Annotated in this window: 97 protein-coding genes (1 of these 97 cut by a window edge); 32 read left to right on the top strand and 65 right to left on the bottom strand. The window is 51.6% G+C overall.

What is annotated here, in order from left to right; all coding sequences use genetic code 11:
- The 9 genes from C3D30_RS18205 to fkpA all read right to left on the bottom strand — a co-directional run.
- Positions 1-361: GTP-binding protein (locus C3D30_RS18205; protein ID WP_000031706.1), on the bottom strand; the 361-nt coding region annotated here is incomplete at its 3' end.
- Between the two features lie 70 nt (positions 362-431).
- Positions 432-2,546 (bottom strand): elongation factor G, encoded by a 2,115-nt coding sequence (gene fusA, locus C3D30_RS18200; RefSeq protein WP_000124700.1) that lies wholly within the window; start codon positions 2,544-2,546, stop codon positions 432-434.
- A gap of 96 nt (positions 2,547-2,642) precedes the next feature.
- Positions 2,643-3,113 (bottom strand): 30S ribosomal protein S7, encoded by a 471-nt coding sequence (rpsG, locus tag C3D30_RS18195; RefSeq protein WP_001138043.1) that lies wholly within the window; start codon positions 3,111-3,113, stop codon positions 2,643-2,645.
- A 96-nt stretch (positions 3,114-3,209) separates the two neighbouring features.
- Complete coding sequence (rpsL, locus tag C3D30_RS18190) at positions 3,210-3,584, bottom strand: 30S ribosomal protein S12 (protein WP_000246815.1); 375 nt, start codon at positions 3,582-3,584, stop codon at positions 3,210-3,212.
- A 125-nt stretch (positions 3,585-3,709) separates the two neighbouring features.
- Positions 3,710-3,997 carry a sulfurtransferase complex subunit TusB gene (tusB, locus tag C3D30_RS18185; RefSeq protein WP_000903389.1) on the bottom strand — a complete coding sequence of 96 codons (288 nt, stop codon included), beginning with the start codon at positions 3,995-3,997 and terminating at the stop codon, positions 3,710-3,712.
- 7 nt (positions 3,998-4,004) lie between these two features.
- Positions 4,005-4,364 carry a sulfurtransferase complex subunit TusC gene (gene tusC, locus C3D30_RS18180; protein ID WP_000820726.1) on the bottom strand — a complete coding sequence of 120 codons (360 nt, stop codon included), beginning with the start codon at positions 4,362-4,364 and terminating at the stop codon, positions 4,005-4,007.
- Positions 4,364-4,750 (bottom strand): sulfurtransferase complex subunit TusD, encoded by a 387-nt coding sequence (tusD, locus tag C3D30_RS18175; protein WP_001209683.1) that lies wholly within the window; start codon positions 4,748-4,750, stop codon positions 4,364-4,366. Before tusD ends, tusC begins: the two co-directional genes overlap by 1 nt.
- On the bottom strand, positions 4,750-5,472 hold the full coding sequence (locus tag C3D30_RS18170) for a helix-turn-helix transcriptional regulator (protein WP_010357572.1): 723 nt from the start codon (positions 5,470-5,472) through the stop codon (positions 4,750-4,752). Before C3D30_RS18170 ends, tusD begins: the two co-directional genes overlap by 1 nt.
- A 167-nt stretch (positions 5,473-5,639) precedes the next feature.
- A complete protein-coding gene (gene fkpA, locus C3D30_RS18165; protein ID WP_000838278.1) occupies positions 5,640-6,452 on the bottom strand; it encodes an FKBP-type peptidyl-prolyl cis-trans isomerase in 813 nt (270 codons plus the stop codon).
- A 219-nt stretch (positions 6,453-6,671) separates the two neighbouring features.
- Between fkpA and C3D30_RS18160 the strand changes: the two genes are divergently transcribed.
- Complete coding sequence (locus C3D30_RS18160) at positions 6,672-6,890, top strand: protein SlyX (RefSeq protein ID WP_001153620.1); 219 nt, start codon at positions 6,672-6,674, stop codon at positions 6,888-6,890.
- Between the two features lie 48 nt (positions 6,891-6,938).
- Here C3D30_RS18160 and slyD read toward each other — a convergent pair whose 3' ends face one another.
- From slyD to kefG, 4 genes are all read right to left on the bottom strand, one after another.
- Positions 6,939-7,529: a peptidylprolyl isomerase gene (gene slyD, locus C3D30_RS18155; protein WP_000861336.1), complete on the bottom strand. Its 591-nt coding sequence runs from the start codon at positions 7,527-7,529 to the stop codon at positions 6,939-6,941.
- A gap of 94 nt (positions 7,530-7,623) precedes the next feature.
- The gene (locus C3D30_RS18150) at positions 7,624-7,824 is read right to left on the bottom strand and encodes a YheV family putative zinc ribbon protein (protein WP_001007730.1); all 201 of its coding nucleotides are present in this window, start codon (positions 7,822-7,824) and stop codon (positions 7,624-7,626) included.
- Between the two features lie 9 nt (positions 7,825-7,833).
- Positions 7,834-9,639 (bottom strand): glutathione-regulated potassium-efflux system protein KefB, encoded by a 1,806-nt coding sequence (kefB, locus tag C3D30_RS18145; RefSeq protein WP_000399149.1) that lies wholly within the window; start codon positions 9,637-9,639, stop codon positions 7,834-7,836.
- The gene (kefG, locus tag C3D30_RS18140; protein WP_123058536.1) at positions 9,639-10,190 is read right to left on the bottom strand and encodes a glutathione-regulated potassium-efflux system ancillary protein KefG; all 552 of its coding nucleotides are present in this window, start codon (positions 10,188-10,190) and stop codon (positions 9,639-9,641) included. The genes kefB and kefG overlap by 1 nt, the downstream gene beginning before the upstream one ends.
- A gap of 130 nt (positions 10,191-10,320) precedes the next feature.
- Between kefG and C3D30_RS18130 the strand changes: the two genes are divergently transcribed.
- Genes C3D30_RS18130 through C3D30_RS18115 form a run of 4 tightly spaced genes read left to right on the top strand, consistent with a single transcriptional unit; the run spans position 10,321 to position 14,391 of the window.
- On the top strand, positions 10,321-12,234 hold the full coding sequence (locus C3D30_RS18130) for an ABC transporter ATP-binding protein (RefSeq protein ID WP_105287221.1): 1,914 nt from the start codon (positions 10,321-10,323) through the stop codon (positions 12,232-12,234).
- Positions 12,234-13,256 (top strand): hydrolase, encoded by a 1,023-nt coding sequence (locus C3D30_RS18125; protein WP_016231558.1) that lies wholly within the window; start codon positions 12,234-12,236, stop codon positions 13,254-13,256. The genes C3D30_RS18130 and C3D30_RS18125 overlap by 1 nt, the downstream gene beginning before the upstream one ends.
- Positions 13,250-13,468, top strand: a complete 219-nt coding sequence (locus C3D30_RS18120; RefSeq protein WP_000907085.1) for a YheU family protein — start codon at positions 13,250-13,252, stop codon at positions 13,466-13,468. The genes C3D30_RS18125 and C3D30_RS18120 overlap by 7 nt, the downstream gene beginning before the upstream one ends.
- Before the next feature lie 53 nt (positions 13,469-13,521).
- Positions 13,522-14,391 (top strand): phosphoribulokinase, encoded by an 870-nt coding sequence (locus C3D30_RS18115; protein WP_105287220.1) that lies wholly within the window; start codon positions 13,522-13,524, stop codon positions 14,389-14,391.
- Between the two features lie 54 nt (positions 14,392-14,445).
- Here the strand turns inward: C3D30_RS18115 and C3D30_RS18110 are convergent, their stop codons facing one another.
- Complete coding sequence (locus C3D30_RS18110) at positions 14,446-14,850, bottom strand: OsmC family protein (RefSeq protein ID WP_001148908.1); 405 nt, start codon at positions 14,848-14,850, stop codon at positions 14,446-14,448.
- Between the two features lie 301 nt (positions 14,851-15,151).
- Between C3D30_RS18110 and crp the strand changes: the two genes are divergently transcribed.
- Both crp and C3D30_RS18095 read left to right on the top strand, forming a co-directional pair.
- Positions 15,152-15,784: a cAMP-activated global transcriptional regulator CRP gene (gene crp / locus C3D30_RS18100; RefSeq protein ID WP_000242755.1), complete on the top strand. Its 633-nt coding sequence runs from the start codon at positions 15,152-15,154 to the stop codon at positions 15,782-15,784.
- 50 nt (positions 15,785-15,834) lie between these two features.
- Positions 15,835-17,925: a YccS/YhfK family putative transporter gene (locus C3D30_RS18095; RefSeq protein ID WP_000269295.1), complete on the top strand. Its 2,091-nt coding sequence runs from the start codon at positions 15,835-15,837 to the stop codon at positions 17,923-17,925.
- A 91-nt stretch (positions 17,926-18,016) separates the two neighbouring features.
- Here C3D30_RS18095 and argD read toward each other — a convergent pair whose 3' ends face one another.
- From argD to ppiA, 5 genes are all read right to left on the bottom strand, one after another.
- On the bottom strand, positions 18,017-19,237 hold the full coding sequence (gene argD / locus C3D30_RS18090) for a bifunctional acetylornithine/succinyldiaminopimelate transaminase (RefSeq protein ID WP_105287219.1): 1,221 nt from the start codon (positions 19,235-19,237) through the stop codon (positions 18,017-18,019).
- Positions 19,238-19,322: 85 nt separating this feature from the next.
- Positions 19,323-19,886, bottom strand: a complete 564-nt coding sequence (gene pabA / locus C3D30_RS18085) for an aminodeoxychorismate synthase component 2 (RefSeq protein ID WP_105287218.1) — start codon at positions 19,884-19,886, stop codon at positions 19,323-19,325.
- A 31-nt stretch (positions 19,887-19,917) separates the two neighbouring features.
- Positions 19,918-20,520 carry a putative adenosine monophosphate-protein transferase Fic gene (locus tag C3D30_RS18080; RefSeq protein WP_001280620.1) on the bottom strand — a complete coding sequence of 201 codons (603 nt, stop codon included), beginning with the start codon at positions 20,518-20,520 and terminating at the stop codon, positions 19,918-19,920.
- Positions 20,510-20,677, bottom strand: coding sequence for a FicA/YhfG family antitoxin (gene ficA, locus C3D30_RS18075; RefSeq protein ID WP_000736855.1), 168 nt, complete (start codon positions 20,675-20,677; stop codon positions 20,510-20,512). The genes C3D30_RS18080 and ficA overlap by 11 nt, the downstream gene beginning before the upstream one ends.
- Before the next feature lie 104 nt (positions 20,678-20,781).
- The gene (gene ppiA, locus C3D30_RS18070) at positions 20,782-21,354 is read right to left on the bottom strand and encodes a peptidylprolyl isomerase A (protein ID WP_000477213.1); all 573 of its coding nucleotides are present in this window, start codon (positions 21,352-21,354) and stop codon (positions 20,782-20,784) included.
- A 264-nt stretch (positions 21,355-21,618) separates the two neighbouring features.
- Between ppiA and tsgA the strand changes: the two genes are divergently transcribed.
- The 6 genes from tsgA (at position 21,619) to C3D30_RS18035 (ending at position 28,699) form a co-directional block, all read left to right on the top strand.
- The gene (gene tsgA / locus C3D30_RS18065; protein WP_000185241.1) at positions 21,619-22,800 is read left to right on the top strand and encodes an MFS transporter TsgA; all 1,182 of its coding nucleotides are present in this window, start codon (positions 21,619-21,621) and stop codon (positions 22,798-22,800) included.
- 261 nt (positions 22,801-23,061) lie between these two features.
- Positions 23,062-25,605 carry an NADPH-nitrite reductase large subunit gene (nirB, locus tag C3D30_RS18055; protein ID WP_000049233.1) on the top strand — a complete coding sequence of 848 codons (2,544 nt, stop codon included), beginning with the start codon at positions 23,062-23,064 and terminating at the stop codon, positions 25,603-25,605.
- The gene (gene nirD / locus C3D30_RS18050) at positions 25,602-25,928 is read left to right on the top strand and encodes a nitrite reductase small subunit NirD (RefSeq protein WP_000084764.1); all 327 of its coding nucleotides are present in this window, start codon (positions 25,602-25,604) and stop codon (positions 25,926-25,928) included. The genes nirB and nirD overlap by 4 nt, the downstream gene beginning before the upstream one ends.
- Before the next feature lie 125 nt (positions 25,929-26,053).
- Entirely contained in the window at positions 26,054-26,860 is an 807-nt protein-coding gene (gene nirC / locus C3D30_RS18045; RefSeq protein ID WP_000493550.1) for a nitrite transporter NirC, read from the top strand.
- Between the two features lie 18 nt (positions 26,861-26,878).
- Positions 26,879-28,252, top strand: a complete 1,374-nt coding sequence (gene cysG / locus C3D30_RS18040; RefSeq protein WP_016159519.1) for a siroheme synthase CysG — start codon at positions 26,879-26,881, stop codon at positions 28,250-28,252.
- A gap of 279 nt (positions 28,253-28,531) precedes the next feature.
- Positions 28,532-28,699, top strand: a complete 168-nt coding sequence (locus C3D30_RS18035; RefSeq protein WP_001031838.1) for a YhfL family protein — start codon at positions 28,532-28,534, stop codon at positions 28,697-28,699.
- A 107-nt stretch (positions 28,700-28,806) separates the two neighbouring features.
- Here C3D30_RS18035 and C3D30_RS18030 read toward each other — a convergent pair whose 3' ends face one another.
- The 20 genes from C3D30_RS18030 to hofM form a co-directional block, all read right to left on the bottom strand.
- On the bottom strand, positions 28,807-29,892 hold the full coding sequence (locus C3D30_RS18030) for an aminotransferase class I/II-fold pyridoxal phosphate-dependent enzyme (protein ID WP_105287216.1): 1,086 nt from the start codon (positions 29,890-29,892) through the stop codon (positions 28,807-28,809).
- 11 nt (positions 29,893-29,903) lie between these two features.
- On the bottom strand, positions 29,904-31,208 hold the full coding sequence (locus tag C3D30_RS18025) for a YhfT family protein (RefSeq protein ID WP_105287215.1): 1,305 nt from the start codon (positions 31,206-31,208) through the stop codon (positions 29,904-29,906).
- Between the two features lie 11 nt (positions 31,209-31,219).
- A complete protein-coding gene (locus C3D30_RS18020; protein WP_010349555.1) occupies positions 31,220-31,573 on the bottom strand; it encodes a DUF2620 domain-containing protein in 354 nt (117 codons plus the stop codon).
- Between the two features lie 10 nt (positions 31,574-31,583).
- Positions 31,584-32,462, bottom strand: a complete 879-nt coding sequence (locus C3D30_RS18015; protein WP_000006975.1) for a phosphotriesterase-related protein — start codon at positions 32,460-32,462, stop codon at positions 31,584-31,586.
- Positions 32,459-33,685 carry a phosphopentomutase gene (locus C3D30_RS18010; RefSeq protein WP_105287214.1) on the bottom strand — a complete coding sequence of 409 codons (1,227 nt, stop codon included), beginning with the start codon at positions 33,683-33,685 and terminating at the stop codon, positions 32,459-32,461. Before C3D30_RS18010 ends, C3D30_RS18015 begins: the two co-directional genes overlap by 4 nt.
- A complete protein-coding gene (locus tag C3D30_RS18005) occupies positions 33,686-34,849 on the bottom strand; it encodes a YhfX family PLP-dependent enzyme (protein WP_105287213.1) in 1,164 nt (387 codons plus the stop codon).
- 83 nt (positions 34,850-34,932) lie between these two features.
- Positions 34,933-35,295: a hypothetical protein gene (locus tag C3D30_RS18000; RefSeq protein WP_010349551.1), complete on the bottom strand. Its 363-nt coding sequence runs from the start codon at positions 35,293-35,295 to the stop codon at positions 34,933-34,935.
- Positions 35,296-35,311: 16 nt separating this feature from the next.
- The gene (yhfZ, locus tag C3D30_RS17995; protein ID WP_001254800.1) at positions 35,312-36,217 is read right to left on the bottom strand and encodes a GntR family transcriptional regulator YhfZ; all 906 of its coding nucleotides are present in this window, start codon (positions 36,215-36,217) and stop codon (positions 35,312-35,314) included.
- 161 nt (positions 36,218-36,378) lie between these two features.
- The gene (trpS, locus tag C3D30_RS17990; RefSeq protein WP_000165546.1) at positions 36,379-37,383 is read right to left on the bottom strand and encodes a tryptophan--tRNA ligase; all 1,005 of its coding nucleotides are present in this window, start codon (positions 37,381-37,383) and stop codon (positions 36,379-36,381) included.
- Positions 37,376-38,134 carry a phosphoglycolate phosphatase gene (gene gph / locus C3D30_RS17985; RefSeq protein ID WP_001031729.1) on the bottom strand — a complete coding sequence of 253 codons (759 nt, stop codon included), beginning with the start codon at positions 38,132-38,134 and terminating at the stop codon, positions 37,376-37,378. Before gph ends, trpS begins: the two co-directional genes overlap by 8 nt.
- Positions 38,127-38,804, bottom strand: a complete 678-nt coding sequence (gene rpe, locus C3D30_RS17980) for a ribulose-phosphate 3-epimerase (protein WP_000816280.1) — start codon at positions 38,802-38,804, stop codon at positions 38,127-38,129. The genes gph and rpe overlap by 8 nt, the downstream gene beginning before the upstream one ends.
- A 17-nt stretch (positions 38,805-38,821) precedes the next feature.
- Positions 38,822-39,658, bottom strand: a complete 837-nt coding sequence (gene dam, locus C3D30_RS17975) for an adenine-specific DNA-methyltransferase (RefSeq protein ID WP_000742149.1) — start codon at positions 39,656-39,658, stop codon at positions 38,822-38,824.
- 106 nt (positions 39,659-39,764) lie between these two features.
- Positions 39,765-41,063: a cell division protein DamX gene (damX, locus tag C3D30_RS17970; RefSeq protein ID WP_000343127.1), complete on the bottom strand. Its 1,299-nt coding sequence runs from the start codon at positions 41,061-41,063 to the stop codon at positions 39,765-39,767.
- A 91-nt stretch (positions 41,064-41,154) separates the two neighbouring features.
- Positions 41,155-42,243, bottom strand: coding sequence for a 3-dehydroquinate synthase (gene aroB / locus C3D30_RS17965; RefSeq protein ID WP_016159530.1), 1,089 nt, complete (start codon positions 42,241-42,243; stop codon positions 41,155-41,157).
- 56 nt (positions 42,244-42,299) lie between these two features.
- Positions 42,300-42,821 (bottom strand): shikimate kinase AroK, encoded by a 522-nt coding sequence (gene aroK, locus C3D30_RS17960; RefSeq protein ID WP_000818618.1) that lies wholly within the window; start codon positions 42,819-42,821, stop codon positions 42,300-42,302.
- Between the two features lie 400 nt (positions 42,822-43,221).
- Entirely contained in the window at positions 43,222-44,460 is a 1,239-nt protein-coding gene (gene hofQ / locus C3D30_RS17955) for a DNA uptake porin HofQ (protein ID WP_105287212.1), read from the bottom strand.
- Positions 44,372-44,776, bottom strand: a complete 405-nt coding sequence (locus tag C3D30_RS17950) for a DUF2531 family protein (protein ID WP_001264143.1) — start codon at positions 44,774-44,776, stop codon at positions 44,372-44,374. The genes hofQ and C3D30_RS17950 overlap by 89 nt, the downstream gene beginning before the upstream one ends.
- On the bottom strand, positions 44,766-45,206 hold the full coding sequence (hofO, locus tag C3D30_RS17945) for a DNA utilization protein HofO (RefSeq protein ID WP_105287211.1): 441 nt from the start codon (positions 45,204-45,206) through the stop codon (positions 44,766-44,768). The genes C3D30_RS17950 and hofO overlap by 11 nt, the downstream gene beginning before the upstream one ends.
- Positions 45,190-45,729 (bottom strand): PilN domain-containing protein, encoded by a 540-nt coding sequence (locus tag C3D30_RS17940; RefSeq protein WP_105287210.1) that lies wholly within the window; start codon positions 45,727-45,729, stop codon positions 45,190-45,192. The genes hofO and C3D30_RS17940 overlap by 17 nt, the downstream gene beginning before the upstream one ends.
- Positions 45,729-46,508, bottom strand: a complete 780-nt coding sequence (hofM, locus tag C3D30_RS17935) for a DNA utilization protein HofM (RefSeq protein ID WP_000874539.1) — start codon at positions 46,506-46,508, stop codon at positions 45,729-45,731. The genes C3D30_RS17940 and hofM overlap by 1 nt, the downstream gene beginning before the upstream one ends.
- 119 nt (positions 46,509-46,627) lie before the next feature.
- Between hofM and mrcA the strand changes: the two genes are divergently transcribed.
- Both mrcA and C3D30_RS17925 read left to right on the top strand, forming a co-directional pair.
- Positions 46,628-49,180: a peptidoglycan glycosyltransferase/peptidoglycan DD-transpeptidase MrcA gene (gene mrcA / locus C3D30_RS17930; protein ID WP_016159535.1), complete on the top strand. Its 2,553-nt coding sequence runs from the start codon at positions 46,628-46,630 to the stop codon at positions 49,178-49,180.
- Positions 49,181-49,233: 53 nt separating this feature from the next.
- Complete coding sequence (locus tag C3D30_RS17925; RefSeq protein WP_000781536.1) at positions 49,234-49,884, top strand: hypothetical protein; 651 nt, start codon at positions 49,234-49,236, stop codon at positions 49,882-49,884.
- A 9-nt stretch (positions 49,885-49,893) separates the two neighbouring features.
- On the opposite strand, the gene nudE is transcribed toward C3D30_RS17925, so the two are convergent.
- Positions 49,894-50,454 (bottom strand): ADP compounds hydrolase NudE, encoded by a 561-nt coding sequence (nudE, locus tag C3D30_RS17920; protein WP_000045734.1) that lies wholly within the window; start codon positions 50,452-50,454, stop codon positions 49,894-49,896.
- A gap of 321 nt (positions 50,455-50,775) precedes the next feature.
- Between nudE and igaA the strand changes: the two genes are divergently transcribed.
- From igaA to hslO, 4 genes are all read left to right on the top strand, one after another.
- Positions 50,776-52,911, top strand: a complete 2,136-nt coding sequence (gene igaA / locus C3D30_RS17915) for an intracellular growth attenuator protein IgaA (protein WP_016159536.1) — start codon at positions 50,776-50,778, stop codon at positions 52,909-52,911.
- A 64-nt stretch (positions 52,912-52,975) separates the two neighbouring features.
- On the top strand, positions 52,976-53,644 hold the full coding sequence (yrfG, locus tag C3D30_RS17910; RefSeq protein WP_010351080.1) for a GMP/IMP nucleotidase: 669 nt from the start codon (positions 52,976-52,978) through the stop codon (positions 53,642-53,644).
- 10 nt (positions 53,645-53,654) lie between these two features.
- Positions 53,655-54,056, top strand: coding sequence for a ribosome-associated heat shock protein Hsp15 (gene hslR / locus C3D30_RS17905; RefSeq protein ID WP_000660491.1), 402 nt, complete (start codon positions 53,655-53,657; stop codon positions 54,054-54,056).
- Between the two features lie 24 nt (positions 54,057-54,080).
- Entirely contained in the window at positions 54,081-54,959 is an 879-nt protein-coding gene (gene hslO / locus C3D30_RS17900; protein WP_001135574.1) for an Hsp33 family molecular chaperone HslO, read from the top strand.
- Positions 54,960-55,093: 134 nt separating this feature from the next.
- Here the strand turns inward: hslO and C3D30_RS17895 are convergent, their stop codons facing one another.
- Entirely contained in the window at positions 55,094-56,815 is a 1,722-nt protein-coding gene (locus C3D30_RS17895; RefSeq protein ID WP_105287209.1) for a DUF4153 domain-containing protein, read from the bottom strand.
- A gap of 376 nt (positions 56,816-57,191) precedes the next feature.
- Here C3D30_RS17895 and pckA point away from each other — a divergent pair, with 376 nt between their 5' ends.
- A complete protein-coding gene (gene pckA / locus C3D30_RS17890; protein WP_001309803.1) occupies positions 57,192-58,814 on the top strand; it encodes a phosphoenolpyruvate carboxykinase (ATP) in 1,623 nt (540 codons plus the stop codon).
- A gap of 76 nt (positions 58,815-58,890) precedes the next feature.
- Here pckA and envZ read toward each other — a convergent pair whose 3' ends face one another.
- Positions 58,891-60,243: a two-component system sensor histidine kinase EnvZ gene (gene envZ / locus C3D30_RS17885; RefSeq protein WP_001253710.1), complete on the bottom strand. Its 1,353-nt coding sequence runs from the start codon at positions 60,241-60,243 to the stop codon at positions 58,891-58,893.
- Complete coding sequence (gene ompR, locus C3D30_RS17880) at positions 60,240-60,959, bottom strand: osmolarity response regulator transcription factor OmpR (RefSeq protein ID WP_001157751.1); 720 nt, start codon at positions 60,957-60,959, stop codon at positions 60,240-60,242. Before ompR ends, envZ begins: the two co-directional genes overlap by 4 nt.
- A 227-nt stretch (positions 60,960-61,186) precedes the next feature.
- On the opposite strand from ompR, the gene greB reads away from it, so the two are divergent.
- From greB to rpnA, 6 genes are all read left to right on the top strand, one after another.
- Positions 61,187-61,663, top strand: coding sequence for a transcription elongation factor GreB (greB, locus tag C3D30_RS17870; RefSeq protein ID WP_000856744.1), 477 nt, complete (start codon positions 61,187-61,189; stop codon positions 61,661-61,663).
- A 96-nt stretch (positions 61,664-61,759) separates the two neighbouring features.
- Positions 61,760-64,081, top strand: a complete 2,322-nt coding sequence (locus C3D30_RS17865; protein WP_105287208.1) for a Tex family protein — start codon at positions 61,760-61,762, stop codon at positions 64,079-64,081.
- A gap of 463 nt (positions 64,082-64,544) precedes the next feature.
- Entirely contained in the window at positions 64,545-64,772 is a 228-nt protein-coding gene (gene feoA / locus C3D30_RS17855) for a ferrous iron transporter A (RefSeq protein WP_001200455.1), read from the top strand.
- Positions 64,773-64,788: 16 nt separating this feature from the next.
- Positions 64,789-67,110: a Fe(2+) transporter permease subunit FeoB gene (gene feoB, locus C3D30_RS17850; protein ID WP_000737001.1), complete on the top strand. Its 2,322-nt coding sequence runs from the start codon at positions 64,789-64,791 to the stop codon at positions 67,108-67,110.
- Positions 67,111-67,120: 10 nt separating this feature from the next.
- Positions 67,121-67,357 carry a [Fe-S]-dependent transcriptional repressor FeoC gene (feoC, locus tag C3D30_RS17845; RefSeq protein ID WP_000157593.1) on the top strand — a complete coding sequence of 79 codons (237 nt, stop codon included), beginning with the start codon at positions 67,121-67,123 and terminating at the stop codon, positions 67,355-67,357.
- Between the two features lie 203 nt (positions 67,358-67,560).
- Positions 67,561-68,442: a recombination-promoting nuclease RpnA gene (rpnA, locus tag C3D30_RS17840; RefSeq protein ID WP_016159541.1), complete on the top strand. Its 882-nt coding sequence runs from the start codon at positions 67,561-67,563 to the stop codon at positions 68,440-68,442.
- 219 nt (positions 68,443-68,661) lie between these two features.
- Here the strand turns inward: rpnA and bioH are convergent, their stop codons facing one another.
- Positions 68,662-69,432, bottom strand: a complete 771-nt coding sequence (gene bioH / locus C3D30_RS17835) for a pimeloyl-ACP methyl ester esterase BioH (RefSeq protein ID WP_105287207.1) — start codon at positions 69,430-69,432, stop codon at positions 68,662-68,664.
- Between the two features lie 37 nt (positions 69,433-69,469).
- Here bioH and gntX point away from each other — a divergent pair, with 37 nt between their 5' ends.
- From gntX to gntT, 3 genes are all read left to right on the top strand, one after another.
- Entirely contained in the window at positions 69,470-70,153 is a 684-nt protein-coding gene (gntX, locus tag C3D30_RS17830) for a DNA utilization protein GntX (RefSeq protein ID WP_010352788.1), read from the top strand.
- 58 nt (positions 70,154-70,211) lie between these two features.
- Positions 70,212-70,787, top strand: coding sequence for a Fe-S biogenesis protein NfuA (gene nfuA, locus C3D30_RS17825; protein WP_000619389.1), 576 nt, complete (start codon positions 70,212-70,214; stop codon positions 70,785-70,787).
- Positions 70,788-71,130: 343 nt separating this feature from the next.
- On the top strand, positions 71,131-72,447 hold the full coding sequence (gene gntT, locus C3D30_RS17820; RefSeq protein ID WP_001131743.1) for a gluconate transporter: 1,317 nt from the start codon (positions 71,131-71,133) through the stop codon (positions 72,445-72,447).
- A gap of 101 nt (positions 72,448-72,548) precedes the next feature.
- Here the strand turns inward: gntT and malQ are convergent, their stop codons facing one another.
- Positions 72,549-74,633, bottom strand: a complete 2,085-nt coding sequence (gene malQ / locus C3D30_RS17815; RefSeq protein WP_105287206.1) for a 4-alpha-glucanotransferase — start codon at positions 74,631-74,633, stop codon at positions 72,549-72,551.
- 9 nt (positions 74,634-74,642) lie between these two features.
- Entirely contained in the window at positions 74,643-77,036 is a 2,394-nt protein-coding gene (malP, locus tag C3D30_RS17810; RefSeq protein WP_000081937.1) for a maltodextrin phosphorylase, read from the bottom strand.
- A gap of 623 nt (positions 77,037-77,659) precedes the next feature.
- On the opposite strand from malP, the gene malT reads away from it, so the two are divergent.
- Positions 77,660-80,365: an HTH-type transcriptional regulator MalT gene (gene malT / locus C3D30_RS17805; protein WP_000907056.1), complete on the top strand. Its 2,706-nt coding sequence runs from the start codon at positions 77,660-77,662 to the stop codon at positions 80,363-80,365.
- A 42-nt stretch (positions 80,366-80,407) separates the two neighbouring features.
- On the opposite strand, the gene rtcA is transcribed toward malT, so the two are convergent.
- A complete protein-coding gene (gene rtcA / locus C3D30_RS17800) occupies positions 80,408-81,424 on the bottom strand; it encodes an RNA 3'-terminal phosphate cyclase (protein ID WP_000827114.1) in 1,017 nt (338 codons plus the stop codon).
- A gap of 3 nt (positions 81,425-81,427) precedes the next feature.
- Positions 81,428-82,654 carry an RNA-splicing ligase RtcB gene (gene rtcB, locus C3D30_RS17795; protein WP_001105476.1) on the bottom strand — a complete coding sequence of 409 codons (1,227 nt, stop codon included), beginning with the start codon at positions 82,652-82,654 and terminating at the stop codon, positions 81,428-81,430.
- 188 nt (positions 82,655-82,842) lie between these two features.
- On the opposite strand from rtcB, the gene rtcR reads away from it, so the two are divergent.
- Complete coding sequence (rtcR, locus tag C3D30_RS17790) at positions 82,843-84,441, top strand: DNA-binding transcriptional regulator RtcR (RefSeq protein ID WP_001232918.1); 1,599 nt, start codon at positions 82,843-82,845, stop codon at positions 84,439-84,441.
- Here rtcR and C3D30_RS17785 read toward each other — a convergent pair.
- Genes C3D30_RS17785 through glpE form a run of 3 tightly spaced genes read right to left on the bottom strand, consistent with a single transcriptional unit; the run spans position 84,423 to position 86,399 of the window.
- The gene (locus tag C3D30_RS17785) at positions 84,423-85,181 is read right to left on the bottom strand and encodes a DeoR/GlpR family transcriptional regulator (RefSeq protein WP_000815099.1); all 759 of its coding nucleotides are present in this window, start codon (positions 85,179-85,181) and stop codon (positions 84,423-84,425) included. The genes rtcR and C3D30_RS17785 overlap by 19 nt on opposite strands.
- A 16-nt stretch (positions 85,182-85,197) precedes the next feature.
- On the bottom strand, positions 85,198-86,028 hold the full coding sequence (gene glpG / locus C3D30_RS17780) for a rhomboid family intramembrane serine protease GlpG (RefSeq protein ID WP_000928732.1): 831 nt from the start codon (positions 86,026-86,028) through the stop codon (positions 85,198-85,200).
- A gap of 44 nt (positions 86,029-86,072) precedes the next feature.
- Positions 86,073-86,399: a thiosulfate sulfurtransferase GlpE gene (gene glpE / locus C3D30_RS17775; protein WP_000371928.1), complete on the bottom strand. Its 327-nt coding sequence runs from the start codon at positions 86,397-86,399 to the stop codon at positions 86,073-86,075.
- A gap of 189 nt (positions 86,400-86,588) precedes the next feature.
- Between glpE and glpD the strand changes: the two genes are divergently transcribed.
- The gene (gene glpD, locus C3D30_RS17770; RefSeq protein ID WP_000448163.1) at positions 86,589-88,094 is read left to right on the top strand and encodes a glycerol-3-phosphate dehydrogenase; all 1,506 of its coding nucleotides are present in this window, start codon (positions 86,589-86,591) and stop codon (positions 88,092-88,094) included.
- A gap of 51 nt (positions 88,095-88,145) precedes the next feature.
- On the opposite strand, the gene C3D30_RS17765 is transcribed toward glpD, so the two are convergent.
- The 14 genes from C3D30_RS17765 to asd all read right to left on the bottom strand — a co-directional run.
- The gene (locus C3D30_RS17765) at positions 88,146-88,751 is read right to left on the bottom strand and encodes a hypothetical protein (protein WP_000589365.1); all 606 of its coding nucleotides are present in this window, start codon (positions 88,749-88,751) and stop codon (positions 88,146-88,148) included.
- 2 nt (positions 88,752-88,753) lie between these two features.
- Entirely contained in the window at positions 88,754-89,530 is a 777-nt protein-coding gene (locus tag C3D30_RS17760) for a hypothetical protein (protein WP_001183167.1), read from the bottom strand.
- Between the two features lie 2 nt (positions 89,531-89,532).
- Positions 89,533-90,243, bottom strand: a complete 711-nt coding sequence (locus C3D30_RS17755) for a YbbD family protein (RefSeq protein ID WP_105287205.1) — start codon at positions 90,241-90,243, stop codon at positions 89,533-89,535.
- 159 nt (positions 90,244-90,402) lie between these two features.
- Positions 90,403-90,867: a hypothetical protein gene (locus tag C3D30_RS17750; protein WP_105287204.1), complete on the bottom strand. Its 465-nt coding sequence runs from the start codon at positions 90,865-90,867 to the stop codon at positions 90,403-90,405.
- A 20-nt stretch (positions 90,868-90,887) separates the two neighbouring features.
- Positions 90,888-91,250, bottom strand: coding sequence for a hypothetical protein (locus C3D30_RS17745; RefSeq protein WP_105287203.1), 363 nt, complete (start codon positions 91,248-91,250; stop codon positions 90,888-90,890).
- A gap of 14 nt (positions 91,251-91,264) precedes the next feature.
- Entirely contained in the window at positions 91,265-91,663 is a 399-nt protein-coding gene (locus tag C3D30_RS17740; RefSeq protein ID WP_238145713.1) for a hypothetical protein, read from the bottom strand.
- 33 nt (positions 91,664-91,696) lie between these two features.
- A complete protein-coding gene (locus C3D30_RS17735) occupies positions 91,697-92,683 on the bottom strand; it encodes a PstS family phosphate ABC transporter substrate-binding protein (protein WP_105287201.1) in 987 nt (328 codons plus the stop codon).
- Between the two features lie 25 nt (positions 92,684-92,708).
- Positions 92,709-94,217: a PstS family phosphate ABC transporter substrate-binding protein gene (locus tag C3D30_RS17730; protein ID WP_123058538.1), complete on the bottom strand. Its 1,509-nt coding sequence runs from the start codon at positions 94,215-94,217 to the stop codon at positions 92,709-92,711.
- Between the two features lie 124 nt (positions 94,218-94,341).
- The gene (glgP, locus tag C3D30_RS17720; RefSeq protein ID WP_000993436.1) at positions 94,342-96,789 is read right to left on the bottom strand and encodes a glycogen phosphorylase; all 2,448 of its coding nucleotides are present in this window, start codon (positions 96,787-96,789) and stop codon (positions 94,342-94,344) included.
- Between the two features lie 18 nt (positions 96,790-96,807).
- Entirely contained in the window at positions 96,808-98,241 is a 1,434-nt protein-coding gene (glgA, locus tag C3D30_RS17715; protein WP_105287199.1) for a glycogen synthase GlgA, read from the bottom strand.
- Positions 98,241-99,536, bottom strand: coding sequence for a glucose-1-phosphate adenylyltransferase (glgC, locus tag C3D30_RS17710; protein WP_000624234.1), 1,296 nt, complete (start codon positions 99,534-99,536; stop codon positions 98,241-98,243). The genes glgA and glgC overlap by 1 nt, the downstream gene beginning before the upstream one ends.
- A gap of 17 nt (positions 99,537-99,553) precedes the next feature.
- A complete protein-coding gene (gene glgX, locus C3D30_RS17705) occupies positions 99,554-101,527 on the bottom strand; it encodes a glycogen debranching protein GlgX (RefSeq protein WP_000192584.1) in 1,974 nt (657 codons plus the stop codon).
- On the bottom strand, positions 101,527-103,710 hold the full coding sequence (gene glgB, locus C3D30_RS17700) for a 1,4-alpha-glucan branching enzyme (RefSeq protein WP_000116223.1): 2,184 nt from the start codon (positions 103,708-103,710) through the stop codon (positions 101,527-101,529). Before glgB ends, glgX begins: the two co-directional genes overlap by 1 nt.
- A gap of 271 nt (positions 103,711-103,981) precedes the next feature.
- Positions 103,982-104,970, bottom strand: the 3' portion of a protein-coding gene (gene asd / locus C3D30_RS17695; protein WP_000799967.1) for an aspartate-semialdehyde dehydrogenase. It continues 115 nt past the right edge of the window; the window shows 989 of its 1,104 coding nt (coding positions 116-1,104); its start codon lies off the right edge, out of view; it ends in the stop codon at positions 103,982-103,984.

The raw sequence follows: 104,970 nt of genomic DNA, 5'->3' as shown, positions 1-104,970 counted from the left end.
GGATGTGCTCACGAGTCTGCGGCATCGGGCCGTCAGTCGCAGCAACAACCAGGATCGCGCCGTCCATCTGCGCAGCACCGGTGATCATGTTTTTAACATAGTCGGCGTGCCCCGGGCAGTCTACGTGTGCGTAGTGACGGGTCGGGGTGTCATATTCAACGTGAGAAGTGTTGATGGTGATACCACGAGCTTTTTCTTCCGGCGCGTTATCGATCTGGTCGAATGCACGAGCAGCACCGCCGTAGGTTTTAGCCAGTACGGTGGTGATTGCAGCGGTCAGAGTAGTTTTACCGTGGTCAACGTGGCCGATAGTACCAACGTTAACGTGCGGTTTTGTACGTTCAAATTTTTCTTTAGACACGGCTATATTCCTTACTATAGTGCTCTCCCCTTCAGGAGAGAGCACGGGACTTTGGTATTAACCCTTAGGCTTATTTACCACGGGCTTCAATTACGGCCTGAGCAACGTTACTCGGCGCTTCATCATACTTCAGGAATTCCATAGTGTATGATGCGCGACCTTTGGTCAGAGAACGCAGCTGAGTTGCATATCCGAACATTTCAGACAGCGGAACTTCAGCGTGGATCTTAACGCCAGTAACTTCAGATTCCTGACCTTTGAGCATACCACGACGACGGCTCAAGTCACCGATAACGTCACCGGTGTTCTCTTCCGGAGTTTCTACTTCAACCTTCATGATCGGCTCAAGCAGAACTGGTTTCGCTTTCTTAAAGCCTTCTTTAAAGGCGATAGAAGCAGCCAGTTTAAACGCCAGTTCAGAGGAGTCAACGTCATGGTAAGAACCGAAGTGCAGACGAATACCCATGTCTACTACCGGGTAGCCTGCCAGCGGGCCTGCTTTCAGCTGTTCCTGGATACCTTTATCAACGGCCGGGATGTATTCGCCAGGGATTACACCACCTTTAATGTCGTTGATGAACTCGTAGCCTTTCGGGTTAGAACCCGGCTCCAGCGGGTACATGTCGATAACAACATGACCATACTGACCACGACCACCAGACTGTTTCGCGTGTTTACCTTCAACATCGGTAACTTTCTGGCGGATAGTTTCACGGTAAGCAACCTGCGGTTTACCTACGTTCGCTTCAACGTTGAATTCACGCTTCATACGGTCAACGATGATGTCGAGGTGCAGCTCGCCCATACCCGCGATAATGGTCTGGTTAGATTCTTCGTCAGTCCATACACGGAAAGACGGGTCTTCTTTAGCCAGACGACCCAGAGCCAGACCCATTTTTTCCTGGTCAGCTTTGGTTTTCGGTTCAACTGCGATGGAGATTACCGGCTCAGGGAATTCCATACGTTCCAGAATGATCGGCGCATCCGGGTCACACAGGGTGTCACCAGTGGTTACGTCTTTCAGACCGATTGCAGCAGCGATGTCGCCCGCGCGAACTTCTTTGATCTCTTCACGTTTGTTAGCGTGCATCTGAACGATACGACCGAAACGCTCACGTGCAGCTTTCACGGAGTTCAGTACGGTATCACCAGAGTTAACCACACCGGAGTACACACGGAAGAAGGTCAGGTTACCAACAAACGGGTCGGTAGCGATTTTGAACGCCAGTGCAGAGAACGGCTCGTCATCACTTGCGTGACGCTCAGCCGGAGTGTCTTTACCGTCGTCCAGGATACCGTTGATCGCAGGTACGTCAACCGGGGATGGCAGGTAATCAATTACCGCATCCAGCATCGCCTGAACACCTTTGTTCTTAAACGCAGAACCACAGGTTACCAGGATGATTTCGTTGTTCAGAACGCGCTGACGCAGAGCACCTTTGATTTCTGCTTCAGTCAGTTCTTCACCACCCAGGTATTTTTCCATCAGCTCTTCAGAAGCTTCAGCTGCGGATTCGATCAGGTTCTGGTGCCATTCGTTAGCCAGTTCAACCATGTCTGCCGGGATATCTTCGTATTCGAAGGTTACGCCCTGGTCAGCGTCGTTCCAGTTGATAGCTTTCATTTTCACCAGGTCAACAACACCGGTGAAATGTTCTTCAGCACCAATCGCCAGCTGCAGCGGAACCGGGTTCGCGCCCAGACGGGTTTTGATCTGGTTAACAACTTTCAGGAAGTTCGCACCCATGCGGTCCATTTTGTTAACGAACGCAATGCGCGGAACTTTATATTTGTTTGCCTGACGCCATACGGTTTCAGACTGCGGCTGAACACCACCAACTGCGCAGTAAACCATTACCGCACCATCGAGAACACGCATGGAACGTTCTACTTCGATTGTGAAGTCAACGTGCCCCGGGGTGTCGATGATGTTGATGCGATGCGGCTCATACTGCTTAGCCATACCAGACCAGAATGCAGTAGTCGCAGCGGAAGTGATAGTAATACCACGTTCCTGCTCCTGCTCCATCCAGTCCATGGTTGCAGCGCCGTCATGAACTTCACCGATTTTATGGTTTACACCGGTGTAGAACAGAATACGTTCGGTAGTAGTGGTTTTACCGGCGTCGATGTGCGCACTGATACCGATGTTACGGTAGCGTGCGATGGGTGTTGTACGAGCCATTTGTTTCCTCGTTTATCTTTTAGGCGTTCAATTTAAGTAGCCCAAAGCGGGCTGCTTACTGGAAGCGCCCGCCTGGTGACTAAAACTCCGAAGGGATTACCAACGGTAGTGTGCGAACGCCTTGTTGGCTTCGGCCATACGGTGAACGTCTTCACGTTTCTTAACTGCAGTACCTTTGTTTTCTGCAGCATCGGAAAGTTCGTTCGCCAGGCGCAGAGCCATGGATTTATCACCGCGTTTACGAGCAGCTTCAACGATCCAACGCATTGCCAGAGCATTACGACGAACCGGACGGACTTCAACTGGTACCTGATAAGTAGAACCACCAACGCGGCGAGACTTAACTTCGACAGTCGGGCGCACGTTTTCGAGAGCTACTTCGAATGCTTCCAGTTCAGATTTACCAGAACGCTGAGCCAGGGTCTCCAGCGCGCTGTATACGATAGATTCGGCAGTAGATTTTTTACCATCTACCATCAGGATATTTACAAATTTAGCCAGCAGTTCTGATCCGAACTTCGGATCCGGCAGAATTTTACGCTGACCAATGACGCGACGACGTGGCATGGAAATACTCCGTTGTTAATTCAGGATTGTCCAAAACTCTACGAGTTTAGTTTGACATTTAAGTTAAAACGTTTGGCCTTACTTAACGGAGAACCATTAAGCCTTAGGACGCTTCACGCCATACTTGGAACGAGCCTGCTTACGGTCTTTAACGCCGGAGCAGTCAAGCGCACCACGTACGGTGTGGTAACGAACACCCGGGAGGTCTTTAACACGACCGCCACGGATCAGGATCACGGAGTGTTCCTGCAGGTTGTGACCTTCACCACCGATGTAGGAAGTCACTTCGAAACCGTTAGTCAGACGAACACGGCATACTTTACGCAGTGCGGAGTTCGGTTTTTTTGGAGTGGTAGTATATACACGAGTACATACGCCACGTTTTTGCGGGCATGCTTCCAGCGCAGGCACGTTGCTTTTCGCAACTTTGCGAGCACGTGGTTTGCGTACCAGCTGGTTAACTGTTGCCATTAAATAGCTCCTGGTTTTAGCTTTTGCTTCGTAAACACGTAATAAAACGTCCTCACACAATATGAGGACGCCGAATTTTAGGGCGATGCCGAAAAGGTGTCAAGAAATATACAACGATCCCACCGTTACCAGGCGACCTGGCTGGTGTGCTTAACCGTAAGTCTGACGAAATCAGTATAGTCAATGGGAGTGATATCGTTCGAAATTCGACCAACCAAACCACGAGCGATGAGGTCTTCGTTCAGGGCATAGACCTTAATGGGGGCATTACGCAAACTTTCAAGGTAGCGGTTACCATCAGCTGCGGCAGTGACGCCATCCTGCAATAACAGCAGTTCATCCCCATCGCTGAGCAGACGCAGCAGCGCAGGAAAATCCGTCAGCCAGGGTGAGCGATGTAATGTATGCAGCATGTACGCCTCAAAATCTCAAAATAACATCGTAGTTGCCGAGTTCCCGACGCAATGCTTCTGCTTCGAGCGGAGTGACTTCTACAACAAAGGGTGTCTGGGGATCTAACCCACGTTCACGCAGTGAAGCCGCACAAACCCAGCACTGTTCAATGTCATACAGCCCCAGCAGTTTAAAGGTTGCGATATAATCACGCGCCAACACCACATCGGGCTTTTGCCCTGGCAGAAGCTGAAAAACGCCATCGGCAATAAAGAAGACGGCGAGTTCGTCAGTTAATGCGGAAGTCGCCAATAAAGCATCCAATCCTTCACGACCAGCAGCTGTACCATGAGGTGCAGTAGAAAAAACAAACGCAATTCGTTTCATCAGAACTGTACCACCCTGTCACAGGTCAGCGAGGCTTCAGCCAGAGCGCCAAGGCCACTTAAGGTAAAGCCCCGCTGGAGATTTGCAGATGCCAGACCGAGTCTTCCAGCTTCAGTTTCATCGACGATACCGCGACGCAATGCTGCCGCCACGCAAATATTCAGCGCCACGCCATGTTGTGTATTCAGTTGTTGCCAGCCGCGCACAAGGTCAAATTCATCACTTGCCGGAGAGGTCAATTGGTTAGCGTTATAGACCCCTTCCCGATAGAAAAAGACGCTGTTTAACTCATGGCCTTCTGCTATCAGCGCCTGCGCAAACTGAAAGGCACTACTCGCCTGTTGCGTACCGTATGCTGGCCCGGTCACCACGATGGCAAAACGCATTACTTATCTTGCCCCTGGAAATCACCGCTCTTGAACTGGCGGATGTAGAGATAGACAGTATGTTTGGAGATGTTCAGACGGTCAGCCACCTGGTTGATCGCGTCTTTAATATCGAAGATCCCTTTCTCGTAAAGATTCAGCACGATCTGGCGATTTTTAGCGTTATTGGCAACATTGCGATCGGCATTCACTTCTTCAATGGTGAACTCCAGCGTTTGGGTGACCAGATCTTCAACAGAAGACGCAAAGTTGACGCTTGAACCGACGTCCGGGGTTTCTGGCGGCACAAAGGTACTCATGATCTGCGAGAAGGGAACATCAAGATTCATATTGATGCACAGCAGACCAATTACACGCTGTTCGCGGTTACGAATGGCGATAGTCAGGGACTTCATTAAGACACCGCTTTTGGCGCGAGTAAAATAGCATTTAGAAACGCTGCTATCCGCCCCCGTCATATCGTGCAGCATACGCAGCGCCAGATCGGTAATCGGCGAACCAATCTTCCGGCCTGTATGTTCACCGTTGGCAATACGAATGGCTGAACATTTTAAATCCTGCAAAGAGTGCAAAACGATTTCACAGTGGGAGCCAATGAGCATCGCTAACCCGTCCACCACAGCTTCGTAGGATTTCAGAATATCAAAATCGGTCTGGTCGAAAGGACGTTGATCCAGTAAATCCAACTCACTGGTTTCGTTGGTTAAAAGCGACCTGGACATGAAAAAAAACACTCCTTTTCAGGAGCCTGTCGTTAACTTTTCAGGGCAGGCTCATTAATGATGCGGGTAACTAAATTAATACAGCGGAGGTTCCGCTTTCCAGCACTAATTATATCCGGCCTGTAATAAAAAAAACCGCCGCCTGGTCAGGCGGCGGTTTTTAATGCTTATTTTTTAGCAGAATCTGCGGCTTTCGCATCGGCTTCTGGCTTCGCATCAGCCTTCGGCGCTGGTTTCACATCCAGCAACTCTACGTCAAATACCAGAGTAGAGTTTGGTGGGATCCCCGGAACGCCCGCTTTACCGTAAGCCAGCTCTGGTGGAATAACCAATTTGATCTTGCCACCTTTCTTGATGTTCTTCAGGCCTTCGGTCCAGCCAGGGATCACGCCGTCCAGACGGAAAGAGAGCGGTTCACCACGGGTGTAAGAGTTATCGAACTCTTTACCGTCGATCAGCGTACCCTTGTAGTTCACTACAACAGTATCGCTGTCTTTCGGTGCTTCGCCTTTACCGGCTTCTACTACCTGATAAACCAGGCCAGTCGAAGAGGTTTTCACACCTTTCTCTTTGGCAAATTTCTCGCGGTACTCTTTACCTTTAGCTTCGTTATCAGCCGCGTCTTTTTCCATCTTCGCCTGGGCAGAAGACTTCACACGAGCTTCAAATGCTTGCAGAGTCTGTTCGATCTCTTGATCGGAAAGTTTGCTCTTATCAGCAAACGCATCCTGGACACCAGCGATCAGCTGATCTTTATCCAGCTTAATGCCCAACTTTTCTTGTTCTTGCAGAGAATTTTCCATGTAACGACCCAGCGAAGCACCCAGTGCGTAAGCTGATTTCTGATCGTCATTTTTGAACGCTGCTTTGCTGTCAGCAGTTGTAGCAGGTTTCGCCGCTTCGGCAGCAAAAGTAATTGGTGTATGCAGGGCAACGGCCATTGTGGTCGCCAGCAGCGTTACTTTAAACAGTGATTTCATCCATATCTCCAGGATCGGGGCATCTCACCCCAGGGTTAACTATTATCAGAAAGGTACTATAAAGCGTTGTCGGATAAATCTACATACAGACACGCCCTATTATCATCTATTTTCAGACTCTTTTTGTTTAAATTAGTTTCGATGTCGCGAAATGAGTGCTGTCTCTGGCAGCAAAGTTAAGTAGAATCCGCAGCGATCATTCGACCAAAGAGGTGAACCATGCAGGATTTATCAATGGAAGCACGCCTGGCAGAGCTGGAGAGCCGACTGGCTTTTCAGGAAATCACCATTGAAGAACTGAACGTCACGGTGACCGCTCATGAAATGGAGATGGCAAAACTGCGCGATCATCTGCGTCTGCTGACCGAGAAGTTAAAAGCCAGCCAGCCGTCGAACATCGCATCGCAGGCTGAAGAAACGCCACCGCCACATTATTAAGGCGAAAAAAAAGCGGGTAATTCCCGCTTTTTTGATACCTTTTCGGTATTAGTGGCAACCGCAACCGCCGTTACCTTTACCACCACAGCAGCCTTCGCCACCGTGTTCATGACTGTGATCGTGGCCATGACCACCGCAGCAACCGTCATGGTCGTGATCGTGGTGATGATCGTGCGCGCCATGAACGTGACCATGAGCCAGTTCTTCTTCAGTCGCTTCGCGAATCGCCACAACTTCAACGTTGAATTTCAGGTTCTGACCCGCCAGCATGTGGTTACCATCAACCACGACGTGATCGTCTTCAACCGCAGTGATCTCAACCGGCACCGGGCCCTGGTCGGTTTCAGCCAGGAAACGCATACCTACCTGCAGTTCATCAACGCCCATAAATACGTCTTTAGGAACGCGCTGCACCAGGTTTTCGTCGTATTGACCGTAAGCGTCGTTCGCGCCAACAGCTACATCAAATTTGTCGCCAACTTCATGACCTTCCAGCGCCGTTTCCAGGCCAGAGATCAGGGAACCGTGACCATGCAGGTAGTCCAGCGGCGCACTCACCGGAGACTCATCAACCAACACACCGTCTTCTGTACGTACCTGATAGGCCAGGCTGACCACCAGGTCTTTTGCTACTTTCATGATATCTCCTGAGCATGGGAAGAATAGTGGCGCAGATTGTATCGGAATTCTGCTGCCGTGTACTCACTAGCTTAAAAAAACTCGGCGCATATCGCTAGTCCGGATGAAAAATCCCAATCACTTGCTCATCTTTGCGAACGTGATCGCGGGCTTCTTTATCGGCTTCACGCATCTGATGCCCACACTTAACACATTCAACAATATCAATATTATTTTCGCGCCACATCGCCATTGAGTCTTGCGCCTGACAGGCTGGACATTTCGCGCCAGCAATAAAACGTTTTCGGATTGCCATCTTCACCCTCTACTCAAATTCATCCCAGCCATCCATTTGGCGTCGTTCTTGTTGCATTTCACGCTGGAAAATCTCTTCCAGTTCGCGTCGGGCTTCCCTGGCGCGAGAAATTTGTACGGTATCAGCGTGCATCGGGATGAGTTCCCGCAGCATTCGCATATCCAGGCGACGAAAATGCAGTTGTGCCCGCTGCGCCTGGTGTGGATGCATACCTAGCGACACTAACGTCTTGCGCCCCAGCTCTAACGCACTGGAGAATGTTTCACGGGAAAACTGTGTCACCCCGGCCTGTAATAACTCATGTGCTTCGACACGTCCGCGCGCTCGCGCAAGAATATGCAAATGCGGGAAGTGCTGCTGGCATATTTCCACCAGCTTCATGGTGTCTTCCGGCTCGTTACAGGTAATGACGATAGACTCAGCGGCCTCTGCACCCGCAGAACGTAAAAGATCTACCTGTGTGGCGTCGCCGTAATAAACTTTGTAGCCATATTTGCGCATCAGGTTAACGGCGCTGATATCCCGCTCCAGCACGGTAATGCGCATTTTATTCGCCATCAGTAAACGACCAATCACCTGACCAAAACGCCCAAAGCCCACGACAATGACCTGCGGTTTATCATCGTTGACCCACGGTTTTTCATCTTCTTCTTCCGTTCCGTTAAACTGGCGGGATAGCCATTTATCCACCAGCTTCATCAGCAGCGGCGTGGTCATCATGGAAAGCGTTACCGTCACCAGTAACAGCGCCATCTGGTCGCCCTGAAATAAGCGTTGTGAAGAAGCGGTAGAAAAGAGCACAAAGGCAAACTCACCGCCCTGACTCAGCACGCCAGCAAACTGCATCCGCTCAGAACTGCGCACGCCATACAGGCGCGCTAACAGATACAGCACGAGAATTTTCACCGCCACCAGCACGACCACGCTTATCACTACCCACAGCAGATGGGTATAAAGCACCCCGAGGTTAAGCGACATCCCGACGGAGATAAAAAATAGCCCGAGCAACAAGCCCTTAAACGGATCGATAGCCGTTTCCAGTTCATGGCGATATTCGCTTTCCGCCAGCAGCACGCCCGCAATAAACGTACCGAGCGCCATAGACAGCCCCAGCGCATCCATAAACAACGCAGAACCCAGCACCAGCAGCAGCGTCGCGGCGGTGAACACTTCCCGAACGCCAGAAGCCGCAATAAAGCGGAATACCGGACGCAGCAAATAGCGCCCACCAATCAACATGCCGACAAATGCCAGCACCTTCATGCCGACCTTCATCCAGTCGAAATGTTCGTCTGCCGATCCCGCCAGCAGCGGCACTAACGCCAGCGCAGGGATCACCGCCAGATCCTGAAACAGCAGAACCGAAAACCCGAGCTGCCCGGATTCACTACGATTCATCCCTTTTTCACGCATCAATTGCAACGCCATTGCAGTTGATGACATCGCAAGCCCAATGCCACCGACCACCGCCGCCTGCCAGGCGAAATCCGTCAGCATCAATAATCCCGCCAGCAACGCCGCACTTAACAGCACCTGCGCCGCGCCTACGCCAAAAATCGAGCGCCGCAATTGCCAGAGCTTGGAGGGGTTCAACTCAAGCCCGATGATAAACATCAGGAATACCACGCCGAGTTCCGAAAAGTGGAGGATCTCATCAACGTCGCTAATAAACCCAAGCCCCCACGGGCCAATCGCAATCCCTGCCAGCAAATATCCCAACACAGCGCCAATACCCAGCCGCGATGCCAACGGCACCGCAGCCACCGCCGCGAAGAGAAACAGCACTCCCGCAAGTAAAAAATCGGAACCTTCCATCAGCGGCCTCCTGGGGGCAGCGGATTTGCCAGCCAGTCACCGTAGGCTCTGGCGTGACTCGCCAGCTCCCGTGCGCTTTGCCGTCTCGCCCAGTAAATAATGATGGGGCTTAACCAATGCATCCGGCACATGCCCGCCGCCAGTTCAAAGGGGCGTAGAACATCGCTCATCGGGTAGCGATTCAGTGCGTCATAACGGTAAGCACTTTCCGGCTCACCGGTGGTGATCACGCTGCGCCAGTACTTTCCCGCCAGTTGATTTCCTCCCGGCCCACTGGCAAAACCACGGCTTAATACCCGGTCCAGCCACTCTTTCAGTAGCGCCGGGCAGCTATAGGTATAAAGAGGATGCTGAAAAACAATCACCTCGTGCCCGCGCAGTAATGCCTGCTCACGGGGGATATCAATAAAAAAGTCGGGATAGTGCGCGTAAAGATCGTGCACGGTAACATTGCTGAGCTGCGTGGCCGGTTTAAGCAGTACCCGGTTTGCCACCGAGTCCTGAGATTCCGGATGGGCATACAGCAGCAAAACTTTCGCTGGCTGAGACATCATCCCCCTCCCGGTATGGTTTTTGTGTATAGTCGCTGTTTTGGGCTACCATTGCGCCCGGTGCGGCAGCTCGCCCATACATTACATTATCATAATGATAAGTTAACATAGTCTGAACATACGGCGCCTTATGATTGTTTTCTCCTCGTTACAAATTCGTCGCGGCGTGCGCGTCCTGCTGGATAATGCCACCGCCACCATCAACCCCGGCCAGAAAGTGGGTCTTGTGGGTAAAAACGGCTGCGGTAAATCTACCCTGCTGGCACTGCTGAAAAATGAAATCAGCGCCGACGGCGGCAGCTACACCTTTCCTGGTAACTGGCAACTGGCGTGGGTGAATCAGGAAACACCGGCGCTACCGCAACCTGCGCTGGAATATGTCATTGATGGCGACCGCGAATATCGCCAACTGGAAGCACAGTTGCATGACGCCAACGAACGTAACGACGGGCACGCCATCGCCACCATTCATGGCAAGCTGGATGCTATCGACGCGTGGAGTATTCGTTCCCGCGCCGCCAGCCTGCTGCACGGCCTCGGTTTCAGCAACGAACAACTGGAGCGCCCGGTGAGTGATTTCTCCGGTGGCTGGCGTATGCGTCTTAACCTTGCCCAGGCGCTGATTTGCCGTTCAGACTTGCTGCTGCTCGACGAACCGACGAACCACCTCGATCTCGATGCCGTTATCTGGCTGGAAAAATGGCTGAAGAGCTATCAGGGCACGCTGATCCTGATCTCCCACGACCGTGACTTCCTCGATCCAATCGTCGATAAAATTATTCATATCGAACAACAAAGCATGTTCGAGTACACCGGCAACTACAGTTCGTTTGAAGTACAGCGCGCCACCCGTCTGGCGCAGCAACAAGCGATGTATGAAAGCCAGCAGGAACGCGTGGCACATCTGCAAAGTTATATCGATCGTTTCCGTGCCAAAGCCACCAAAGCGAAGCAGGCCCAGAGCCGCATTAAGATGCTGGAGCGTATGGAGCTGATTGCCCCCGCGCACGTCGACAATCCGTTCCGCTTTAGCTTCCGCGCGCCGGAAAGCCTGCCAAATCCGTTACTGAAGATGGAAAAGGTCAGCGCAGGCTATGGCGATCGCATTATTCTCGACTCGATTAAACTGAATCTGGTCCCCGGCTCGCGCATTGGTCTGCTAGGCCGCAACGGCGCAGGTAAATCAACATTAATCAAACTGTTAGCCGGTGAACTTGCGCCTGTCAGCGGTGAAATTGGTCTGGCGAAAGGGATCAAACTCGGCTACTTCGCCCAGCATCAACTGGAATACCTGCGCGCCGACGAATCGCCTATTCAACATCTGGCACGTTTAGCGCCGCAGGAGCTGGAACAAAAACTGCGTGACTACCTCGGCGGCTTTGGTTTCCAGGGCGATAAAGTGACGGAAGAAACGCGCCGCTTCTCCGGTGGGGAAAAAGCGCGCCTGGTGCTGGCTTTAATCGTCTGGCAGCGTCCGAATCTGCTGCTACTCGACGAACCGACTAACCACCTTGACCTCGACATGCGCCAGGCACTAACCGAAGCGTTAATCGAGTTTGAAGGCGCGCTGGTTGTCGTTTCGCACGACCGCCATTTACTGCGTTCCACCACTGACGATCTCTATCTGGTTCACGATCGTAAAGTCGAACCGTTCGACGGCGACCTGGAAGATTATCAACAGTGGTTAAGCGACGTACAAAAGCAGGAAAACCAGGCCGACGAAACACCCAAAGATAACGCTAACAGCGCCCAGGCACGTAAAGATCAGAAGCGTCGGGAAGCGGAGCTGCGTGCGCAAACCCAGCCACTGCGTAAAGAGATCGCCCGTCTGGAAAAAGAGATGGAGAAGTTGAACGCACAGCTGGCGCAGGCGGAAGAGAAACTCGGCGATAGCGAACTGTACGACCAGAGCCGTAAAGCAGAACTGACCGCCTGCCTGCAACAACAAGCCAGCGCCAAATCAGGGCTGGAAGAGTGCGAAATGGCGTGGCTGGAAGCCCAGGAGCAACTAGAACAGATGCTGCTGGAAGGCCAAAGCAACTGATGGCGCAGATAACGACGACCGATGCCAATGAATTCAGCAGCAGTGCTGAATTCACCCCTATGCGCGGTTTCAGCAATTGCCATCTCCAAACCATGCTGCCGCGTCTGTTTCGTCGTCAGGTGAAATTCACCCCGCACTGGCAGCGACTGGAGTTGCCCGACGGTGATTTTGTCGATCTCGCGTGGAGTGAAGATCCCGCACAGGCGCAGCATAAACCACGTCTGGTGGTCTTCCACGGTCTCGAAGGCAGCCTCAATAGCCCTTATGCGCATGGTCTGATCGAGGCAGCGCAAAAGCGCGGCTGGCTGGGCGTGGTGATGCATTTTCGCGGTTGCAGCGGTGAACCAAACCGGATGCACCGCATTTACCATTCGGGCGAAACCGAAGACGCCAGTTGGTTTTTACGCTGGCTGCAACGCGAGTTTGGTCACGCGCCAACGGCTGCCGTCGGCTATTCGCTCGGCGGTAATATGCTGGCCTGTTTGCTGGCAAAAGAAGGCAATGATCTCCCGGTTGATGCGGCGGTGATTGTCTCTGCGCCGTTTATGCTGGAAGCCTGTAGCTATCATATGGAAAAGGGCTTTTCCCGCGTTTATCAGCGTTACTTGCTGAACCTGTTAAAAGCCAATGCTGCGCGTAAGCTGGCAGCCTACCCCGGAACACTGCCGATTAATCTCGCGCAGTTAAAATCGGTACGTCGCATCCGTGAATTTGACGATCTAATCACCGCCAGAATTCACGGCTACGCTGACGCTATCGACTATTATCGTCAGTGTAGCGCCATGCCGCTGCTCAATCGGATCGCCAAACCCACGCTGATTATTCACGCCAAAGACGATCCGTTTATGGATCATCAGGTGATCCCGAAACCGGAAAATCTCCCACCGCAGGTGGAGTATCAACTGACGGAACATGGCGGTCATGTTGGCTTTATTGGCGGTACATTACTTCATCCGCAAATGTGGCTGGAGTCACGCATTCCTGACTGGTTAACAACGTATCTGGAGGCGAAATCATGTTGATTCCCTGGCAAGACCTCTCCCCTGAAACGCTGGAAAATTTAATTGAAAGTTTTGTGTTACGCGAAGGCACCGATTATGGTGAACATGAGCGTACACTTGAACAGAAAGTCGCCGACGTCAAACGCCAGCTACAGTGCGGAGAAGCGGTGCTGGTATGGTCGGAACTGCACGAAACGGTCAATATCATGCCGCGCAGTCAGTTTCGCGAATAACCTGCAACCGTCGGCGGACGAGATAATAATGATAACCAGGTCATGGAGTTACTATGTCTGCCAAACATCCGGTCATTGCAGTAACAGGGTCCAGCGGCGCGGGAACCACCACCACCAGCCTCGCGTTTCGTAAAATATTCGCGCAGTTAAATCTGCGCTCAGCCGAGGTAGAAGGCGACAGTTTTCACCGCTACACCCGCCCGGAAATGGACATGGCGATCCGCAAGGCGCGCGATGCCGGACGGCATATCAGCTACTTCGGCCCCGAAGCTAACGACTTCGGCCTGCTGGAACAAACCTTCATTGAATACGGCCAGTGCGGCAAAGGGAAATCTCGCAAATATCTGCATACCTACGACGAAGCCGTACCGTGGAATCAGGTGCCTGGTACGTTTACCCCGTGGCAGGCGCTGCCAGAACCCACCGATGTGCTGTTTTATGAAGGTTTGCACGGCGGCGTGGTCACACCACAACATAACGTCGCGCAGCATGTGGATTTACTGGTTGGTGTAGTGCCTATCGTTAACCTGGAGTGGATTCAAAAACTCATTCGCGATACCGGCGAGCGCGGGCACTCGCGAGAAGCGGTGATGGACTCGGTAGTTCGCTCAATGGAAGACTATATCAACTACATCACACCGCAGTTTTCTCGCACCCATATTAACTTCCAGCGCGTCCCCACCGTTGACACCTCAAACCCCTTCGCCGCAAAAGGCATCCCATCGCTGGATGAAAGCTTTGTGGTAATCCATTTTCGTAATCTGGAGGGAATCGATTTCCCCTGGCTGCTGGCGATGCTGCAAGGCTCGTTCATTTCCCACATCAATACATTAGTGGTGCCGGGCGGCAAAATGGGTCTGGCAATGGAGTTAATTATGCTGCCGCTGGTGCAACGACTGATGGAAGGGAAGAAAATCGAGTAACTCTGCTATTAAGCCGGATAAAATACTCTCCGGCTTCACAACGGGATAGTTAAATTACGCGGCAACCACTTCATACGAGTGAGTAATATTCACCGCTTTTTCCAGCATCAACGCGACTGAGCAATACTTCTCGGCTGAGAGATCGACCGCACGCGCAACCGCTGCGTCTTTCAGGTCACGACCGGTGACGATAAAATGCAGATTAATGTGCGTAAACAGGCGTGGTGCCTCTTCGCGGCGTTCAGAGGTCAATTTTACTTCACAATCGACCACATCCTGACGCCCTTTTTGCAGGATAGAAACCACATCAATTGCGCTACAGCCACCTGCCGCCATCAACACCATTTCCATCGGACTTGGCGCTTTATCGCCAGAGTTGCCATCCATTAAAATCTGGTGACCAGAGGCGGACTCGCCCAGAAAGGTTAACCCTTCGACCCACTTCACACGCGCTTGCATAATCGAAACTCCATTGCGTCAATTTTCCTGACAGAGTACGCGTACTGACCAAATCGCGCAACGGAAGGCGACCTGGGTCATGCTGAAGCGAGACACCAGGAGACACAACGCGAAAGCTATGCTAAAACAGTCAGGATGCTACAGTAATACATTGATGTACTGCATGTATGTAAAGGACGTCACATTACCGTGCAGTTCAGTTGATAGCCCCTTCCCAGGTAGCGGGAAGCACATTTCGGCAATCCAGAGACAGCGGCGTTTTCTGGCTCTGGAGAAAGCTTATAACAGAGGATAACCGCGCATGGTGCTTGGCAAACCGCAAACAGACCCGACTCTCGAATGGTTCTTGTCTCATTGCCACATTCATAAGTACCCATCCAAGAGCACGCTTATTCACCAGGGTGAAAAAGCGGAAACGCTGTACTACATCGTTAAAGGCTCTGTGGCAGTGCTGATCAAAGACGAGGAGGGTAAAGAAATGATCCTCTCTTATCTGAATCAGGGTGATTTCATTGGCGAACTGGGCCTGTTTGAAGAAGGCCAGGAACGTAGCGCATGGGTACGTGCGAAAACCGCCTGTGAAGTGGCTGAAATTTCCTACAAAAAATTCCGCCAATTAATTCAGGTAAACCCGGATATTCTGATGCGTCTCTCCGCACAGATGGCGCGTCGTCTGCAAGTCACTTCAGAGAAAGTGGGTAACCTGGCGTTCCTCGATGTAACGGGCCGCATTGCACAGACTCTGCTGAACCTGGCAAAACAACCGGATGCCATGACTCACCCTGACGGTATGCAAATCAAAATTACCCGTCAGGAAATCGGTCAGATTGTCGGCTGTTCTCGTGAAACCGTGGGGCGCATTCTGAAGATGCTGGAAGATCAGAACCTGATCTCCGCACACGGTAAAACCATCGTCGTTTACGGCACTCGTTAATCCCGTCGGAGTGGCGCGTTACTGAGTAGCGCGCCATTTTGTTTAACCCGATGTGGCGCAGACTGATTTATCATCCCGATATCAACTATGCACTACGACAAACGCTGGTGCTATGTTTGCCCGTGGCCGTTGGTCTATTGCTTGGCGAATTAAGACTCGGGCTGCTCTTTTCCCTCGTCCCCGCCTGTTGCAATATTGCGGGGCTTGATACTCCCCATAAACGTTTTTTCAAACGTTTAATTATTGGTGCGTCGCTGTTTGCCACCTGCAGCTTGCTAACACAACTGCTGCTGGAAAAAGATATCCCCCTGCCATTTCTGCTGACGGGGTTAACGTTGATACTTGGCGTTACTGCCGAGTTAGGGCCATTACACGCAAAATTACTTCCCGCATCGCTGCTGGCAGCTATTTTTACCTTAAGTCTGGCGGGATACATGCCCGTCTGGGAACCGTTGCTCATCTATGCGTTAGGTACACTCTGGTATGGGCTGTTTAACTGGTTTTGGTTCTGGCTCTGGCGCGAACAACCGCTACGTGAGTCCCTTAGCCTGCTGTACCGTGAACTGGCAGATTATTGCGAAGCCAAATACAGCCTGCTTACCCAGCACACCGATCCTGAGAAAGCGTTGCCACCGCTGCTGGAACGCCAGCAAAAAGCGGTCGATTTAATTACCCAGTGCTATCAGCAAATGCATATGCTTTCCGCGCAAAATAATACCGATTACAAGCGGATGCTGCGCATTTTCCAGGAGGCGCTGGATTTACAGGAACACATTTCGGTCAGTTTGCATCAGCCGGAAGAGGTGCAAAAGCTGGTCGAACGTAGCCATGCGGAGGAAGTTATCCGCTGGAATGCGCAAACCGTCGCCGCTCGCCTGCGCGTGCTGGCTGATGACATTCTTTATCATCGCCTGCCGACGCGTTTTACGATGGAAAAGCAAATTGGCGCACTGGAAAAAATCGCCCGCCAACATCCGGATAACCCTGTGGGGCAATTCTGCTACTGGCATTTCAGCCGCATCGCCCGCGTGCTGCGAACGCAAAAACCACTCTATGCCCGTGACTTACTGGCAGATAAACAGCGCCGAATGCCGTTACTCCCGGCGCTGAAAAGCTATCTTTCCCTGAAATCGCCAGCACTGCGTAATGCCGGACGACTGAGTGTGATGTTAAGCATTGCCAGTCTGATGGGCACCGCGCTGCATCTGCCGAAATCCTATTGGATACTAATGACGGTATTGCTGGTGACGCAAAATGGCTACGGCGCGACTCGCCTGCGGATTGTGAATCGTTCTGTGGGAACCGTGGTTGGATTAATTATTGCAGGCGTTGCGCTGCACTTTAAAATCCCTGAGGGTTACACCCTGACGCTGATGCTTTTCACCACGCTCGCCAGTTACCTGATATTGCGCAAAAACTACGGCTGGGCGACGGTCGGTTTTACCATTACCGCTGTATATACCCTGCAACTGTTATGGCTGAATGGTGAGCAGTACATCATCCCCCGTCTTATCGATACTATCATCGGCTGTCTGATTGCCTTCGGCGGCACAGTGTGGCTGTGGCCGCAGTGGCAGAGCGGCTTATTGCGCAAGAACGCCCATGATGCCTTAGAAACTTACCAGGAGGCCATTCGTCTGATCCTCAGTAAAGATCCGCAACCTACGCCACTAGCCTGGCAACGAATGCGGGTTAATCAGGCGCATAACACCTTGTATAACTCATTGAACCAGGCGATGCAGGAACCGGCGTTTAACAGCCATTATCTGGCAGATATGAAACTGTGGGTAACGCATAGTCAGTTTATTGTTGAGCATATTAATGCCATGACCACGCTGGCGCGGGAGCACCGGACATTACCGCCGGAACTGGCGCAGGAATATTTGCAGTCTTGTGAAATCGCTATTCAACGCTGTCAGCAGCGCCTGGAATATGATGAACCGGGTAGTTCTGGTGACGCCAATATCATAGACTCGCCAGAGATGCTGCCACACGAAGGCGCGTCTGGCACACTGGAGCAGCATTTACAACGCGTTATTGGCCATCTGAATACAATGCACACCATTTCAGCGATGGCCTGGCGGCAGCGACCGCATCACGGGATTTGGTTGAGCCGGAAGTTACGGGATTCGAAGGCGTAATATCATCATTGCCAGAAGCAAACCGTAGGTCGGATAAGGCGTTTACGCCGCATCCGACATGCTTTGCCTGATGCGACGATGACACGTCTTATTACGCCCCAACCACCTTCGCCACCGCGCGGGCAAAACGCTGCATCCCTTCATCGATATCCGCATTTTCCACCACCAGCGATGGTGCAAAACGCATCACATCTGTCCCGGCATTCAGCACCATTACGCCAGCCTCTGCGCCCGCATAAAGGAAATCGCGCGCCCGACCTTTGTACTGTGACTTAAGCTCGGCGCCAATCAACAACCCCATACCGCGAAGATCGCCAAACACATCGTACTGCTGATCTATCTTCTGCAAATGATCAACAAAACGCTGGCGTTTCGCCTGAATGCCTTCCAGCACTTCAGAGGTATTGATGATATCAAAGGCCGCGCCCGCAACCGCACAGGCCAGCGGGTTACCGCCGTAAGTGGAACCGTGAGAACCAGGATGAAACGCAGAAGCAATCTCCGCCGTGGTCAGCATGGCGCTAATCGGGAAGCCGCCGCCTAACGCTTTCGCTGAGGTCAAAATATCCGGCGTCACGCCGTAGTGCATATAGGCAAACAGATCACCGGTACGCCCCATCCCGCACTGCACTTCATCAAACACCAATAATGCCTGATGCTGATCGCACAGCTCACGCAAGCCCCGCAAAAACTCTGACGTCGCTGCCGTCACGCCGCCCTCGCCCTGAATCGGCTCAACCACTACCGCGCAGGTGTGATCATCCATCACTGCTTTCACTGCGTGGAGATCGTTAAAGGGAACGTGAATGATGTCTGCCGGTTTTGGCCCAAAGCCGTCGGAATATTTCGGCTGCCCGCCCACCGAGACGGTAAACAGCGAGCGTCCATGAAAGGCGTTATGGAAGGCAATAATTTTGGTTTTGAAGGGGCTATGGCGCACGCAGGCGTAATGCCGCGCCAGTTTAAAGGCGGTTTCGTTGGCTTCCGTCCCGGAGTTCATAAACACCACGCGTTCGGCAAAGGTTGCCTCGATCAGCTTACGCCCGAGACGCAGCGCCGGTTCATTGGTGAAAACGTTGCTGATATGCCATAGCGTTTCCCCCTGGGTTTTTAACGCTTCCACCAGCGCCGGATGGCAATGGCCTAATGCCGTAACCGCAATGCCACCCGCGAAATCGACGTACTCCTTGCCCTGTTGATCCCAGACTCGGCTGCCCTGACCTTTTACCGGAATAAACTCTGCCGGTGCATAAATCGGCAGGATCACTTCATCGAAAGTCGCGCGTGTAATTGCTGTTTGTTCAGTTGCCATCTCATGATCACCCTGTTACGCATAAACTAATGTGAAATTATAATCACAAAATATGCATAAAAAATCACTAAATGGCAATCAGAAATCAGCGATGCAGGAAATTAGCCAGCAGTTGATGCCCTTGTTCGCTGAGAATACTTTCCGGATGGAACTGCACCCCTTCCAGATCCCACTGGCGATGGCGAATCCCCATAATCTCGCGGGTTTCGCTCCAGGCCGTCACTTCAAAGCACGCTGGTAATGAGTCAGGTTCCACCATCAGCGAATGGTAGCGTGTCACGGTAAGTGGATTTGCCAGCCCCCGAAATACGCCCTCACCGCTATGTGTAATCGGTGAGGTTTTGCCGTGCATGACCTTTGCGGCGCGCACAACTTTGCCGCCAAATGCCTGTGCCATTGCCTGATGACCGAGGCAGACGCCAAGAATCGGCAAGCGCCCGGCGTAGTGGCGAATAACCTCAAGGGAGATCCCGGCTTCATCGGGCGTACAGGGGCCTGGCGAGATGACAATTTTCTGCGGCTTTAGGGCGTCGATATCCGCCAGCGTCAACGCATCGTTGCGCTTAACCAGCACATCCGCCCCCAGTTCACAAAAGTACTGGTAGAGGTTCCAGGTGAAAGAATCGTAGTTATCAATAAGCAGGATCATGGCGGCTCCGGTACGAAAGAACCGCGCTATTTTACTCAGATTCCCCGGCTTCGCTTACCACTTTGCTAAATATCGTCTGCAGCGCAGAGAGATCGCCCATAGCCCCACTCTGATTAGCCTGATTCCAGGTCTCTTTTTCGATACCCTGCCAGCTCAGTTGATAACCCGCATGAATCGCCAGTTGCTCGAAGAAGATCCGCTGTGCCAGACCACTTCCTGCACGGAAGGGATGCAGGACATTGATTTCACAATAGTAGTGCGCCAGCCGCTCGACGAACTTCGCTTTCTCAAGACCGACCAGATAACCTTCTTCCTCCAGATCCTGCATCAGGGCATTGCCCTCTTTTTCAATATAGGCAAAGTGGCAGAACGGTGTATCCCCCTGATAAATATCGACTTCACGCAGTTGCCCCGCCCAGTCGAAAATATCCTGATACAGCTGGCGATGAATAGCACGCAAATGCGGTAAACCACGCACCAATGGACCAAGCTCAATGGTCGCGGCACGCAGCGCCGTCATTTCGTAAGCCGCCTGCTCCAGCCGCTGCTGTTGGCGGATATCCAGCCGATTACGCATGATATCGAGGCCAGGATAGAGATACGGGTCGCGCCCTTCGCCGAATTTATCGCTCATAGTGCCTCCTTAGCTCTTCAAGGCGCACCAAAGCCTCAGCGGCAGTCAGTGTCACCAAAGGGATCTCAACACCTTCGAGACGACGGCTGGCCTGAAAATTACGATTACGCTGAAGCTCCCAGAGGCGGGACTTTTGCTTATCGGTGAGTTTCTTCACTTAATGCCTCCCTGAACGTGTCCGTTTGCCACAAGTATAAGCGGCAAATCCGGGTTACGCCGGAAGAGCAGAAGCGCGGGCAAGATTGCCCGCGCGAGAAATCGTTATGGCAGGACTTTAGCAGAAAGGATAACTACTGGCTTTGACGGCACATTCTGGTATGGACCAACGTCATGAGTCGGCACCTGGGAAATCTTATCGGCAACGTCCATACCTTTCACCACTTTACCAAAGACGGCGTAGCCGAAATCACGCTGACCGTGGTCGAGGAAGGCATTGTCGGCCACGTTGATAAAGAACTGACTGGTTGCGCTGTCTTTGTCCGCAGTACGCGCCATAGCAATAGTGCCGCGCGTATTGCGCAGACCGTTATCAGCTTCATTTTTGATTGGCGGATTTGGTTTTTTCTGCTGCATCTGCTCGGTAAATCCACCGCCCTGAATCATAAAGCCAGGGATAACGCGGTGAAAGGTGGTGTTGTTATAAAAACCACTGTTCACATAATCGACAAAGTTTTGCACTGATACCGGTGCTTTCTGGCTATCCAGCTCCAGTTCGATATTACCAGCAGAGGTTGTTAACAATACGTGCGGGTCCCCTTTCGCTGCCATTGCTACGGGTGAGAGAGCAGAAAGAGCGAAAACAGCTACGAAAGCTGCCAGGGTCGATTTGAACATGAGATTTCCTTAACAGAGCAGAAAAAAAGCAAGTGGAGAGATTCTAAATAGCCTTCAATGACAAGGCCATTCCTTTACCTAATTTTACGTACTTGAAATATATGTAACCTGATGATCACTTTTATTTTGTGATCAGAATCACTTTAAATATTGCAAATTAGCAACCGTTTGCAATTAAATATTTAATCAGATCACAAGATCACCTAAAATCCCCCGCTCGCAGCATATCCACTATGCCATTTTATCTTTTAACGCAGGCCAATCATGACTAACAGCAATCGCATCAAGCTCACATGGATTAGCTTTCTTTCCTACGCACTGACCGGTGCGTTGGTTATTGTCACCGGGATGGTGATGGGAAATATCGCCGATTATTTCAATCTGCCTGTTTCCAGTATGAGTAACACCTTCACCTTCCTCAATGCCGGCATTTTAATCTCTATCTTCCTCAACGCCTGGCTGATGGAAATTGTCCCGCTGAAAACGCAGTTACGTTTTGGCTTTCTCCTGATGGTGCTGGCGGTTGCCGGTTTGATGTTCAGCCACAGCCTGGCGCTGTTCTCGGCGGCGATGTTCATCCTCGGGGTGGTCAGCGGTATCACCATGTCGATTGGTACATTCCTGGTAACGCAAATGTATGAAGGGCGCCAGCGCGGTTCCCGTCTGCTGTTTACCGACTCCTTCTTCAGTATGGCAGGGATGATTTTCCCGATGATCGCCGCATTTCTGCTGGCGCGCAGCATTGAGTGGTACTGGGTTTATGCCTGCATCGGGCTTGTGTACGTCGCTATTTTTATTCTGACCTTCGGCTGTGAGTTCCCGGCGCTGGGCAAACATGCGCCAAAAGCTGACGCTCCGGTAGCGAAAGAAAAGTGGGGGATCGGCGTGCTGTTTCTCTCGATTGCTGCGCTGTGCTACATCCTCGGTCAGTTAGGTTTTATCTCCTGGGTGCCAGAGTACGCCAAAGGTCTGGGCATGAGCCTGAACGATGCGGGTACGCTGGTGAGCAACTTCTGGATGTCGTATATGGTCGGCATGTGGGCGTTCAGCTTTATTCTGCGTTTCTTTGACCTGCAACGTATTCTGACCGTGCTGGCAGGCCTGGCTGCGATTCTGATGTATGTCTTTAACACCGGAACACCAGCGCATATGGCGTGGTCTATTCTTGCTCTGGGCTTCTTCTCCAGCGCAATCTATACCACCATCATCACTCTGGGTTCCCAGCAGACAAAAGTACCGTCGCCAAAACTGGTTAACTTCGTACTCACCTGTGGAACCATCGGCACCATGCTGACCTTTGTGGTTACTGGTCCGATCGTAGAGCATAGCGGTCCACAGGCGGCGCTGCTCACTGCAAACGGTCTGTACGCTGTGGTATTCGTGATGTGCTTCCTGTTAGGCTTTGTCAGCCGTCACCGTCAGCACAACACCCTGACCTCTCATTAATTACCAATGCCGGGCGGCACTTTCGTCGTCCCGGCTTTTCCTCTCATCTCCCGCAACGAGCCTTCATCTCTATAAATGCTTTCATTTTGTCTGTTTTTTGCACAAACATGAAATGTCAGACAATTCCGTGACTTAAGAATATTTATACAAATCAGCAATATACCTCTTAAGGAGTATATAAAGGTGAATTTGATTTGCATCAATAAGTGGGGTTGCTGAATCGTTAAGGTAGGCGGTAATAGAAAAGAAATCGAGGCAAAAATGAGCAAAGTCAGACTCGCAATTATCGGTAACGGTATGGTCGGCCATCGCTTTATCGAAGATCTTCTTGATAAATCTGATGCGGCCAACTTTGATATTACCGTTTTCTGTGAAGAACCGCGCATCGCTTATGACCGCGTACACCTCTCGTCTTACTTCTCTCACCACACCGCCGAAGAGCTGTCGCTGGTGCGCGAAGGCTTTTACGAGAAACACGGCATCAAAGTTCTGGTCGGCGAACGCGCTATCACCATCAACCGTCAGGAAAAGGTGATCCACTCCAGCGCCGGGCGTACCGTTTATTATGACAAGCTGATCATGGCGACCGGTTCCTACCCGTGGATCCCGCCGATCAAAGGTTCTGATACTCAGGACTGCTTTGTTTATCGCACCATTGAAGACCTCAACGCGATTGAATCCTGCGCCCGTCGCAGCAAGCGCGGTGCCGTTGTTGGCGGAGGCCTGTTAGGTCTGGAAGCCGCTGGCGCACTGAAAAACTTAGGCATTGAAACCCACGTTATCGAATTTGCCCCGATGCTGATGGCGGAACAGCTTGATCAGATGGGCGGCGAGCAGCTACGTCGCAAAATCGAAAGCATGGGCGTACGCGTTCACACCAGCAAAAATACCCTTGAGATTGTGCAGGAAGGTGTTGAAGCGCGTAAAACTATGCGTTTTGCCGACGGTAGCGAGCTGGAAGTTGACTTTATCGTCTTCTCTACCGGTATCCGTCCGCGCGATAAACTGGCAACTCAGTGTGGTCTGGACGTTGCTCCGCGTGGGGGTATCGTCATTAATGATTCCTGCCAGACTTCCGATCCGGATATCTACGCTATCGGTGAATGCGCAAGCTGGAACAACCGTGTATTTGGTCTGGTCGCACCAGGCTACAAAATGGCGCAGGTCGCCGTCGACCACATTCTCGGTAGCGAAAACGCCTTTGAAGGCGCTGACCTTAGCGCCAAGCTGAAACTGCTGGGCGTGGACGTTGGCGGTATTGGCGATGCGCATGGTCGTACACCAGGCGCTCGTAGCTATGTTTACCTCGACGAAAGCAAAGAGATCTACAAACGCCTGGTTGTCAGCGAAGACAACAAAACCCTGCTCGGTGCGGTACTGGTGGGCGATACCAGCGACTACGGTAACCTGCTACAACTGGTGCTGAACGCTATCGAACTGCCAGAAAACCCAGACTCCCTGATCCTGCCAGCGCACTCCGGTAGCGGTAAGCCATCTATCGGTGTTGATAAACTGCCGGACAGCGCGCAAATCTGCTCCTGCTTCGACGTCACCAAAGGCGACCTGATTGCTGCTATCAACAAAGGCTGCCATACCGTTGCGGCGCTGAAAGCCGAAACCAAAGCCGGTACTGGCTGCGGCGGCTGTATCCCGCTGGTAACTCAGGTACTGAATGCGGAACTGGCGAAACAGGGTATCGAAGTTAACAACAACCTGTGCGAACACTTTGCTTATTCGCGTCAGGAACTGTTCCATTTGATCCGCGTTGAAGGCATTAAAACCTTCGAAGAACTGCTGGCGAAACACGGCAAAGGCTACGGTTGTGAAGTTTGTAAACCGACCGTAGGCTCGCTGCTGGCCTCCTGCTGGAACGAATACATTCTGAAGCCGGAACATACTCCGCTGCAGGATTCTAACGACAACTTCCTCGCTAACATCCAGAAAGACGGCACCTACTCGGTGATCCCGCGTTCTCCGGGCGGTGAAATCACCCCGGAAGGACTGATGGCAGTGGGTCGTATCGCGCGTGAATTTAATCTCTACACCAAAATCACCGGCTCCCAGCGTCTGGCAATGTTTGGCGCACAGAAAGACGATCTGCCGGAGATCTGGCGTCAGCTGATTGAAGCAGGCTTCGAAACCGGTCATGCCTATGCGAAAGCACTGCGTATGGCGAAAACCTGCGTGGGTAGCACCTGGTGCCGCTACGGCGTTGGCGACAGCGTGGGTCTCGGCGTGGAACTGGAAAACCGCTACAAAGGCATCCGTACTCCGCACAAAATGAAGTTCGGTGTCTCTGGCTGTACCCGTGAATGTTCAGAAGCTCAGGGTAAAGACGTGGGTATCATCGCCACCGAAAAAGGCTGGAACCTGTACGTTTGCGGTAACGGAGGCATGAAACCGCGTCATGCGGATCTGCTGGCGGCGGATATCGATCGCGAAACGCTGATCAAATATCTCGACCGTTTCATGATGTTCTACATCCGTACCGCCGACAAACTGACGCGTACCGCGCCGTGGTTAGAAAACCTCGAAGGCGGTATTGATTACCTGAAAGCGGTGATCATTGACGACAAACTGGGGCTGAATGCACATCTGGAAGAAGAGATGGCGCGCCTGCGTGAAGCGGTAGTGTGTGAGTGGACTGAAACGGTAAATACGCCGTCTGCGCAGACTCGCTTCAAACACTTCATCAACAGCGATAAGCGTGACCCGAACGTGCAGATGGTGCCAGAGCGCGAACAGCACCGTCCGGCAACGCCGTATGAACGTATCCCGGTAACTCTGGTGGAGGACAACGCATGAGCCAGTGGAAAGACATCTGCAAAATCGATGACATCCTGCCTGAAACCGGCGTCTGCGCGCTGTTAGGTGACGAGCAGGTAGCCATTTTCCGCCCGTATCACAGCGACCAGGTGTTTGCGATCAGCAACATCGATCCGTTCTTCGAATCCAGCGTGCTGTCACGCGGGCTGATTGCGGAACACCAGGGCGAGCTGTGGGTTGCCAGTCCACTGAAAAAACAGCGTTTTCGCTTAAGCGACGGTTTGTGCATGGAAGACGAACAGTTTTCCGTCAAGCATTACGAAGCGCGAGTGAAAGACGGCGTGGTACAACTGCGCGGTTAATGTTTTAACGGGAGGCGCAATACCTCCCCTTTTTGCATTGTCCTGTAATGACCTTCGGTATATTGCAGGGCATTTTTTAAACTTTTTGTTTTATTTTTTGTTTTTATTTTTTAAAGGATAATCAAATGTTTACAGACACTATTAATAAGTGTGCGGCTAACGCTGCGCGCATTGCACGCCTGTCGGCAAATAACCCGCTCGGCTTCTGGGTCAGCTCCGCAATGGCGGGCGCGTATGTGGGTCTTGGGATCATCCTGATTTTCACGCTCGGTAATTTGCTCGATCCGTCCATACGTCCTCTGGTGATGGGCGCGACCTTTGGTATCGCCTTAACGCTGGTGATTATCGCCGGTTCTGAACTGTTCACCGGACACACCATGTTCCTCACCTTTGGGGTGAAAGCGGGCACTATCAGCCACGGGCAAATGTGGGCAATCCTGCCGCAAACCTGGCTGGGTAACCTGGTCGGTTCCGTCTTCGTTGCCATGCTCTATAGCTGGGGTGGCGGTAGCCTGCTGCCGGTAGATACCAGCATCGTTCACTCCGTCGCGCTGGCAAAAACCACTGCACCGGCAATGGTACTGTTCTTCAAAGGTGCATTGTGTAACTGGCTGGTTTGCCTGGCAATCTGGATGGCGCTGCGCACTGAAGGGGCGGCGAAATTTATCGCTATCTGGTGGTGTCTGCTGGCATTTATCGCGTCCGGCTACGAGCACTCCATCGCTAACATGACGCTGTTCGCCCTCTCCTGGTTTGGCAACCACAGCGAAGCCTACACGCTGGCGGGTATTGGTCATAACCTGCTGTGGGTGACGCTGGGTAATACTTTATCGGGTGCCGTATTCATGGGATTGGGTTATTGGTATGCTACGCCGAAAGCGAATCGTCCGGTTGCGGACAAATTTAATCAAACTGAAACAGCTGCAGGTTAATCAGTAAGGGGTTTTTACGTGGATCATTTGCCTATATTTTGCCAATTACGCGATCGCGACTGTCTGATTGTCGGCGGTGGTGATGTTGCGGAACGCAAAGCAAGGTTGCTGTTAGACGCGGGCGCTCGCTTAACGGTGAATGCATTAGCGTTTATTCCACAGTTCACCGCATGGGCAGATGCAGGCATGTTAACCCTCGTCGAAGGGCCATTTGATGAAAGCCTTCTCGACACCTGCTGGCTGGCGATTGCCGCGACGGATGATGACGCGCTTAACCAGCGCGTCAGCGAAGCCGCTGAATCTCGCCGCATCTTCTGTAACGTGGTCGATGCGCCGAAAGCCGCCAGCTTCATTATGCCGTCGATTATTGACCGCTCACCGCTAATGGTAGCGGTCTCCTCTGGCGGCACATCTCCGGTTCTGGCGCGCCTGCTGCGTGAAAAACTCGAATCACTGCTGCCGTTGCATCTGGGCCAGGTAGCGAAATATGCCGGGCAGTTACGCGGTCGGGTAAAACAAAAGTTCGCCACGATGGGCGAGCGTCGCCGTTTCTGGGAAAAATTGTTCGTTAACGACCGCCTGGCGCAGTCGCTGGCGAATAACGATCAGAAAGCCATTACTGAAACGACCGAACAGTTAATCAACGAGCCGCTCGACCATCGCGGTGAAGTGGTGCTGGTTGGCGCCGGTCCTGGCGATGCCGGGCTACTGACGCTGAAAGGTCTGCAACAAATTCAGCAGGCTGATGTGGTGGTCTACGACCGTCTGGTTTCTGACGATATTATGAATCTGGTACGCCGCGATGCTGACCGTGTTTTTGTCGGCAAACGCGCGGGATACCACTGCGTACCGCAAGAAGAGATTAACCAGATCCTGTTGCGGGAAGCGCAAAAAGGCAAACGCGTGGTGCGTCTGAAAGGCGGCGATCCGTTTATTTTCGGACGTGGTGGCGAAGAGCTGGAAACACTGTGCAACGCGGGCATTCCGTTCTCGGTGGTTCCGGGTATTACCGCAGCTTCCGGTTGCTCTGCCTATTCGGGTATTCCACTTACGCATCGCGATTATGCTCAGAGCGTACGCTTAATTACCGGACACTTAAAAACCGGTGGTGAGCTGGACTGGGAAAACCTGGCAGCAGAAAAACAGACGCTGGTGTTCTATATGGGGCTGAATCAGGCTGCGACTATTCAGCAAAAATTGATTGAACACGGAATGCCAGGCGAAATGCCAGTAGCGATTGTCGAAAACGGTACGGCAGTAACGCAACGCGTGATTGACGGTACGCTCGCACAGTTGGGCGAGTTGGCGCAGCAAATGAACAGTCCGTCTTTGATTATTATTGGCCGGGTCGTTGGTCTGCGCGACAAATTAAACTGGTTCTCAAACCATTAATTAAATAAAATTTTAATCAAGGTCGGATATTTCCGACCTTTTTTTATTCACAATAATCATCATATTAATTTTTATCTTCAGCAGACATAAAACAACTTTTTAACCAATTTGTTTTTTAACAACCACCCACAGTTACAGTGGCTTACAAATATAATCGAAATATTAATAGTCCACACACTGACGTGTAATAGATATTCCTGTATTGTTTCTAACGAGCAGCTTGCTTATATTCACATAATTAATGAATATTACTCGATATATTTTACATAGGGAATGAAAATGAATAAATTTATTAAAGTAACACTGGTAGGTGCAGTACTGGCTACATTAACTGCATGTACTGGTCATATTGAAAACCGTGACAAGAACTGCTCTTACGATTACCTGCTGCACCCGGCAATTTCTATTTCTAAAATCATTGGTGGCTGCGGTCCGACTGCACAGTAATCTCTTAACATAAATCGGTTAATACCGGTTTAATTGTCTGACGCCCTCTGTTTTCATCAGAGGGCGTATTTGTTTTTACCTTGCCTTTGAAAATATCGTTCACAACATTAAACGCTGGCAATACTCTCACGCAAAATCCGCAGCACTGTCTCTTCACCACTACGATTCGGATTAATGCGAATCGCACAATGTTCTAATTGCGGATTCGCCTGGCGAAACGTTCCGGAAAGGCGATAAAAGAGCGGCGGGATCTCATATTTCGACTCCGCGCCCACCGGGTAAGGCAACGCACCGCGTTTCTGCGCTTCTTCCAGCACTCTGGTGGCAATTGGCTGATGAAACTCCACAATCAACACTTTCGACTGCGCATTGGCAATGACGGCACTTTTAACTTCCGGCACCGCGCCGCCGTTAAGTAAAGCCAGCAATCGTTCAGATACCCCCGCCTGCACCGCGTGCATCACCGGCGCGAAAACCAGCCCACGCAAGACTTCCAGCGCCTGAGCGCCCTGAATCTGGCTGCCGCCGGAGTAAAGCGTGGCGCGAATACGGTTGATAACGTCAGCATCGCCTACCACCGCGCCAACACCCTCTGGCCCAAACAGCTTGAAGCAGGAAAATGTCGAGACATTCGACCCGCATTCGCAGCCGATTCGCGCTACCTTCATTACCGCATAGTTGTCATCGGTTAACGCAGGAACGCCAGCCGAGCGCAACGTTGCCAGCACATCCGCCAGAATGTAGCGATCCTGCGGCTGCTGGCGCGTATGCTGCACCAGCGCCACATCAGGTTGTTGCTCGTCTACGACCTGCTTCAGTGCCGACAGATCATTGAAATCAACAGTAATAAGCGTCAGCCCCATCTGTTCAATGATGACGCGTGTCGTCGGATAAACGGGCGCATCATGCACCAGAAGACGCTGCCCTGGTTTAAGCAAAGCCGCCAGCCCGGCACGAATCGCTCCTGTGCCAGCGCCTTGCACCAGCACCGCCGCTGGCGCGTGAAACGCATCAGCCAGCACCAGCTCCACACGCTGGGTAATGCGGGGCTGATTCAGCCCCGGCGTTAATCCCAAATCACCGCAGGTAAGAAATTCGCTACCAGGAAAATGGCGACAAATGCTATCCACCAGCGCAAACTGCTTCTGCTGCGCTTCAGCAATGGTCAGACTTTTCAGAGGAAACGTCTTCATAAGTGCATTCCTTAAGCCGGAACAAACAAGCCAAGCCAGTAAAGAACATTCAGCAGGATGCCGGTGATCATTACTGCCACGACCGGCGCCGCCATTTTTTGTACCGGACGACCGAGAGATTCGTTGAGGAAGTAAATGGCAACCGCAATGGAGAATCCGGTATAGCCTGCCATTTTTATTGCCGCGAAAATCGAGCCGACCAGCAGCGCCACTTCCATCAGCATATTCATGGCGTTACGGATGTTATCCGACGCATTACGCACTGACGGGTAGCGTCCCAGCCATTTGCCGATCGAACGAAGTAACAGGACTTCCGCCGAAATAACCACTGCGCCTAATACCGCCGCAATCATCGGATTCGGCGAGAGATAGCCCACCGCATAAACAAAGGTAAAGCCCGCAACTGCATACACACCCGTTGCTAACGCGGTGGTGGCAATCAACGGTACAAAACCCAGCCCGCGCATAAATTCTGCCAGTGCCGCCTGGTTGATCAGCGTTTGTGATTGTTCCGGCGTTACGCCTGCGGAGTACGCTTTCTCCAGGGTGAAGATCGACACTTCACTGCCAGCAAAAATCTTCATGCTGGCAACGGCGGCAATCAATGCTCCCACGATGGCGATATACGGTAAGTTTTTGATAATCCGCGACGTGCGTTCTTCAAACACCGAAAGCCCGCTGGCATCGATGTCATTTTCATCACGATGACGCAGGTCGTGAGTTATCGCGATCCCCAGCAGCATCACCATGCCAATAAAGATTTCGATGGATTCCGGATTGAGATGCGGGAAATAGCGCACTACCACCACACGGGTCATCAGCACAACCACGGCGGCGATCAGGCTTTGCTTCCAGCCAAACTGGTAGAAAATCGCCACCAGAGGGAACAGTGCAAAAGCTGAAACCACCGGCGAGCTTAATTCCCCCAGACTGCCTAATACATCCACCGGCAGTGCGGTCAGCAGCTGGTTTACCGGCAACAGGCAGGTGAGGATCAGTACGCCCCAGATCGCGCCAAGACCAAACGCCATCAGGCTGTTTATCGCCAGTACGCCGAGGATATCGGTAGGAAGAAAAAGCAGCCATGCGTTGAGCAGGCCGGTTTTCAGGGTAAAAGAGATCCCCACCGAGGCCACAAAACCGATGCTCAGACCGAAAGCGATACTCCCCGCCTCGCGACGGTTCATATAACCTTCAATCAGTTGCGGCAGGATCGGGCGGATGCCGTCATGAAAAACGGCCGCCGAGCGATGCGCCAGAAGCGATGTCATACCGGTCAGGCACGCCACCAGGATAATCTGAATATACAGATCCATAGTCGTGCCTTTTATTTCAGATGGTTAATCAGCATCGGAATCGCGTGTTCAACGTGCTCAACGGAAAGTCCAAATGCGACTTTCCCTTCGGCGATCATTTTGGCGATATGCTCGTCTTTCGCTTTGATGCCCGGCTTGGCAATAGTGCAACTTTTGTTATAACCAATCACCGCAATGGCAATCGACAATGCCGCACCCGCACCGGTATTACACGCGCCAATGTAGTAATCCAGTTGCCCGGATTTCACTTTCATTGCCGCTTCCATGTCGTTGTGAATGAAAACTTCAAAACAGCCTGGAGCCGTCGTTTCAATGGTTTTTTTAATCTGCTCACGCTGTAAGCCTGCAACGCCAATCTTTTTCATGAGTCTGTCCTTATTGGAAAAATTGAGAGGGATTTTCACGTAACATCACATCCACATCGGCCTGGCTGAATCCTGACTGGCGCAGTTGTGGAATAAAGGTGGTAAATAAATAGTCATAGCCATAACCACCGTTGGCTTTTAAATGGGAGCGACGCGTAATATCCATCGACAGCATGACGCGGTTCAGTAATCCACGGTCGCGTAGTGCATGAAGCATCGCAATGCGCTTTTCATCCGGGTAGTAACTGTTCTTGCCGATGGTGTCGAACTGCACATACGCGCCGAGTTCGATCATCTTCAAAATATTGTCGAGGTTGTCTTTCAGATCGCAGTGCCCGACAGTAACGCGCGAAAGATCAACTCCGTGGGCTTGCAGCAGAGCCAGTTGTTCCAGCCCCATCGTGCTAAATGACGTATGCGTGGAGATCGGGCATCCGGTCTGGTTATGTGCCAACGCGGCAGCAATAAACACTTTCTCTTCCAGCAGCGTAATCTTTCCTTCGCTGGAACCAATCTCCGCGATGATCCCGGCTTTCAGCTCCGTGCCATCGATACCCTGCTCAATTTCATCGACCATCTCCTGCGCCAGTTCCTGCACGCTGCGGGTCGCCACATGTTGCGGGAAAAACGCGTCCTGGTAATAACCGGTACAGGCCACCACGTTGATCCCCGTCTCGCGCATTACATCGAGCATAAATTGCGCATTGCGCCCCATGTAACGGTTGGTCATCTCAATCACATTACGCACACCTTGCGCCATCAGGTCGTTCATCTCCTGACAAATGAACCCATACTGATCAAGGCGGCAATCCAGGTTGTTTTTAAAGCCGGAGAGATCAATATGCAGATGCTCATGGGCCAGGGTGTAACCCGTCGGATCAAAACTCATAGGGTGTCTCCTGCAAACTGGAGGGAGGAAAGAAAAGAGCGACCATTTTGTGGCGGTGGCGCACGGAAAAATTCACACACGGTAGCCCCCACATCAGAAAGCGTGGTGCGCACACCGAGTTGCGTGTGGACCAGCCCTTGCTGATAAACCAGCACTGGCACCACTTCACGGGTATGGTGGCTGTGACCAATGGTCGGATCGTTACCGTGATCCGCCATTACGACCAGGCAATCATCTGGCTGCATCGCCTCAACAAGCCGGGCAAGGTTACGGTCAACGACCTGCAAACGTTCGGCATAACGTGCGACGTCTTCTGCATGACCAGCGAGGTCGGTTTCCTGGATATTGATGCAAATAAACGCCGTCGGATGCGTGTTAAATTCGTCGAGGGTGATATCCATAATCCGCTGGCTATCCACCAGGTTTTGCCAGCTCACGCCATAAGGATTGCTGACGATATCTGCCACCTTACCCACCAGCACGGTTGGCACGCCCGCTTCATACAGTTTTTGCGGCACTTGTACTTTCTCATCGACGCCGTAGCCCATATGCACGACCTGGAAGCCGTTGTCATAAGCGCCAGAGCGCGGCGCATTGATACCAATAAAGCGCCCTTCTTTGCTTTCTGCGGCATCGAGAATGCGCTGGCTGTCCGCTAACAGCCCCCCAAATGTAATCACTCTGCCAACCAGAACTTGCTCACGCACCACACGACCTATTTCGATGACTTCATCGAACGGTATTGCGCCGAGATTGGCGGTCACGTTATAGACCTGGCCTAAATCTGCTTCGAGATTGTCGCCAACTGCCACGGCCTGGTTAACCCACAGAAACTGCAACTCATCGCCACGGCGCTCTACTTGCCAGCCCGCAGTAATTAATGCTTGCTCAACACGGTCAATAACATCACGAAAGGGCATCCGCAGCGGCGGCAGTGGTCGCGTACCTAAAATTTCCTGATGCCCCATAAAGGTATCGCCACCTTCATGTTGCAGTTCCGCCACACCCCAAACTGCAGAATCCGATGGCTGCATGTCTCCGGGGGCATAGCCCAGAGCATTAATAAGCCCCAACTTCTCCAGCGTCGGCAGTTGTAAATGCGGTAACTCACAAAGAATGTGACCGCATGTATTGGCTCCGGCATCCTGCGGGCGTACCCGCGTGACATCCTTCATTGCTCCCACGCCGAAGCTATCAATCACTAACACCACAAATCGCGCCATTTACGCCTCCAGAAGGTTGCCGAGGCTGTCATAACGGCCTACGATTTCCGGCGCTCTGTGCTGAATACCGGACACCAGCACGACATCACTGCGGGTAACAAAAATTTGTGTACGAAAACAGAGCACCACCGCGCTACTCACCGGAAACTCACCAGCCAAAGGCAAGGTGTAGTCGATGCTGCTGTCATCCACAGTTTTGAGATATGTTTCAGTAATGCTTTGATTTTCTGGTGTAAACACCAGCGCATGTTGCGCATGACCACGACGGTAATAGCCGCCGCCGTAGCAGTAGCTATCACCACGAAAATGATGGGATATTTCGCTTAACCAGAGCATGGCTACGCGTTCAGGCTGGTCGCCCTGTTGGTTTGCCGGAATAGTGCCCGTCAGCGCATGACCGGGTTCGGCATGAGTAACACCGTATTCCGCCAGCAATGGCAGCGAAGTACAGCTGGTTGCTGAAGGCGCGTTTAATTGCTCAACAGCAACACCAGATTCCGCCAGTTGGTTGCGGGCATTGACCAACGTCTGGAGGTTCGGCGTCGGCAAAACTTTCCCAACGCCCTCATTCCATAGCAGGCAAGGGAAATGGGTAAGTCCCGCTAAATGGACTCCTGGCAGTTTTTGGATTTCAGCGACAATTTCCTGCAACGAATGTTGAGCAAAACCGCTCTCCTGCCCCGGATAAAGAAAATCATCGTCGCTATAAACTTTGAGCAGCACAGACTGAATCCGCCCCGCTTTCACCGCTGCCGCAGAAACTTCCTGCGCTTTGGCAAGGGTAAACACGGTGATGACGTCGGTGCCCTGTTCAACGGCATCAGCGACCTCGTGACAAGGGATTTGTACCAGATGCCCCTGATGCGCCACCGGCAAACCTGCGCGGCGCATCACTCGCGCCTCTTTGTAATCCACCGCCACAATGCCGCTGTAGCCCAGCGCCAGCAGTTTTTCCGCCAGCCACGGATTGCGACCGAACTGTTTGGTCATCAGATACAGCTCAATACCGTAAAGCCGCGCCGTCTCAATCAGCCGCTTACCGTTTTCCAGTACCTGATCCACGTCGACAACCCAACTGTCCGGGGCTATCTTGCCCTGCTGCCACAGGTTTAGTGCGGCAGAAATCAGTGCCGGGTTCTGGCGTTTCAATGCTTCTACAAACATCTTGTTGCCTCGTTTCTGTTCCTTGAATCAAATATTCATTTTTTTGAATATTTAAGTTATGCGACGTGGATTTGTTGTGGGCTTCAGACCTCTTCGTTAGCGGCCATCCATAATCCATAAAGGTTGGCCAGCAAATAGCCTTCTTCACACGGGTTAACTTCCAGCGCGAATCCCTGCAATAACACCTGGTGCAACTGCATGATCGCTGGCCAGTGGCTACATTGCGCCAGTTCAGCCAGCAATTCGTCATCCAGTGGCTGGATCTGTTCGCCGCGACGACTGCGCATCAGCGCACTCGCCATATGTATCATTGCCATCATCCCCTGCTCACTGCGCACTGGTAGATGGCATTCTGTTTCCAGTACTTTGACGACCTGCATCATGCCTTTGCAGATGTCCTTATCGATGACCCCTGCATCGCAAAGCAGGTTGAGTCTGGTTTCCATTTTAGATGCCTTTCGTTTAATAACTGGGTTCCTGTTCCCCACTGACCACTCGCTGTTGATGGGCAAGCAGGGCGTGTTTATCAACAACCGCACGCAGCAATTGTTGCATCGGGTAATCATCGGCTCGCGTCAAAACCACGGCTTCAGTAGCCTGTAAAAATCGCGGATCGTCTGTTAGCGGCGTCGCTTCTAATCCCTGCATGGCCAGTTCGCTTTCCGCTACCACATTCCAGATAACCGCATCGACATCGCCTTTAACAATGCGTTGTAAACTCTCGTGATAAGAGAGATCGACTCGCTCCACATCGCTACTGCCAAAAAAGACATCGGTCATGATCTTCTGATCTGCCGAACGGTTATCCAGCCCCACGCGCTTCACGTTACCTGACTCCCCTTTACGGCAAATCAACTGGTGCTCGCCAACGTAGGTATGCGGCCCCAACTCCAGCGCAAGACATAAGCCTTTTTGCGTGAGATAACTTTCCGCCGCCAGTCGCGAAACTACGGCCATGTCATAGACACCGTTAAGCAAACACTCCACGCGAATATCCGCACCACGCATATGCGCATAGTAAAAAGGAATGCCATCAAACTGAGCTTTTAACCCGCTCGCTAAACCTTCGTACAAGCGGGTATAGGGCAAGGGCATCGCACATACCACATTATTGATATCAACATGGGTCAACAGTGCTTTGTTATCCATCTCTACCAGATAACTGCCATTGCGCCCGCGACGTTCAATCCGAATCGCGCCGCTTGACTCCAGATTTTTTAACGCGGCCTGCGTCAGGCCGACGGACGAACGGCATTCAGTTGCCAGTTCATCTATGGTTTTCAGGCGATTACCACACTTTTCACCTAACAAATAACGAGCCAGCGTCGTGATGACGACGCCTTCTTTTTTGATAAACGTTCGACGCATAATAAATTTTCAATAAAATGAATATTTATATCTTCATGAAAATGAAGATAAGGCGCAACAAAGAGATGTGGAAACGGCGAGATGCTTCACATTTTTTGGGGTTATTGCAAATAAGGACGTAAAAAAACCGGGTTTCCCCGGTTTTTGGTATCAATAGTGAATTACGGCTTCGCCACAAAACCAATCGCTTCGTAAACCGCTTTCAGTGTACGGGAAGCGTGTGCGCTGGCTTTTTCTGCGCCGTCTTTCATCACCTGTTGCAGGAAGGCTTCATCGTTGCGGAAACGGTGATAACGTTCCTGCAATTCAGTCAGCATACCGGAAACCGCTTCAGCTACTTCGCCTTTCAGGTGACCATACATCTTGCCTTCGAACTGTTTTTCCAGTTCCGGGATGCTTTGACCCGTTACCGCAGAAAGGATATCCAGCAGGTTAGAAACGCCCGCCTTGTTCTGCACGTCGTAGCGAACTACCGGCGGCTCGTCGGAGTCAGTGACCGCACGTTTGATTTTCTTCACTACCGATTTCGGATCTTCCAGCAGACCGATAACGTTATTGCGGTTATCGTCAGACTTGGACATCTTCTTGGTCGGCTCCAGCAGCGACATTACGCGCGCGCCAGATTTCGGAATAAACGGCTCCGGTACTTTAAAGATATCGCCATACAGCGCGTTGAAACGCTGGGCGATATCGCGGCTCAGTTCCAGGTGCTGTTTCTGGTCTTCACCGACCGGCACCAGATTGGTTTGATACAGCAGGATGTCCGCAGCCATCAGCACCGGATAGTCAAACAGACCAGCGTTAATGTTCTCGGCATAACGCGCAGATTTATCTTTAAACTGCGTCATGCGGCTCAGCTCGCCGAAGTAGGTATAGCAGTTCAGCGCCCAGCCTAACTGCGCATGTTCCGGCACGTGGGACTGAACAAAAATAGTGCTTTTCTCAGGATCGATACCGCAAGCCAGGTACAACGCCAGTGTATCCAGCGTCGCTTTACGCAGCTTCTGTGCATCCTGGCGCACGGTGATCGCGTGTTGGTCAACGATACAGTAAATGCAATGGTAGTCATCCTGCATGTTTACCCACTGACGCAGCGCACCCATGTAGTTACCAATGGTCAATTCACCTGAGGGCTGTGCGCCACTAAAAACGATGGGCTTAGTCATTTTTCGATTCCTGATTTTCGCTATGCGGAAGCCCTAATGCGGGCAGAAGGTCATTTATAGACTGATAAATTACATCAGGCTGGCTGAGATCGATAGCCTCGCCGTAGTTATATCCGTAGGTTAAGCCAACGGATGGGCAACCTGCCGCTTTTGCCGCCTGAATATCATTGCGTGAGTCGCCGACAAACAGCATCTGTTGTGGGGCAATTCCCATCCGCTCAGCCACCAGTAACAGCGGGTCCGGATGCGGTTTTTTGTTTTGCACATCATCACCGCCGATAACCACGCTGAAGTATTTGGCGATATCTAAGGCTTCGAGCAGCGGCGCGACGAACGGCGTCGGTTTGTTGGTGACCAGGCCTAGCGGCAGGCCTTTAGCCTGCAACGCGCCCAACGTATCGGCAACGTGTGGGAACAAAAACGTCCCCTCTTCGGCAACCTCGCCATAGTAGCGATCGAACAGTTTACGCAGAATACGTACCTGTTCTTCTGCCGGAATGTCGTCATCAACGGGCGGTTTACCCATTGTTTTACGCTGAGTCGCACGTTCCTGACGCGCCCAGGTCAATGCGCGCTCCATCAGAACATCTGCGCCGTTACCAATCCAGGTAATAACGCGTTCTTCACCTGCGACGGGCAACTCCAGCGCATACAGCGCCATATCTACCGCAGCAGCAAGACCAGGAGCACTGTCGACCAGCGTACCATCAAGATCAAAAGCGACGCCGCGAATATCTTCAAACTTATTCATGACTTACCTTTGCCAGTTCACTGCGCATTTCATCAATGACTTTTTTATAGTCTGGCTGGTCGAAAATAGCGGAGCCAGCGACAAACATATCCGCGCCCGCCGCAGCGATTTCGCCAATGTTGTTCACCTTCACGCCACCGTCCACTTCCAGTCGAATGTCGAAGCCAGACTCGTCGATACGACGACGTACTTCGCGCAGTTTATCCAGTGTTTGAGGAATGAAAGACTGACCGCCGAAACCAGGATTGACGGACATCAGCAGGATCACATCCAGCTTATCCATCACGTAATCCAGATAGCTCAGCGGTGTTGCCGGGTTAAATACCAGCCCCGCTTTACAGCCATTTTCTTTAATCAGTTGCAGCGTGCGGTCAACATGCTCGGAGGCTTCAGGATGAAAGGTAATGATGCTGGCACCTGCGGCAGCGAAATCCGGCACAATGCGATCAACTGGTTTCACCATCAGATGTACGTCGATAGGGGCGGTAATGCCGTAATTACGCAAGGATTTCAGCACCATTGGTCCAATCGTCAGGTTGGGAACATAGTGGTTATCCATGACGTCAAAATGCACGACATCAGCGCCAGCTGCCAGGGCCTTTGCGGTATCTTCACCCAGGCGGGCAAAATCAGCCGACAGAATTGAGGGGGCAATCAAATACTGTTTCATCCGCTTCTCCTTGAGAATTATTTTTTTGCGGGTGAAACGACTCCTGGTTTGTACAAAGCCAGCAGTTCGTCCACCTTTTTACGTGTGCCGCCGTTGCTGCTTATACTGCGTCGAACTTTGACGACATGCAATTTTGCGCGCTGATACCACTCGCGCGTTAGCGCCGTATCATGGTTAGAAATCAGTACCGGGATCTGACGGTTAACCAGACCTTCGGCGATCTCCGCCAGATGCGCTTGTTGTTCAAGCGTAAAACTGTTTGTGTGATACGCCGTAAAGTTGGCGGTCGCGGATAGCGGTGCATAAGGCGGATCGCAATAGACGACGGATACATCATCTGCGCGCGCCATGCTATCGGCGTAAGACTCACAATAGAAAAAGGCATTCTGCGCTTTTTCAGCAAAGTGATACAACTCAGCTTCCGGGAAATAGGGTTTTTTGTAGCGACCAAACGGCACGTTAAACTCGCCGCGCAGATTGTAACGACACAGACCGTTGTAACCGTAGCGGTTCAAATATAAAAACAGTACCGCCCGGCGGAACGGATCCTGGCTTTTATTGAACTCTTCGCGGAACTGATAGTAAACCTCGGCGCAATTTGTCTCAGGAACAAACAGCTCGCGGGCAGCCTGCACGTACTCATCAGTACGCATCTTCACAATGTTGTAGAGGCTGATCAGATCGCTATTGATATCGGCAAGGATATAACGAGAAAAGTCGGTGTTGAGAAACACCGACCCGGCACCCACAAAAGGTTCAACCAGACATTCACCCTTAGGCAAATGCCGTTTAATATCATCAAGCAGGGGATATTTGCCCCCTGCCCACTTCAAAAAAGCGCGATTTTTCTTCATGCTGACTAACTAATTACACCTTCTCCGGCTGTGGAGAAAGCTCCGACAGCATCCAGCGCTTCAGGCAACTCCCGCAACGATAAACCATTGCGGGAGATAACCTTGATTACTTCAGATCGGCCTGTACCTGACGCAGCGGTTTCGCCCACGGGTTTTTGGCCTGAACATCGGCTGGCAATGTAGATACCGCTTTTTTCGCTTCTTCTTTCGAAGCGTACACGCCAGAAACCAGTACATACCACGGCTGACCATTACGCGTCGTTTCATAGACAACGTAGTTTTTCAGATTCTCTTTCTTCGCCCAACCGTTCAGGTTGTCGTAGTTAGAAGAACTGCTCAGCTGCAGAGTGTAATGGCTGGACGGTGCCGATTTCAACGAACCAACATTACCTGCGGTCTTCGCTCCAGCGGCTGGTGTTGCCGTGGTTTGCGCCGGGGATGCCGTCTGTACTGGAGCCGTAGTCGCCGTCTCTTTTGGTGCTGGCGTTGCGGCTGGCGTAGAAGTCGCAGCCGGTGCCTTCGTGCTCGCCACAGGTGCAGCCGGTTCAGTACGTTTCGGCGTCTGTGCTACCGGCTTCGGTTCCGTTTTCACAGTTGCTTGTGGTTTTTTCGGCTCAATCACCGCCTGCTGACGTGCTGGACGCGTGGTGGTCGGACGTTCAGCGGTTTGCGCTTTCGCCGTATCACGCGATGCGTTGCCATTACGAACTGGCGCTACAGTCGCGGGTTCAGTCGGCAGCGTAGAGTTCACCGCCACATTGTTCAGCTGTTGCTGATTTTGCGGCTGGGTCAGCGCGTTATTCAGGTCACCCTGCACTTCAACACGTTGTTGACCATCCGTTGCCGCCGGGGTTTGCCCCTGAGTCGGCGTAGAAGAAATCGGCGGCAGAGAAACATCCTGCTGGGTATTTTCCGCAGACGTGGTTCCCGGCGCTGGTTGCACACCATTCGCCTGATCGGCCGCATTGCCAGCAAGATCAATACTCTTCTCGCCAGACGCGGTTTGATCGCTGGAAGAGGTCGAGGGGGCTTTTAGCGCAGAACCGATACCGATGATCAACAGCAGCAGAACCAGAATACCGACGCCCATCATCATATACTGACGAGAAGCCGGTTTGCTGGCTGCTTTTTTGCGCTTACGCGGACGACGCTCTACGCGCTCGTCATCCACAGCTTCATCTTCGGAATCATCAATTTCTTCTTCGATTTCCGGTTCCTCATTGCGCTCTTTTTGCGCACGAGTCGGACGGCGATCGTCAGTTTCATCAAGTTCGATATCATCAAAATTGATCTGCGGTTCGCCACGTTCAGTACGTTCTGAACGCTCAGAAGGTTGACGAGAACGACCAGTACGACGATCGCTGGGATCGGGTTTCAGCTCGTCTTCTGGTTTGAATTCATCCATTTAACACCCCACTAAAAGGTTAATGCTTACTACGTTGCAATTAACCTGAAGCTAATAGACCACTTGATAAGCGGCCTGACCTTTCTTGTTGTTACGCTGATTGACAATCGGCAATAGCGTTAAGAACAAGCTCGTGCGATACACCGCCGCGAACTTCACTCTTACCAATTGCCAGCGGAAGAATTAAGCGCATCTCTCCCGCAAGGACTTTCTTGTCACGCAGCATATGCGGTAAATACGCCTGCGCGGACATTTCGCGCGGCCCATTAACCGGTAATCCAGCCCGCGTAAGCAGGGTAATAATACGCTGCGTTTCGGCAGAACTAAACTGCCCGAGACGTTCCGACGTCCGCGCTGCCATCACCATACCCGCCGCGACCGCTTCACCGTGCAACCAATTGCCATACCCCATTTCCGCTTCAATAGCATGACCAAAGGTATGTCCCAGATTCAGTAAAGCACGTAAGCCGGATTCGCGCTCGTCGGCGGCAACAACTTCTGCTTTCAGCTCACAACAACGACGAATACAGTACGCCATTGCCGTACCATCCAGACTGAGCAGCGCATCCAGATTATCTTCCAGCCAGTTGAAAAACTCACCGTCAAGAATAATGCCGTATTTGATGACTTCCGCCAGCCCCGAAGCTAACTCTCTCGGGGGAAGTGTTTTCAGACAGTCGAGATCCACCACCACTGATGCTGGCTGATAAAAAGCGCCAATCATATTTTTACCGAGGGGATGGTTGACTGCGGTTTTGCCGCCAACGGAAGAGTCTACCTGTGACAGCAATGTCGTCGGGACTTGAATGAAGCGAACGCCGCGCTGATAGCTCGCCGCTGCAAAACCGGTAAGATCGCCTACTACGCCGCCGCCAAGCGCCACCAGCGTCGTATCGCGACCGTGCGGCTTTTGCAACAACGCCGTAAAAACGGTGTCGAGTACTGCCAGGCTTTTATACTGCTCGCCGTCAGGAAGGATAACGCTATCAACGTTAACACCCGCCTGTTCAAGTACGCCGCGAACCTTATCGAGATACAGAGGAGCCAGGGTTTCGTTGGTGACCAACATCACCTGCTCACCCGATTTCAGCGGTAAGAATGAAGCTGGTTCGTTAAACAAACCAGATGCGATGGTAATTGGGTAACTACGTTCCCCGAGAGTGACGACTATCCTCTCCATAACGCGACATCCACCTTAATTACTGTACCCGCAGACGAGTGTATATAAAGCCAGAATTAGTTGCTTTCCAGCATGTGAATAATCTGGTTTGCGACCACTTTGGCGCTTTGATCATCAGTACGAATGGTCACGTCGGCAATCTCTTCATACAGCGGATTGCGTTCATTAGCCAATGCTTCCAGAACTTCACGCGGCGGTGTTTCAACGTGCAGCAACGGGCGTTTTTTATCACGCTGCGTGCGCGCAAGTTGCTTTTCGATGGTCGTTTCAAGATAAACGACAACGCCACGTGCGGAAAGACGGTTACGCGTTTCGCGGGATTTCACAGAGCCGCCGCCAGTAGCCAGCACAATACCCTGTTTCTCGGTCAACTCATTGATGACCTTTTCTTCGCGATCGCGGAAGCCTTCTTCGCCTTCTAAATCGAAAACCCAGCCCACATCAGCTCCGGTTCGTTTCTCAATCTCTTGATCGGAATCGTAAAATTCCATATTGAGTTGTTGAGCTAACTGGCGCCCAATAGTGCTTTTTCCGGCACCCATAGGCCCAACCAGAAAGATATTGCGTTTCTCTGCCATTTTTTCGGTACTACTAAGACTATTCGTTAATGATAAACCCGCTTCGCTCAGAGAGCGCCGCAGGACATGAACTGAAACCTCATAAGATATTGCGAGAGTCAGACTGAAAATTATCTCAATACTCCAGCGGGTTTGGCAACTGAATAAATTGCCCATCCCTCTGCATATCTGGTCGCTGCAGGTGCACTGCCTTGCTATCACCGCTCTGGCGATAAATCACCGGGTAAGATTAGCCTAAAAAAGACAGCAAAATGCCGCGTGAAAGATAAATCACCATCATAAAACGCAGGTAACAAAGAGCACCGACTCTCAAATCGGTACTCCTTGTATGCTAAATACCTGCGCGCGTCAAATAGATGAAACATGTTCAGCATGAAAACATCGCCGTTTTCGCGGTAGTTTACTCACTGGAAACCAACCGTGGCGTGATAAATACCACTAACTCGCGTCGTTCATCTTCTTTTCCGTCATGACGAAATAATTGCCCGAACCAGGGGATGTCGCCCAACAGCGGTACGCTATCCTGACCCGATTTATTTTTACGGGTAAAAATGCCACCCAGTGCCAGCGTTTCTCCGCTTTTTACCTCAACTTGCGTTTCGATCTCCTGCTTATCAATCGCCAGCACTTCGCCATCAGCTTGTTGTAGCACCTGCCCCGGAACGTTCTGGCTGATGTGTAATTTCAGTCGGATGCGACCTTTTTGTAATACCGTGGGCGTGACCTCCATTCCCAGCACGGCCTCTTTAAATTCCACCGACGTCGCGCCGCTTTCACCACTGGAAACCTGATACGGGATCTCGCTCCCCTGTTTAATGCTGGCAGGCTGGAGATGTGAGGCCAGCAGACGCGGGCTGGCGATAATATCCAGTTGCTGTTTTTGTTCGAGCGCGGAAAGCTCCAGATCCAGTAAACGCCCGCTGATGCGCCCAATGTTAAAACCGACATGCGTTGTCGCCGTCGCTACGGAGAGATCGCTACCGAGCGTGGTCACTTGCCCAACGCCGCCAGTTTGTTGCGCATCGGCCAGCGTCCATTTCACCCCCAATTCCCGCAAACTTTTTTCATTAATGGTGACAATGTGCGCCGACAGTTCAACCTGCCCGACCGGCAAATCCATTTGCGCTACCCATTGTTCCAGCGCACTTAACGCCGTTTTGTTATCACGCAGCAAAAGGCGATTAGTGCGTTTATCGACAGTCATACTGCCTTTGGCGCTAAGTAGCTTCTCCCCTGCTTTCGCCAGCTCTCCGGCGTCGGCGTATTGCAGAGTAATATTGCGATTTTCCAGCGGCAGATTTGCCTGCGTCCGCGCCTGTTCAGCCTCCTGACGGGCGATATTGTCATTCTGCCAGGCAACAGAATGCACTGAAAGAATGTTGCCTTCCTGGCGCGTTATCAGCCCGGCGCTTTTCACTACGGTTTGTAGTGCCTGTTTCCAGGGAACGTCAGTGAGATGTAACGACACCGTACCGCTGACATCTGGCGAAACCACCAGGTTTAACTTCTCCTGTTCAGCCAGCGCCTGCAATACCTGAGCCACCGGAACGTCATCCACCATCAGCGTCACTTTTTGCGGCTTTGCCGCCTGTACGCTGGGTATCATCATCAACAGTAGTGCGGCTATCCATTGCTTCATTTTTATCTCCTTGCCGTTGCCACAACCACTGTGGCGGTTCGCAGTTTTTTCCAGTTCCCAGCGTTAATGTTTCTGGCGTCAGTTGTAAAATTGTCCAGCCATTCTCCAGCACATCGTTTTGCTCCACCCGTCGCCATTTTTTTTGCCCATCTTTTATTACGCCAATAACGCGCTCGCCTCGCCCTACCATCCCCTGATAACGCCACTGGGTGAGTTCGCTTACCCGGCATAGATCTTCCGGCGGCTTAAAAGGGTCGCGCATACCGGTTAAAAGGCACAAGGCAATGCCTACCAACAACCAGCGTTTAACCCTCATGCGGCATCTCCAGTTGTAGCGTGAACAAAAGATCGCCACCTTCCACGCTTAACAAAAAACGGCTCACGCTGACGTTGCGCTCTGCCAGTCGTGTAAATGCCGACGGCACAGCTTCCCAGAACGTTTTCAACGCCAACTCGCCTCCCTGAGCGGATGGATGCCAGTAAAGCAGTTGCGCGCCGGGCAACTGAAAATCCAGTGGCGAAAAGGGCAACGTCTTTTCTTCAATGATGGGAGTGGTGTCTACCAGGCGATACAGTGCAGTCCATTGCTGGTGATTACTTGCCCGCAGTCGAATTAATGCGTCACTCTCTTCATGGTGTGTCGATGAAAGAAAAATGAGCGTAACTAACATCAGCAACCAGACTGCCCAGCAAAACTGGCGGATACGGAGTGATGTCGCGAACCACCAGTCAAAGAGCATGTCCATCGCTAACCTTCCTTGTTAACTGATACTCAAATTGCCAGCGTCCTTGTGCATCCTGCTGCGTGGCTCCACGCTGATTGAGCTGAAAAGAAGCATCCTGGCGGAGTGCTTTTTCCAGTGCGTTTAGCGCAGTAATGTTCGTCGCAAGTCCCTTTACCTCCAACGTTCCCTGCTGCCAGCTTATCGTTGTCAGCCAGGCCTGTTCGGGAAAAAGTGCCGCCAGTGACTCCAGCGCAGATTGCCAGTCGCGGGTAAATTGTCGCTGGCGCTGACGTTGCAAACGCTGTTCGCGTAATTGTTGGCGTTCCAGCAAACGGGGTTTACTGGTTTGTAGGGTGCTGGCGCGTTGTTGTTCCGCCTGAAGCAAAACAGCGTCAACGCGTACTTCAGCGTTGGTTGTCAAACGCAGCATTAGCGTTATCCCGACAACCAGCAGCAGAGGAGCAACGAACATCAGCAACCAGAAGCGAAGAAAGGCCGTCCGGCGTTGCTCTCGCCATGGCAAAAAATTGATTGGCGGATTCATCAGCACCCCTCCCCAAGCGCCAGCCCCAGCGCGATAGCGAAATCTCCACCTAGCGGCGGTAGCGGCGGCTGACGCACAGAAACCGCATTCCAGGGGTCAAATCCGCCTTCACCGCATATCGCGAGACTTTCAGAATTAATGGCTAACGTCGCGGCCAGTTCATTCGCGCTTGTCATCCCTACCGCCAGTTTGCGCCCCCAGCTATAACGTGTCGCCCATAGCCACTGTTCGTTATCACGCCAGGCCAGACATTGCTGATGAGAAGGTAAAAAAGGCAGGAATCGCTGCAAAGCGCAGGCGTCTGGGGTAATCGCACTAACGTGAATACGCAATCTTTCTGCCAGGCTAAGCAGCGTTGCCAGCTCTTTGCTTTGCGCAGCGGTCACGTTATAGGCGGGACTTAGCGAATCTTCGCTGTAATCAAAGCGCAGGGAGTCCGGTTCCATATCCAGCTCGCGAGCCATCGTACCTGTCAACCAAGCCATTTGCTCCCGTTCGCCCAGGGACATTGCCGGACGCGGAAATGCCCTTTGTAACGTTCGGCTAGCGGGAAATGCCAACATAATGTGATGACGGTGTGGCAGTTCACGACTCCACGGTAACAACGTTTTAGTCAGCCGTTCCGCGTCAATAATGCGCCCATCTTTGATAATGTCGGTCGCCAGCGGCAAACGCCACCAGCGTTGCAAAAAGCATTCTTTCGCGCCACGCACGATAGCAACCGCCACCGCTTCTTGCTGTTGTAAATGCAAACCAATTTGCCAGATCTTAAATGCCATTGTGATGATCTCCTTATCCCCCGTCACTCTGACGGGTATATCAATGCGTCTGGCTTGCCTTTATACTACCGCGCGTTTGTTTATAAACTGCCCAAATGAAACTAAATGGGAAATTTCCAGTGAAGTTCGTAAAGTATTTATTGATCCTTGCAGTCTGTTGCATTCTGCTGGGAGCAGGCTCGATTTATGGCCTCTACCGCTACATCGAGCCACAACTGCCGGATGTGGCGACATTAAAAGATGTACGCCTGCAAATTCCGATGCAGATTTACAGCGCCGATGGCGAGCTAATTGCTCAATACGGTGAAAAACGTCGTATTCCGGTTACGTTGGATCAAATCCCGCCGGAAATGGTGAAAGCCTTTATTGCGACGGAAGATAGCCGCTTCTACGAGCATCACGGCGTTGACCCTGTGGGGATCTTCCGTGCGGCAAGCGTGGCGCTGTTCTCCGGTCACGCATCGCAAGGGGCGAGCACCATCACCCAACAACTGGCGAGAAACTTCTTCCTGAGTCCAGAACGCACGCTAATGCGTAAAATTAAGGAAGTCTTCCTCGCGATTCGTATTGAACAGTTGCTGACGAAAGACGAGATCCTCGAGCTTTATCTGAACAAGATTTATCTCGGTTACCGCGCCTATGGTGTCGGTGCTGCGGCACAAGTCTATTTCGGTAAAACCGTCGATCAATTGACGTTGAACGAAATGGCGGTGATTGCCGGGCTGCCTAAAGCCCCTTCCACCTTCAACCCGCTCTATTCAATGGATCGAGCCGTCGCGCGGCGTAACGTCGTGCTGTCGCGAATGCTGGACGAAGGGTATATCACCCAACAGCAGCTCGATGAGACTCGCACCGAAGCGATTAACGCCAACTATCACGCACCGGAGATCGCCTTCTCAGCGCCGTATCTCACCGAAATGGTACGTCAGGAGATGTATAACCGTTACGGCGAAAACGCTTATGAAGACGGCTATCGCATTTACACGACCATTACCCGCAAAGTGCAGCAGGCCGCACAGCAAGCCGTGCGTAATAACGTACTGGACTACGACATGCGTCACGGCTATCGCGGCCCGGCCAATGTGCTGTGGAAAGTAGGTGAATCAGCGTGGGATGACAAAAAGATTACCGATACGCTGAAGGCGCTGCCAACCTATGGTCCGCTGCTACCTGCCGCTGTCACCCGCGCCAACCCGCAGGAAGCGACAGCAATGCTGGCGGACGGAACATCTGTGACGCTGCGTATGGAAGGGATTCGCTGGGCACGGCCTTATCGTTCCGATACTCAGCAGGGACCGACGCCGCGTAAAGTGACCGATGTTGTGCAAACAGGCCAGCAAATCTGGGTTCGCCAGGTGGGCGATGCCTGGTGGCTGGCACAGGTGCCGGAAGTAAACTCGGCGCTGGTATCGATCAATCCACAAAACGGCGCGGTTATGGCGTTAGTCGGTGGCTTTGACTTCAACCAAAGCAAATTTAACCGCGCTACCCAGGCACTGCGTCAGGTGGGTTCGAATATCAAACCGTTCCTCTACACCGCTGCGATGGATAAAGGGCTGACGCTGGCAAGTATGCTGAACGATGTGCCAATTTCCCGCTGGGATGCAGGCGCGGGTTCTGACTGGCAGCCGAAAAACTCACCGCCGCAGTACGCCGGTCCAATCCGTTTACGTCAAGGGCTGGGACAGTCGAAAAACGTGGTAATGGTACGTGCGATGCGAGCGATGGGCGTGGACTATGCCGCAGAGTATTTGCAACGCTTCGGCTTCCCGGCACAAAACATTGTCCACACTGAGTCACTGGCACTGGGTTCCGCTTCCTTCACGCCGTTGCAGGTGGCGCGCGGGTACGCAGTGATGGCTAATGGTGGCTTCCTGGTCGACCCCTGGTTTATCAGCAAAATTGAAAACGACCAGGGCGGCGTGATTTTCGAAGCGAAACCGAAAGTAGCCTGCCCGGAATGTGATATTCCGGTGATTTACGGTGATACGCAAAAATCGAACGTGCTGGAAAACAGCGACGTTGAAGACGTGGCTATCTCTCGCGAACAGCAGAATGTTTCTGTTCCGATGCCGCAGCTGGAGCAGGCTAATCAGGCATTAGTAGCAAAAACTGGCGCGCCAGAATACGCTCCACACGTCATCAGCACACCGCTGGCATTCCTGATTAAGAGCGCCCTGAACACCAATATCTTTGGTGAACCTGGCTGGCAAGGCACCGGCTGGCGCGCAGGTCGTGATTTGCAACGTCATGATATCGGCGGGAAAACCGGGACGACCAACAGTTCGAAAGATGCGTGGTTTTCGGGTTACGGTCCGGGCGTTGTGACCTCGGTATGGATTGGCTTTGACGATCACCGTCGTAATCTCGGTCACACCACGGCTTCCGGGGCGATTAAAGATCAGATCTCCGGTTACGAAGGCGGTGCAAAGAGCGCCCAGCCAGCATGGGACGCTTATATGAAAGCCGTTCTGGAAGGTGTACCGGAACAACCGCTGACGCCGCCGCCAGGTATTGTGACGGTGAATATTGATCGCAGCACCGGGCAACTGGCCAACGGTGGTAACAGCCGCGAAGAGTATTTCATCGAAGGTACGCAGCCTACACAGCAGGCGGTGCGCGAGGTGGGAACGACCATTATCGATAATGGTGAGGCACAGGAATTGTTCTAAAAACGACGCCCGGCAGCGTTAATGTTGCCGGGCTTTTACTATGGAAGATGTCGATGAAAATGGAAAGTCACTCTCCTTCTCCTTCGGAGAATTGCAGCGAAAGTAATCGTCAGTTCACCCGGCAATATGCCCCATTCAGCCTTAACCAGACTGATTTTCTAACCATCTACGGCCTTGTTTTACGAAGGTATCATCCCGATAAAGTGCCACGCCTACACAAAGCGGCTCTCTATGACATCATTGCTGTCACGTTTTTCTTGCTATTCCCTGCATCTCTCGTGATTTTAGGGATATTTAATATAGAAATTGAATTATCAGTCTGGAATAACGTCACCGATGACCTTCTGTTTATCCTCAATAAAAACAAAGTATTAGTTATCGTATTTTGGCTACATGGTATGTTTTTTTCAGTAAAGACCTACTGGACAAGGTATAAGCAGAAAAAAGCACAGTCTGATATCTACAATCAAAACGCAATAACGGAAGGATTGAACTTTCAAATCGATGAGACTGGTGTTAAATGCTGGAAAAAATCTGGCACCCACAGCTTTTGTGTCTGGTCAGAGATAAATGACCTTATCCCCTATAAAGATATATTTGTATTGGTTATGAACAAGTCAAGTTTTATATGGCTGAGTGATAAAGAAGAGGAAGCACTGGCGTTTATTCACGAAAAACTCGCCCAGTCACGCCAGCCTGCATAACCAGGGGCTTTACAACCGTCCCTGCCCCTTCAACCACTCGCGCACCAGGAACAACGCGCTGACATTACGTGCTTCATTGAAGTCAGGATCTTCGAGCAAATCCATCATATGCGTCAGCGGCCAGCGCACCTGCGGTAGTGGCTCTGGTTCGTCGCCTTCCAGCGATTCAGGGTAAAGATCCTGCGCCACCACGATATTCATTTTGCTGGAGAAGTAAGACGGTGCCATGCTGAGTTTCTTCAAAAAAGTCAGATCCCTTGCGCCAAATCCCACTTCTTCTTTGAGTTCGCGGTTTGCCGCTTCATAGACACTTTCACCAGGGTCAATTAACCCTTTCGAAAATCCTAACTCGTAGGATTCGGTTCCCACTGCGTATTCGCGGATCAAAATCAGGTGATCGTCCACAATTGGCACAATCATCACGGCTTCCCGGTTGGTTGGACGCATTCGTTCATAAACACGCCGCACGCCGTTGCTGAACTCCAGATCCACGCTTTCGATGGTAAACAATCGGGAACGGGCTACAGTTTCAACATTCAGAATGGTGGGTTTTTGTAATGATTTGCTCATCGTGGAATCTATGCTGTGAAATCAGCAGTTATTGTGCGATATCGGACACGCATTCGGCAATGTGAATTGCATGTTATTTACATTTACGTAACTTAATAAATAATCATTCTCAAATCAAATTAAAAGTCAATAGGTTGAAATAACTCCAGGAATTTGCTGATATTCCGCCCTCAGAGGGTTTGCTATGATCACCGGTCACTGGGATGCGCTTAATGATGCTCAAGTTCAACTCCACGCTTGCCGATAGCCAACCGCAGAATCCTATATTGTGTCCAGGATGCGACTAATCACACCTGACAAATTAAGTAAGATGGGGAAAGCATGAGCACCATTGTGATTTTTTTAGCTGCTTTGCTGGCCTGCTCACTACTTGCGGGATGGCTGATAAAGGTGCGCTCCAGGCGGCGTCAACTGCCCTGGACTAACGCCTTCGCTGATGCGCAAACGCGCAAACTCATGCCTGAAGAACGTAGCGCCGTTGAAAATTATCTCGACAGCCTGACGCAGGTTTTGCAGGTTCCTGGCCCGACGGGTGCCAGCGCAGCCCCCGTTTCACTGACGCTGAACGCTGAAAGCAACAACGTCATGATGCTGACACACGCCATCACGCGTTATGGCATTTCGACCGACGATCCGAATAAATGGCGTTATTATCTCGATTCGGTGGAAGTCCACCTGCCCCCGTTCTGGGAGCAGTACATCAACGATGAAAATAGCGTTGAACTGATCCATACCGATTCGCTGCCGCTGGTTATTTCTCTCAACGGTCATACGCTGCAAGAGTACATGCAGGAAACTCGCGGCTATGCGTTACAGCCTGTCCCGTCAACGCAGGCGTCGATTCGCGGTGAAGAAAGCGAACAAATCGAACTGCTCAATATTCGCAAAGAAACACACGAAGAGTATGCGCTTAGTCGCCCGCGTGGGCTACGCGAAGCGTTGCTGATTGTCGCCTCTTTCCTGATGTTCTTTTTCTGCCTGATTACCCCGGATGTATTTGTCCCGTGGCTGGCTGGCGGCGCGTTACTGCTGCTGGGAGCTGGTCTGTGGGGGCTATTTGCGCCACCGGCAAAATCATCCCTGCGGGAGATCCACTGTCTGCGTGGTACGCCGCGTCGTTGGGGATTGTTTGGCGAAAACGATCAGGAACAGATCAACAATATTTCGCTCGGTATTATCGACCTGGTCTATCCCGCGCACTGGCAACCTTATATTGCGCAGGATCTGGGGCAGCAAACGGATATCGATATCTATCTTGATCGGCACGTGGTACGCCAGGGACGCTATCTTTCGCTGCATGACGAAGTGAAAAACTTCCCGCTGCAACACTGGCTACGCAGTACGATTATCGCGGTGGGTTCTCTGCTGGTGCTGTTTATGCTGCTGTTCTGGGTTCCGCTGGATATGCCGCTGAAATTCACCCTCTCGTGGATGAAAGGCGCGCAGACCATTGAAGCCACCAGCGTTAAACAACTGGCAGATGCCGGAGTACGTGTAGGCGATACCTTACGTCTTAGCGGTACAGGGATGTGTAATATCCGCACGTCAGGCACCTGGAGCGCGAAAACCAATTCACCGTTTTTACCATTTGACTGCTCGCAGATCATCTGGAATGACGCCCGTTCATTGCCATTACCAGAATCTGAGCTGGTCAACAAGGCCACGGCACTGACCGAGGCAGTAAACCGCCAGTTGCACCCGAAACCGGATGATGAATCTCGCGTCAGCGCCACATTGCGTTCAGCAATTCAGAAATCCGGCATGGTACTGCTTGATGACTTTGGCGACATCGTGCTGAAAACCGCCGATCTCTGTGCCGCCAAAGATGATTGTGTTCGGTTGAAAAATGCGCTGGTGAATCTCGGCAACAGTAAGGACTGGGACGCACTGGTAAAACGCGCTAACGCTGGAAAACTCGACGGCGTGAATGTGTTACTCCGCCCGGTGAGCGCAGAATCACTCGATAACCTGGTGGAAACCTCCACAGCACCATTTATTACTCATGAAACGGCGCGAGCGGCGCAATCACTGAATAGCCCGGCACCGGGAGGATTCCTGATTGTCAGCGACGAAGGCAGCGATTTTGTTGATCAGCCCTGGCCTTCGGCATCACTTTACGACTACCCGCCGCAAGAACAGTGGAACGCTTTCCAGAAACTGGCGCAAATGCTGATGCATACGCCGTTTAACGCCGAAGGTATCGTCACCAATATTTTTACCGATGCCAACGGTACGCAGCATATCGGCTTGCACCCCATCCCGGATCGCTCCGGCCTGTGGCGCTATCTGGGCACGACATTGCTGTTGCTGACGATGCTGGGCAGTGCCATCTATAATGGCGTACAGGCCTGGCGTCGTTATCACCGTCATCGTACTCGCATGATGGAAATTCAGGCCTATTATGAAAGCTGCCTGAATCCACAACTGATCACCCCTTCAGAAAGCCTTATCGAATAACACGTTTGCGCGGCAGGTTATGCTACCCTGTCGCGCAAATTGCTTCACTCTGGAGATTTCCCTCATGCATATCAACATTGCCTGGCAGGACGTAGATACCGTTCTGCTGGATATGGACGGCACGTTGCTCGACCTCGCCTTCGATAACTATTTCTGGCAAACGCTGGTGCCTGAAACCTGGGGCGCGAAAAACGGGGTCACGCCACAGGAAGCGATGGAATATATGCGCCAGCAATATCACGACGTGCAGCATACGCTAAACTGGTACTGTCTTGATTACTGGAGTGAGCAACTGGGTCTGGATATCTGTGCGATGACCACCGAGATGGGACCGCGCGCCGTACTGCGTGAAGATACCATTCCGTTTCTTGAGGCACTTAAAGCCAGCGGTAAGCAGCGAATTTTGCTCACCAACGCGCATCCGCATAACCTGGCGGTAAAACTTGAGCATACCGGTCTCGACGCGCACCTTGATTTATTACTTTCCACCCACACATTTGGTTATCCGAAAGAGGATCAGCGGTTATGGAATGCGGTGGCCGAAGCTACGGGTCTAAAAGCTGAAAGAACGCTGTTTATCGATGACAGCGAAGCGATTCTCGATGCTGCCGCGCAATTTGGTATTCGTTACTGCCTCGGCGTCACTAATCCCGACTCAGGGATTGCTGAAAAACAGTATCAGCGCCATCCGTCACTGAATGACTACCGCCGCCTGATCCCCTCGCTAATGTGAAGGAGACGCCATGAAAGAAAAACCTGCTGTTGAGGTTCGACTGGATAAATGGCTATGGGCCGCCCGTTTTTACAAAACCCGCGCGCTGGCTCGTGAAATGATCGAAGGCGGTAAGGTGCATTACAACGGGCAGCGCAGCAAGCCGAGTAAAGTCGTCGAACTGAATGCCACGCTCACTCTGCGCCAGGGAAATGACGAGCGAACGGTAATCGTGAAGGCGATTACTGAACAGCGTCGCCCCGCCAGCGAGGCAGCCTTGCTGTATGAAGAGACTGCACAAAGTGTAGAGAAACGCGAAAAAATGGCGCTGGCACGTAAACTTAATGCCTTAACCATGCCGCACCCGGACCGACGCCCGGACAAAAAAGAGCGCCGCGACCTGTTACGATTTAAACACGGCGACAGTGAATAACTGTCACCTGCAAGAGAGATGATTATGCCGCAACATGACCAATTACATCGTTATCTGTTTGAAAACTTTGCCGTTCGCGGCGAACTGGTAACCGTTTCGGAAACCCTGCAACAGATCCTTGAGAATCACGATTACCCGCAGCCCGTTAAAAACGTGCTGGCAGAACTGCTGGTTGCGACCAGCCTGTTAACCGCTACGCTGAAGTTTGATGGTGATATCACCGTACAGCTGCAAGGCGACGGCCCGATGAATCTGGCGGTTATTAACGGTAACAACAACCAGCAGATGCGTGGCGTGGCGCGCGTACAGGGCGAAATTCCGGAAAATGCTGACCTGAAAACGCTGGTTGGCAATGGTTACGTGGTGATCACCATTACCCCGAGCGAAGGTGAACGCTATCAGGGCGTGGTTGGTCTGGAAGGTGATACCCTGGCGGCCTGCCTGGAAGATTACTTTATGCGTTCTGAACAGCTGCCGACGCGCCTGTTTATTCGCACCGGCGACGTAGATGGCAAACCGGCTGCGGGCGGTATGTTGTTGCAGGTAATGCCTGCGCAAAATGCCCAGCAGGACGACTTCGACCATCTGGCGACGCTAACCGAAACCATCAAAACCGAAGAACTGCTGACCTTACCGGCAAACGAAGTGTTGTGGCGTTTGTATCACGAAGAAGAGGTGACGGTTTACGATCCGCAGGATGTTGAGTTCAAATGCACCTGCTCGCGTGAACGTTGCGCCGATGCGCTGAAAACGCTGCCGGATGAAGAAGTGGATAGCATCCTGGCGGAAGATGGCGAAATTGACATGCATTGTGATTACTGCGGTAACCACTATCTGTTCAATGCGATGGATATTGCCGAGATCCGCAACAACGCGTCTCCGGCAGATCCGCAGGTGCATTAATTAGTTTTTCCGGCGGAGATAACTCTGCCGGATTTCATGACGCAATTGCCTGATGCGCTGCGCTTACCAGGCCTATGAAATAAATCGCAAATTATTGTTGGTCAGATACAGCGTCGTATCCGATAAAAGCGTTGTCACTTACTTAAGTTTATTTCCAGCGTTTCACCATCTACCGTCAGATCGCGCCACGCTTTCGGCCTCGTCCCCAGTTTTCCATCCTTCGCAGCTATGAGTAATTTTTCTTTCGTTATTTTGCGCGGAAGTAAACTCATATCAAGCGCGTCCCATTCTTTTCTGGCTGAGTCAAAGCCATAGACAATGACTCTGTCATCATTAAAAGCAAACAGGATCCGCTCCGCCTGACCATCACTATTCAGATCTTGCTCGACCAGTACGCAGGCGTCTTTTTCAATACAGGTCATCACGTTATAGCGTTCTTTGATTAAGGCCGACCAGAATGTCGCATCCGGTTTACCTGAACCTGGGGCAATTAACACATTATCGGCTAATGCTTTTTCCGATACCTGCTGAAGATGTTGCTCCCCATCAAACGCCATTAGCAGATTCCATGCGCGTTTCGGGTCTTTCATATACCCGGCATCGCTTTTCAGTGACTCAAGCGCCGCACGTCCATAACGACCGCTCTGCTCGAGCATGTAGATACTTACCTGGTCTGGCGTGTTTTTGCCGCTCTGATAACGCGCCATATGACTGTTCACGCTAATACGCATACTGTCCAGCATCGGCGAATTAAGAAGCACCAGAATCGCCAGCACCAGCAACGAAACCGCAAGATTCACCTTGCCCTGAAGAACAAGGGGATTTTGCCCTTTACGCCAGACAATACTGACAAAATATCCCAGCGACCAAACCAGTAACACCACCACAACCAACACACCATGCAAGCGTTCCGTAGTCCAGCCGTACTGAGCGACCCGCAGCCATAACGCCCAGGCGGCGACTAACACATACAATGGGGCGACCAGCAGAGCGGTTTTAATCAGGCAACGCAACGGACCAGTCCAGGGAAGTGACGCTTTTTGCGGATCACGGACAATGGTCATTAAGAGCAATTGCAAAAAGGCCAGCGTCAAAAGCAACCCGGCAGCGGAGATGTGGCGAGAAATCGCGCTCAGGCCCGTAAACGGCAGGGTGATAATAAACATCAGGGTTAGCAATGATACTAACGGCAGCAACCCCGTGGCGATTAACGTGGACAACTTTTGAATGGAGTCGATTAAACGAGACTGTGTCCGCGCAAGGATCACCGCCAGTGCGGTAACCAGACCTGACGTAAGATAAATAAACCAGTCGGTTGTAAAAAAGAGCGTTTTAAAAAACGTGATGCCAACGAGTTTAAATAACTCACTCCACAGTAAAAGCACCAGCCACGTCAGGCCATTGGCGATAAAAATCACCAATAATATAAGTACGTTATGCCATACCGACTGGTAAAAATAGCTATAGCGGGTATTGTCATTACGCTCACGCAGACTCTGTTGTATCCACGGCAGCAACATCATTCCCATCAGCAGCAGATAACACCCAAAATCCCAAAGCGCCTTTTCCGCTCTCCAGGGACTCATGCCATCAATTTGCCACTTCAGCCAGCCGCTCATCCCGAGAGTGGCAATCAACACTATCGCCAGCCATCCCCAAAGTCGCTTCTGTTTGAAGGACACTACAGAAAATAACAAAACGGATGAAAGCGCCACGGTCGCAGGTACGCCATAAACTATCCAACTGTTATTTTTACTGGCAAGCCAGGAGACCAGCAGGTAGCAAACTAATCCCTGGAGTAATCCGGTAGCAACCATTCCCCTGCGTGTCGCGGGTGAAAGCTCAACGTTTTCCATGTTGGTTATCCAGAATCAAAAGGAGAGGTAATTATCGCATCCAGGCAGGACTAATTTGCTTTTTTCAGAAAGTAATCAAAAAAAGTTAGCGTGGTGAATCGATACTTTACTCATTGAATTTGCATTAATTTCACTCAGGAATGCGATTACACTCACAACATTCTCGCCATATAAACTAAGTTTTAACCTTTTAGGAACATTTTCCACACCTAAAATGCTATTTCTGCGATAATACCAACCGTTTCGTGACAGGAATCACGGAGTTTTGTCAAATATGAATTTCTCCAGATACGTAAATCTATGAGCCTTGTCGCGGTTAACACCCCCAAAAAGACTTTACTATTCAGGCAATACATATTGGCTAAGGAGCAGTGAAATGCGCGTTAACAATGGTTTGACCCCGCAAGAACTCGAGGCTTATGGTATCAGTGACGTACATGATATCGTTTACAACCCAAGCTACGACCTGCTGTATCAGGAAGAGCTCGATCCGAGCCTGACCGGTTATGAGCGCGGGGTGTTAACTAATCTGGGCGCTGTTGCCGTCGATACCGGAATCTTCACCGGTCGTTCACCAAAAGATAAGTATATCGTCCGTGACGATACCACTCGCGATACCTTCTGGTGGGCAGACAAAGGCAAAGGTAAGAACGACAACAAACCTCTCTCCCCTGAAACCTGGCAGCATCTGAAAGGCCTGGTGACCAAACAGCTTTCCGGCAAACGTCTGTTTGTCGTTGACGCTTTCTGTGGTGCTAACCCGGACACACGTCTTTCCGTCCGGTTCATCACCGAAGTGGCCTGGCAGGCGCATTTCGTCAAAAACATGTTTATTCGCCCAAGCGATGAAGAGCTGGCAGGTTTCAAACCAGACTTTATCGTCATGAACGGCGCGAAGTGCACCAACCCGCAGTGGAAAGAACAGGGCCTGAACTCTGAAAACTTCGTGGCGTTTAACCTGACTGAACGTATGCAGTTGATTGGCGGCACCTGGTACGGCGGCGAAATGAAGAAAGGTATGTTCTCGATGATGAACTACCTGCTGCCGCTGAAAGGCATTGCCTCCATGCACTGCTCCGCCAACGTTGGCGAGAAAGGTGATGTTGCGGTGTTCTTCGGCCTTTCCGGCACGGGTAAAACCACCCTTTCCACCGACCCGAAACGTCGCCTGATTGGCGATGACGAGCACGGCTGGGATGATGACGGCGTGTTTAACTTCGAAGGCGGCTGCTACGCGAAAACCATCAAGCTGTCGAAAGAAGCGGAACCCGAAATCTACAACGCCATCCGTCGCGATGCGCTGCTGGAAAACGTCACCGTACGTGAAGATGGCACTATCGACTTTGATGATGGTTCAAAAACCGAGAACACTCGCGTTTCTTATCCGATCTATCACATCGAAAACATCGTTAAGCCGGTCTCCAAAGCAGGCCACGCAACTAAAGTTATTTTCCTGACCGCAGATGCTTTCGGCGTATTGCCACCGGTATCTCGTCTGACTGCCGATCAAACCCAGTACCACTTCCTCTCTGGCTTCACCGCCAAACTGGCCGGTACTGAGCGTGGCATCACCGAACCGACGCCAACCTTCTCTGCCTGCTTCGGCGCGGCGTTCCTGTCGCTGCACCCAACTCAGTACGCAGAAGTGCTGGTAAAACGTATGCAAGCGGCAGGTGCGCAGGCGTATCTGGTTAACACCGGCTGGAACGGCACTGGAAAACGTATCTCGATTAAAGATACCCGCGCCATTATCGACGCTATTCTGAATGGTTCGCTGGATAACGCAGAAACCTTCACTTTGCCGATGTTTAACCTGGCGATCCCAACAGAACTGCCGGGCGTAGACACAAAGATCCTTGATCCGCGTAACACCTACGCTTCTCCAGAACAGTGGCAGGAAAAAGCCGAAACCCTGGCGAAACTGTTTATCGACAACTTCGATAAATATACCGACACCCCTGCGGGTGCTGCGCTGGTAGCGGCTGGTCCGAAGCTGTAATGGTTTGAAGCTGGAGAATATCTATCCAGTATCTTATAGAAAGCAAAACGGGAGGCACCTTCGCCTCCCGTTTTATTTACCCTTCTTTTGTCGCACCCTGCGCCCGCGTTACCGGCAATGGCAGCCAGGCGCGAATGGAAAGCCCGCCCCGCTCGCTGGTGCCAAGTTCCAGCATCCCGTTATGGTTATCGATAATCCGCTGCACAATCGCCAGCCCTAAGCCAGTACCGCTGATAGTGCGCGCGCTGTCACCACGGACAAACGGCTGGAATAGGTGCTTACGTTGCTCCGGTTCAATACCTGGGCCGTCATCTTCCACCTGGAACCAGGCGCGATTCGGCTCTGTGCCGCTGCTGACTTTGATCCAGCCATTGCCGTAACGGGCGGCGTTCACCACCATATTCGCCACCGCGCGTTTGATTGACAGCGGGTGCATTTTCACTTCAATGCTGCCCGGCTCAAGCGCGGTATCAATTTCCCGCTCATAGCCACTTTCGGCGGCAATCACCTCACCAAGCACAGCGTTAAGATCCGCCAACTCCATCGGCATCTCCTGCCCGGTGCGCAGGTAGTCGATAAACTGCTCAATGATGGCGTTGCACTCTTCGATATCTTTATTGATCGATTCTGCCAGATAGCTATCCTGCTCGCTCATCATCTCGGTCGCCAGGCGAATACGCGTCAGCGGCGTGCGCAGGTCATGGCTTACCCCCGCCATCAGCAGCGTGCGGTCATCCGCCAGTTGCTTAACACCAGCCGCCATATGGTTAAAGGCGCGGGTAACCGAACGCACCTCCGAAGCGCCATATTCACGCAGCGGCGGCGGAATAATCCCTTTACCGACCTGCAAAGCAGCATGTTCGAGATCGACCAACGGTCGGTTCTGAATACGAATAAACAGCCACGCACCACCTATCGCTAACAGCATTATCGCCAGCGTATAGCGGAACAGCGGGGAAAAATCGCCCTGATGAATTTCGGTTAGCGGCACACGCACCCAAATATTGGGCGACAGCCAGGTTTTCAGCCAGACGACAGGCGAGCTTTTGTTGACCTCGACGCGAACTTCCGTCGGGCCGCCGAGCTGCTGCGCCATCTGATGGCTTAAGAATTCATAGTGTTGCGCCCAACGCAGCCCGGCTTCTTCGGCGGCTTCATTGGAGTAGAGAGAGATCCCCAGCTCACGGTAGATCTCCCGACGAAAAGCGGGAGGCACAACTAACTGCGTACCGTCCTCCAGTTGCAGTTTGTCAGTCATCAACATACGCACTTCGTACGCGAGGACTTTATTAAACTGCTGGAGACTCGGCAAAATCGCGAAGTTCAGCACCACCAGATAAGTCGTCACCAGGCTGACGAACAGCAAGGTGACGATGAGCAATAACGTGCGTGCAAATGAACTTCGTGGCGAGAAGCGCAATCGCCTCATGCTTTAGAACCGTCCGGCACGAAAACATAGCCCAGACCCCAGACGGTCTGAATGTAACGCGGATGCGCCGGATCTTCTTCCACCATGCGGCGCAGACGTGAGATCTGCACGTCGATGGAGCGTTCCATTGCGGAATATTCACGACCACGGGCAAGGTTCATTAGCTTATCGCGAGAGAGTGGCTCACGCGGATGGCTGACCAGCGCCTTCAGTACCGCAAATTCACCGCTGGTGAGCGGCATCGGCTCATCTTCACGGAACATTTCGCGCGTACCGAGGTTAAGTTTGAACTTACCAAAAGCAATTACTGCTTCTTCCTGTGACGGCGCGCCCGGCAGTTCGTTCGCCTGACGGCGCAACACTGCACGAATACGAGCCAGCAGTTCACGCGGGTTAAACGGTTTTGGAATATAGTCGTCAGCGCCAATCTCCAGGCCAACGATACGGTCTACTTCTTCCCCTTTCGCCGTCACCATAATGATCGGCATCGGGTTACTCTGGCTACGAAGACGTCGGCAAATCGACAAGCCATCTTCACCAGGTAACATCAAATCCAGTACCATAAGATGGAAAGATTCACGAGTCAGCAGGCGATCCATCTGTTCTGCATTAGCGACGCTTCGAACCTGGAAGCCTTGTTCGGTGAGATAACGCTCCAGCAGCGCGCGCAGGCGCATGTCGTCATCGACCACCAGAATCTTGTAGTTCTCTTGCATTCTTTGTACTCCCAAAGGTTCGCAACAATTTGTAAGCGTGTATTCTTAAAAAAGCTTACGTTCGTCACCAGCAAAATCTGGTATGAATTTCAGCCTAAATTGTTACAAAGCATATTAAACAGCAGCTTAAGTATACAATTTATTCGGCGAAACATTATTGATTCTGTTGATATGATCACGTTATACCCAATGTGCGCATTATCAAACAGACAAAGGGAATCAACGAGATGAAAACGCCCCTGGTTACCCGGGAAGGGTATGAAAAACTCAAACAAGAGCTAAATTATCTCTGGCGTGAAGAACGCCCGGAGGTCACAAAAAAGGTGACCTGGGCCGCAAGTCTGGGCGACCGCAGTGAAAATGCTGACTATCAGTATAATAAAAAGCGCCTGCGTGAAATCGACCGTCGCGTGCGCTATCTCACTAAATGCATGGAAAATCTCAAAATCGTCGATTATTCCCCGCAGCAGGAAGGCAAGGTCTTCTTTGGCGCATGGGTAGAGATTGAAAACGACGATGGCGTGACTCACCGTTTTCGAATTGTCGGCTATGATGAAATTTTTGGTCGTAAAGATTACATCTCTATCGATTCCCCGATGGCTCGCGCATTGCTGAAAAAAGAGGTGGGCGATTTGGCAGTAGTGAATACGCCTGCCGGGGAAGCGAGCTGGTATGTTAATGCCATCGAGTACGTGAAACCGTAAGGAAGAGTCTTAACCTCCAGCCTTTGGCTGGCATTTTTGCCAGCCAGTCCGTATAACTATCCCCTGATTTTTGATCCGAAAAGATGAACTCAAACCATGATGAATGATTCGTTCTGCCGCATTATTGCGGGTGAAATTCAGGCGCGCCCGGAACAGGTTGAAGCCGCCGTTCGCCTGCTTGACGAAGGGAATACCGTGCCGTTTATCGCACGTTATCGTAAGGAAATCACCGGCGGTCTGGATGACACGCAGTTGCGTAATCTGGAAACGCGTCTGAGCTACCTGCGTGAACTGGAAGAGAGACGTCAGGCGATCCTCAAGTCTATTTCTGAGCAAGGTAAACTCACCGATGAGCTGGCGAATGCCATCAACGCCACCTTAAGCAAAACCGAACTCGAAGACCTCTATCTGCCCTACAAACCTAAACGTCGTACCCGTGGGCAAATCGCCATTGAAGCAGGGCTTGAGCCGTTGGCCGACCTGCTGTGGAACGATCCGTCACACACGCCAGAAGTCGCCGCTGCACAATATGTTGATGCCGATAAAGGCGTGGCGGATACCAAAGCCGCGCTGGACGGCGCGCGCTATATCCTGATGGAACGGTTTGCCGAAGATGCCGCGCTGCTGGCAAAAGTGCGTGATTATCTGTGGAAGAACGCGCATTTGGTTTCTACGGTGGTGAGCGGTAAAGAAGAGGAAGGGGCAAAATTCCGCGACTATTTCGATCATCACGAACCGCTGTCCACGGTGCCTTCTCACCGCGCGCTGGCGATGTTCCGTGGGCGTAACGAAGGCGTACTTCAGCTTTCGCTGAATGCCGATCCACAGTTCGATGAGCCGCCGAAAGAGAGTTATTGCGAACAAATCATTATGGATCACCTCAATCTGCGCCTGAACAATGCCCCGGCGGATAGCTGGCGCAAAGGCGTGGTGAGCTGGACGTGGCGCATCAAGGTACTGATGCACCTGGAAACAGAACTGATGGGCACCGTGCGCGAACGTGCGGAAGATGAAGCAATCAACGTATTTGCCCGTAACCTGCACGATCTGTTGATGGCAGCCCCAGCCGGATTGCGTGCGACGATGGGTCTCGATCCGGGTCTGCGTACCGGGGTAAAAGTTGCGGTGGTCGATGCAACCGGCAAACTGGTAGCGACCGACACCATTTATCCGCACACCGGACAAGCCGCAAAAGCGGCGATGACCGTTGCCGCTTTGTGTGAAAAACATAACGTTGAGCTGGTGGCAATTGGTAACGGTACGGCTTCCCGCGAAACCGAGCGTTTCTATCTCGACGTGCAGAAGCAGTTCCCGCAAGTGACTGCGCAGAAAGTGATCGTCAGCGAAGCAGGCGCATCCGTTTACTCAGCTTCCGAACTGGCAGCGCAGGAGTTCCCGGATCTCGATGTTTCGCTGCGTGGCGCAGTGTCTATCGCTCGTCGTTTGCAGGATCCGCTGGCAGAGCTGGTGAAAATCGATCCGAAATCTATCGGTGTGGGTCAGTATCAACATGACGTCAGCCAGACGCAGCTGGCTCGTAAACTGGACGCAGTGGTGGAAGACTGCGTTAACGCCGTTGGCGTCGATCTCAACACTGCTTCTGTTCCGCTGTTAACTCGCGTGGCGGGCCTGACGCGCATGATGGCGCAAAACATTGTTGCCTGGCGTGACGAGAACGGTCAGTTCCAGAACCGTCAGCAACTGCTGAAAGTGAGCCGTCTGGGGCCGAAAGCCTTCGAGCAGTGCGCGGGCTTCTTGCGCATTAACCATGGTGATAACCCGCTGGATGCTTCTACCGTCCACCCGGAAGCCTATCCGGTGGTGGAACGCATTCTGGCAGCAACACAGCAGGCACTGAAAGATCTGATGGGTAACAGCAGCGAGCTGCGTAACCTGAAAGCCTCTGACTTTACCGATGAGAAATTCGGTGTGCCGACGGTAACCGACATCATCAAAGAGCTGGAAAAACCGGGTCGCGATCCGCGTCCAGAATTTAAGACCGCTCAGTTTGCCGATGGCGTCGAGACAATGAACGACCTGCAACCGGGTATGATCCTCGAAGGTGCTGTCACCAACGTCACCAACTTTGGCGCGTTTGTCGATATCGGCGTGCATCAGGATGGCCTGGTTCACATCTCTTCTTTGTCGAACAAGTTTGTGGAAGATCCGCACACCGTGGTGAAAGCGGGTGACATTGTGAAGGTGAAAGTGCTGGAAGTGGATCTTCAGCGTAAACGTATCGCCCTGACCATGCGTCTGGATGAGCAGCCAGGTGAAACCAACGCCCGTCGCAGCGGCGGTAACGATCGCCCGCAAAACAACCGCCCGGCAGCCAAACCGCGCGGTCGTGAAGCGCAGCCTGCCGGTAATAGCGCGATGATGGATGCGCTGGCAGCGGCAATGGGGAAAAAACGTTAATCCCCCGACTGGCCTACGGTTCGAATTTGCACGAAATCGTAGGCCAGATAAGGCGTTCACGCCGCATCTGGCAACTCACAACGAGCGCCTTGCCTGACATAAAAATGCCGGAAATTATCTCCGGCATTTTTATTCCACAGCTAAATCCACAATATATTTTTGCTAATATTTATCACTGCATTAACAATTAAAACCTTAATTAAACATTAACCAGCCCTAATAATTCGCCATTCGAGTTATATTTTTGCTCCGATATAACCTTGAGCCACATCAACATTGAGTCAGATTATTATCTAAACCAACATTCGCACACATTTTAAGTATTGCTGATAGAAACCATTCTCATTATCATTGTATTGTTGATTATTTAATCTCTCCTTCGTTGGCAAATCATCTGGTCTCATGTCGCTGTCAAACGCCCCATGAGGTAGTTATCCAGTTAATGAGAAACAAGTAGGCCCTTATGCAATACACTCCAGATACTGCGTGGAAAATCACTGGCTTTTCCCGTGAAATCAGCCCGGCATATCGCCAAAAACTGCTTTCTCTTGGCATGTTACCTGGCTCCTCTTTTAATGTGGTGCGCGTCGCTCCACTCGGCGATCCCATTCATATCGAAACCCGTCGTGTGAGCCTGGTATTACGCAAAAAAGATCTGGCCTTATTAGAAGTGGAAGCGGTTTCCTGTTAATACGGTGAGAATAACAATGAAAAAATTAACCATTGGCTTAATTGGTAATCCAAATTCTGGCAAGACAACTTTATTTAACCAGCTCACCGGTGCACGCCAGCGTGTAGGGAACTGGGCTGGCGTTACCGTCGAACGTAAAGAGGGTCAGTTCTCCACCACCGATCATCAGGTCACTCTGGTTGACCTGCCTGGTACTTATTCTCTGACTACCATCTCATCGCAAACTTCTCTGGATGAGCAAATCGCTTGTCACTACATTCTGAGTGGCGACGCCGATCTGCTGATTAACGTGGTGGATGCGTCTAACCTTGAGCGTAACCTGTACCTGACGCTGCAACTGCTGGAACTCGGCATTCCCTGCATCGTGGCGCTGAACATGCTCGACATTGCCGAGAAGCAAAATATTCGCATTGAAATTGATGCGCTGTCGGCGCGTCTTGGCTGCCCGGTGATCCCGCTGGTTTCCACGCGTGGTCGCGGTATTGAAGCTCTGAAACTGGCGATTGACCGCTATAAAGCCAACGAGAATGTAGAACTAGTGCATTACGCGCAGCCGCTAATCAATGAAGCCGATGCACTGGCGAAAGTGATGCCGTCGGACATCCCGCTGAAACATCGCCGCTGGCTGGGTCTGCAAATGCTGGAAGGCGATATCTACAGCCGCGCCTACGCCGGTGAAGCGTCGCAGCATCTGGATGCTGCCCTCGCCCGTCTGCGTAATGAGATGGACGATCCGGCGCTGCACATTGCCGATGCACGTTACCAGTGTATTGCTGCCATCTGCGATGTGGTAAGCAATACTCTGACGGCAGAACCCAGCCGTTTCACCACGGCAGTGGATAAAATCGTGCTCAACCGATTCCTTGGTCTGCCGATTTTCCTCTTTGTGATGTATCTGATGTTCCTGCTGGCTATCAACATCGGCGGGGCGCTACAGCCGCTGTTTGACGTCGGTTCCGTGGCACTCTTTGTGCATGGTATTCAGTGGATTGGCTACACGCTCCACTTCCCGGACTGGCTAACTATCTTCCTCGCCCAGGGCCTGGGTGGCGGTATTAACACCGTTCTGCCACTGGTGCCGCAGATCGGCATGATGTACCTGTTCCTCTCCTTCCTCGAGGACTCCGGGTATATGGCGCGTGCGGCATTTGTGATGGATCGTCTGATGCAGGCGTTAGGCTTGCCGGGTAAATCCTTTGTGCCGTTGATCGTCGGTTTTGGTTGTAACGTACCGTCGGTAATGGGCGCACGAACCCTTGATGCACCACGTGAACGCCTGATGACCATCATGATGGCACCGTTTATGTCCTGCGGTGCTCGTCTGGCAATCTTCGCAGTATTTGCTGCCGCGTTCTTCGGGCAGAATGGCGCACTGGCTGTGTTCTCGCTGTATGTCATCGGTATTGTGATGGCGGTACTGACGGGACTGATGCTCAAATACACCATTATGCGCGGTGAAGCGACGCCGTTTGTCATGGAGCTGCCGGTCTATCACGTACCACACATTAAGAGCCTGATTATCCAGACCTGGCAGCGTTTGAAAGGCTTCGTCCTGCGCGCCGGTAAAGTGATTATCATCGTTAGCATTTTCCTGAGCGCCTTCAACAGCTTCTCGCTGAGTGGGAAAATCGTCGATAACATCAACGACTCGGCGCTGGCCTCTGTCAGCCGTGTGATCACTCCAGTCTTCAAGCCGATTGGCGTGCATGAAGATAACTGGCAGGCAACGGTTGGACTGTTTACTGGCGCAATGGCGAAAGAAGTGGTGGTCGGTACGCTCAACACTCTCTATACCGCAGAAAACATTCAGGACGAAGAGTTCAATCCGGCGGAATTTAACCTTGGTGAAGAGCTGTTCAGCGCAGTAGATGAAACCTGGCAGAGCCTGAAAGACACCTTCAGTCTTAGCGTACTGATGAACCCAATTGAAGCCAGCAAAGGCGACGGCGAAATGGGTACTGGGGCAATGGGCGTGATGGATGAGAAATTCGGTAGCGCGGCGGCAGCTTACAGCTATCTGATATTCGTCCTGCTGTATGTACCGTGTATTTCGGTGATGGGTGCCATTGCCCGTGAATCAAGCCGTGGCTGGATGGGCTTCTCCATCCTGTGGGGGCTAAATATCGCTTACTCGCTGGCAACATTGTTCTATCAGGTCGCCAGCTACAGCCAGCACCCAACTTACAGCCTGGTGTGCATTCTGGCGGTTGTCCTGTTTAACATCGTGGTTATCGGACTGCTGCGCCGCGCGCGTAGTCGGGTCGATATCGAACTACTGGCAAGCCGCAAAACGGTAAGCAGTTGCTGCGCAGCCAGCACCACTGGCGATTGCCACTAAGGACACGGCAATGGCTTCGCTCATTCAGGTGCGTGATTTGCTGGCGTTACGGGGTCGTATGGAAGCGACCCAGATCAGCCAGACGCTGAACACCCCGCAGCCGATGATTAACGCTATGCTGCAACAGCTGGAAAATATGGGCAAAGCGGTACGGATTCAGGAAGAACCTGATGGCTGCCTCTCTGGCAGTTGTAAAAGCTGCCCGGAAGGAAAAGCCTGTCTGCGTGAGTGGTGGATGTTGCGTTAACCTTGTTCCATCGTTCGTTTTGAAAAGCCCGGTATGCATTAGCTACCGGGCTTTTTTGCGTGCGGCTTTCCATAAAAATGCAACTCTTGCAGCATGGAGTAAGTTCCTCTGAAAGTGTCTCGCAGGGATGAAAACTTGCTGATGCACAGCCGTGGAGTGGCGCGTAAAGTCGCGGCATTCAAAAAAACAGGTGAAGGAACGCCATGAGCAAAAAACAGAGTTCCACCCCACACGATGCGCTGTTCAAACTCTTTTTACGCCAACCGGACACGGCACGCGATTTTCTTGCGTTCCATTTACCGGCCCCCATTCACGCGCTCTGTGATATGAAAACCCTCAAGCTGGAGTCGAGCAGCTTTATCGATGACGATCTGCGTGAAAGCTATTCCGACGTGCTGTGGTCGGTGAAAACGGAGCAAGGGCCAGGATACATCTATTGCCTGATTGAACATCAAAGCACCTCAAACAAATTGATCGCATTTCGCATGATGCGTTATGCCATTGCCGCAATGCAAAACCACCTTGATGCAGGATACAAAACGTTGCCGATGGTCGTACCGTTGTTGTTTTACCACGGCATTGAAAGCCCCTATCCCTATTCGCTGTGTTGGCTGGATTGTTTCGCCGATCCCAAACTGGCAAGGCAGCTTTATGCCTCTGCATTTCCGCTGATTGATGTCACCGTCATGCCTGATGATGAAATCATGCAGCACCGACGCATGGCGCTGCTGGAGTTAATTCAAAAACATATTCGTCAACGCGACCTGATGGGGCTGGTAGAGCAAATGGCTTGCTTATTAAGTAGTGGGTACGCTAATGACAGACAAATCAAAGGGCTGTTTAATTACATACTACAAACTGGCGATGCGGTACGTTTTAACGATTTTATCGACGGCGTTGCCGAACGTTCACCGAAACACAAGGAGAGTTTAATGACTATTGCGGAAAGATTGCGGCAGGAAGGGTTTCAGAAAGGTATACGTGCTATTGCCAAAACCATGCTGGATGCCGGAGTCTCTCTTGAGGACGTTCTGCGATTTACCAGCCTGACGGTTGAAGACCTTGCTGAAATAGATCATCAATAACGTAAAGGATGGTTTTAATGACAGATGCAGAAAGAGAATATCTTATTAGTTACCTGATTGGTTATTTATTGGGTCGACGCCTGGAAGCCTTGGATATCGCCAAAAGAATGCTGTAATCCGGAGTCCCTCTTGCAGATATCATGCGCTTTACCGGGGTGTCAGAAGAAGAGTTGGCTGCGGCGAGTCAGGAAAGTTCTGTCTCGCCATTTCTAAAGCCACCTACACCCTCTGCTTCAACGCTACCAGCTGCTGACAAAACTCGTCTGGATGTGAAATAAACGGCGCATGGGCCGCTTTGGCGAAGATATATGATTCGCTGTGCGGCCAGAGTTCATCCAGCATCGGCACTACTTTGCGCGGCACCAGACCGTCGAGATAACCATACAATCGCAAAAACGGCATTGGTACGTTCTGCAGCGGCTGACGAAGATCGACCGTTTTCAGGATTTCCAGCCCACCATTGAGCACCTCAACCTCCGGCATCGGTAATGCCAGAACGGTTTTCTTCAGCGCCCGCGCATCCTGGCGCGCCGTTTCAGTACCCATGGTTTGTAACGCCAGGAACCGCTCCACTGTACGCTGAAAATCATCACTGAGTTGCTGCTGGAAACCCGCCAGCACGTCCGGTTTTATCCCCGGCCACCCATCGCGGGCACTAAAACATGGCGACGATGCTACAGTGACCAGCGCCTGAACACGCTCGGGACAGGCTAATGCAATCTGACTTGCCACCAGCCCGCCCAGGCTCCAGCCTAACCAAATAGCTTTATCCGGTGACTGTTGCAGCACGACTTCAGCCATGTCAGCAAGCGACATCGCACCAAATCCCTGACTGCGCCCGAAGCCAGGCAGATCAACAAGATGTAACGTAAAATGCGAGCTAAGTTCCTCGTCAATGCAACGCCACACTTCGGCATTCAGTCCCCATCCGTGCAGCAGCACAAGATGAACATTCCCCTGACCTTTGGTCTGCCACCAGATGTTATTCATCCGCTATTGTTCTCTTTTGACTTACAAGGATGAACATATGCTAACAGTACCGGGATTATGCTGGCTATGCCGAATGCCGCTGGCGCTAGGTCATTGGGGGATTTGCTCGGTCTGCTCCCGCGCCGCACGTACAGATAAAATGCTATGCCCGCAATGTGGATTACCCTCTACACACTCACATCTTCCCTGTGGTCGCTGTCTGCAAAAACCGCCGCCGTGGCAAAGACTGCTCACTGTTGCCAACTATGCGCCGCCCTTAAGTCCGCTCATCCACCAGCTTAAGTTTTCCCGGCGCAGTGAAATCGCCAGTGCGCTAGCACGTTTGTTACTATTGGAAGTCTTACACGCCCGTCGCACCAGCGAATTACATCTGCCGGATCGTATTGTCAGTGTCCCGTTATGGCGGCATCGCCACTGGCGTCGGGGATTTAATCAGAGCGATTTGCTGTGTCAGCCGTTATCACGCTGGTTGCACTGCCAATGGGATAGCGAAGCCGTCACACGAACAAGAGCCACTGCAACCCAGCATTTTCTCAACGCCCGTCTGCGCAAGCGCAACCTGAAAAATGCCTTTCGCCTTGAATTGCCCGTGCAAGGTCTCCATATGGTGATTGTGGATGATGTCGTTACCACCGGAAGTACCGTCGCAGAGATTGCGCAGTTGCTTTTACGCAATGGTGCGGCGACTGTCCAGGTCTGGTGCCTTTGTCGAACCTTGTAGAGCCTCGATGATGGGCGTATTATAACCAACTAAAATAGTCAACTATTAGGCCATTACTATGATCCGTATTTCCGATGCTGCACAAGCGCACTTTGCCAAACTGCTGGCAAACCAGGAAGAAGGGACACAAATCCGCGTATTTGTGATTAACCCTGGCACACCTAACGCTGAATGCGGCGTTTCTTATTGTCCGCCGGACGCTGTGGAAGCCACCGACACCGCCCTGAAATTTGACCTGCTGACCGCGTATGTTGATGAGTTAAGCGCACCATACCTGGAAGATGCAGAGATCGACTTTGTTACCGACCAGTTGGGTTCCCAGCTAACTCTGAAAGCACCGAACGCCAAAATGCGTAAAGTGGCTGACGATGCGCCGCTAATGGAGCGCGTCGAGTATATGCTGCAATCGCAGATTAACCCGCAGCTTGCCGGTCACGGTGGTCGCGTTTCGCTGATGGAAATCACCGAAGACGGTTACGCCATTCTGCAATTTGGCGGCGGCTGTAACGGCTGTTCCATGGTCGACGTAACGCTGAAAGAAGGGATCGAAAAGCAGCTGCTGAACGAATTCCCGGAACTGAAAGGTGTGCGCGATCTCACCGAACACCAGCGCGGCGAACACTCTTACTACTAAGTTATCCCCTCTTTTGTAGATTGCCCGATGCGACGCTAAAGTGTCTTATCGGGCTTTCGTTGTTCTTATGGCGCAGCTTTACTCCGTCCCCCTTCGTTTCCCCACGATAATATGACCAACCTCTCATAATTTAAATTTACCCCGCTCTGGTGATTCTCAAGCGCATTATGTTACCCGTATCATTCTCATGGGCACCAAACACACTCATAACATCTGACTACACTAATACGTTTTAGGGGTCATCAGCCGTGGTGCCGTTATATCTCTGTTCCCAGTTGGGACAACCAGGATTTGTCGTCAGAAACCTGACGTTACCCATAACAAATTAAAGGCCAGGTAAATCATGCCATTAGTCATTGTTGCTATCGGTGTTATCTTGTTATTACTCCTGATGATCCGCTTCAAAATGAACGGCTTCATCGCTCTCGTCCTGGTGGCGCTTGCTGTTGGATTAATGCAAGGGATGCCGCTGGATAAAGTTATTGGCTCTATCAAAGCCGGTGTCGGCGGGACGCTCGGTAGCCTTGCCCTGATCATGGGCTTTGGCGCAATGCTGGGCAAAATGCTGGCAGACTGTGGCGGCGCGCAACGTATCGCCACCACGCTGATTGCCAAATTTGGTAAAAAACACATCCAGTGGGCAGTGGTATTGACCGGTTTTACCGTCGGTTTTGCCCTGTTCTATGAAGTAGGCTTCGTGCTGATGCTGCCGCTGGTATTCACCATCGCTGCGGCTGCCAATATCCCGCTGCTGTATGTTGGTGTGCCAATGGCGGCTGCACTGTCTGTTACTCACGGCTTCCTGCCGCCGCATCCGGGCCCGACTGCGATTGCCACCATTTTCAATGCCGATATGGGTAAAACCCTGCTGTACGGTACTATTCTGGCGATCCCGACCGTGATTCTCGCGGGTCCGGTTTACGCTCGCGTGCTGAAAGGCATTGATAAGCCGATCCCGGAAGGTCTGTACAGCGCGAAAACCTTTAGCGAAGAAGAGATGCCGAGCTTTGGCGTCAGCGTCTGGACTTCTCTGGTGCCGGTTGTACTGATGGCGATGCGTGCCATTGCCGAAATGATCCTGCCGAAAGGTCACGCTTTCCTGCCGGTAGCAGAGTTCTTAGGTGACCCGGTGATGGCGACATTGATTGCCGTGCTGATTGCGATGTTCACCTTTGGTCTGAACCGTGGTCGTTCGATGGATCAGATTAACGACACGCTGGTTTCTTCCATCAAAATCATCGCGATGATGCTGTTGATCATCGGTGGTGGCGGTGCGTTCAAGCAGGTGCTGGTAGACAGCGGCGTGGACAAATACATTGCTTCCATGATGCATGAAACCAACATTTCTCCGCTGCTGATGGCGTGGTCTATTGCCGCTGTGCTGCGTATCGCGCTAGGTTCTGCAACCGTTGCGGCAATCACTGCGGGTGGTATCGCTGCGCCGCTGATTGCAACGACAGGTGTTAGCCCGGAGCTGATGGTTATTGCGGTTGGTTCCGGTAGTGTGATTTTCTCTCACGTGAACGATCCGGGCTTCTGGCTGTTCAAAGAGTACTTTAACCTGACTATCGGCGAGACCATCAAATCCTGGTCGATGCTGGAAACCATTATCTCAGTGTGTGGTCTGGTAGGCTGCCTGCTGCTGAATATGGTGATTTGATAACACTGATGGCCGGATATGGCGTGAATGCCTTATCCGGCTGCTCTGATGAGTCGGCCGGATAAGACGCATCAAGCATCGCATCCGGCATCAACCGCACTCTACTTCTTCTTCGCTGCCGCCATGCGCCGTCTGTCTAAATCCTTCAGCAACTTGTTCACACCATCATCAGCAAACATCGACTCAAGTGTTGCGGAAAGCTTACGTCGCCAGTTTTTATACTGGTAACTGGTGCCAGGAATATTTACAGGTTCCGCCATATCCAGCCAGTCTTCTGGCTGTAGCCCTAACAGGGCACTATTACTGTCGGCAATATAGCGTTGCAAGCCACGATTAAGCGTCGGTGTCATCGACATCAGTGATGCCTTATGCCCGGCACGTTTTGGCAGACAGCCATATTTATGCAGCGCATCCAGCAGCCCTTGCTTCGCCAGTTCGCGATCCTGATACAAACCGCGCAGCACCACTTCATCCGGGTACAGCCCCAGCGTTTTGCCCAGCGTTAAATCCCCGCTCTCCCAGTAACCACGCAGCGTAGGCAGATCGTGTGTTGCCGCGACCGCCATTGACTGCTCCGGATACGCTTTTGGTGCGCGGAACGTCTTGTCGTGATCGCTTTCGAAATAGAGCACTTTGTAGGAGTAAACCCCACTACTGCGCAGCTTACCGACAATCTCTACTGGCACCGTGCCAAGATCTTCGCCAATCACCATGCAGCGATGGCGTTTACTTTCCAGCGCCAGAATAGCGAGCAGATCATCCACCGGATAGTGAACATATGCCCCCTGATCCGCCGTTTCGCCATACGGTATCCACCACAAACGCAGCATCGACATTACATGGTCAATTCGCAACGCGCCGCAGTTTTGCATATTGGCACGCAACAGCTCGATAAACGGTTCATAAGCGCGCGCAGTGATGATATGCGGATCCATCGGTGGCAATCCCCAGTTCTGCCCTAACGGACCGAGGATATCCGGCGGCGCGCCAACCGATGCTTTCAGGCAATATAACTCGCGGTCGCACCAGGTTTCCGCTCCGCCTTCCGCTACGCCAACTGCCAGGTCACGGTACAAACCAATCGGCATTTCATAGCCCTGGCTTATCTCCCAGCAGGCGGCAAACTGGCTGTAAGCCAGCCACTGCAACCAGAGATAAAAATCGACGTCATCACGATGTTCTTCGCAGAACTGACGCACTTCTGGTGAATCCACATTCTGGTACGCCTGCGGCCATGCTGGCCAACCCCAGCGCATTTCGTCCTCTTTCACTTGTTGTGCATGTAGCGCGTCAAACGCTGCCTGCCAGAACAAGCTATCGCCCTGCTCTGCAACAAACTGGCGAAACGCTGCCATCTGTTCATCATCACGTTGCGCGAAACCTTTCCACGCCATCCGCAATGCTGTCATTTTTAGGGCGGTAACCGTGGAGTAATCGACCCAGTCGGCATCCCGCGCCTGTTGCAGCGTCTGTTGTGTGGTCGGCATCTGCCACCAGACCTGTGCCTCTTCGCTAAGATGGAAATCTTCGACGGCATTAACGTCGATATAAACCACATTCAGCCAGCGGCGAGAAGACGGGCTATACGGGCTGGCGCTTTCCGGGTTTGCCGGATAGAGCGCATGAATCGGGTTCAAACCGATGAACGACCCGCCTCGTTTTGCCACATCCACCAGCATCGCTTTGAGATCGCCAAAATCACCAATGCCCCAGTTTTTTTCCGAGCGCAGCGTATAAAGCTGAACGCAGGCCCCCCACAGCTTTTGTTTATTCAGCAACGCCTGCGGTTCGTAACAACGTTTCGGGGCGACAATCACCCGGCAATGCACGCGCTGTTCGTCCTGGGTAAGCGTCAGCGTGTGATAACCTTCCGGCAGCTTCGTCGGTAGATTGAACGCTTTACCGCCGCTCACGTGCCCTTTGTACTGAGTACCTTCTTCGGTGGTCAGCAGCCAGCTATATTCGCCGCTGCCTTCTACCGCCATCGGCATTTTTTTGCCGCTGGTATAAACCATGACATTCGGGACTGGCGTTACCGCCACTTTCGTGGCGGTACGTTGATGCATCGCGTCAAGCAAACGCCGTTTGGTTTCGGCGCTAATCGACTGCGGTTTACCGTGGGCATTGATGTAATTGGGGCTGATCCCCGCCGCCAGCGCGGCATTATCCAGACGTTTGCTTTCCATCGAGCTTCCTTAGCGTTTTGCCTGCCAGATACGAGCCTGATAATCGCGAATAGAGCGATCCGAGCTAAACATACCGCAGCGGGCGGTATTGAGGATCGCCGCGCGAGTCCAGGCCTCCTGGTCGCGATACAGCACATCCACCTGCTTTTGTGCCTCTACATAGGCTGCGAAATCCGCCATCACCAGATACGGATCGCCGCCTTGTTTGCCGATACTGTGCAGCATCTGGTCGAAGGCATGTTTATCACCATCGCTGTATTTACCGCTTTCCAGCTCTTTCAACACGGCGTCCAGAACCTTATCTTTCTTCCGCCATTTCACCGGGTCGTAGCCTTTGGCCAGAATTGCCTTCACTTGTTCCACGGTATGACCAAAAATAAAGATGTTTTCTTCACCGACTTTTTCGGCAATTTCAACGTTCGCGCCATCCAGCGTACCCACGGTTAACGCGCCGTTGAGCGCCAGTTTCATGTTGCCAGTACCAGAAGCCTCTTTCCCTGCAGTGGAGATCTGCTCGGAGATATCCGCCGCCGGGATCAGTTTTTCCGCCGCCGAAACGCAATAATCCGGCAGGAACACCACCTTCAGTTTGTCGCCAACTTGCGGATCGTTGTTGATCACGTCAGCCACTTTATTGATCGCAAAGATAATATTCTTCGCCAGGTAGTAGCCAGGCGCCGCTTTCGCGCCGAACAGGAATACGCGCGGTACGCGGTCGGCCTGCGGGTTCTCGCGAATTTCTTTATACAGCGCCAGAATATGCAGCAGATTCAGGTGCTGGCGTTTGTACTCATGCAGACGTTTGATCTGAATATCGAAAATCGCCTGCGGATTGATCTCAATACCGGTACGGGCTTTCACAAACTCTGCCAGACGGACTTTATTCGCCTGTTTGATCTCGCGATATTGCTGACGGAATTTCGCGTCATCGGCGAATTTTTCCAGATGGATCAGTTGATCCAGATCGTTAACCCACTCTTTCTTCAGTGATTTATCCAGCAGCGCCGCCAGTGCCGGGTTGCACTGTTTGATCCAGCGACGTGGGGTAATGCCGTTAGTGACGTTATGGAATTTGTTCGGCCACAGCTGGTGATATTCCGGGAACAAGTCTTTCACCACCAGATCCGAGTGCAACGCCGCCACACCGTTCACCGCAAAGCCGCTTACCACACACATATTGGCCATGCGAACCTGTTTGTCATGCACAACCGCCAGCTTTGCCCACACCGCTTTATCACCTGGCCAGGTTTTTTCTACCAGTTTCTTAAAGCGGTTGTTGATTTCATTGATTATCTGCATATGGCGCGGCAGCAGGGCTTTTACCAGTTTCTCATCCCAGCACTCCAGAGCTTCTGGCATCAAAGTATGGTTGGTGTAAGCGAAAGTTTTGCTGGTGATTGCCCAGGCGTCATCCCAGCTCATCTGGTGCTCATCGATCAGCACGCGCAGCAGTTCTGGAATAGCGATAGTCGGGTGGGTATCGTTCAGTTGAATGACTTCGTAATCTGCCAGTTCGTGCAGTTTACGCCCCGCCAGATGATGGCGACGCAGAATATCCGCCACCGAACAGGCACACTGGAAGTATTGCTGCATCAGGCGCAGCTTTTTACCCGCAGTGTGGTTATCGTTTGGATAGAGAACTTTGGTCAGTTTTTCAGCATTGATGCCTTGTTGTTCGGCACGCAGGAAGTCACCGTCATTAAATTTGGTGAGATTGAACGGATGAGCATGAGTCGCCTGCCATAAACGCAGCGGTTGTGCCACACCGTTGTGGTAGCCCAACACTGGAAGATCCCACGCTTGCCCGGTAATGGTAAATTCCGGTTCCCAGCGCCCCTCTTTCGTCACTTTGCCGCCGATGCCCACCTGCACATCCAGAGCTTCGTTATGGCTAAACCACGGGTAGTTGCCGCGATGCCAGTCGTCTGGCGCTTCAGACTGTTTACCATCGACAAAGGATTGACGGAACAAACCATACTGATAGTTAAGACCATAGCCAGTGGCAGACTGCCCGACAGTCGCCATTGAGTCGAGGAAACACGCAGCCAGACGCCCCAGGCCACCGTTACCCAGCGCCGGATCAATCTCTTCTTCCAACAGGTCAGTCAGGTTGATGTCATAAGACTTCAGTGAATCCTGAACAGCCTGATACCAGCCGAGATTTAACAGGTTGTTGCCCGTCAGACGCCCAATCAAAAACTCCATTGAGATGTAGTTAACATGGCGCTGATTCGCCGCCGGTTTAACGAAAGGCTGGGCTCGCAGCATTTCCGCCAGGGCTTCACTCACTGCCAACCACCACTGGCGAGGGGTCATCTCAGCCGCAGAAGTTAAACCATAACGCTGCCACTGGCGTGACAGGGCTTCCTGAAATTGCTTTTCATTAAAAATGGGTTGTGACATAGGAGTTCCAGTTTTCTTAGATATTAAACACAACGTTATCGTTAGTTTGCCAGGCTCCATGTTGACCTTCCTCATCCTACGGGGGATTAGGCGGGGAGGAGTGACGGGGATGAGCAAGAAAATGTGATCACGACCACTTAAAGGTAGTGCAATCAACTGCAAAAGCATCAGCTCAATGCCAGAGAGCGCAGAAAACCTGCTATTAACAGTAAGAAATGGTCGTTGCGTATTATCAAAAAGCGGAAAGCAACTCTATAAATTAAGTAAAGCGGCGAAATAGTTTCAGTAATGAAATATCCATTGAGGGTCATCTCACTGTTAATAGATTTATTAAGATCAACTTTTTAGATAGACCTTTCATCAGGAATTAAGGCGGTATCGTTGCTTTAATAAGGCTTTTGAACTGAAAGAAAACACCCTAAAATCCAGTATCCACGCTGCATTTGCCTTGTTTTAAGATGAAGTATTAATAAAGATTTGGAATTGTGACAGAGTGCAAATTCAGACACATAAAAAATCGTCATCGCTTGCATTGCACAGGTTTCTGACCGAACTTATAACTATTAATTACGAAGCGCAAAAAAAATAATATTTCCTCAATTTCCACAGTGAAGTGATTAACTATGCTGATTCCGTCAAAATTAAGTCGTCCGGTTCGACTCGACCATACTGTGGTTCGTGAGCGCCTGTTGGCTAAACTTTCCGGCGCGAACAACTTCAGGCTGGTGCTAATCACAAGTCCTGCGGGTTACGGGAAGACAACGCTCATATCCCAATGGGCGGCAGGAAAAAACGATTTGGGCTGGTACTCGCTTGATGAAGGCGATAACCAGCAAGAACGTTTCGCCAGCTATCTGATCGCCGCCGTGCAACAGGCAACCAGCGGGCACTGCGCCATCAGTGAAACAATGACGCAAAAACGGCAATATGCCAGTCTGACGTCACTGTTTGCCCAGCTTTTCATCGAACTGGCGGAATGGCATAGCCCACTTTACCTGGTGATCGACGATTACCATTTGATCACCAATCCGGTGATCCACGAATCAATGCGCTTCTTCATTCGCCATCAACCAGAAAATCTCACTCTGGTGGTGCTGTCACGCAACCTTCCGCAGTTGGGCATTGCCAATCTGCGCGTGCGTGACCAACTATTGGAAATTGGCAGCCAGCAACTGACATTTACCCATCAGGAAGCGAAGCAGTTTTTTGATTGCCGTCTGTCATCGCCGATTGAAGCCGCAGAAAGCAGTCGGATTTGCGATGACGTGTCCGGCTGGGCGACGGCGTTGCAGCTAATCGCGCTTTCAGCAAGGCAAAATACCCACTCGGCGCATAAATCAGCGCGTCGTCTGGCGGGCATCAATGCCAGTCATCTTTCTGATTATCTGGTCGATGAGGTGTTAGATAACGTTGATCTGACCACGCGTCATTTCCTGCTAAAAAGCGCCATTTTGCGCTCGATGAATGATGCGCTAATCACCCGCGTGACCGGCGAAGAAAACGGGCAAATGCGTCTTGAGGAGATTGAGCGTCAGGGGCTGTTTTTGCAACGGATGGATGATACTGGCGAGTGGTTCTGCTATCACCCGCTGTTTGGCAACTTCCTGCGCCAACGCTGCCAGTGGGAACTGGCGGCGGAACTGCCGGAAATCCACCGTGCCGCCGCAGAAAGCTGGATGGCGCAAGGTTTTCCCAGCGAAGCCATCCATCATGCGCTGGCGGCAGGCGACGCTTTGATGCTGCGCGATATTCTGCTGAATCACGCCTGGAGTTTGTTCAACCACAGCGAACTGTCGCTGCTGGAAGAGTCGCTTAAAGCCCTGCCGTGGGACAGCCTGCTGGAAAATCCACAACTGGTATTGTTGCAGGCCTGGTTGATGCAAAGTCAGCATCGCTACGGCGAAGTAAATACCCTGCTGGCACGAGCCGAACACGAGATCCAGGGTATCAGGGAAGGCACCATGCACGCAGAATTTAACGCTCTGCGCGCCCAGGTAGCCATTAACGACGGTAATCCGGAAGAAGCCGAACGACTGGCAAAACAGGCACTGGAAGAACTGCCTCCGGGCTGGTTCTACAGTCGCATTGTCGCGACCTCTGTACTTGGCGAAGTGTTGCACTGTAAAGGTGAACTAACCCGCTCGCTGGCACTTATGCAGCAAACCGAGCAAATGGCGCGCCAGCATGATGTCTGGCACTACGCCTTGTGGAGTTTAATCCAGCAAAGTGAAATTCTGTTTGCCCAGGGGTTCCTGCAAACTGCGTGGGAAACGCAGGAAAAAGCGTTCCAGTTGATTAACGAACAGCATCTGGAACAGTTGCCGATGCATGAGTTTCTGGTACGCATCCGTGCGCAACTGTTATGGGCATGGGCACGGCTGGATGAAGCCGAAGCCTCGGCGCGTAGCGGGATCGAAGTTTTATCTTCTTATCAGCCTCAGCAACAGCTTCAGTGCCTGGCAATGTTAATTCAATGCTCGCTGGCTCGTGGCGATCTGGATAACGCCCGCAGCCAACTTAACCGCCTGGAAAACCTGCTGGGGAATGGCAAATATCACAGCGACTGGATCTCTAACGCCAACAAAGTTCGCGTTATTTACTGGCAGATGACCGGCGACAAAGCCGCCGCTGCCAACTGGTTGCGTCACACGGCCAAACCGGAGTTTGCGAACAACCACTTCCTGCAAGGCCAATGGCGCAACATTGCCCGTGCACAAATTTTGCTGGGCGAGTTTGAGCCTGCGGAAATTGTCCTCGAAGAACTCAACGAAAATGCCCGCAGTCTGCGGTTAATGAGCGACCTGAACCGCAACCTGCTGTTGCTCAATCAGTTGTACTGGCAGGCCGGACGTAAAAGCGACGCTCAGCGCGTGCTGCTGGACGCATTAAAACTGGCGAATCGCACCGGATTTATCAGTCATTTTGTCATCGAAGGCGAAGCGATGGCGCAGCAGTTACGCCAGCTGATTCAGCTCAATACGCTGCCGGAACTGGAACAGCACCGCGCGCAGCGTATCCTGCGGGAAATCAATCAACATCACCGACACAAGTTCGCTCACTTTGACGAGAGCTTTGTCGAACGTCTGCTAAATCACCCGGAAGTGCCGGAACTGATCCGCACCAGCCCATTGACCCAACGCGAATGGCAGGTGCTGGGGCTGATTTACTCCGGTTACAGTAACGAACAAATTGCGGGCGAACTGGAAGTAGCAGCGACCACCATCAAAACGCATATCCGCAATCTGTATCAAAAACTCGGCGTTGCCCACCGTCAGGCTGCGGTACAGCACGCGCAGAAACTGCTGAAAATGATGGGATATGGGGTGTGAGTCTGGTCGGGTAACACACCTGATCCGACTTGCTTCTCTGCATCATTCAACGCTAACCCACGTTACGCCATCTGTTTCAGCCAGAATAAACCGCACTGGCAAGAAACGCTCCACCACCGCGATATTGGTCAGCAGATGGCATGAGGGATGAGCAACCGTAAACTCCCCCGCGCCTGCCAGCGCCATCGGCAACACTAACTGGTCTGCGAGATATTCCCCTACCGCAGCCGAACTTGCCAGGTAGCGTTTAACCTCTTTCACCAGTTGGGCGGCAACCACTTCGGCACTGACACGCTTTTCACCAACAGCAAAAAAACGCTCGGTGATGTGTTCGCTGACGACTTCAAGCGAAGCGGTATTTCCTGGCCCCTGCTCGCGCGGCAGACTTTGAATATTCCGCTCATTCAGGGAAAAGCTGGCAGCCAGTACGGACATCTCTCTTTCGCCAACATGATGAGGCACTCCAGCCAGTAACACTTCACTGCACAGTCGCACAATGTTGCCCCGCTCATTCAACGCTAATGCGTTAAGTGATGCCACAGGCGAGACTTCTGTTGTCACCACACCGCCGCCAGCAGGGTAAAAACCATGGCGCAACAGCGTTGTTTGCTGCTGAATCCCCATCCGCGCCAGCAACGGTTCCAGCACACGGCAGATAAAATCAGCGGGCGGTGCAGACGGGTTATCGGTGCCACCGCTGACTTCAACACGCGAAGACCCGTCAGCAAACCACAGCGCGGGCAATACCGTTTGCAGCACCAACATGCAGCTACCTGCGCTACCGATGGCGAAGCGGTAATCGCCGCCGCGCACGATGCCAGGCCGGAAGACCAGGCGCTGCGACCCCAACTCCGCGCCCTCCACCGTCGCTCCGCAAATTTCCGTCGCTGCCTTTACCGCCGTCAGATGTTGGCGCAACAGCCCAGGTTTCGCACGCCCGGCACGAATGCCGGTGATGGTAAATGGCTGGCCGGTTATCATCGACAGGCTCAGCGCCGAACGCAGGATCTGCCCGCCGCCTTCACCCTGTGCGCCATCCAGCGCAATCATCCTTTTCATTATTTATCCTTTTACACACACCACCTGACGCAGGGTGTAGATAACTTCCACCAGATCGCTTTGTGCCGCCATCACCGCATCAATATCTTTATACGCCATCGGGATTTCGTCGATCACTTCGGCATCTTTACGGCATTCCACATGAGCGGTGGCACGAATCTGATCTTCCACGCTAAACAGTTTTTTTGCTTTGGTACGGCTCATCACGCGTCCGGCACCGTGGCTGCATGAACAGAAAGATTCTTCATTTCCCAGCCCACGGACGATAAAGCTTTTCGCGCCCATCGAACCGGGAATAATTCCATATTGACCAGCACGCGCAGACACCGCGCCTTTACGCGTCACGTAGATCTCTTCACCAAAGTGCTGTTCTTTTTGCACATAGTTGTGGTGACAGTTGATCTCTTCCATCGCCAGCGTTTGTGGCTGTCTGACCGTTTTCTGCGTAATGCTCTGCAACGCCGTAACCACGTTTTCCATCATCGCATCGCGGTTAAGGCTGGCAAAAAGCTGCGCCCAGGCCACGGCTTTCAGGTAATCATCAAAGTATTCCGTGCCTTCCATAAAGTACGCCAGATCACGCGACGGCAACGTCTCAAGCGTTTCCTGCATCTCTTTTTGCGCCAGCTCGATAAAGTAAGTCCCGATGGCGTTACCAATTCCGCGTGAACCGGAGTGCAACATAATCCACACCTGGTCCGACTCATCAAGGCAGATTTCAATAAAGTGGTTACCCGTTCCCAGCGTTCCCAGGTGTTTATAGTTGTTAGTGTTAAGGAAACGCGGATATTTTTGCGTTAACCACTGATAACCGGCTTCAAGCTCAGCCCATTTCGCATCGACGTTAACAGGCGGGTTTTCCCATGCGCCTTTATCACGTTTACAACGCCCGGTAGTACGCCCGTGCGGCACGGCAGTTTCAATCGCCTGACGCAGTTCCGCCAGGTTTTCCGGCAGATCTGCCGCCGTTAACGCGGTACGCAGTGCGTTCATTCCACAACCGATATCCACGCCCACCGCTGCAGGAATAATCGCCCCTTTGGTCGGGATCACGCTACCAATGGTGGAACCTTTACCCAGGTGCACGTCAGGCATTACCGCAATATGTTTGAAAATAAACGGCATCTTCGCCGTATTAATAAGTTGCTGACGCGCATCGGCTTCTACCGGCACGCCTTTGGTCCACATTTTTACCGGGGCATTTTCAGTGGTCAGTAATTCGTAATTCATTTTGTTTTTCTCTTTTCGTTGTTTGCTGTCCTGATAATTGCAACCGTCGTGCCAAAAAATTAAATCAGCAAATTAAACTTATAATTAATTGTTTTTATTTAATTAAAGGCACAAAGTCCGTAAACGGAGATTTTCTATAAAGTCACTTACCCGATAATGAAATATCGTCTTTTATAAGGATATCTAAGATGCGTAAAACAGTGGCTTTTGGCTTTGTCGGAACCGTACTGGATTATGCCGGACGCGGCAGCCAACGCTGGTCAAAATGGCGCCCGACGCTCTGTTTATGTCAGCAAGAATCGTTGGTCATCGACCGGCTGGAATTGTTGCATGACGCCCGCTCACGCTCGCTGTTTGAAACGCTTAAACGCGATATCGCCAGCGTTTCGCCAGAAACAGAAGTCGTGGGCGTTGAGATTGAACTGCATAACCCGTGGGATTTCGAAGAGGTTTACGCCTGCCTGCATGATTTCGCCCGAGGTTACGCTTTTCAGCCAGAGTGCGAAGACTATTTAATTCACATCACCACTGGCACCCACGTCGCGCAAATTTGCTGGTTTCTGCTGGCGGAAGCTCGTTACCTGCCCGCCCGACTGGCGCAAACTTCACCACCACGCAAAAAAGAACAGCCCGATAGCCCAGGTGCAGTGACGATTATCGATCTCGATTTAAGCCGTTATAACGCCATCGCCAGCCGCTTTGCCGAGGAACGCCTGCAAACGCTCGATTTCCTCAAATCAGGCATCGCCACGCGTAACCCCCACTTCAACCGCATGATTGAGCAGATCGAAAAAGTGGCGATTAAATCCCGCGCACCGATCCTGCTTAACGGCCCGACTGGTGCGGGTAAGTCATTTCTGGCGCGACGCATTTTCGAATTAAAACAGGCGCGACATCAGTTTAGCGGCGCGTTTGTGGAAGTGAACTGCGCCACTCTGCGCGGTGATACCGCGATGTCGGCGCTGTTTGGTCATGTGAAAGGCGCATTTACCGGGGCGCGGGAATCGCGGGAAGGTTTATTACGCAGCGCCAACGGCGGCATGTTATTTCTCGATGAGATAGGCGAACTGGGCGCAGATGAACAGGCGATGTTGCTGAAAGCCATTGAAGAGAAAACCTTTTACCCGTTTGGCAGCGATCGCCAGGTAAACAGCGATTTTCAGCTTATCGCCGGAACGGTGCGCGATTTGCGCCAGTTAGTTACCGAAGGCAAATTTCGCGAAGATCTGTACGCGCGGATCAATCTCTGGACCTTCACCCTGCCGGGACTGCGCCAGCGTCAGGAGGATATCGAGCCTAATCTGGATTATGAAGTGGAGCGCCACGCCTCGCTGACCGGAGACCGTGTGCGTTTTAACACTGAAGCGCGGCGTGCCTGGCTGGCCTTTGCAACATCTCCCCAGGCGACATGGCGCGGTAACTTTCGCGAACTTTCTGCCAGCGTCACGCGGATGGCCACCTTTGCCACTAGCGGACGCATCACTCTGGACGTGGTTGAAGATGAGATAAACCGTCTGCGCTATAACTGGCAGGAGAGCCGCCCCTCCGCGCTTACGACTTTGCTGGGCGCAGAGGCAGAAAACATCGATCTCTTCGACCGTATGCAACTGGAACACGTTATCGCTATCTGCCGCCAGGCAAAGTCGCTTTCCGCAGCCGGACGCCAGCTTTTTGACGTTTCGCGCCAGGGCAAAGCCAGCGTCAATGACGCGGATCGGCTACGCAAATACCTGGCGCGTTTTGATCTGACGTGGGAAGCCGTGCAGGATCAGCACAGCTCCAGTTGAATATGGTGGTCCGTCAGCACCTGCATTACGCTTACTGGCGGCGGGGCGTCGGTGTAGACGGCATCTACCATGCTGATGCTGCCCATATTAACCATCGCGTTACGGCCAAATTTTGAGTGATCAACAACCAGCATAACGTGGCGCGAGTTCTCAATAATGGCGCGTTTGGTACGAACTTCGTGGTAATCGAACTCCAGCAGCGAGCCGTCGCTGTCAATGCCGCTGATCCCCAGAATGCCGAAATCAAGGCGGAACTGGGAGATAAAATCGAGCGTCGCTTCGCCAATGATCCCGCCATCGCGGCTGCGTAATTCGCCACCGGCGAGGATAATACGGAAATCCTCTTTCACCATCAGCGTGTTAGCGACGTTAAGGTTGTTGGTGACAATGCGCAAATTGCTGTGATTGAGCAGCGCGTGAGCCACCGCTTCCGGCGTGGTGCCGATATCGATAAAAAGCGTCGAGCCGTTAGGGATTTGCTCCGCCACTTTGCGGGCAATACGCTCTTTTTCTTCGGTCTGGGTGGCCTTACGATCGTGCCACGGCGTGTTAACCGAACTGGAAGGCAGCGCCGCGCCGCCATGATGGCGCAGGATCAGATTCTGCTCCGCCAGTTCATTGAGATCGCGGCGAATAGTTTGCGGGCTGACGGAGAAATGCTCTACCAGCTCTTCGGTACTGACATAACCCTGCTGTTTAACCAGTTCGATAATACCGTTGTGACGTTGTGTTTGTTTCATTTATAAATCCCTGGAATCATTTTCGTTTTCGCGCATTGAGCGAATCAACAAAAGCCATCGCTAACCCCACGGCTAACCCGGCGATGTGTGCTCCGTTCGCCATCGACATCCCAAACAAATCAAACCATCCGGCGACAATCCAGATCAGCGCAAAGATAATTAACCCACGTTGCAGGTAAATGCCACTTTGCGGATCGCGCTCGCCGCGTAGCCAGACATAGCCCATCAGCGCATACACCACGCCAGAAAGCCCGCCAAACCACGGCCCGCTGAATTTTTGCTGCACATAGCCGCTTAACAGGGCGCTAATGAGAGTAATGACAATTAGCTTACCGCTACCGAGACGTTTTTCTACCGCACCGCCGAGATACCACCACCAGAGCAGGTTAAAAAGGATATGCATCAACGAGAAGTGCATCAACGCATGGGTGAAGTAACGCCACAGCTCAAATTTCAGTGTTGGATCGAATGGCCAGGCCAGCCATAACATCACTTCTTGATCGCCGATAATTTGCATGGCGATAAACACCACCACGCAGGCGATCATCATCACCCAGGTCACCGGCCCCGCGCGTTCACGCAAGGTGGCAAAGAAAGGAAAACGGCGATAATGCAGACCACTATCGGTATGGCCTGACTGCCAGCTGGCGGCGAGATAACGCGGATCTGCCGGGTTTTCGAGAAAACGCGCCAGCTCCGCCCGCACGCGTTCGGCCTGGGATTCATCCGCCAGCCAGACATCGCTTTGGTTATGTTGTTGAATCGTGAGGATAACACCCTGCGTCGCCATGTAATCAACAAACGCCTGCGCCACGCGGGGGTTAGCAAAAGAGGTAATCATCAACATCGTTGCTGTCGCTTATTCCACACAAAAGGGGACAGTATAAAGCGTTACGCGCCGTACGCCACCTCTGCGGGAAACTGACGCTGCCAGGCTTCAAAGCCGCCGTCAATGCTATAGACCACATCGTAGCCCTGTTGCAGCAGATACTGCGCCGCGCCTTTGCTGCTATTGCCGTGATAACACATCACCATCACCGGAGTGTCAAAGTCGTTATCACGCATAAACGCGCCAAGCGTGTCGTTAGTTAAATGGAAAGCCTGCACCGCATGCCCCATTGCGAAACTCTGTGGATCGCGAATATCGACCAGCACCGCCTCTTTTTCCTGCAACTTCTGGTGCGCGTCGGCAACGTTAATACATTCGAACTGATCCATGCGTCTCTCTTTCTTTACAAACAAGTGGGCAAATTTACCGCACAGTTTACGTCGAAGCGGCAGATAAACGCCATAATGTTATACATATCACTCTAAAATGTTTTTTCAATGTTACCCAAAGCGCGATTCTTTGCTAATATGTTCGATAACGAACATTTATGAGCTTTAACGAAAGTGAATGAGGGCAGCATGGAAACCAAAGATCTGATTGTGATAGGTGGCGGCATCAATGGTGCTGGTATCGCGGCAGACGCCGCTGGACGCGGTTTATCCGTGCTGATGCTGGAGGCGCAGGATCTCGCTTGTGCGACCTCTTCCGCCAGTTCAAAACTCATTCACGGTGGCCTGCGCTACCTTGAGCACTATGAATTCCGCCTGGTCAGCGAGGCGCTGGCTGAACGTGAAGTGCTACTGAAAATGGCCCCGCATATCGCCTTCCCGATGCGTTTTCGCCTGCCGCATCGTCCGCATCTGCGCCCGGCGTGGATGATTCGGATTGGTCTGTTTATGTACGATCATCTGGGTAAACGCACCAGCCTGCCGGGATCTACCGGTTTGCGTTTTGGCGCAAACTCAGTGTTAAAACCGGAAATTAAGCGCGGATTCGAATATTCCGACTGTTGGGTAGACGACGCCCGTCTAGTACTCGCCAACGCCCAGATGGTGGTGCGTAAAGGCGGCGAAGTGCTTACCCGGACTCGCGCCACCTCTGCTCGCCGCGAAAACGGCCTGTGGATTGTGGAAGCGGAAGATATCGATACCGGTAAAAAATATACCTGGCAGGCGCGCGGCCTGGTTAACGCCACTGGCCCGTGGGTGAAACAATTTTTCGACGACGGGATGCATCTGCCTTCGCCTTATGGCATTCGCCTGATCAAAGGCAGCCATATTGTCGTGCCGCGCGTGCATACCCAGAAACAAGCCTACATTCTGCAAAACGAAGATAAACGTATTGTCTTTGTGATCCCGTGGATGGATGAGTTTTCCATCATCGGCACCACCGATGTGGAATACAAAGGCGATCCAAAAGCAGTGAAGATTGAAGAGAGTGAAATCAATTACCTGCTGAAAGTGTATAACACGCACTTTAAAAAGCAGTTAAGCCGTGACGATATCGTCTGGACCTACTCCGGTGTGCGCCCGCTTTGTGATGATGAATCCGACTCGCCGCAGGCTATTACTCGTGATTACACCCTTGATATCCACGATGAAAATGGCAAAGCGCCGCTGCTGTCGGTATTTGGCGGCAAGCTGACGACCTATCGTAAACTGGCGGAACATGCGCTGGAAAAACTAACGCCGTATTATCAGGGGATTGGCCCGGCATGGACGAAAGAGAGCGTGTTACCGGGTGGAGCCATTGAAGGCGATCGCGACGATTATGCCGCCCGCCTGCGCCGCCGCTATCCATTCATTACGGAATCGCTGGCACGTCATTACGCACGCACTTACGGCAGCAACAGCGAGCTGCTGCTCGGCAATGCGGAGGCGATAAGCGATCTTGGGGAAGATTTCGGCCATGAGTTCTACGAAGCGGAGCTGAAATATCTGGTAGACCACGAATGGGTACGCCGCGCCGACGATGCCCTGTGGCGTCGCACAAAACAAGGCATGTGGCTGAATGCGCAGCAACAGTCTCGTGTGAGTCAGTGGCTGGTAGAGTATACGCAGCAGAAATTGTCGCTGGCATCGTAAGGATGATGCCCGGTTGAAGTGCAACCGGGCTATTTGGATTCCTTAGACTATTTATTGTAAATAATTGAATAACGGCCCCTGAGCTAAAATCGCCAAACTTAAGCACGTTACCCACTCACCCCATTTCTGCCTCTGGCTTCTATTTTTGCTACGCCAATGGCAATAATATCCCAATGCAAAACCAACCTGTGCACTAATCGGGCCGACAAAATCAGTCCACGGCTGCGGCCAAAAAGGGGAAAAATTCAGGGGAAGCCAGACAAACGTCAGAAAGAAATTTCGGATATTTTCCAGCAACGCTGATTTCTCTGGAGAAATATAAAGAATGAAATTCGAGAGAATTAACCAGAAATAGACCGGAGAAAAGACCAGCCAGCAATGCAGTCTGTTTTTTAATTCAGGAGGCGTTCTGCGGGAGAATTGCCAACCGATGCCCCACATTACACTGAAAAAAAATGCATATTCAACCATTAACTCAAGTTGTAATTCCTGAAGAGAAATACGCACAACCAGGAGCGGAAAGGAGAATGTTATTTCTGCCAGAAAAGTTAACGTGAATATAAGTACGGCTAAGACAATAACCGTCGGCCATACCAATACTGGCACGATAACAAAACCGAGAATTACAGGGGGAATATAAAGCCGGAATTTAATCATTTTTATTTTCCTGGTGATTCGGATGATGCGTCATACATCGCGCATAAACACTCATCAATCATCCAGTCGTCTTCCCAGATCTGATACTGTGTGCCCTGTTCGGGCTGCTTAAGCGGGTTCTCAATCGCCTGCCGCGCGCGTTCTTTCAGGATGGATTGATTGTTGAAGGCCCAGGCATTGATTTGGGCAGTAATGGCTTTATCGTCATCATCCTGCTCAAAACGACTATTCTGAATATTCTCTTCCCTGTTATGCCACAGCAAACATGCCATCGATACTGTGGGTTGGTAACCGGGTACAGAGATGACGGCATCAAGCAATGGCGAAAGAGCGATATCGGCACGGGAAAACATTTCCAGCATATACTGTAATTCGACAGCCTCATCGCCAGATACCCAATCAGCCATATACTGGCAGGCAAATCGCTGCAATATTGCCCGTTCATCCTCACGCCAGTTTTCTTTACTGGCAAGGTTGATACGCCGTAGAGAAAATACTTCGTGAATATTGTCAAATTGCCTCTGCGCAACAAACTCCAGTAAACGAGGAAGAAAATAACGAACCTCATCGCTGTTTTGCGGATCGGGTCCTGGACTACTATTCCAGGCATTGATTAAGGAATACGGGATCGCTCGTAACGATGTATTCCGTAATGCCTTTTGTTCCTGCTGACTCAGGCAATATTCACAACAAACCACAAATTGCTGCGGCACCGGATAACGACGAAAAATATGATAAACCTGCTCAATTAATGCCTGCATGGCGGGACTGGGTTGCATAATTACCCCCTCTTCCGCTGGTCGCGTGTAAACGGTTGATAAACAAAACGAGCATTCGCCGCATTCAGGCGAATAATGGAACTACGAGAGAGGGAAAAGCTGGGCCGAATGCAATAATTACAATCCCGACAGCTTTCCTCTGTGCAATTTTCCACTGAGTAATGACGCGCGTAGAGTTTCAGTTCAGCCTGCTTATCCCGAAAACCGCGTAAGCTGTTATCGGTATAGAATTTCCATGCTTCTTTAAACACCTGAAAGATATAAACATCCTCAATCCAGTAGTCACATTTTTTAAGCGGGCGCTTTGCTATGATCACCCGCTCATCCGGGTTGAGCATTGCCGTAAAATGAACGGTGAAGTCATTTGTCGTATTCAGGTCACATTGAACATCTGGTACATCACTGATATAGGGGTCAAATCCAAAATCAGCACCACAGGCACAAAGACGACCGATCGTGGCGGTATCGAGGGAAAATCCCGGCCATACATTGCTGGAGGTTAAGCCAATATTTAATGTGACATTATATCGAAGCAATCCCTCAAGACCGTCAGCACCGACGAATTTTTCCCCTTCATCCAGGACCTGATTAATGAGTTGCTGGACAATGCCTTCATCCCAGTATGCCGATTTGCAGTTGGCAATCGTAATATCAACGCCTGTGAAGGGATCAGTACCAGCAAGGCTTGCAAATAATGTATCAACTAATTCCATTTGGTTGTCCTTTATTATTAACTGACAGTTTAAGCTATCAGGATAAACCTATCCTACAGGTGATATTTATTCAAATATCCGTGCGACAAATGATAAAAAACTGTGCAAGGCTATTGAGAATGTCAGGGGTTTGTTGATAAATCCATTATTTCATAACGTTCATTCATTAACGCTATGTAGAAACACAGAAATATGGGACTCTATCCATCGAATCATTTCGTTATGCCTGAAGCAGACATTCTCACCGTTAATTTTCCCACATAAACCAAAACCATCAAAATAGATATCACATTTTTTATTTTGATATGAGGTGATATTCACGCGCCACCTCAGATCAGTAACATTTTCCTCTTGTTCAGCATAATCCACCTGTAATAGCTCAACAATCTTTTTACTTTCTTTATCGTCAAGATGAGTAATTTCAACCTTGTATTTATAAATTTCATTCAGCCGTCCCTCATCAATTGAAACTGGCGAAGTGTATCCCTGCGGATAATTTGTAATCTCTAGTTTATCTACACGATTACCTATGTGGCATAAATCGTTCACTTTGCCTTCGGCAGCTGCGGATCCGACGTAAACCATAAGCAAAACCGTTAAAGCTTTTTGTATTATTTGTTTCATGTATATAAACCTGGTCACTTTTACCCTTTCGATCTTGCCCAGATGATTTGTTCATCATCACCTATAGTAAGTTTATCGATATCTGGTGGCACTATTACACTATAAGAAATTTGACTGGAACTTCCTTTATCCGCAAACATAGGTAATGATAAATAAACATGAATATTTATTGTTGAGCCTTTTGTTCTGAATTGTTCTATCTTCCTGACAACCAATGCACTATTACCATGACTTGCGAAAACTGTGACTAATACTGAATTGTTACCAATATTATCTTCATACACGGATAAATTATACAGATCATCTTTCTCCAGGGATGTGTCAACAACAGAACACCCCGGTACAGATAAAATCAGGATAATAGCAAATAATCGCTTTAGCATAATTCCTGACATTTTTATTGAGTAATATTAACAGAGTCGTTTAGCATTGATTTCTCCCTGTTGCCATCGTCACTCCAGTCAATTGATTTATCGATATTATAATCAGGATAAACTGCATATGCTGTTGAAATATTTAACCTGTCCTCAAACGGACTTTTCGCGCTCACTCTCAATAAAACAGAAATTGATGGTCCTCTGACTTGGTTCTCTATATCCGGGCAACGAAAGGCATAATATTGGTACAAATCAAATTCATTATCCGAATAATACGCAGATAAATTAATCCCGGTATTAGTTTGCTCTCTTTCACAAGCTAAAGTGTAATGCTCGAAAGGTGGTGAAATATTCTGGCATGCAGCATAACTCTCAGGAAAAGAGAGTAAGCAACTGCTGACAAGTAATAATGTCTTCATACTCATATCCATATCTGCATCCTACTTACTTAATTATTTAATATCTAATAACGTTTTATACAGCGGCACATACCCCACATCCTCTACCAATTGTTGTCCCTGCGGGCTTAAAAACCAGTCAACGAATTTCTGCGTTTCCGACGTGGGATTTTCGCGCGTCACCATATAAGCATCCACAATGTATGGATAAGTTCCGTTGCGAATATTTTCCTCAGTTGGGGAGATACCGTTGATTGCCAGTAATTTGATCTGCTTGCGCATTTTGAGCATGTTGTCATTCATACGCGTGACATAATAATGAAAGGTATAACCAACGGAAGATGGTGTATTTTGGTAGTCGGCTACTTCGGTAATTAAACCGCCCATGAGATCAATTACAGTGGATTTTTTAGCTGGCAGCATTGGGGTGTCTTGCATAACCAGTCCCTTCATAACCGTTTGGCTTCCAGAATCCTCTGGCCTCTGCCAGACTTTTATACGTTCGTCACTACCGCCCACTTTATTCCAGCGACTCACTTTACCGCTAAAAATGTCTTTGACCTGCTGTTCGCTAAGTGAATTAACGGGGTTTTTGATATCAACGATAAAGACAAAGGCTTCGCGGGCGAAAGCGGTATATTTCAGCTTAACCCCCGCTTGTTCTGCTCGTTTTTTCTGCCCTTCTGACGGTTGCGCGACAAAAATAACGGTCGCAGTACCTTTAATTAGACTATCGTAGGCTTCTGCTGTTCGGGTTTGCTGCAAACCATACGCCTGCCAGGCACGCGAGGTTCGATCCGCATCTTTCGGCTCGGGTATTAATTGATAATATGCAGAGGCATACAGCGGGTATAAGGCCGTAGCGCCGTACACTCTTGGCCATCTTGACCAATCTTCGCTGTAACGTAATTCAGGTTGACCCTGCAGAGAAGTCAGTCCATGGCTCTCTTCTTCTCTGACGCTGTTATAGTACCCTTCCCTGTCGACACATCCCGCCAGTAATGCCGTGCCTAATAGTAAAACACCGGTGAATTTATTCATCGCGCTGATTCCTTTCTCTCCAGGGTTATTTCATTGTTGGATACATCGGTACATAACCCACATCTTCCACCAGACTCTGTCCTTGTGGCGTTAAAAACCATTCCACCAATTTTTGTGTTTCTGACGTCGTATTTTCCCGCGTCACCATAAAAGCATCGACTATATACGGATATTTGCCGTTACGAATGTTTTCCGCACTCGGAGCAATACCGTTAATCGCTAACAACTTGATATTTTTATCGGCATTCATTTGCGTCGCGTAATAGCGGAAGGTATAGCCAATGGAGTTGTTTGTATTACGGTATTCAGCAACGACTTTAATCATGCCTTCCATCACGCTTGCCACTTCTGTCTCCTGCGGCGAGATCATGCGGACATCTTTCATCACCAGTGATTGCATCACCGTCTGACTGCCTGAGTCTTCCGGGCGTTGCCAGGTCTGGATCTCTTGATCATTACCGCCAACAGTACGCCAGTTGGTAATAGCGCCACTAAAGATGTCACGCACTTGTTGCTCTGTCAGGGAATTAACCGGGTTATCTGCATTAACGATGAAAACAAATGCTTCGCGGGCAAAGGGCGCGTATATCAAAGTGATGCCCGATTCCTCTGCACGCTTTTTCTGCCCACCAGAAGGTTGCGCCACAAAGATAATATCGGCATCGCCCTTAACGATTTTGTTATACGCCTCCGGCGTGCGAGAGTTATCCAGATATTCCCTGACGTGAAAATCTTCCGGTATAACGCTTAACGCATAAAAGGCAGAGGCATAAATGGGGTACGCTGCCGTAGCACCATCGAGTCGCGGCCAATTTTGCGTAAACTGAATTTGTGGTTTACCACGCAGTGGCGTCAGTTGATTATTGAGTTTGTCGGGTCGCCAGGCCCAGGTATCAATATCTTCGCGAACACCGACACCAGGATTAAGCTGTTTATATAAATGAGCCTGATAACCAGCGACAAAACCCAGCAGGAGAAGGATAAACAGAAGTGAATTACGGTAACGTAGCCCGAATGTGCCGGTTAAAGGATGTCTTGTCGGCCAGGCGTATCCCAGCGAAAAACTGATATGCGCCCCAACGGGAATAATGACCATCCACCAGTACTCACCACCGACTAATGTGACTAACAAAACGCCCAGCCAGGGAAGCATAAGATCTGCCAACCAGCCCGAACCCATCTGGCGAAATTGATAATCTGCCAGATGTAGCGTGATTATCCAGCCAACCAGGGTTAATAATGCAGGTAATAAAAAAAGACATTGTCGCCAGACGGCTATTTCTCTGTTTTCTGGGGCGCTATCTCTCGCCCACACTCGACCCGAGAAAAATATCACTATCGCACCCAGCGCCAGCATAAAAACGTTGAGTAAAAGGTAAATTGTTGGTGTGAGGAGTAGATTGCAAAACTCAAGAATAGCGGCAATCCCGGCACCCAGCATGGCAATAACCGCTGCCAAAAATTGCGCCAGTATGGGAATACCGAAAAAAGTCATTACCAGCGAGGTCAAAATCCATTTTCTGTTTTGCATTATTCTTTCCATTCTTTCTGAATGGCGAAATTATACTCCTCCAGTATCCTCGCCCCCGCTGGACACTTTTCCGAAATAAAGGCAAAAAAAAACGGGACCTTTTGGCCCCGTTCTATTTTTGGCGAAATTACAATCTCACCGGATCAATATGCCAGATAAGATCGGCGTACTCTTTGATAGTCCGGTCAGAAGAGAAATAGCCCATATTTGCGATGTTCAGCATCGCTTTGGCTGTCCACTCTTCTGGACGCTCGTACAGTTCGTCAACTTTATCCTGACAATCGACATAGCTGCGATAATCCGCCAGCACCTGGTAGTGATCGCCAAAGTTGATCAGCGAATCAACCAGATCGCGGTAGCGACCCGGCTCTTCCGGACTAAACACACCGCTGCCGATTTGCGTCAGCACCTGATGCAGCTCTTCATCTTTCTCGTAGTATTCACGCGGTTTGTAGCCCTGACGACGCAGCTCTTCCACTTCTTCCGCAGTGTTACCAAAGATAAAGATATTGTCCGCACCGACATGATCCAGCATCTCGACATTCGCACCGTCCAGCGTACCGATAGTCAGTGCGCCGTTAAGTGCAAACTTCATGTTGCTGGTGCCGGAGGCTTCCGTACCCGCCAGCGATATTTGTTCGGAAAGATCGGCTGCCGGAATGATCAGCTGCGCCAGGCTGACGCTGTAGTTCGGGATAAACACCACTTTCAGCTTATCGCCAATCTGTGGATCGTTGTTGATCACTTTCGCTACGTCATTGATCAAATGGATAATGTGCTTCGCCATGTAATAGGCCGAAGCCGCCTTACCGCCAAAGATATTCACTCGTGGAACCCACTTCGCATCTGGATCGGCCTTGATGCGGTTATAGCGGGTGATCACGTGCAACACATTCATCAATTGACGTTTGTATTCGTGAATACGTTTGATTTGCACATCAAACAGCGCCTTCGGATTCACCACCACATTCAATTGTTGGGCGATGTACTCCGCCAGACGCTTTTTGTTCTCCAGTTTCGCCTGATGAACAGCATGATTGACCATCGGAAAATCACAATGCTGTTGCAACTCGTTTAATTGACTCAGATCGGTACGCCAGTTACGACCGAGGTGTTGATCCAGCACGCCTGAAAGCGACGGATTCGCCACCGCCAGCCAGCGACGCGGGGTCACACCGTTGGTAACGTTGGTGAAACGTCCAGGGAAGATCTTCGCAAAGTCAGCAAACAGCGATTGCACCATCAGATTAGAGTGCAACTCCGATACGCCGTTAACTTTGTGGCTGACCACAACAGCCAGCCAGGCCATGCGCACACGACGCCCATTCGATTCATCAATGATCGACGCCCGTCCCAGCAGGTCGGTATCGTTCGGATACTGCTCCTGCAAGGTTTTCAGGAAATAGTCGTTGATTTCAAAGATAATCTGCAAATGGCGCGGCAGAATTTTACCCAGCATATCGACCGGCCAGGTTTCCAGCGCCTCGCTCATCAGCGTGTGGTTGGTGTAGGAGAAGACCTCGCAGCACACTTCAAAAGCGTCGTCCCAGCTAAATTTGTGCTCATCGATCAGCAGACGCATCAGCTCAGGAATCGACAGCACCGGATGGGTGTCGTTGAGGTGAATCGCGATTTTATCCGCCAGATTATCGTAGGTTTTATGCAACTGATAATGGCGACTTAAAATGTCCTGAATGGTCGAAGATACCAGGAAGTATTCCTGACGCAAACGCAGTTCACGTCCGGAATAGGTGGAGTCATCCGGGTACAGCACGCGGGATACGTTCTCAGAGTGGTTTTTATCTTCCACTGCCGCGAAGTAGTCACCCTGGTTAAATTTACCAAGATTAATTTCGCTACTGGCTTGTGCACTCCACAGACGCAAAGTGTTGGTCGCGTCAGTATCATAACCTGGGATGATTTGGTCGTAAGCCACGGCCAGAATTTCTTCGGTTTCAATCCAGCGCGTTTTCTTACCTTCTTGCTGAATACGTCCGCCAAAACGCACTTTGTAGCGCGTATTGTGGCGTTTAAATTCCCACGGATTGCCGTACTCCAGCCAGTAGTCCGGAGACTCTTTCTGACTGCCGTTAACGATGTTCTGTTTGAACATACCGTAGTCATAACGGATGCCGTAACCACGCCCTGGCAATCCTAAAGTCGCCAGCGAATCCAGGAAGCAGGCCGCCAGACGCCCCAGGCCACCATTACCGAGACCTGGGTCATTTTCTTCATCAATCAACTCTTCGAGATTTAATCCCATCGACTCCAGCGCACCCTGGACATCGTCATAAATACCTAACGACAGCATGGCGTTGGAGAGAGTACGACCAATCAAAAACTCCATCGACAGGTAGTAAACCTGGCGAGTTTCTTGCGATAGCTGGGCACGATTCGAGCGTAACCAGCGCTCCACGAGACGATCGCGCACAGCAAATAACGTTGCGTTCAGCCATTCATGTTTATTGGCGACGACCGGATCCTTTCCAATCGTAAACATCAGCTTGTAAGCGATAGAGTGCTTAAGAGCTTCTACGCTTAGCGTGGGCGATGAATATGTAAACGGAGCATTCATATAGGCGTTTCCTGAAAACTATTTCAAGCGATAGTAAAGCTCACGGTACGACTTCGCCGCGACCTGCCAGCTAAAATCCATTGCCATAGCCTGACGTTGCACAAACCGCCACAGTGAAGGGCGAGACCACAGAACAAAAGCGCGTCGAATAGCCCGTAACAGCGACCAGGCATTACTATCTTCAAAGACAAACCCACTGGCGACGCCATCTGCAAGGTTCTCAAGAGAACAGTCAGAAACCGTATCAGCAAGCCCACCGGTACGCCGCACCAGCGGCAGCGTGCCGTACTTCAATCCATAAAGTTGCGTTAAGCCGCACGGTTCAAAACGACTGGGAACCAGAATGACGTCCGCGCCGCCCATAATGCGATGCGAAAATGCTTCGTGATAACCAATCTGTACACCAACCTTGCCGGGATGCTCCGCCGCTGCAGCAAGAAAACCTTCCTGCAATACCGGATCACCCGCACCGAGCAGTGCCAGTTGTCCGCCCTGTTCCAGAAGACCCGGTAAGGCTTCCAGCACCAAATCCAGTCCTTTCTGGCTGGTCAGACGGCTCACCACTGCAAAAAGCGGCACTTTATCGTCAACCTTAAGCCCCATTGCGATTTGCAACTGGCGCTTATTCTCCGCTTTATCCTCCAATGAATCGCGGGTGTAACGCGAGGCTAAAAGTAAGTCCGTCTCTGGACTCCATATTTTCTCGTCCACGCCGTTCAGTACGCCGGAAAGTCGCCCTTCACGATGACGCTGCTGGAGTAAACCTTCCATACCGTAGGCAAACTGTGGTTCAGTAATCTCACGAGCGTAGGTCGGACTAACCGCTGTAATGTGATCGGCGTAATACAATCCGGCCTTCAGGAAAGAGATTTGCCCGTTGAATTCCAGCCCGTGAACATTAAAGAATAACCATGGCAATTGGATGTCATTCATGTGATGTGCATAAAACATGCCTTGATAGGCCAGGTTGTGCACAGTAAACACCGACTTCGCCGGACGCCCGTGTGCCGCCAGATACGCAGGCGCAAGACCCGCATGCCAGTCGTGCGCGTGCACAACATCGGGGCGCCAGAATGGGTCAAGGCCGCTTGCCATCTCCGCTCCAACCCACCCGAGCAGTGCAAAACGCAATACGTTGTCGGTGTAAGCAAATAAGTTGGTATCGTGATACGGGCTTCCGGGACGATCGTAGAGATGCGGTGCATCAATCAGGTAAATGCCAACCCCGTTGTAATGCCCAAACAGCAGCGTGAAATGTCCGGCGAAGGTATCGCGGCGAGATACCACCTTCGCATCGGTCACGCCACGGCGAATATCGGGAAATGCAGGCAACAGTACGCGAGCGTCAACGCCGTCTGCGATTTGTGCTGCGGGTAATGCCCCAATAACATCAGCCAGACCGCCGGTTTTAAGCAGCGGGAACATCTCTGAACATACATGTAAAACCTGCATTATCGCTCCTGTTTATACCCTAACTTCCGTAGCATTTCGCGCGTAACTAGCACAATGCCTTCTTCTGAACGATAGAAACGACGTGCATCCTCTTCTGCATCCTCACCAATCACCATTCCTTCCGGAATGACACAAGCGCGGTCAATGACGCAGCGACGCAGACGGCACGAGCGACCTACCCATACTTCCGGCAGCAATACGGCGGAATCAATGTTGCAGAATGAATTCACGCGAACGCGTGAGAACAGAACGGACTGCACCACCACCGAACCAGAGATCACACAACCGCCGGAAACCAGTGAGTTAAGGGTCATCCCATGGCTACCGGAGCGATCCTGAACGAATTTCGCTGGCGGCAATGATTCATTGTAGGTGCGAATCGGCCAGTTGCGATCGTACATATCCAGTTCCGGCACGACAGAAGCCAGATCCAGGTTCGCTTTCCAGTAAGCCTCCAGTGTCCCAACATCACGCCAGTACGGCTCGGCGTCCGGGTCGGACTGTACACAAGAGAGCGGGAATGGATGCGCATAGGCGAGGCCTGCTTCGGTAATTTTTGGAATCAAATCCTTACCAAAGTCGTGGCTGGAGTTTTCATCACGATCGTCTTCTTCCAGCAATTCATACAGGTACTCTGCATCAAAGACGTAGATCCCCATACTCGCTAAAGATTTGCTCGGATCGTTTGGCATTGACGGCGGGTTAGCCGGTTTTTCAACAAATTCGATAATTTTATCGTTTCCATCAACCGCCATAACGCCAAATGCAGAGGCTTCTTCAATCGGTACAGGCATACAAGCAACGGTGCAACGTGCGCCTTTTTCGACGTGGTCGATAAGCATACGCGAGTAGTCTTGCTTGTAGATATGGTCACCCGCCAGGATCACTACGTACTCCGCTTTATAACGGCGAATAATGTCGAGGTTTTGGGTAACGGCATCTGCCGTACCGCGATACCAGTTCTCCCCTTTCATTCTCTGCTGCGCTGGCAGCAGATCGACAAACTCGTTCATTTCTTCATTGAAGAACGACCAGCCGCGCTGAATATGCTGTACCAGAGTGTGAGACTGGTACTGGGTGATCACGCCCATACGACGGATCCCGGAGTTGATACAGTTGGACAGTGCAAAGTCGATAATACGGAACTTGCCGCCGAAGTGTACGGCAGGCTTTGCTCGTTTATTGGTTAAATCCTTCAGGCGAGTACCGCGTCCCCCCGCCAGAATCAGGGCAACAGACTTCAATGGCAGCTGGCGCGCCAACATTAAGTGATCGTTCTTCTCTAAACTAATCATGACTAACTCCTTTTTTATCATCTCTGGAACACACACAGTCCGTGTGCAGGTCCCGGCCAGACAGCCGTAATCACTGGGTTATCCTCTCCAGCGAATGGGGGAATGGCACGCCACTCCCCAGCAGGTAAAACAATCTCTGTTACCTCAAGCGTGGCGTTTATTGCGATCAAGAAACGATCCGAAAGCAAAATTTGCAGCTGCTTTGGCCCGTTCTGCCACTCATCCGAGCTTAAAGATTGAGCATATCGATTCAGCCAACGGACATTGCCGTCGCCTTCTTCCCACCAGCGATCCTCTGCCAAAGCAGGAATGCGCTTGCGCAGATGGATTAACGCGGCGGTAAACGCGGTTAAGCCACTGCTTGCTTGCGACCAGTCCAACCACGTTAGTTGGTTATCCTGACAGTAAGCATTGTTATTGCCATGCTGGCTGTGACCGTGTTCGTCACCGGCCAGTAACATCGGCGTACCCTGGGAGAGCAACAACGTTGTTAACAGGGCGTGAATGCTGTCGCGCCGCCGTTCAACCAGATCAAGAGTACCGCCTAACCCTTCTTTACCATGATTGTTACTGTAATTGTTGTTGGTTCCGTCGCGATTTTCTTCTCCGTTTGCTTCATTGTGTTTATGGTTAAAACAAACGCAGTCGCGAAGCGTAAAACCGTCATGCGCCGTGACCAGATTAATCGCAGCACTCGGCAGACGGCCATTACGTTTAAAAACATCACTGGAAGCGGCAAAGCGTCCGGCAAACTCCCCCAGCGACAGGTTATAGTGCAGCCAGAAGCGCCGGGCAGCATCGCGGAAATGATCGTTCCACTCGGCAAACAGCGGCGGGAAATTCCCCACCTGATAGCCACCGGGCGCGATATCCCACGGTTCGGCAATCAGCTTCACTTGCGAAAGTACCGGGCAATTCTGAATAGCCGTAAACAGAGGCGCATCCTGACGAAACTCCGGCGTTCGCCCCATGACAGTAGCGAGATCGAAGCGGAAGCCATCAACATGACAAGTTTCCACCCAATAGCGTAGACAGGCGCTGGCGTACTCCACCACAGCTGGATGGCTCAAATTGAGCGTATTGCCGCAACCGGTCCAGTTGTGATAATCGCCGTCTTCTCTTATCCAATAATAGCTACGGTTATCGATCCCGCGCAGGGAGAATAACGGGCCGTCGAGATCCAGTTCCGCACTGTGGTTGAGAACGATGTCGAGAATGACCTCAATGCCCGCTTTGTGCAGGGCTTTGACTGCATCGCGGAACTCATCCAACGCCGTGTCGGGCGAGCATGCATACGCCGGATGCAGTGCAAACAGCGCCACCGGGTTGTAACCCCAGTAGTTACTCAACCCCATACGTTGCAAGCGTGGCTCACTGGCAAATTGCGCGATCGGCAGCAGTTCCAGTGCGGTAATGCCCAACTGTTTTAAATAGTTGATCATCACCGGATGCCCCAGGGCTTTATAGGTTCCACGGATCTCGACCGGGATCTCCGGGTGCAAGTAGGTTAAGCCTTTGACATGGGCTTCATAAATGATGGTACTGCCCCACGACGTACGCGGCGGGGCATCATCTTCCCAGTCATAGTGATCCACGACCACTACGCATTTCGGCGCAATAGCAGCGTTGTCGCGATAGTCAGGATCACTATGCCCGGCGTGCAGCAGCGGGTTATCTTTAAATTCCCCGACAATTTGCCGCGCGCAAGGATCAATCAACAACTTCGCCGGGTTAAAGCGATGCCCCATGGCGGGTTGCCATGGGCCATGAACGCGGTAACCATAACGCAAACCCGGGCGCGCATCCGGCAGATAACCGTGCCAGATGTCACCACTTCGTCCTGGCAAATCATACCGATGTTCGATGCCCTGAGCGTCAAACACACACAGCTCTACCCGTTCGGCATGAGCGGAGAAGAGCGTGAAGTTAACGCCCTGACCGTCGTAATGCGCGCCAAGAGGAGCGGGATTGCCAATGGCAAGTTGTGTCATTATCCCTCCCGAACCAGCCAGATAGTGGCCAGCGGCGGTAGCGTAAGGCTTAATGAATGCTGGCGACCGTGGCTGGCGATCTCATCACTGTGTACCGCGCCGCCATTACCGGTATTGCTACCGTGATAGTGCATGGAATCAGTATTGAGGATTTCACGCCATTTACCCGGCTGATTAATGCCAAAGCGATAATCATGGCGCGGCACCGGCGTAAAGTTACTGGCAACGATAATTTCATTACCCTCTTTATCACGGCGAACAAAAATCAGCACCGAACGTTCATGGTCATCCACCACCAGCCATTCAAAGCCATACGCGTCAAAATCCAGCTCGTGCAATGCTTTGTGATAGCGATAAGTGTGGTTCAGATCGCGCACCAGACGCTGGACACCGTGGTGCCAGTTGTCGCCGCCTTCCAGCAGGTGCCAGTCAAGGCTGGCGTCGTGGTTCCACTCGCGCCCTTGAGCAAATTCATTACCCATGAACAGCAGTTTTTTGCCCGGAAACGCCCACATCCAGGCATAGTAGGCTCGCAGATTGGCAAACTTCTGCCATGCATCGCCCGGCATTCTGTCGAGAATCGATTTTTTGCCGTGCACCACTTCGTCGTGCGACAACGGCAGGACGAAGTTTTCAGTGTAGTTGTAGAGCATCCCGAAGGTGAGTTTATCGTGATGGTATTGACGATAAACCGGGTCGAGCTTCATGTAGTCCAGGGTGTCGTGCATCCAGCCGAGGTTCCACTTGTACCAGAAGCCGAGGCCGCCGATATCCTGCGGACGAGAAACGCCAGGGAAGTCGGTAGACTCCTCCGCCATTGTTACCGCGCCAGGAACTTGCTCACCGATAATACGGTTGGTATTGCGTAAAAATTCAATCGCTTCCAGATTCTCGCGCCCACCAAACTCGTTGGGGATCCACTCGCCCTCTTTACGGCTGTAGTCGCGATAAATCATCGAAGCCACCGCATCGACACGCAGCGCATCAATACCAAAACGTTCAATCCAGTACAGCGCGTTGCCAACGAGGAAATTACTGACTTCACGACGCCCATAGTTGTAAATCAGGGTATTCCAGTCCTGATGGTAGCCTTCACGGGGATCGCTGTGTTCATACAGATTTGTTCCGTCAAATTCGGCAAGCGCAAAGTCATCAGTCGGGAAGTGCCCCGGCACCCAGTCAAGAATGACGTTCAAACCGGCTGCATGTGCGGCATCAATGAAATAGCGGAAGTCATCGCGAGTACCAAAACGGCGAGTTGGCGCGTACAGACCCGTCGGTTGATAGCCCCAACTACCATCGAATGGATGTTCGTTAATTGGCAGCAGTTCGAGGTGGGTAAAGCCCATCCATTTAGCGTAAGGCACCAGTTGATCAGCCAGCTCGCGGTAGCTTAACCAGAAGTTGTTGTCGGTGTGACGACGCCAGGAACCCAGGTGAACTTCATAGATAGAGATTGGCGCATCAAACTGATTCGCTTTTTTGCGCTCTTCGGTCTGCACGACCTTTTCAGGCAGTCCGCAAATAAGGGAAGCGGTTTCCGGACGCATCTGTGCTTCAAAGGCATAAGGATCAGACTTCAAACGCAGATTGCCATTGGCATCAATCATTTCGTATTTATAGAGCTGACCGTTATGCGCGCCAGGGATAAACAGTTCCCAGATGCCACTCTCTTTACGCAGGCGCATCGGATGACGACGACCATCCCAGTAGTTGAATTGCCCAACAACCGAGACTCGGCGGGCATTGGGTGCCCAGACAGAAAAACGCGTGCCGGTAACGCCATCCATGGTATCTGCGTGTGCGCCTAAGGTTTCGTACGGGCGCAGGTGAGTACCTTCAGATAACAGCCAGGCATCCATTTCCTGGATTAAAGGGCCAAAACGGTAAGGGTCATCAATCAGATTCTGCTGACCATGCCAGACAACAGCCAACTGATAGCGGAAAAAATTCTTACGCCGTGGAATGACGCCGCTGAAGAATCCACGAGAGTCGAGACACTCCAGTTTAGCGACTTTGCGTCCGGTTTTTGGTTCAATCACCCACACATCGGTGGCGTCAGGTAAAAGGGCGCGGACTTCCAGTCCTGCTGTAGTTTTATGCATTCCCAGTACGGAAAATGGGTCTGCAAAATGGCCTGCAATTAGCGCGTTTATCACGTCTCTATCGATACGAACGGACATGCTTGTCTTCCTGTTTTATTGTGTCACCCCATCCAACTGATTTTTGACATCTGGTTGTGACATTTTTTTGACCTGAACGGCGCAGCACTCTGTGCATCCTCTCTGCGTCGTCCTCCCTTCAGGTAAGGCAGTGAATACTCATGTATTCTGCCACCCTTAAAGAATAGCCAATGCTCTATCTAACTCCCGGTAAATCATGAAACATCTGCGCTTACTCCTGTATTACGCACTAAAAGGGGCGGCATTGCGCCCCAGATTTAATGAATAAAGATTACGCCAGTTGACGAAGCATCCGGCGCAGCGGCTCCGCTGCGCCCCACAGCAACTGGTCACCTACGGTAAAGGCTGACAGAAATTCTGGTCCCATATTCAGCTTACGCAGGCGGCCTACCGGCGTGGTCAGCGTACCAGTAACGGCTGCTGGGGTTAGCTCACGCATAGTGATTTCCCGATCGTTTGGTACGACTTTCGCCCACGGGTTGTGAGCCGCCAGCAGTTCTTCCACGGTCGGAATAGATACATCTTTTTTCAATTTGATGGTGAATGCCTGACTATGGCAGCGCAATGCCCCGACGCGCACGCATAAACCATCTACCGGAATCACAGAAGATGTGTTGAGGATCTTGTTGGTTTCCGCCTGCCCTTTCCATTCTTCGCGGCTCTGACCGTTATCAAGCTGTTTGTCGATCCACGGAATCAGGCTACCCGCCAGCGGAACACCAAAGTTATCCACCGGCAACTCGCCGCTGCGGGTTAAGGTCGTGACTTTGCGTTCAATATTGAGAATAGCAGAGGACGGGGTTGCGAGTTCATCCGCCACATGGCCATACAGTTGGCCCATCTGGGTTAACAACTCCCGCATATGTCGCGCACCACCGCCGGAAGCCGCCTGGTAGGTTGCAACGGAAACCCAATCAACAAGATCATTGGCGAATAAACCGCCTAACGACATCAACATCAGGCTTACGGTACAGTTACCGCCAACAAAAGTCCTGATGCCTTTATTTAATCCGTCAGTAATGACGTCCTGATTGACCGGGTCAAGGATGATGATGGCGTCGTCTTTCATGCGCAGAGACGATGCTGCGTCAATCCAGTAACCTTGCCACCCGTTCTCACGGAGCTTTGGATAGATTTCGTTGGTATAATCGCCGCCCTGACAGGTTACGATGATATCGAGGGCCTGCAGCGCCTCCAGATCAAAGGCATCCTGAAGTGTGCCGGTAGTACCGCCAAAGGACGGTGCAGCCTGACCAGGCT

This window comes from Escherichia sp. MOD1-EC5433 (assembly GCF_002966005.1).
GTDB lineage: Bacteria > Pseudomonadota > Gammaproteobacteria > Enterobacterales > Enterobacteriaceae > Escherichia > Escherichia ruysiae.
Note: the sequence above shows the minus strand (reverse complement) of the source record. Positions and strands in the feature narration are given on the sequence as shown.

What these genes read in the sequence shown, in the direction of transcription:
- rpe (WP_000816280.1), bottom strand. Translation starts at nt 38,804, where the DNA reads ATGAAACAGTATTTGATTGCCCCCTCAATTCTGTCGGCTGATTTTGCC.
- C3D30_RS18030 (WP_105287216.1), bottom strand. Translation starts at nt 29,892, where the DNA reads ATGAAGACGTTTCCTCTGAAAAGTCTGACCATTGCTGAAGCGCAGCAG.
- tusC (WP_000820726.1), bottom strand. Translation starts at nt 4,364, where the DNA reads ATGAAACGAATTGCGTTTGTTTTTTCTACTGCACCTCATGGTACAGCT.
- yrfG (WP_010351080.1), top strand. Translation starts at nt 52,976, where the DNA reads ATGCATATCAACATTGCCTGGCAGGACGTAGATACCGTTCTGCTGGAT.
- fkpA (WP_000838278.1), bottom strand. Translation starts at nt 6,452, where the DNA reads ATGAAATCACTGTTTAAAGTAACGCTGCTGGCGACCACAATGGCCGTT.
- pckA (WP_001309803.1), top strand. Translation starts at nt 57,192, where the DNA reads ATGCGCGTTAACAATGGTTTGACCCCGCAAGAACTCGAGGCTTATGGT.
- rpnA (WP_016159541.1), top strand. Translation starts at nt 67,561, where the DNA reads ATGAGCAAAAAACAGAGTTCCACCCCACACGATGCGCTGTTCAAACTC.
- C3D30_RS18020 (WP_010349555.1), bottom strand. Translation starts at nt 31,573, where the DNA reads ATGAAAAAGATTGGCGTTGCAGGCTTACAGCGTGAGCAGATTAAAAAA.
- C3D30_RS18080 (WP_001280620.1), bottom strand. Translation starts at nt 20,520, where the DNA reads ATGAGCGATAAATTCGGCGAAGGGCGCGACCCGTATCTCTATCCTGGC.
- C3D30_RS17745 (WP_105287203.1), bottom strand. Translation starts at nt 91,250, where the DNA reads ATGCTAAAGCGATTATTTGCTATTATCCTGATTTTATCTGTACCGGGG.
- C3D30_RS17740 (WP_238145713.1), bottom strand. Translation starts at nt 91,663, where the DNA reads ATGAAGACATTATTACTTGTCAGCAGTTGCTTACTCTCTTTTCCTGAG.
- envZ (WP_001253710.1), bottom strand. Translation starts at nt 60,243, where the DNA reads ATGAGGCGATTGCGCTTCTCGCCACGAAGTTCATTTGCACGCACGTTA.
- rtcB (WP_001105476.1), bottom strand. Translation starts at nt 82,654, where the DNA reads ATGAATTACGAATTACTGACCACTGAAAATGCCCCGGTAAAAATGTGG.
- C3D30_RS18120 (WP_000907085.1), top strand. Translation starts at nt 13,250, where the DNA reads ATGTTGATTCCCTGGCAAGACCTCTCCCCTGAAACGCTGGAAAATTTA.
- C3D30_RS17750 (WP_105287204.1), bottom strand. Translation starts at nt 90,867, where the DNA reads ATGAAACAAATAATACAAAAAGCTTTAACGGTTTTGCTTATGGTTTAC.
- gph (WP_001031729.1), bottom strand. Translation starts at nt 38,134, where the DNA reads ATGAATAAGTTTGAAGATATTCGCGGCGTCGCTTTTGATCTTGATGGT.
- C3D30_RS17895 (WP_105287209.1), bottom strand. Translation starts at nt 56,815, where the DNA reads ATGGAAAACGTTGAGCTTTCACCCGCGACACGCAGGGGAATGGTTGCT.
- argD (WP_105287219.1), bottom strand. Translation starts at nt 19,237, where the DNA reads ATGGCAACTGAACAAACAGCAATTACACGCGCGACTTTCGATGAAGTG.
- rpsL (WP_000246815.1), bottom strand. Translation starts at nt 3,584, where the DNA reads ATGGCAACAGTTAACCAGCTGGTACGCAAACCACGTGCTCGCAAAGTT.
- C3D30_RS18025 (WP_105287215.1), bottom strand. Translation starts at nt 31,208, where the DNA reads ATGGATCTGTATATTCAGATTATCCTGGTGGCGTGCCTGACCGGTATG.
- C3D30_RS18130 (WP_105287221.1), top strand. Translation starts at nt 10,321, where the DNA reads ATGATTGTTTTCTCCTCGTTACAAATTCGTCGCGGCGTGCGCGTCCTG.
- glgP (WP_000993436.1), bottom strand. Translation starts at nt 96,789, where the DNA reads ATGAATGCTCCGTTTACATATTCATCGCCCACGCTAAGCGTAGAAGCT.
- hofQ (WP_105287212.1), bottom strand. Translation starts at nt 44,460, where the DNA reads ATGAAGCAATGGATAGCCGCACTACTGTTGATGATGATACCCAGCGTA.
- C3D30_RS17925 (WP_000781536.1), top strand. Translation starts at nt 49,234, where the DNA reads ATGAAAATGGAAAGTCACTCTCCTTCTCCTTCGGAGAATTGCAGCGAA.
- dam (WP_000742149.1), bottom strand. Translation starts at nt 39,658, where the DNA reads ATGAAGAAAAATCGCGCTTTTTTGAAGTGGGCAGGGGGCAAATATCCC.
- ppiA (WP_000477213.1), bottom strand. Translation starts at nt 21,354, where the DNA reads ATGTTCAAATCGACCCTGGCAGCTTTCGTAGCTGTTTTCGCTCTTTCT.
- aroK (WP_000818618.1), bottom strand. Translation starts at nt 42,821, where the DNA reads ATGGCAGAGAAACGCAATATCTTTCTGGTTGGGCCTATGGGTGCCGGA.
- C3D30_RS18115 (WP_105287220.1), top strand. Translation starts at nt 13,522, where the DNA reads ATGTCTGCCAAACATCCGGTCATTGCAGTAACAGGGTCCAGCGGCGCG.
- hslO (WP_001135574.1), top strand. Translation starts at nt 54,081, where the DNA reads ATGCCGCAACATGACCAATTACATCGTTATCTGTTTGAAAACTTTGCC.
- malP (WP_000081937.1), bottom strand. Translation starts at nt 77,036, where the DNA reads ATGTCACAACCCATTTTTAATGAAAAGCAATTTCAGGAAGCCCTGTCA.
- glgX (WP_000192584.1), bottom strand. Translation starts at nt 101,527, where the DNA reads ATGACACAACTTGCCATTGGCAATCCCGCTCCTCTTGGCGCGCATTAC.
- kefB (WP_000399149.1), bottom strand. Translation starts at nt 9,639, where the DNA reads ATGGAAGGTTCCGATTTTTTACTTGCGGGAGTGCTGTTTCTCTTCGCG.
- C3D30_RS18110 (WP_001148908.1), bottom strand. Translation starts at nt 14,850, where the DNA reads ATGCAAGCGCGTGTGAAGTGGGTCGAAGGGTTAACCTTTCTGGGCGAG.
- glgC (WP_000624234.1), bottom strand. Translation starts at nt 99,536, where the DNA reads ATGATTAGTTTAGAGAAGAACGATCACTTAATGTTGGCGCGCCAGCTG.
- nirD (WP_000084764.1), top strand. Translation starts at nt 25,602, where the DNA reads ATGAGCCAGTGGAAAGACATCTGCAAAATCGATGACATCCTGCCTGAA.
- C3D30_RS17765 (WP_000589365.1), bottom strand. Translation starts at nt 88,751, where the DNA reads ATGATTAAATTCCGGCTTTATATTCCCCCTGTAATTCTCGGTTTTGTT.
- C3D30_RS17950 (WP_001264143.1), bottom strand. Translation starts at nt 44,776, where the DNA reads ATGAGGGTTAAACGCTGGTTGTTGGTAGGCATTGCCTTGTGCCTTTTA.
- nirB (WP_000049233.1), top strand. Translation starts at nt 23,062, where the DNA reads ATGAGCAAAGTCAGACTCGCAATTATCGGTAACGGTATGGTCGGCCAT.
- igaA (WP_016159536.1), top strand. Translation starts at nt 50,776, where the DNA reads ATGAGCACCATTGTGATTTTTTTAGCTGCTTTGCTGGCCTGCTCACTA.
- C3D30_RS18015 (WP_000006975.1), bottom strand. Translation starts at nt 32,462, where the DNA reads ATGAGTTTTGATCCGACGGGTTACACCCTGGCCCATGAGCATCTGCAT.
- C3D30_RS17735 (WP_105287201.1), bottom strand. Translation starts at nt 92,683, where the DNA reads ATGAATAAATTCACCGGTGTTTTACTATTAGGCACGGCATTACTGGCG.
- feoC (WP_000157593.1), top strand. Translation starts at nt 67,121, where the DNA reads ATGGCTTCGCTCATTCAGGTGCGTGATTTGCTGGCGTTACGGGGTCGT.
- glpD (WP_000448163.1), top strand. Translation starts at nt 86,589, where the DNA reads ATGGAAACCAAAGATCTGATTGTGATAGGTGGCGGCATCAATGGTGCT.
- C3D30_RS18160 (WP_001153620.1), top strand. Translation starts at nt 6,672, where the DNA reads ATGCAGGATTTATCAATGGAAGCACGCCTGGCAGAGCTGGAGAGCCGA.
- C3D30_RS17785 (WP_000815099.1), bottom strand. Translation starts at nt 85,181, where the DNA reads ATGAAACAAACACAACGTCACAACGGTATTATCGAACTGGTTAAACAG.
- rtcR (WP_001232918.1), top strand. Translation starts at nt 82,843, where the DNA reads ATGCGTAAAACAGTGGCTTTTGGCTTTGTCGGAACCGTACTGGATTAT.
- greB (WP_000856744.1), top strand. Translation starts at nt 61,187, where the DNA reads ATGAAAACGCCCCTGGTTACCCGGGAAGGGTATGAAAAACTCAAACAA.
- malQ (WP_105287206.1), bottom strand. Translation starts at nt 74,633, where the DNA reads ATGGAAAGCAAACGTCTGGATAATGCCGCGCTGGCGGCGGGGATCAGC.
- hofO (WP_105287211.1), bottom strand. Translation starts at nt 45,206, where the DNA reads ATGGACATGCTCTTTGACTGGTGGTTCGCGACATCACTCCGTATCCGC.
- kefG (WP_123058536.1), bottom strand. Translation starts at nt 10,190, where the DNA reads ATGTCTCAGCCAGCGAAAGTTTTGCTGCTGTATGCCCATCCGGAATCT.
- fusA (WP_000124700.1), bottom strand. Translation starts at nt 2,546, where the DNA reads ATGGCTCGTACAACACCCATCGCACGCTACCGTAACATCGGTATCAGT.
- C3D30_RS18005 (WP_105287213.1), bottom strand. Translation starts at nt 34,849, where the DNA reads ATGTTTGTAGAAGCATTGAAACGCCAGAACCCGGCACTGATTTCTGCC.
- tusB (WP_000903389.1), bottom strand. Translation starts at nt 3,997, where the DNA reads ATGCTGCATACATTACATCGCTCACCCTGGCTGACGGATTTTCCTGCG.
- C3D30_RS17760 (WP_001183167.1), bottom strand. Translation starts at nt 89,530, where the DNA reads ATGCAACCCAGTCCCGCCATGCAGGCATTAATTGAGCAGGTTTATCAT.
- tsgA (WP_000185241.1), top strand. Translation starts at nt 21,619, where the DNA reads ATGACTAACAGCAATCGCATCAAGCTCACATGGATTAGCTTTCTTTCC.
- malT (WP_000907056.1), top strand. Translation starts at nt 77,660, where the DNA reads ATGCTGATTCCGTCAAAATTAAGTCGTCCGGTTCGACTCGACCATACT.
- nfuA (WP_000619389.1), top strand. Translation starts at nt 70,212, where the DNA reads ATGATCCGTATTTCCGATGCTGCACAAGCGCACTTTGCCAAACTGCTG.
- crp (WP_000242755.1), top strand. Translation starts at nt 15,152, where the DNA reads ATGGTGCTTGGCAAACCGCAAACAGACCCGACTCTCGAATGGTTCTTG.
- gntX (WP_010352788.1), top strand. Translation starts at nt 69,470, where the DNA reads ATGCTAACAGTACCGGGATTATGCTGGCTATGCCGAATGCCGCTGGCG.
- feoB (WP_000737001.1), top strand. Translation starts at nt 64,789, where the DNA reads ATGAAAAAATTAACCATTGGCTTAATTGGTAATCCAAATTCTGGCAAG.
- aroB (WP_016159530.1), bottom strand. Translation starts at nt 42,243, where the DNA reads ATGGAGAGGATAGTCGTCACTCTCGGGGAACGTAGTTACCCAATTACC.
- C3D30_RS17865 (WP_105287208.1), top strand. Translation starts at nt 61,760, where the DNA reads ATGATGAATGATTCGTTCTGCCGCATTATTGCGGGTGAAATTCAGGCG.
- feoA (WP_001200455.1), top strand. Translation starts at nt 64,545, where the DNA reads ATGCAATACACTCCAGATACTGCGTGGAAAATCACTGGCTTTTCCCGT.
- tusD (WP_001209683.1), bottom strand. Translation starts at nt 4,750, where the DNA reads ATGCGTTTTGCCATCGTGGTGACCGGGCCAGCATACGGTACGCAACAG.
- glpG (WP_000928732.1), bottom strand. Translation starts at nt 86,028, where the DNA reads ATGTTGATGATTACCTCTTTTGCTAACCCCCGCGTGGCGCAGGCGTTT.
- hofM (WP_000874539.1), bottom strand. Translation starts at nt 46,508, where the DNA reads ATGGCATTTAAGATCTGGCAAATTGGTTTGCATTTACAACAGCAAGAA.
- trpS (WP_000165546.1), bottom strand. Translation starts at nt 37,383, where the DNA reads ATGACTAAGCCCATCGTTTTTAGTGGCGCACAGCCCTCAGGTGAATTG.
- gntT (WP_001131743.1), top strand. Translation starts at nt 71,131, where the DNA reads ATGCCATTAGTCATTGTTGCTATCGGTGTTATCTTGTTATTACTCCTG.
- glpE (WP_000371928.1), bottom strand. Translation starts at nt 86,399, where the DNA reads ATGGATCAGTTCGAATGTATTAACGTTGCCGACGCGCACCAGAAGTTG.
- slyD (WP_000861336.1), bottom strand. Translation starts at nt 7,529, where the DNA reads ATGAAAGTAGCAAAAGACCTGGTGGTCAGCCTGGCCTATCAGGTACGT.
- rtcA (WP_000827114.1), bottom strand. Translation starts at nt 81,424, where the DNA reads ATGAAAAGGATGATTGCGCTGGATGGCGCACAGGGTGAAGGCGGCGGG.
- glgA (WP_105287199.1), bottom strand. Translation starts at nt 98,241, where the DNA reads ATGCAGGTTTTACATGTATGTTCAGAGATGTTCCCGCTGCTTAAAACC.
- C3D30_RS18000 (WP_010349551.1), bottom strand. Translation starts at nt 35,295, where the DNA reads ATGGAAACCAGACTCAACCTGCTTTGCGATGCAGGGGTCATCGATAAG.
- nudE (WP_000045734.1), bottom strand. Translation starts at nt 50,454, where the DNA reads ATGAGCAAATCATTACAAAAACCCACCATTCTGAATGTTGAAACTGTA.
- hslR (WP_000660491.1), top strand. Translation starts at nt 53,655, where the DNA reads ATGAAAGAAAAACCTGCTGTTGAGGTTCGACTGGATAAATGGCTATGG.
- C3D30_RS18150 (WP_001007730.1), bottom strand. Translation starts at nt 7,824, where the DNA reads ATGGCAATCCGAAAACGTTTTATTGCTGGCGCGAAATGTCCAGCCTGT.
- pabA (WP_105287218.1), bottom strand. Translation starts at nt 19,886, where the DNA reads ATGATCCTGCTTATTGATAACTACGATTCTTTCACCTGGAACCTCTAC.
- C3D30_RS18125 (WP_016231558.1), top strand. Translation starts at nt 12,234, where the DNA reads ATGGCGCAGATAACGACGACCGATGCCAATGAATTCAGCAGCAGTGCT.
- glgB (WP_000116223.1), bottom strand. Translation starts at nt 103,710, where the DNA reads ATGTCCGTTCGTATCGATAGAGACGTGATAAACGCGCTAATTGCAGGC.
- C3D30_RS18095 (WP_000269295.1), top strand. Translation starts at nt 15,835, where the DNA reads ATGTGGCGCAGACTGATTTATCATCCCGATATCAACTATGCACTACGA.
- C3D30_RS18035 (WP_001031838.1), top strand. Translation starts at nt 28,532, where the DNA reads ATGAATAAATTTATTAAAGTAACACTGGTAGGTGCAGTACTGGCTACA.
- bioH (WP_105287207.1), bottom strand. Translation starts at nt 69,432, where the DNA reads ATGAATAACATCTGGTGGCAGACCAAAGGTCAGGGGAATGTTCATCTT.
- rpsG (WP_001138043.1), bottom strand. Translation starts at nt 3,113, where the DNA reads ATGCCACGTCGTCGCGTCATTGGTCAGCGTAAAATTCTGCCGGATCCG.
- C3D30_RS17755 (WP_105287205.1), bottom strand. Translation starts at nt 90,243, where the DNA reads ATGGAATTAGTTGATACATTATTTGCAAGCCTTGCTGGTACTGATCCC.
- C3D30_RS17940 (WP_105287210.1), bottom strand. Translation starts at nt 45,729, where the DNA reads ATGAATCCGCCAATCAATTTTTTGCCATGGCGAGAGCAACGCCGGACG.
- C3D30_RS18170 (WP_010357572.1), bottom strand. Translation starts at nt 5,472, where the DNA reads ATGTCCAGGTCGCTTTTAACCAACGAAACCAGTGAGTTGGATTTACTG.
- yhfZ (WP_001254800.1), bottom strand. Translation starts at nt 36,217, where the DNA reads ATGCGTCGAACGTTTATCAAAAAAGAAGGCGTCGTCATCACGACGCTG.
- ompR (WP_001157751.1), bottom strand. Translation starts at nt 60,959, where the DNA reads ATGCAAGAGAACTACAAGATTCTGGTGGTCGATGACGACATGCGCCTG.
- C3D30_RS18010 (WP_105287214.1), bottom strand. Translation starts at nt 33,685, where the DNA reads ATGGCGCGATTTGTGGTGTTAGTGATTGATAGCTTCGGCGTGGGAGCA.
- nirC (WP_000493550.1), top strand. Translation starts at nt 26,054, where the DNA reads ATGTTTACAGACACTATTAATAAGTGTGCGGCTAACGCTGCGCGCATT.
- damX (WP_000343127.1), bottom strand. Translation starts at nt 41,063, where the DNA reads ATGGATGAATTCAAACCAGAAGACGAGCTGAAACCCGATCCCAGCGAT.